Source organism: Micromonospora sp. SL4-19 (assembly GCF_047921475.1).
Taxonomy (GTDB): domain Bacteria; phylum Actinomycetota; class Actinomycetes; order Mycobacteriales; family Micromonosporaceae; genus Micromonospora.
In genome coordinates this window covers 1-113693 of sequence record NZ_JBLROB010000007.1, presented here as the reverse complement: position 1 = coordinate 113693, position 113693 = coordinate 1, and the positions used below count along the sequence as shown (strand labels likewise).

Sequence of the window (113693 nt, the reverse complement as noted above, 5' to 3'; positions counted from 1 at the left end):
GGGGTGCGGCGGCTGAATCGCCGGTGGGGCGAGGTGCGGCTGCCGAGGTTCGGCCAGGTGCGGTTCCGGTGGACCCGGCCATTGGATGGCACGATCCGCAACGCCACCGTCTCCCGCGACGGTGGGCGCTGGTACATCTCGTTCTGCGTCGAGGACGGCGTTACCGAGGCGGCGCCTAACGGCAAACCGCCGGTCGGCGTTGACAGGGGTGTGGCCGTGGCGATCGCCACCTCCGACGGCGATTTGCGCGACCGGGAGTTCGTCACGCCCGGCGAGGCTGCCAGGCTCAAGCGGTTGCAGCAACGCCTGTCCCGCTCGTTGCGGCAGACCTGTAACGCCTGCAAGCATGTCGCCCCGGAGTCCCGCAAGAGCCAAGCGGTCTTCTGGTGCGTCGCCTGCGGGCATCAGGACCACGCCGACGTGAACGCGGCCAAGAACATCCTCGCCGCCGGGCTGGCGGTAACAGGGCGTGGAGACCTCGCCGATGGGCGGTCTGCGAAGCGCCAACCACCCGGCTGATCCCAGCGTGAGCGCCGATCAGCCACGGGAATCCCCCGCCTACTGGCGTGGGGAGGAAGTCAACTGGACCTTGAGCCCCAGGTCGGTCGCGCGTCGCGCCAGGCGCCGGAACCCGTCGTGCCCGGCGGCGGTGGCCGCGTCCACGCTGAGCGAGATGGCCCGGGCGCCGGCGTCCCGGAGGCCGGCCAGGGCGGTGCGGGTGAGGGCCGGGGTACCGGAGGGCGACACGGAGACCGGCAGGCCCAGGCGGGTGCCCCGCCGCACGAGTTCCGCCAGGTCCGGTCGCTGGAACGGGTCACCACCGGTGATCACGAACAGCGGCGCCGGGCGACCGAAGGCCGCCACCTGGGCCATGAGCGCGGTGGCCTCCTCGGTGTCGAGTTCGGCGGGGTCACGCAGGGGGCGCGCCGAGGCACGGCAGTGCAGGCAGGCCAGCGGGCACGCCTGACTGGCCTCCCAGATGACCATGAAGGGCCGCTCCCCCACGTCCTGCCGGGGTAGCCGCACGGACCTGCCCGCCCGCTCCGGGCGCTCCGTTTCTCCTGCCGTGATCGCGTGTGTCACGACCGGGACGCTGCCCGGCGGGAACGCCGCGTGCCAGGGACCGGTGACCCGGGTCCCCGGGCCACCTGGCCCCCGCTAGCGAGGTCGGGGCTGCCGGGGACCGACCACGGGCACAACTGCCCCATGATCTCGGGACGTTCGGCCCGGTCCAGCGGCATAACGCGCCGGCACGCTGGCCGGTGCGTCCTCCGGTGCCGTGTCCCTGGTGCCCGGTCGGCGCGGACCTCGATTCCGTCTGTGGGAGTGCGTATTTCGGCGAGCGACGAGCCGGGTGACCCCGGCATCGTGCCGGTGGACCAGGACCGCGGCCAGCACGCGGAGGCCCGCGGGCGGCTGGACCCACAGCACGATGCGGGCCTGGTGACGATCGTCCGGGTCCGCTACTTCGGCGGCACGCGCGCCGCCGCCGGGGCGTCCGAAGAGGACCACCGGGCGAGCACCCTGGCAGAGCTGCTCGACCGGATGGGTGAGGCACACGGTTGGAGGCTGCGGGCAGCTCTGCGGGCCTGCAGTTTCCTCGTGAACGGCACCCAGTGGCGCGATCAGCACGCCGTCCTGCCGTCGTCGGCCACGGTCGACGTGCTTCCGCCGTTCGCCGGCGGCTGACCCGCAAGGAGCGACCATGACCGACCACAGGCTGGACGACTGGCTCACCACCGCCGCGGCGGCACTCGACCTGCCAGCCCCGTCGCCCGACGAGCGCCGAGCGGTCCTCAGCCTGGTCCGGGACGTGGCGCACGGCGTCTGCCGGCCGGCGGCGCCGCTGGCCGCGTACCTGATCGGAGTGGCGGTCGGGCGCGGCGCGGACCCGGACGCGGCGCGGGTCGCCGTCGCCGCGCTGGTTGCGCAGGAGGCGCGGTGACCACCGCCGCCGCGCCACGCCGCAAGGAGCACGGAGCCCGGATCACCGAGTGGGCGCAGGCGCGTCGCCTCGCCCACGACCTGCCGTCTGCCCTGCCCGCGGAGGAGGTGCCGCTCGCTTCGGCGGCCGGCCGCGCCCTGGCGGCGCCGCTTCGCGCCGGGGTGCCGTCACCCGGGTTCGACAACGCGGCCATGGATGGGTACGCCGTGCGAGGTTGCGGTCCGTGGCGGGTCGTCGACCGGGTACTCGCCGGGCACACCCACGTCTCGCCGCCGCTGGCCGAGCAGACCGCCGTCGAGATCGCCACCGGAGCTCCCGTGCCTGAGGGGACGGCGCGGGTGGTGCCCTACGAGACTGCGGAGCGCCTCGGTGACACCGTGTGGGCGTCGCCGGGCGACCGCCGGCATGTCCGGCGCCGCGGCGAGTACGCCCGTCCGGGGCAGGAGCTCCTGCCCGCGGGCACCGCCATCACCGCGCCGGCGTTGGGCCTGGCCGCCAGCGTCGGGCTGGACACGCTCACCGTGCACGCCCGCCCCAGGGTGCGGATGATTGTCAGCGGGAATGAGCTGGTAGCCGCCGGACTGCCCCGTTGGGGACAGGTGAGGGACGCGATCGGTCCGATGCTACGACCGCTGCTGCTGTCGTGGCGGGCAGAGCTGCTCGACTCCCGCATGGTCGGCGACGAGCTCGACTGGTTCGCCGCTGCGGTCGCTGGCAGTGCCGCCGACGCGGACGTGACGATCGTGTGCGGCGCGTCGTCGGTCGGGCCCGCGGACGGGCTGCACCATGCGTTGCACAGTCTTGGCGCCACGGTGCACGTCGACGGCGTCGCCTGTCGGCCGGGCCACCCGCAGGTGCTCGCCCAGGTTGGACAGAAGTGGATCGTCGGACTGCCCGGCAACCCGTACGCCGCGCTCGTGGCTGCGCTGACCCTGGTGGAACCGCTGCTGGCCGGGCTCACCGGGTTGCCGCTGACCGAACTGGAGACCGGGACGCTCGTCGGTGCACCGCCGGCCGATGAGCGGCACACCCGGATTGTGCCGGTCCGCCGGTCGGCACAGGTCCTGCATCTCGTCGAGGGCGGGCAGCCCGGCCAGCTGGGCGGCGCCGCCGGTGCGGACGCCTTCGCCGTCGTGCCGCCCGGTTGGCGGGGCGAGACTCCGGTGGAACTGCTACGCCTGGAGCGCTGACGTTCTCTCCACGTAAGCGGGTGAAATCAGATCGCCGGTGGCTGGCCACGTTATGACCGGCGTTCGGCGATCCGCCGTCGCAGCCCGCGGCGCAGTCGTGCGGACGCGCCTGGGAGTTGGGCGAGGGCCCAGACCTCCGCCCGCTCGATGTCTGCACGGTCCGCGAGTGCGAGGGCGGCCGCGTAGGGACGGCTCCCGCCAGCGGCGAGCCTGACCCGCAGTTGCCCCAGCACCTCGAGCAGGACGTTTCGGTCAGCACATGGATGTTGGGCCACGAGCAACAACAGCCGATTGTCGTTCCACGTGCTGCTTCGCCGCATGCACAACCGCGTCAATACGTCCCCAGGAGTCCCCGGGTTGGCTGCGAGGGCCTCCCAGACAAAGGAGTACGGAGAGTCGGCCAGGGCGCGGAGCACACCTACTGCGGTGTCCGGATCCATGGCCAGGTCACGATAGTCGGCCGGCGTGTGCAGCCCTCGCATCGCCGACTCAACATCCACACGCCCCATGATGCGCTCGTCATCCCTGCCGGGCGGACCCGGGGATGAACCGCCCGGGCACAGGTGGTGGCGGCGGCCGGAGGGGGGTTCCGGCCGCCGCCACTGTCGGGGTAGGTCGTTTCAGGAGGGGCGCTCCGCCCCCTTGCGGGCGTAGAAGTGCCAGGCCAGTGCCACGCAGGCGGCGAAGAAGACGGCCCAGCCGAGGTAGAAGGCGGTGGCCGGGACGCTGGCCAGCCCGATGCCGAACAGGAACGGCCCGAAGGCGGCGATGGCAGCGGTCCAGCCGATCACCCCGCCCGCCTGCCGGCGCTCGAAGATCATCGGCATCTGCTTGAAGGTCGAGGCGTTGCCGACGCCCGCGAAGAAGAAGATGCCCAGCATGCCGGCGACGAAGAACTTGAACTCGCCGAGCGAGGACGGGGTGAGCCAGAACGCGGTGAAGACGGTCGAGGCGGTCATGCCGACGCCCGACACGACGGTCCAGACGGCGCCACCGAAGCGGTCGCAGAGCGGCCCCCACGCCACCCGGGCCGCCGAGCCCACCAGCGGGCCGAGGAACGCCCACTTCAGCGGGTCCGGCGCGTCCGGGAACGTGCCGTACAGGTTCTTGATCAGCAGACCGAACTGCGCCGCGAAGCCGGAGAACGCGCCGAAGGTCATCACATAGAGCGCGGTCATGATCCAGGTGTGCTTCTCTCGGAAGATGTCCAACTGCTGACGCACATTGGCCTGCACCGGCACGCTCTTCAGGAAGAACCAGGCCAGCACGGCACCGGCGACCACCCAGGGGATGAAGACGAGGCCGGCATTGTGCAACCAGATCGACTCGCCGAGCCCCTTCGCGGGCTTGACCACCTTCTCCGGGCCGATGCTCGCCGTCCCGAGCAGGGCGAAGCCGATCACCCACGGCACCAGGAACTGCACGACGCTGACGCCGAAGTTGCCCACCCCCGCCTGAATGCCCAGCGCCACACCCTGCTTGCGCTTCGGGAAGAAGTACGAGGTGCTCGGCATGAAGCCGGAGAAGACACCGCCACCGATGCCGCAGAGAAAGGCGAGCGCGAGCAGCACGACGTAGGGAGTCGTGGCGTCCCGCACGGCCCAGCCCCACCCGACCAGCGGCACGATCAGCAGCAGCGTGGAGAGCGAGACGAGCTTGCGGGTTCCGAGCACCGGCGGGAGGAACATCCAGATCAGGCGCAGCAGCCCGCCGGCCAGGCCCGGCATCGCCGCCAGCCAGTACAGCTCGGTGGTGCTGAGTCCGAACCCGATGTTGTTCAGCCGGGGCGCGATCGCCGAGACGAGGAACCAGGTGATGAAGGCCAGGGTCAGGTTGTACGTGGTGACGCTGAGGGTCCGCCACGCCAGCCGCTGGTCCCAGGTGTCGGCCTCCGGATTCCAGTCCGCCAACCACTCCCGGCCGTTGCGGGCGGGAGGCTCCTGCGCCGGGGGGCCGCCGGTGCCGGCCTCCCGGGGTCGTAGTGCCGTGGTCATCGTCTTGCTCCTCGCTGCCGCCGAACGGTTCGGGACACTGGTCAGACTGGCCAGGGACAACTCGCTCGGACACGGTCGAGGGTCGCCCCCGGACGGGACCAAGGTCCCGCCCGTCGTCGGAAAGGTGCTCACGCGCGCTGCCCGGCCGGCACCGGCTCCACGCTCCGCGCCAGGTCGGGACTGCGGTCGTGCAACATCCGGTGCACCGTGACGTGCATCCAGAGCCCGGACGTCACGGTCAGCAGGAAGACGATCGCGAAGGTCGTCTGCGGTAGGCCGGTCCAGGCCTGCGCGTAGGCGAACAGCGGCGGCAGGACGAAGCCACCCAGCGCGCCGAGCATGCCGACCAGGCCACCCACCGCGCCGACGTCGTTCGGGAAGTACTCCGGGATGTGCTTGAACACGGCGGCCTTGCCGATGCCCATCGCGATCCCGACCACGAACACGCCGACGGTGAACGGCAGCACGCCGAGCTGGTAGGGCAGCACCTCGCGGACGCCGTCGGCCTCGTACCGCTCAGGCACGTACAGGACGATGTGACCGTAGGGCATGGCGAGGAAGAGGCTGGACACCGCCATGGTGGCGAAGGTGCCGTACATGACCCGCCGGGCGCCGTACCGGTCCGACAACCAGCCACCGACCGGCCGCAGCAGGCTGGCCGGGAAGATGAACAACGCGGTCAGCAGCGCCGCCTGGTAGAGCGGCAGCCCGAACACGTCGACGTAGTACTTCGGCAGCCAGGCGGAGAGTGCCACGTAGGCGCCGAACACCGCGACGTAGTAGAGGCTGAATCGCCACACCCGCATCTGCCGCAGCGGCCGGAACATCTCGCCGAGCGGTCGACCGCGGCCGGGTCGACGGTCCCGCCGCGGCGTGCCGAGCCACACCGCCGCGGCCATGACCACGAGCAGCACCGCGTACAGGAACGGGACGAACCGCCACCCGCCGGGGATCAGGCCGCTCGCGTACCCGGCGGCCGGCACGGCGGCGATGAGCGCGGGTCCGATGAACTTGGTCACCGAGGCACCGACGTTGCCGGCGCCGAACACGCCGAGTGCGAAGCCCTGCCGGTCCTGCGGGGTCCAGGCGGACACCCACGAGACTCCTACGCTGAAGGCGTTGCCGCCGAAGCCGGCGAGGAAGGCGTAGAGCAGCAGCGCCTCGTAGCTGCCGGCCTGCGAGACCAGGTAGGTGGGGATCGCGGTGAAGAGCAGCAGCGCGGTGAAGACCACTCGGCCGCCGAGCCGGTCGGCGAGCACCCCGCCGAACAGCCGCCACGCCGCACCGTTGAGGATCGCGACCGACGACAGCCAGGACAGTTGCACGTCGGTCAGGCCGAGTTCGGAGCGGATCGGGATACCCAGTACGCCGAACATGAGCCACACCGCGAACATCAGGGTGAAGCCGGCGCTGGACAGCACCAGAACCCGGCCGCCACCTCTGGCCCGGCCGGGCACCCCCAACCCCGTGTCCGTTGGCGCCTGGGTCGCCTGCATCTGGTCCTCCCTCGCTGGTACGGCCGCGCTGCTGCCCGGCGGCTCCACTCTCAGCCGCGCAAACCGGGCCTGATACGGGCCGGCGGTCCCCCGTCCCGGGCCCAAGGTCACGAGGCACCGGCCCGGGCGGACCGTGCGGGGAGTGGGAGACCGAAGGCCCTCGCGCTTGTCTGGTGGCGATTCCTCGGCCGTTCTGTCTGCCGGCGGGAGGGGCGGCGATGGAAGGTGCCCGATCCGGGACGTAAGGCCCTGGTGAACGGGAGAAAGGCCCCGGTTTGACGCCGGATCATGAGGTTAGCCTCGCCTCACGACGCCGGCGTACCGGCCGGCCCGACGAAAGGCACCCCATGGACGAGGTCACGACGACGGGGAGCGCCCGACCGTTGGCCCGCCGGGACCGCCCCGAGCACCCGCTGGCCGACCTGCGCCCCGGGGACCTGGCGACGGTCGTACGGGTCGTGGCCGCCGCGTCTCCCACGATCGCCCGCCGGCTGGCCGATCTCGGCTTCACCCCCGGCACGCTCGTCCGGGTCCAGCGCCGGGCGCCGCTGCGCGACCCGGTGCTGTACCGGCTGCGCGACTACGACGTGTGCCTGCGCCGAGCCGAGGCAGCGTGCGTGCGGGTCGTCGGGACACCCCGGTGACCGGCTGCCACGGGGCGGCCGAATCCCTGCTGGACGGTGCCGTCCGCGTCGCGCTGGTCGGCAGCCCGAATGCCGGCAAGACCACCCTGTTCAACTCGTTGACCGGGCTACGCGCCAAGACCGGCAACTACCCCGGGGTGACCGTTGCCCGGTACGTCGGGACCTGCGTGACCGCCACCAGCCGCTACCGAGTCGAGGACCTGCCAGGTGCGTACAGTCTGGACCCGATCAGCCCGGACGAGCAGGTCATGGTCGACGCGCTCGACGGCCGTCACGAGTCGACCCGCCCGGACGCGCTCCTGGTGGTGGTCGACGCCACCACCCTGCGCCGTTCGATGAACCTGGTCGCCCAGGTGCTCGCGCGGGGCCTGCCCGCCTGTGTGGTCCTCACCTTCACCGACGAGCTTGCCCGCCGGCACGGCCGCCTCGACGTCGATGCGTTCGCCCGGGCGCTCGGCGTGCCCGTTGTCGCGGTGCGGCGGGGGCGCGGCAGGGCCGTGCTGCAGGACCGGTTGGACGGCTGGCGCGAGTGGCCCGCGTCGCCGGTGCCCCCGCCGGTCGACCCCGTCGAGCGGGATGCCTGGGCGGAGTCGATCCTGGCCTTCGCCGGCTACGAGGCCCCACGGCGGCACCGGACCACCGACCGCGTCGACGCGGTGCTGCTGCACCCCGTCTGGGGGGTGTCGGTCTTCTTCCTGGTGATGGCGCTGTTCTTCCAGACCATCTTCACGCTGGCCGCACCGCTGCAGGACGGCGTCGCGGCGGTGTTCGCCACGCTCGGCGAGCTGGTGCACCGGCACGTCGACAACCCATGGCTGTCCGGGCTGCTCGGTGACGCGCTCATCGGCGGGGTGGGCGGGGTCCTGGTGTTCGTCCCGCAGATCGCACTGATGTTCCTGCTGCTCGCCCTGCTGGAGGGAGTCGGCTACCTTCCCCGCGCGGCGTTCCTGATGGACCGGGTGATGGCGCGGGCCGGCCTGGAGGGTCGGGCGTTCGTCGCCCTGCTGTCCGCGTTCGCCTGCGCCATCCCCGGGATCATGGCGACCCGTACGCTTCCGTCGGCGCGCGACCGGCTGGCCACCATGATGGCGGCACCGCTGATCACCTGCTCCGCCCGGCTGCCGGTCTACGTGCTGCTCGTCGGCCTGCTCGTCGATCCCGCTGCCCGGGTCGGGCCGTTCGGGGTGCAGGGCCTGGTGATGTTCGGCCTGTACCTGCTCGGCGCGGTGTCGGCGATGGTGGCCGCCTGGGCGTTCACGAAGATCGTGGACCGGCGGGCGCTGCCCGTGCCGTTCTACATGGAACTGCCCCCGTACCGGTTGCCCGCGCCGCGCGCCGTCCTGGCGGCGGTGTCGGACGCGGCGGGCTCCTTTCTCCGCAAGTGTTCGAGGATCATCCTGCTCACCAGCATCGGCCTGTGGCTGCTGCTCAACCTGCCCGTGCACGGTGAGACCCAGCTGCAGGTGGCTGGGATCGACACCGCGGACCGGGCCGCCGTCGCGGCGTACGAGGTGAACCACAGTTACGCGGCCGACCTCGGTCATCTGGTCGCGCCGGTGTTCGCGCCGCTCGGATTCGACTGGCGGATCAACGTCGGGGTGCTGTCGGCACAGTCGGCGCGGGAGAGCTTCGTGGCCACCCTCGGGCAGGTCGCCGCCGCGGAGCATCCTGAACGCCCGGAGCAGGCCCTGCGGGAGTTGACCTATGCCGACGGTCCCCGGGCAGGGCAGCCGGTGTTCACCGCACCCGTGCTGGCGGCGCTGCTCGTCTACTTCGCGTACGCGCTGCAGTGCACCGCGACGGTCGGGGTGATCCGCCGGGAGACGGGCACCTGGCGGTGGCCGTTGGTGGCTTTCACCTATCTGACCGGCCTGGCCTGGGTGATGGCGTTCCTGGCCCGGGTGGTCACCGCCCTCCTCGTCGGGTAGGTCGTCGTGGTGCCCTTCCATCCCCAGGCCGACCCGCGGCGGCCGGAGCGCATCCGCTGGATCCTGCCGGGCGGCGTCCTGCCGGTTGCCGGCGGGTCGGTCCCGGTGCCGCCGTCGCTGGCCGCGCTGCTGTCCGACGGCACCCTCACCGATGTCGCCGTGGCCGCCGACGCGGTGGTCACCGACCTCGCGCCCGGGCGCCGGTGGGCCGACGAGGGACCGCGGGTGCGTTCGGCCCTGCACGTGGCGCTCGATGATCCGGTGGGGTGGCTGGGCGAATCCGCGCCGGCCCGCTCGGACCCCGACGAGCCGGTGCGCCGCAGCGTGCGTCGCCTGCTCGACGGGTCCGTGGGCGACTTCGTCCGCTCCCACGGCGGATGCATCGAACTGGTCGATGTCCGCGACGGCGTGGTCCGCGTCCGCCTCGCGGGTGCCTGCGACGGCTGCCCCGCCGCCCGTTTCACGCTGCGCAACCGCGTCGAGGCCGAACTGCGCCGACACCATCCGCAGGTGAGCGGGGTGGTCGAGGCGGGTCGAGGGTAGCCGGAAGGCGGCCCGCGGCCCTGCCGTCGTCAGGACTCCGCGGATGCCCGCGTGACGTCCTCGATCCAGTTGAGCGCCGCGATGGCGGTCGGGAATCCACAGGTGGTGATGGCGGCGAGGGCGACGGCGCGCACGTCGTCCAGGCTGGCCCCGTGGTGCAGGGCCTTACGGACGTTGGAGCGCACCGCCCCCTCGGCCTCGGCGCCGATCGCCATCGCCAGCTTGATCAACCGGTCGGTCCGGTCGTCGAACGGGTTGTGCTCGCGGATCGTGCGCGCCAGTGCGCCCTGCGCCTCGGCGACCTCCGGGAAGCGCTCCAGGAACTGCAGGTAGATGCTGGGCAGGTAGTCGTCTTCCATATCTCCTCCACCGCTGATCAACCTTCACACGGTACGACGCCCGACCAGGTGATCAGGCCCGGCCGCTGGAGATCGGCGAGCGGACGGCGTCACGCACCGCTGCCGGGGAGGGCTGCGCCGCGGGCAGGGCGCCCCGCCGGGCGCGGTAGACCACGTACGGGCGCCACAGGTACGCCAGCGGCGCGGACCAGACGTGCACCAGCCGGGTGAAGGGCCACAGCGCCAGGAACAGGAAGCCGCCGATCGCGTGCAGCTGGTAGACCAGGGGTGCCCCGCTCATCAACGCGGGTTCGGGCTGGAACCAGAAGATCCCACGGAACCAGACGGCGATCGTCTCCCGGTAGTCGTAGCCCCCGCCGAGGAGGTTCATCCCGACCGTGGCGATCATGCCGAGCGTCACCATGGCGGCCAGCGCGGCGTAGAGGACCTTGTCCATGGTGGTGGTGACGCGGCGGACCCGGCCGTTGACGAAGCGCCGGGCGATCAGCAGGAGCAGGCCGGCCACCAGCATCACGCCGGTCACCGTGCCGCCCCACACCGCGGTGAGGTGATAGACGTGCTCGCTGATCCCGATCTTCTCGGTCAGCGACGCGGGCACGACCAGACCCATGGCGTGCCCGCCGACGACCCCGAACGCGCCCAGGTGGAACAGCGGCGAGCCGAGGCGCAGCAGGCGGCTCTCCAGGAGTTGGCTGGTGTGGGTGGTCCAGCCGAACTGGTCGTGACGCCAGCGCCACACGTGACCTGCGACGAAGACCGCGAGGCACAGGTAGGGCAGGACGATCCAGACGAGCGTGGTCATCGGGGGGCCTCCGACGGGGAGCAGGCGGGGTAGGGGGCGAGTGAGGCGCCCTGCAGGTCCGGGCCGTGCCCGAGGGACTCCAGGCCGACCGTCTCCACCGGGGGCCCGTCGACGGCGAGTGCCGTGACGGCGGCCCGGTCGGCGTCGGTGAGCTCGGGCAGGACGGCGCAGACGGCGTCCAGCAGGAGCCGGTACGGCGTGCCGGACTCGGCCAGCGCGGCGTGGAGCAGCTCGAGGCCGGTGCGGTGCTGGCGCAGCGGTGCCTCACCGTCGCCGGGGCCGGCCGCGGCGGCGAACTCGAGCACCACCGGTAGCAGGTCGGGCAGTTCCCCGTCGGCGAGCCGCAGGCCGTGTGCCCGGTACCGCTGCTTGAGCATCAGCAGCGCCATCCCCCGCTTGCGGGTGTCGCCGTGCAGGTAGTAGGTGAGGTAGAGGCCGGAGCGCCGGCGCAGGTCGAAGGTCTGCACGTAGTGCCGCTGCGCCTCGATCGGGGTGGTGTGCAGCAGCCAGTCGAGGAACTCCTCGATCTGCGCCCGGACGGTGTCGTGCGCGATCCGGTCGGCCGCCGCGCGGAGCTCGGCGGCCGCGCCCAGCAGCTCGTCATCGGGGTACGTGAGCAGCAGCGAAACGAGTTCGAAGATGCGGGCCCGGTCGGTCGGGGCGGTCATGAGTGGCCTCGCCGCGGGTTGATGGTGAGGCCGCGCCGGCCGTCGGCGCGCCGGGAGAAGACCCCGGGCCGGCCGGGGCGTACCTCGTCGCCGTCGACCAGGTGGAAGCTCTGCACGGTGGCCTCCGTGGTCATTCCCGGGCCGCCCTCGCAGTCGAGCGAGCAGTCGGGGTGGGCGGCGGCCTGGGCCTCGAGGGCGGCGGCGTCCTTGGTGTGGGCGACGGGGATGACGTAGCGCTCGTCGTACTTGGCGACGGCCAGCAGCCGGTACATGGCCTCCACCTGGTCCGCGGTCATGCCGATGCCGTCCAGCAGGTCGTTCGCGACCGTGCCGTCCAGGGTGCGGGCCCGCATGTAGGAGCGCATGGCGGCGAGCTTCATCAGGACGCCGGCGATCGCCTCGGCGTCGCCGGCGGTGAACAGCTCGGCCAGGTATTCCACCGGGATGCGCAGGTCACGGATGGTGTGGAAGACGTCGTCGGCGTCGGTGTCGTCACGGCCGGCCTCCCCCACCGCGTCCAGCACCGGCGACAGCGGTGGGACGTACCAGACCATGGGCAGCGTCCGGTACTCCGGGTGCAGCGGCAGCGCGACCTTGTACTCGCTGATCAACCGCCACACCGGGGATCGTTCGGCGGCGTCCAGCCAGTCCTGCGGCATCCCGGCCTCCCGGGCGGCCTGCTGCACGGCGGGGTCGGCCGGGTCGAGGAACACGGCGCGCTGCGCGTCGAGCAGGTCGTGCTCGTCGGCCACCGAGGCGGCGGCGAGCACGGCGTCCTCGTCGTACAGGACGATGCCCAGGTAGCGCAGCCGGCCCACGCAGGTCTCCGAGCAGATGGTCGGCTGTCCCGCCTCGATACGCGGGAAGCAGAAGGTGCACTTCTCCGCCTTGCCGGTGGCGTGGTTGACGTACACCTTCTTGTACGGGCAGGCCGACACGCACATCCGCCAGCCCCGGCAGCGGTCCTGGTCGACCAGGACGATGCCGTCCTCCTCGCGCTTGTACATCGCGCCCGAGGGGCAGGCCGACACGCACGCCGGGTTGAGGCAGTGCTCGCAGATGCGCGGCAGGTGGAACATGAAGGTCTTCTCGAACTCGAACTTGACCTTCGCGGCCGCCTCGCTCGGCATGCGGGCGATGTTCGGGTCGCCGCCGGCGTGTTCGTGCGCGCCGCCGAGGCTGTCCTCCCAGTTGGCGCCCCAGGTGAGCGCCATCGGCTCACCGGTGAGGGCGGAGTGGGGCCGCTTGACCGGGGTGTCCTTCAGGCCGGCGGGCGCGTTGACCAGGATGTCCTTGTCGAAGGTGGCCGGTTCGTAGTAGTCGTCGATGGAGGGCAGGTCCGGGTTGGCGAACAACCGGGTGAGCCGCTTGAGCCGGCCGCCGGAGCGCAGCTTCAGCCGGCCCTTGTCGTCGAGCTGCCAGCCGCCGTGCCAGCGGTCCTGGTCCTCGTAGTGCTTCGGATAGCCGATGCCCGGCTTGGTCTCGACGTTGTTGAACCAGACGTACTCGGTGCCTTCGCGGTTCGTCCAGGTCTGTTTGCAGGTGACGGAGCAGGTGTGGCACCCGATGCACTTGTCCAGGTTCATCACCATGGCGACCTGGGCACGGATCTTCATCAGTACTCCACCTCCTGCGCGCGACGGCGGATCACGGTGATCTGGTCGCGTTGGCTGCCGATCGGGCCGTAGTAGTTGAAGGCGTAGGTGAGCTGGGCATGTCCGCCCGCCAGGTGGGTGGGCTTGACCAGCAGCCGGGTCAACGAGTTGTGGTAGCCGCCCCGCCGACCGCTCTTCTCCGCCTTGGGCACGTTCACCGTGCGCTCCGGCGAGTGGTACTGGAACACCGTGCCCTCGGGCATCCGGTGGCTGACCACGGCCCGGGCCACCACGACGCCGTTGCGGTTGTGCGCCTCGATCCAGTCGTTGTCCCGTACGCCGATCTTGGCGGCGTCCGCGATACTCATCCAGATCACCGGCCCACCCCTGGACAGTGCCAGCATCAGCTCGTTGTCGTGGTACATCGAGTGGATCGACCACTTCGCGTGCGGGGTGAGGAAGCGTACGGTCACCCCACCGTCGACCAGCTCGCCCGGCTTGCCGAAGTGCCGCGCCATGTTCAACGGCGGTCGGAACGCCGGCAACTGCTCTCCCAGCTCGGCCACCCAGTCGTGTTCGACGAAGAAGTGCTGGCGGCCGGTGATCGTGTGCCAGGGCTTGAGCCGCTCGACGTTGAGGGTGAACGGTGAGTAGCGACGGCCGCCCTTCTCCGAGCCCGACCATTCGGGGCTGGTGTAGACCGGCCGCGGCGAGCGCTGCGTGTCCGGGTACGTGATCCGGTCGTTCTCGTGCCCGGCGATCAGGTCGGCGAACGGCTGGCCGGTCCGCTTCTCCAGAGCGTCGAAGCCGGCCGCCGCCACCCGACCGTTGGTGGTGCCGGAGAGCGCCAGGATCGCCTCGCACATGCGGTCGGCGGTGGCCACCGACGGCCGACCGGCGAAGGGCCCGTCGGTGACGACCCCGTTCTGGTGCCGCAGGTACTCCAGCTCCGCCGAAACGTCGACGGTGAGCGCCTTGGTGGTGGTGCCCAGCGTGTCGAGCAGCGGGCCGACGGCCCGCATCTTCGCGCCGATCTGCGTGTAGTCCCGCTCGACCTCGATGAGCTTCGGCATGGTGGAGCCGGGCACCGGCTCGCACTCGCCCGCCTTCCAGTCCCGCACCCGGCCGCTCGGCATGGCCAGCTCGTCGGGGGTGTCGTGCTGCAGCGGCGCGGCCAGCACGTCGCGGCGCACCCCCAGGTGGGTCACGGCCAGCTCGCTGACCTTGTCGGCCAGGGCGAGGAAGGTGTCGTAGTCGGTGTGCGCGTCGGCGGGCGGGTCGACTGCCGGGCTGAACGCGTGCACGAACGGGTGCATGTCCGTGCTGGAGATGTCGTGCTTCTCGTACCAGGTGGCGGCGGGCAGGACCACGTCGGCGTGCAGGCCCGTGTTGGTCATCCGGAAGTCGATCGCGGTGAGCAGATCGAGCTTGCCCGTCGGCGCCTCCTCGCGCCAGGCCACGTCACGCGGCCGATGGTCCGGGCCGCACTCGCTGGCACTGGCCGACGAGTCCACGCCGAGCAGGTGCCGCAGGAAGTACTCGTTGCCCTTGCCGGAGGAGCCGAGCAGGTTGGCCCGCCACAGGGTCAGGCAGCGCGGGAAGTTCGCCGGGTCGTCCGGGTCCTCGGCCACAGCCTGCAGCCGGCCGGCCTTCAGCTCGGCGACGATGTGCTGCTGCACCGGCACACCGGCCGCCGCCGCCTCGTCGGTCAGGTCGAGGGGGTTGCGGTTGAACGCGGGGTGGCCGGGACTCCAGCCCATCCGCTGGGCGGCAGCGACGGTGTCGGCGAAGGCCATGCCGGCGAACCGGCCGGTGCCCAGCGGTGAGGAGAGTTCGTCGGCCGGGACCCGCTCGTAGCGCCACTGGTCGGTGTGCAGGTACCAGAACGGGGTGGCGGCCTGGTGCCGCATCGGTCGCTGCCAGTCGAACGCGAACGACATGTGCTGCTGGCCGGTGATCGGCCGGGCCTTCTCCTGCCCGACGTAGTGCGCCCAGCCGCCACCGTTGACGCCCTGGCAGCCGGTCAGGGTGACCAGGGAGATGAACGCCCGGTAGGTCATGTCGGAGTGGAACCACTGGTTCGCGCCGGCGCCCAGGACGATCAGCGAGCGGCCTCGGCTGCGCTCGGCGTTGCGGGCGAAATTCCGGCCGATGCGGGCGGCCAGCGTGGCCGGGACGCCGGTGATGCGCTCCTGCCAGGCCGGTGTGTTCGGGGCGTCCGCGTCGTCGTACCCGGTGGGCCAGACGCCGGGCAGGTCACCGCGGCGCACCCCGTACTGGGCCATGAGCAGGTCGTAGACCGAGGTGACCAGGTGCTCGCCGACGTGCATGACGGGCACCCCGCGACGCATGGTGGTGCCGCCCTCGGTGTCGCCGACGTCGAAGCGGGCCAGGTCGACCTCCGCCGTTTCCTCGCTGAGGTCGAGCAGGCCCAGCGCCGGGACCACGTCGCCGAGGTCGAGGTTCCAGCGGCCCTCGCCGGCCTCGCCGTACCGGAAGCCGAGCGACCCGTTCGGGACGACCGGTTCTCCGGTGCGCTCGTCGACCAGCACGGTCTTGTGCGCGCCGTCCGCCTCACCCAGGTCGGAGGCGGTCAGGAAGCGGTCCGCGGCCCACGAGCCACTCTCGGTCTCGCGGAGGGTGACCAGGAACGGCAGGTCGGTGTACCGGCGTACGTAGTCGACGAAGTAGGGCACCGTGCGGTCCCGGAAGAACTCGGTGAGCACGACGTGGCCCATGGCCATGGCGAGAGCGCCGTCGGTGCCCGGGTGCGGTGCCAGCCAGTCGTCGGCGAACTTGACGTTGTCGGCGTAGTCCGGGCTGACCGCGACCACCTTGGTGCCCTTGTAGCGGGCCTCGGCCAGGAAGTGGGCGTCCGGGGTGCGGGTCACCGGGATGTTCGAGCCCCACATCATCAGGTACGTGGCGTTCCACCAGTCACCGGCCTCGGGCACGTCGGTCTGGTCGCCCCAGACCTGCGGCGAGGCGATCGGCAGGTCGGCGTACCAGTCGTAGAAGCTCAGCAGGGTGCCGCCGAGCAGGGCGTGGTAGCGGGTGCCGGCGGCGAAGGACGCCATCGACATCGCCGGGATCGGCGAGAAGCCCACGACCCGGTCCGGCCCGTACGTCTTCGTGGTGTGCACGTGCGCGGCGGCGACCATGGTGATCACCTCGTCCCAGGTGGCGCGGACGAAACCGCCACGCCCCCGCTGGATCTTGTAGGCGCGCGCCTTGAGCGGGTTCTCCACGATGTCGGCCCAGGCGAGCACCGGGTCACCCAGGCGGCGGAGCCCGTCGCGGAACATCTCGGCCAGCACCCCCCGCACATACGGGTGGCGCACCCGCGACGGCGAGTACTCGTACCAGGAGAAGGACGCACCGCGCGGACAGCCTCGGGGCTCGTAGTCCGGCGAGTCGGGCCCGGTGGTGGGGTAGTCGGTGGCCTGGTGCTCCCAGGTGATCAGGCCATCCTTGACGAAGACGTTCCAGGAGCAGGACCCCGTGCAGTTGACGCCGTGGGTGGAGCGCACCACGCGGTCGTAGCGCCACCGGTCACGGTAGAAGTGCTCCCAGTCGTTGCCGTCGACCTGGTGCAGCGTCCGGCCATGGTCGCCGACCGTCTCCCGGGTGAGGAACCGACGGGCGGCCAGGAGCGGTGCCGCACCGGGGACCTGGTCCGTCGCGGGAGTGCGGCCGGGGTCTGACAGGCGATGCGGTGACACGTTGGTCACTCCTTCGGTGTGGCACGAGACGACAACCCGGGAGTCGTCGACGGCACGCGGCGGCGCGCCCTGCCAACCAGCGTCTGCGATATCAATCCCGAGATCGGGAGGCTGCAGTCCCTAGCTGTCGGGACCAAAGTCCGTAATCCGGCACCTTCTCGTCTGACACCGTTGACGGCATGCGAAGGCGGGTTGCGGTTATCGGTGGGGGAATCTCCGGGCTGGCCGCCGCGGTGCGGATCCGCGACCGGGCACCACAGGACACGGAGATCGTCGTGTACGAGCAGGGTGGCGTGCTCGGCGGCAAGCTGCGCACCGGTGAGCTGGCCGGCGCCGTCGTGGAGCGCGGCGCCGAGTCGTTCCTGGTGGGCGCCCCCGACGGGACGGAGTCCGCGGCGGTACGGTTCGCCCGACGGCTGGGCCTGGGCGACGAGCTCGTGCACCCGACGGCGGGCCAGGCAGCCCTCGCCAACGGCGGACGCCTCGAACCCATCCCGGCCGGCACGCTGATGGGCATCCCACGGAAGTCCGACGGCGACGACCGCGACACCGGTGCCCCGCTGCTCGGCACGGACGAGGACGTGACGGTGGGCGCGCTGGTCCGCGCACGGTTCGGCGACGACGTCGTGGAGCGGCAGGTCGACCCGCTGTTGGGCGGCGTCTACGCCGGCCGCGCCGACCAGCTCTCGCTCGCGATGACCATGCGAGCGTTGGCCTCGGCGGCGCGCACAGAACACACCCTGGCGGGCGCCGTCCGGGCCGCCCAGTCCGCCACCGTGCGGGTGCCCGGGCGACCGGTGTTCGCCACCGTCGAGGGCGGGCTGACCCGGCTCGTCGCGGCGGCCGCGGCGGCGAGCGGTGCCCGGATCAGCCTCGGGCTGCCGGTGCGCGAACTGGCGCGTACGTCGCGTGGCTGGCGGGTCACCTTCGGCTCGGCGGCGGCCCCGCAGGTCGACGACGTGGACGCGGTGGTGCTGGCGGTGCCTGCCGAGCCCGCGTCGCGACTGCTGCACAGCGCCCGGGACGCCTCCGGAGCGACCGACGTCGGTGACCTCACGTATGCGAGCGTCGCGCTGGTCGCGATGGCGCTGCCGTACGACACCCCGCTGCCGGAACTGTCCGGTTTCCTGGTCCCGGCGGCCGAGGGCACCCTGGTCAAGGCAGCGACGTTCTTCACCCACAAATGGGCCCACCTGCGCCGTGACGGTGGGCCGACGATCATTCGGGCCTCGCTCGGCCACAGCGGCGAGGAGGAGCGGCTGCGCCGTGATGATCGTGTTCTGGCCGCCCAGGCGCACGCCGAGCTGGGCGCCCTCCTCGGGGTGAGTCTTCCGCCGCCGATCGCGTCCTGGGTGCAGCGGTGGAACGGCGCGCTCCGCAGTACGCGGTGGGGCATCTGGAACGGATCGCGTCCGCCCGGGCGGGCCTGCCACCTGGTCTCGCTCTCGCGGGTGCGGCCTACGACGGCGTCGGCATTCCGGCCTGCATCGCCAGCGGAGAGGCAGCGGCAGAGAACGTGTGCGGATACCTGGAAGTGCCAGATCGGCAGCCAGCCAGTAGGTGCGGGTGGTCAGCTTCTCGGCCCTGAGGGCCGAGCTTGCAGATCATGGCCCGATGCTGGCTGCACGGGTCACGCCGCGTTCGGCAGGCTGACAGCTGCCCAGTCCGCGACACCGCGTGCGGCGATGTTGCGGGCTGCGTTCACGTCGGCGTGCTCAGCGAAGCCGCACGACGTGCATCGGAAGGTGGACTGGTTGGGCCGGTTCTGACGCGACGCATGGCCGCAGGCGGAGCAGCCCTGCGACGTGTATGCCGGGTCGACGCGGACGAGCGCCACCCCGGCCCGCGCTGCCTTGTAGGCGATGAACTGGCCGAGCTGGTGGAACGCCCACGAGTGCAGCGTGACCCGCTGGGGCCGTCGGAGCCGTACCCGGTCGCGGATGCCCGTGAGGTTTTCCAGGGCGATGCCACGGCCGGTGCGTTTGGCCTCGGTCACGATCTGCTTGGCGATGCGATGGTTCGTGTCGGCCGTGAACCTGGCCTCCTTGCGGCGGCGGACCTTAAGCAGCCGCTTCGCGGACTTGGTGCCCTTGGCCTGGAGCTTGGTCCGCAGCCGCTGGTTACGATGCCTGACCCGGCTCAAGCCTTTGCCGCTGTGCCGGGTGCCGCTGTTGGTGGTGGCGATGTTCGCGATACCCAGGTCCACGCCGAGGAACCCGTCGGGCTCTTCCACCTCGACGTCTGGGATGACGCAGGTGGCGTGCAGGTACCACTTGCCGTCGCGGTGCACCAGGTCAGACTCGCCCTTGCGGTGGGCGACCAGAGTTGCGAACTGCTGCTCGGAGCAACCGTACCGAACTCGGTTCAACCGACCGCCGACGGCCCAGATCGACACCGTGCGGTCGGCGATCCGCCACGACAGGCACCTGTCGTCGAACGGTTGCGCCGCGTCCGCCCGGAACCTGATCGGCTTTGACTCGGCCTTGACGCGCCGTTTCGATCCGGGTTCGCCGAGGTGGCCGGCGCGGATATTGGCCTTCAGGGTGGCGTACGCGCCAGCGACCTTGCGGGCGACGTGAATCGCCGGCTGGGCTGACAGGCCCAAATCCTTCAGGTGGCCATAGGTGAGACGCTGGAGCGCCTGCTTCGCGAAGATCCGCCGCCGGAACGCCTCGGTCGAGGCGAGGTTCGCGGCCTCGTTGCACAGGTCAAGCGTCGCCCGAAGTGCCGCCTCCTGGGCGGCATCCGGGTGCAGCCGAACCTGCACAACGATCTTCATGTCCACAGTCTACGGTCTTGTCTGTGTCACCACGATGGACATCAGACCCCGATGTTCGGCGAGGTCGTAGCGTCGTCTACAAGCTGCACGTACATCTTGTCTTCATCACCAAGTACCGCCGGGACGTGCTCAACGACGCGATGCTCACCCGATGTGGGCAGATCATGGCTGACGTGTGTGCGACGCTCGGCGCCGAGCTTCGGGAGTTCAACGGCGAAGACGACCACGTCCACCTGCTCGTGCACTACCCGCCGAAACTGCCGATCTCGACTCTGGTCAACCGACTCAAGGGCGTCTCCGCGCACTACCTGCGGCAGGAATTCACTGGCCGGATCAATCGGCACATCGCGCACGGCCACCTGTGGTCACCGTCGTACTTCGCCGGGTCGTGCGGCGGAGCGCCTCTCGCCATCATCCGCGAGTACATCGAAAACCAGAAACGCCCAGGCTCGTGACGCGATCCCTCCCGGCCCTGAAGGACCGGGACTCCTCGCTAAACCTCGTTGACGAACTCGCGTAGGCCGATCGCGGCGAGTTCCTGTTCGTATCCGCTGCGTTTCGTCCCGCCGAAAGGCAGGCGCGCGTCGCAGGCGACGATTGCGTTGATGAAGGCCGCCCCCGAGGTGACCTGGCGGGCGAAGGCGGTGCCGTGTTGCGGGTCGGCGGTCCACACGCTGAGCCCGAGTCCATACTGCGAGGTGTTGGCCAGCCGGACCGCGTCGGCCTCGTCGGCGGCGATCGCGACGGCGGCGACCGGGCCGAAGGTTTCCTCGTCGAAGGCGGGGATGCCGGTGAGCACCTTGCCCATCTCGTCGGTGATCAGCCGCGCGAACTGATCCTTTCCGGTCCGCAGTGCGGTGGCGAGTTCCGACACCACGGCGCGGCGCTTGTCCAGCGGGGTCGAGCCCCATGCGGTGGTTGCGGTGTGGGCTTGGTCCAGCAGCTGCTCGACCCGGGCGTCGTCGTGGTGTCGTAGGTGGCCAGCGGCTGGCCCGTGGTCGGGTTCGTGGTGGTGATGCGCATGATCGGTTCTCTGGTCACGAGTTGCTCTGGCCGCCCTTGTCGTTCTCGGACAGGTGCTCGAAGGTTTCCCCGGTCGCGGTGATCGTGCGGGTGACGTCGCGCCCGCCGTAGACCCAGTAGATGCGCATGATCCCGTCGCCGCGGTTGAGGAACCGGTGCGGCACCCCCGCTGGCACCCACGTCGCCTCACCGGCGACAAGGTCGAAGTAGTCGTCACCGATCTGCGCGGTGGCCAGCCCTTCGAGGATCAGCACCGATTCCTCCACGTTGTGGCTGTGCAGCGGCAGTCCGGTGCCGACCTGGAACTGCGTCTGCCCGGTGGTGACCCGGTTGAGCGCACAGTTCCACTTCCCTACGTACGGGATCGTGACGACGCCGTTGCCCCGGTCGAACGGCTCGACGCTCTCCGGGTTGACGAGCAGGTTGGGCTTGGGCGGCAGGGCGGCCATGGTGGTCCTTCCGGCGGTCGTGGTTGCGGATGGCTGGGGCTGCGGATGCAGGCGAGCGCAGGGTCGTCGTCACCCGGTGGGGCGCTGGGCCTCCTGGGCTGGCGGCAGGACCACGATGCCGTCGTCGTCGCCGTAGATCTCGGCGCCCGGCCGGAAGGTGCAGTTGCCGAACGAGACGGGCACGTCCCTGTCACCGGCACCGGTCTTGGTGCTCTTGCGGGGGTTGGAGCCGATGGCCTTGATGCCGATCTGGAGTGAGGCAAGTGCGGCGACGTCGCGGACGGCGCCGTTGATGATCACTCCTGCCCAGCCGTTGTCCGCGGCCATGCCGGCGATGACATCGCCCATCAGTGCCCGGTGCAGGGACGCTCCACCGTCGACGACGAGCACTCGGCCGTCACCCGGCTCGGCGATGACTGACTTGAGCAGGGCGTTGTCCTCGAAGCACCGGACGGTGACGGCCGGGCCGTGGAAGTCGCGGATCGCACCGAACTGGCGCAACTGGGTCTCACAGGAATCGATCCCGTCACCGTGTTCGTCGACGAGGTCCGCGGTGGCGAAGTCCGCGTCGCTCGGGGCGTGCTCAAGGGTCATGGGCTGCCTCTCATGTTGGTGGTGCTGACGGCCTCGCCGTCAGGACGGTTGGCGGGCGGTGGCGACAGGTGCAGGCCACGTGCCGCCAGGGCCGCGGCCGCAAGTCCGGCGGCGGTGAAGGCCAGTACGCCGGCGGCGCCGGCCCCTGCGGCGACGACGCCGGCGGTGGTGGGGATCAGGAGTTGGCCGAGCCGGTTGCCGGTGAGCCTCAGGGACATCGCCCGGCCGCGCAGTCCCGCTGGGGCGGACTCGGCGAGGAAGGACATGGTCAGGGGTTGCCCGACGCCGAGCCCGAGCCCGGCGACGGTGATGACGAGCGCCATCAGCCACAGCGGCATGGGCAGCGGCAGAAGAGCCAGGCTGGCCGCAGCGAGCGCCACGGCCGCGATGAGGAGCCAGCGGCGACCGAGCGTGGTCGCGAGCCGGCCGAGGAAGAGTCGGGAGATCATGGACGCGGCCGCGCGAAGTGCGAGCAGGAGGCCGACAGCCCCGGAGGTGATGTTCCGGTCGGCGCCCAGAGCGGGCAGGTAGACCAGCGTGATGTCGACCGCGGCGAGGACGATGCAGCTGACGACGAGGGCCCGGGTCAGCCCCGGCTGTCGCAGCAGGTCGCGGACCCTGCCTGAGGGCTGGTCACTGGCGGTCCGGTGCCGTGCCGAGGGCCTGAGGAAGCCGGCGGCGGCCAGCAGCGGCAGGGTCAGGACGATGGCGCCCAGGAAGATCAGCTGGGTGTCCGGCAACGGATGGTCACCGCCGAAGCCGATGATCAGCCCAGGTCCGACGGCTTGCCCGAGAGACGCGGCAAAGGTGTAGTACCCGAAGGCGGAGTCGTACCGGTGGGCGGGGGTGGCGTTGGCGACCAGAGCCTGCTGCGCCACCACGGAGCACAAGTGGCCGGTGCCGAGCAGCATGGTGGCGAGCACGAGACCGAGGACCGAGCCGCCGAGCAGGGCGAAGCCCGCTGCGGCGGCGGTGAGCAGTCCGGAGCCCAGCATCATCATCCGGCGTTCGCCCCAGCGGTCGACGGTGTGACCGACGGGAACGGCCAGCACGAACGGTACGACGGCGAAGCTGGCGCCGAGGAGGCCCAGCCAGGCGGCGGGCACGTCCAGTTCCAGCGCGCGGTAGGTGGCGGCTGGCCGGAGGACGAAGGTGACGGCTTGGACCAGGATCGTGTGGGCGAGCAGAAGGCTCAGTTGGGTCCGGCGCCCGGTCGGCATTTCGCCGGTGCCCACCCTCGTCGCGACGGCGGGCCTCACACGTGCGGCTCCTGAGCCGTCGCCGCGAACTGCTGCGTGCCGAGCCGGGACGCCGCCTTCGCGCCGAGGCTCGTGCCGATGTGCCGGTGCATCACCTCGGCGGCGCCGGCGGCATCTCCCGAGATGACACACCGCAGCAGCGCCTCGTGCTCAGCCGCCTTCTCGTCCCGCTCTTCCTGGCTGCGGACGACTTCGAGGCCGAACCGGCGGTAACGGTCCGCCTTGTCCCACAGCGCATCGAGGGTGCTGATCAGGATCTCGTTGTGGGAGGCGGTGTAGATGGCGGTGTGGAAGCGGCGGTGGGCGACGAGGTCGACGAAGGCGGGGTTGCTCGGCAGGGGCTGCAGGCCCTGGATGGCTTCGCGCATCTCCCGGATGTCGGCGGTGCTGCGCCGCTCGGCGGCAAGGGCAGCGGCCAGCGGGTCGAGTGATCCGCGGATCTCCAGCAGGTCTCGCGCCTCCTCGGCGCTGAGCGGGGTGACCCGGGCGTCGCGGTGGGCGTCCAGTTCCACCAGGCCCTCGGACTTCAGGCGCCGCAGGGCCTCGCGCAGCGGGGTGGTGCTGATTCCGATCGTCCTGGCCAGCACCGCCTGGTTGAGGACCGTCCCCGGCTCGTACTCGCCGGAGAGGATCTTTTCCCGCAGCCTGCTGTAGGCGAAGTCGCTCTTCCTGGGGAAGAGCTCCGGCGACTGGCTCATCCGACCTCCCACGTTGGTCGTTATAACCTACAGCACCCCCACCTCCCCCGATCAAGTGCCACCCCTGGGCGCTCCTCGTCCAGCAGGACGCATTGCCCGGATTGCGCCGCGTCTGTCGTCGTCTGACCTCCCCCCGACGGCGGTCCTCGACAACTTTTTCGGCCCGCCCTGTTGACGGCTATAGGTTATAACCTCCATCGTGTGGTGGCTCCCACACCGACGTTTCCTTCGCATCAAGGAGCGGTAAATTGACCACCACCTCTGCAGGCCACGCCGGCCCCCCGTCCCCCATCGGGCGCCGGCGGTTCCTGGTCTCTGTCGCGGCGCTCTCCCTCGCCGTGCCGCTCGCCGCCTGCGGCGGCGGCCCCGAACCGACGGCACCGCCCAACGTGATCACCGAGGGCAAGGCCCCGGACTACTACCCCGCCGACTACAGCAAGATCATCGAGGCGTCCAAGAACGAGGGCGGCGAGCTGACGATCTACTCCAACACCGACCAGGAGAACTGGGCCCCGGTCTTCCGGGATTTCCAGAAGAAGTACCCCTGGGTGAAGAAGATCTCGGCGAACAACCTCGACAGCGACGAGGTCTTCCAGCGGGCGCTGAGCGAGCAGGCGACGGGCAAGTCCCCCGCGGACATCCTGGTGTCCAACGCCGCGCAGGCCTGGGCCGAGTACAACGTCGAGGGCAAGAACCGCCTGATGCCCTACGCCTCCCCGGAACTCGGCAAGCTCCCGCAGTCCGCGACCCTGATGCCGAACGTGTACGCGATGTCGCTGGACCCGATGACCATCGCGTACAACACCTCCCTGGTCCCCGAGGCGCCGACCGGACTGGCCAGCCTCGCGGCGATCGTGTCCAAGGACCCGAAGAAGTTCGACAACAAGATCACGACCCGGGACGTCAAGGGAGCCTTCGGCTTCACCGTCTCCCACGCCTACACGCAGGCCCGCCCGGACGGATGGGCCAGCCTGGAGAAGCTGCTTCCACTCGCGCGGCCCGAGACGTCGTCCGGGACCCAGACCGAGAAGATCCTCGCCGGCGAGTACCTGGTCGGCTTCTTCATCTCGGGTGCTCCCGCGTATCCGGTGGTCAAGAACAGCGGTGGCCTGTTCAAGGTGACCTTCCTCGATGACGGCACCGTGGTGCTGCCCCGCGGCATCGGCATCGCGCCCCAGGCCCCGCACGCCAACACCGCCAAGCTCTTCACCGACTTCGTGCTCTCCAGCGAGGGACAACGCGCGGTGGCCGAGGGCGGATTGACGTCGTACCGCGACGACGTGAAGCAGGCCGACGGGCTGCACACCTACCAGGAGATCGTCGACAAGGTCGGCGCGCAGAACGTGATCCAGGCGAAGTACGAGCTCGTGCCCGACGGCGAGATGCAGCAGTTCATCAGCCGGTGGAACGGGCTGCTGGCCCGCTGAGCGGCCGCCCCTCAAGAGCGGAGCAACAACGATGACAACCGTCACCACGCCGGCCGAGGCGTCGCGTCGGGCGGCGGGACCCGTGTTGGTCCCGCCGCGCTACCGGCGCCCGGCCGGCGTCGGCCGGGAACTGTGGGTGCAGTACGCCGTGCTGGCCCTGCTGGCGCTGCTGGTGCTGGCACCGGTCGTACCCACCCTGTACCAGTCCTTCCTGGACCGGCCGCTGTACGAGGCCGGCGGCATCCTGACCGCCGACAACTACGTCCGGTTGTTCACCGAGGCGGGCTTCGGCCGGGTGGTCGTCAACACCGCACTGTTCGCCGTGGCGACCACCGCCCTCACGCTGGTGATCGCGGTGCCCATGGCGATCATGGTGGTGCGGACGAAGCTGCCCGGCGCGCGGCTGTTCGCCGCCGCCATGCAGTGGCCGTTCTTCATCTCCTCGCTGATCCTGGGCTTCGGCTGGATCACCCTGTACGGGCCGGCCGGTTTCGTCAGCGTGCAGGTGCGCCAGTGGATCGGCACGGTGCCGTGGAACCTGTACTCGATCCCGGGCATGGCGGTCACCGAGGCCGTGGCGTTGGCGCCGATCGCGTACGTGTTCTGCGCCAACGCCCTGCGGCAGTCCGACGCGTCGCTGGAGAGCGCGGCCCAGGTCTGCGGAGCACGGCCGCTGCGGATCCTGTTCTCGGTCGTCATTCCGATGCTGCGTCCGCCGATGGTCTACAGCTCCATCCTGGTGTTCAGCATGTCGGTGGAGACGCTCAGTGTTCCCCTGCTGTACGGGCAGCCGGTCGGCATCTCGGTCTTCTCCACCTTCCTTTACAGCAACGGTCTGCAGTCGATCAACCCGGACTACGGGGTCCTCGGTGCCGCGTCCGCGCTGATCCTGCTGGTCACCGTGGCGCTGGTCGCGAGTCAGGCCAAGCTGTTGAAGAACGCCCAACGGTTCGTGTCGGTTCGCGGTAAGGCGACCCGCCCACGGCGGCTGGACCTCGGTTGGGTCCAGTGGGTCGGCATGGCCGCCATCGTGGTGTACGTCGTGTTCGGTGCTCTGCTGCCGATCGGCGGGCTGGTCTTCCGGTCGTTCACCCTGGTCTTCACCCCCCTGCAGTCGCCGTTGAAGACCCTCAGCACGGCCAACTACGAACGGATCTTCACCTTCCAGGCGTACCTCCAGTCGATCTGGAACAGCCTGATCGTCGCCGCCGTCGGCGCCGTACTGGTCAGCCTGTTGTCCCTGATGGCCGTGGTGGTGGCCCGCCGGTCGAGCTTCCGGTTCGCCCGTGCCGTGGAATACCTGGCCCTGGCGCCGCAGGCGATGCCGGGCATCATCGTGGGCGTCGGGCTGTTCTGGGCGTTCGCCTACGCGCCCTTCGGCGTCGGCGGCCTGCTCCAGGGCACCCTGTTCGCACTGATCATCGGTTTCGGGCTGCGCGCGTTGCCCAGCGGCTTCGGCTCGATCGCCCCGTCGGTGATGCAGATCGGCCAGGAACTCGACAACGCCGCCCGCGTCTCCGGCGCGGACTGGCTACGCACCTTCGCCCGGATCCTCGGCCGCCTGCTCGTGCCGGCGTTCGCCGGGGCGGTGATCCTCACCTTCGTCACCATGCTCAAGGAGTACTCACCGGCGATCTTCCTCAAGTCGGCGGACTCCAACATCCTGGGCACCACGATGCTCGAGCTCTGGGTCCAGGGCAACACCGGATCGGTGGCCGCGCTGGCCACCATTCAGATCGCCATCACCGCCGCCTTCGTCGGCCTGGCCGGGCTACTCATGAGAGGGCATCACGATGCCTGACGTCACCATCACCAAACTGTTCAAGGCCTTCGGTCCTGTGACGGTGCTGCACGAGATCGACCTGACCATCCGCGACGGTGAGTTCTTCACCCTCCTCGGTCCGAGCGGCTGCGGGAAGTCCACCACGCTCAACTGCATCGCGGGCCTGGAGCGCCCGACCGGCGGCACGATCAGCGTCGGCGGGACGACCTTCGTCGACACCGCCGCCCGCCGGTTCCTGCCGCCCGAGGAGCGCAACCTCGGCATGGTGTTCCAGTCGTATGCGCTGTGGCCGCACATGACGGTCGAGGCGAACCTCGCCATGCCGCTCAACATCCGCAAGGTGGGCCGCAAGGACCGGCAGGAGCGCGTCGTCGACGTGCTGGAGAAGGTCGGCCTCGCCCACCTCAAGGACCGCTACCCCCATCAGCTCTCCGGCGGCCAACAGCAGCGGGTCGCGCTCGCTCGCGCGCTGGTCTACTCGCCGTCCGTGCTGCTCCTGGACGAGCCGCTGTCCAACCTGGACGCCAAGCTGCGGGAACAGGCCCGGGCATGGCTCAAGCGGCTCCAGGAGGGCCTCGGCATCACCACGGTCTACGTGACCCACGACCAGGACGAGGCGCTAGCGCTCAGCGACCGGATCGCGGTGATGTCCGAGGGACGGATGCTCCAGGTAGGGACCCCCCGGGAAATCTACGAGCGCCCCACCGCACCCGAGGTTGCCGCGTTCGTCGGCCGGTGCAACTTCCTGCCCGGCCAGGTCACGGACGTCGTTGACGGGCGCAGCCGGGTCCGTCTGGACTGCAGCGGCGACGTCGTCGAGGTGCGCAGCGCCGAGGCCGTCCGGGCGGGGCAGGAGGTGACCGTCGCCGTCCGTCCCGAGCGGCTGGAGGCACTCCCCGTCGGCGCCCCCGCACCCGGCGTCAACAGCCTGACAACCGAGGTGCTGGCCAGCTCGTACGTCGGGTCCCGCTACGAGTACGACCTCAAGCTCGGCGACCAGGTCGTCCAGGTGTCGACGTCACGGCCCGGCCTCACCGGGGCGGTGTGCCTGACCTTCCCGCCGGACCAGGCGCTCCTCTATCCCAAGGCGGTCGTCCCGTCGGAGGAGGTCGCAGACCTGCTCACCATCCCGGCGTGACCCCAGACCATCGCGCCCGACATCTGCGAAAGGCATCCCCACACATGACCAGCACCACCCGCCCCGGCCGCTACACCCTCGGAGTCCTGCACGGCGACGGCATCGGACCGGAAATCGTCCCGGCGTCCGTCGCCGTCGTCGACGCCGCCTTCGACGCCGCCGGGCTCGACCCGGTCAACTGGGTCGAGCTGCCCCTGGGCGCGGCGGCCATCGCCGAACACGGAACCGCCGTCCCACAGTCGACCCTCACCGCCCTGGCCAACCTCGACGGGTGGCTGCTCGGCCCGCACGACAGCGCCGCCTACCCGGAACCGCACCGTGCGAAGCTCAACCCGAGCGGCACCATCCGCAAGCACTTCGACCTGTACGCGAACATCCGCCCCGCCAAGGCGTTCGACGGCGGCAAGGCGGTGGTGCCCGGCACGGACCTGGTGATCGTCCGCGAGAACACGCAGGGCTTCTACGCCGACCGCAGCACGTACGCCGGCACCGGCGAGTTCATGCCCTCCCCCGACGTCGCCATCGCCCTGGGCATCATCACCCGGCCGGCGGTGGAACGCATCGCCCGTTCCGCGTTCGAACTGGCCCGCCGCCGGAACAAGCGGGTCACCATCGTGCACAAGGCCAACGTGCTCAAGATGACCACCGGCCTGTTCCGCGACGTGTGCCGCGAGGTCGCCCGGAACTACCCCGACGTCAGCGTCGACGACTTCCACATCGACGCCATGACCGTGCACCTGGTCCGGCGAGCCGCCGACTTCGACGTCATCGTCACCGAGAACATGTTCGGGGACATCCTGTCGGACCTGGCCGGGGAGATCGCCGGATCGCTGGGCATCGCCCCGTCGATCAACTCGTCCGACTCCCATGCGATGGCCCAGGCGGCGCACGGCTCGGCGCCGGACATCGCCGGCCGCGACATCGCCAACCCGATCGCCATGATCCTGTCCAGCGCCATGTTGCTCGACTGGCTCGGCGCCAAGCACGCCGATGAGCGGGTCCGGGACGCCGCCGCCCGCGTGGAGCGGGCGGTCGAGGCCACCGTGCGCGCCGGCACCACCACCCGCGACCTCGGTGGACCGGCGTCGACCAGCGGCTTCGCCGCCGCCGCCGTCGCTGCGGTCCGCGCCGGCTGAGCCCTGACCGCGCGGCCGGGCGGCACCTTGCACGATGCCGTCCGGCCGCCCACCGCCGCCACATCGAGGAGCACCGTTGACCGACAGCCCACCCACCGTCGCCGTCGTCCACGCCACACCAGCGGCGATGGCCCCGGCGGCAGACGCCTTCGCCACCGCGTTCCCGCAGGCCCGAATCTGGAACCTGCTGGACGACCTGCTGCTGAAGCAGGCCGAGCAGGAATCCGGCATCACCGCGCCGTTGCGGCGGCGCATGTCCACCCTCATCGGATACGCCGTCGACGGCGGAGCTGACGCCGTCCTGCTCAGCTGCTCGCTGTACGGGCCGGTCGCCCAGGAGCTCGCACCCGCGTACCCGGTCCCCGTGCTGGCCTCCGATCAGGCCCTGTTCGAGGAGGTCGCGCGACGGCGCCCGGCCCGCGTGACCGTCCTCGGTCCGGTGCGCGGCGGGGTCGACGACACCGTCGCCCGCCTCAGGACCCACCTCGCGGCCGCCTCGGTCGGCGGCAAGGTGGCCGGGGCGGTCGTCGGGGGCGCCCGCACCGCCGGCGACGGCGCAGCCCTCGCCCAACTCGTCGGCGCGGCGGCACAACGGGTCCGGCAGCACAGCGACCTGGTCCTGCTCGGCCAGTTCTCGCTCGCGCCCGGCCTGGCGGCAGCTCGCGACTCGGCCGACGTACCCGTGCTCAGCGCGGCTCACGTCGCCGCGACCGCGTTGCGTCGCCGGCTCGGAGCGGAGGCAACGCCATGAGCGAGCGCAGCGAGCGAATCAGCCGGCTCAGTGCGATGGTGCCTCATGACGGCACGCAGCGAAGCGAAGTGCCGGCATGAGCGGCAAGCCGGCCGGGCCGGTGCTGGGCTGCATCGCCGACGACTACACCGGCGGCACCGACGTCGCCGCGGCGCTACGCCGTGCCGGGCTGCGCACCGTCCTACTGTTCGGCGCCCCGGAGGCAGGGCGGCAGCTTCCTCCCTGCGACGCGGCGGTCGTCGCCCTCAAGTCGCGGACCGTTCCGGCACGCGACGCCGTCCCGCAATCCCTGAAGGTTCAGCGCTGGCTGCGCGACCAGGGCGTCGAGCTGGTCTACTTCAAGTACTGCTCCACCTTCGACTCCACCGACGCCGGCAACATCGGTCCGGTCGCGGACGCGTTGCTGGATACGGCCGGCGCCCCGATGACGTTGATCTGCCCGGCGTCACCGGAACACGGCCGCACGGTCTACCGGGGTCACCTCTTCGTCGGTGACACACTGCTGTCCGAATCGCCGATGCGGCATCACCCGCTGACCCCGATGACCGACGCCAACCTGGTCCGGGTGATGGGTCGCCAGACCCCGCACCCGGTCGGCCTGCTGCCGCTCTCCGTGGTGCGCGCCGGCCGCGAGGCCGTCGCGGCCCGGTTGGCGCAACTGCACGCCGACGCCGTACGCCACGTCGTGGTCGACGCGACCGACGACGACGACCTCGACGTCGTCGCGGCGGCCGCCGGCTCATTCGCGGTGCTGACCGGCGGTGCCGGCCTCGCCCGGGCCGTCGGTGCCGCAACCGCCCAGGGCGCTGCCACCGTCGGAACGCCCCGGCCCGCCCCGCTTCCGGCCGGAGCTGGTCTGGTGCTGGCCGGCAGCTGCTCCGCCGCGACACTCGCGCAGGTCGACCACGCCCGCTCGGCGTTCCCGTCCCACCGCCTCGACCCGGCGGCGACGCCCGATCCCAACGAGCTGCTCGCCACGGCGGCCGCCTGGCTGCACGAGCACATCGGCGAAGCGCCACTGATGATCTACTCCTCCGCACCCGTGGAGCAACGACAGGCCGCCATCGCAGCCCTCGGACCCGGCACCGCCGAGATCCTCGAACAGACCCTCGGGGCGCTGGCGCGTACCGCCGTGGACCTCGGGGTGCGACGCCTCGTGGTGGCCGGCGGCGAGACCTCCGGCGCCGTGGTGTCCGCGCTGGGTGTCGACGCCGTGGTCGTCGACCGCGAGGAGGACCGCGGCGTGCCGTGGTGCATCACCCCGGAGCCGCCGGTACTCGGCCTGCTCCTCAAATCCGGCAACTTCGGCCGACCGGACCTGCTGGTCCGGGCCGTGAAAGGCGCGGCATGACCATCGACCCCCGACAGCAGATCGTCGCGCTCGGCGCCTCGCTGTTCGCCCGCCGGCTCACCTTCGGCCGCACCGGCAACATCAGCGTCCGCGACGACGGGCAGATCCTGCTCACCCCGACCGGGGCGAGCCTCGGCGCCCTGGACCCGCAGCACCTGTCGGTCATCGACCTGGCCGGCGAACACGTCGCCGGGCCGGCCCCGTCCAAGGAAGCCTTCCTGCACGCCGCCGTCTACCACTCCCGGCCCTCGGCCGCAGCGGTCATCCACCTGCACAGCACCTACTCCGTCGCCGTCTCCTGCCTCGCCGACCTGGACCCCAGCGATGTCCTGCCACCCCTGACCGCCTACTACGTCATGCGGGTCGGGCGGCTGCCGCTGCTGCCGTACCACGCCCCGGGCGATGTCGGGCTGCGGGCACTCGCCGAGGACGTCGCCCGTGACCACCACGCGTTCCTGCTGGCCAACCACGGCCCGGTGGTCGCCGGCGCGGACCTGGCCACGGCCGCCGACGCGGTGGAGGAACTGGAGGAGACCGCACGTCTGTTCCTGCTCCTGGCCGGTCACCGGACCCGGCCACTGACCCCGCAGCAGGTCGAGGAACTCACCACACGATCCCGCCGCCCGCTCGCCCCGTCTACGGAGGGAATGCCGCGATGACCGCCACCCGAATCCACGCCGACCGGCTGACCGCCTTCGGCACCCGGATCCTCACCTCGCTCGGCGTGCCCGAGATCGACGCCCGGCTGGTCAGCGACAGCCTCGTCACCGCGGACCTGTGGGGTCACGCTTCGCACGGCATGCTGCGCCTGCCCTGGTACGTCGCGCGACTGCGCTCCGGCGCGACGAGACCCGTCACCCGGCCGGAGACCGTGGTCGACTCCGGCGCCGTCGCCGTCATCGACGGGCACGACGGCATCGGCCAGGTCATCGCCGACCGCGCCTGCCAGGAGGCCGTGGCACGCGCCGGTCGCCACGGCGTCGCCGCCGTCGCCGTCCGCAACAGCAACCACTTCGGCACCGCCGCCTACTGGACCCGCAGGATGGCCGGCGCGGGCTGCGTCGGCATCCTCACCACCAACGGCAGTCCCGCGATGGCGCCCTGGGGCGGACGTGAGAAGACCGTCGGCGCGAACCCGTGGTCGATCGCCACCCCCGGCGGCAGCGCCGGACCATTGGTCCTCGACATCGCCAACACCGCCGTCGCCCGCGGCAAGATCTACGCCGCCCGCCAGCGTGGCGAAGCCATCCCGGCGGACTGGGCCATCGGCGCCGACGGACTGCCCGTGACCGACCCGCACGTCGCCGTCGACGGCATCCTCGCCCCCATGGCAGCTCACAAGGGCTACGCGATCTCCTTCATGATGGACATCCTGTCCGGCGTCCTCACCGGCAGCTCGTACGCGACCGATGTGACCGGCCCCTACGTGCCGGACCGGCGCAGCGGGTGCGGGCACCTCGTGCTCGCGCTGAGAGTGGACGCCATCCTCGACCCGGAGACGTTCCGGCAGCGCGTCGACGACCTCGTCACCACCACCAAGCGGGTGCCGCTCGCCGCCAACGCGACCGAGATCTACTACCCCGGCGAGATCGAGGAGCGGGCCGAGGCACGGGGCCGGTCCACCGGAGTGATGCTGCCCGAGCGGACACTTCAGGACCTCCGGGAACTCGCCGACACCTGCGACGTGCTGTTCGACATCACCGACACGATCGTGAGGCACTGATGTTCACCGTCGTGGTTCACCTCGAGGTCAGGCCCGACCGGCTGGAGGAGTTCCTGACCGGCATCGAGACCAACGCGCGGGCCTCGCTGCGGGACGAACCCGGCTGCCTGCGCTTCGACGTCCACCGGATCGCCGACGCCCCGAACCGGTTCCTGCTCTACGAGATCTACCGCAACGCAGCGGCCTTCCACCAGGAACACCGGTCGGCTCCGCATTACGCGCAGTGGCAGCAGGTGGTGGCCCGCTGCGTGCAGCCGGGCGGCCGGACGAACACGTACGCGATCCCGGTCTTCCCGGCCGACATCCCAGAGTCTCAGCAAGGATGAACATGAGCACCAACTCCTTCGCCACGGCCGGCACCCTGCACGTCGGCGACGCCCGGTACGCCGTGCACCGGCTGGCCGACCTCGCGCCGCCCGACCTGCCCTACAGCCTCCGGATCGTGCTGGAGAACCTGCTGCGGCACGAGGACGGCGACGGCGCGGCCGGGCAGATCCACGCCCTGCTGAACTGGGGAGACCACTCCGTACACGAGACCGCCATCGACCTCCACCCCGCTCGCGTGTTCCTGCACGACACCAACGGCGTACCGACCCTGGTCGACCTGGCGGCGATGCGCGACGCCATCACGCAGCTCGGCGGCGACCCCGCCCGGGTCAACCCGTCCATCCCCGCCGAACTCGTCGTGGACCACTCCGTCGTCGCCGACGTGTTCGGCCGCCCCGACGCGCGGGAGCGGAACGTGGAGATCGAGTACTCGCGCAACGCGGAGCGGTACCGCTTCCTGCGCTGGGGTCAGACGAACCTGCGAAACGTCGCGATCGTCCCGCCGGGCACCGGCATCATGCACCAGGTCAACGTGGAACACCTGGCCCGCGTCGTCATGGTCGACCAGGGGTGGGCCTACCCCGACCTGTGTCTGGGCACGGACTCGCACACCACCATGGTCAACGGGCTCGGCGTGCTCGGCTGGGGCATCGGCGGTATCGAGGCGGAGGCCGTCATGCTCGGCCAGCCGCTGTCCATCCGGCTGCCCCGCGTCGTCGGAGTACGGCTGCACGGCTCGCTGCCGGAGGGCGCCACCGCCACCGACCTCGTTCTCACGATCACCGAACTGATGCGTCGGCACGGGGTGGTGGGCAGTTTCATCGAGTTCTCCGGGGCCGGCGTCGCCGAGGTCACCCTGCCCGACCGGGCCACCATCGCGAACATGAGCCCCGAGTTCGGCTCCACCTGCGCGTACTTTCCGATCGACGAGGAGACCGTGCGGTATCTGCGCTTCACCGGCCGGCCGGCCGGGCAGGTCGCCCTCGTCGAGGCGTACGCGAAGGAGCAGGGCCTGTGGCACGACCCGGGCCGGCGCATCCGGTACTCGGAGGTCCTCGACCTCGATCTCGGGGCGGTCGTGCCGTCCCTCGCCGGGCCGCGGCGGCCGCAGGACCGGGTGGCCCTGAGCGCGGCGAAGCCGGCGTTCCGGCAGGCCCTGCGGGACCGGCACAAGGGGCTCGCATCCACCGGGGACGCCGGCCGGTCGAAGCGTGTTCCCGTGCTGCTGGACGGCGAAGCGACGGCGCTCGACGACGGCCACGTCGCCATCGCCGCGATCACCTCCTGCACCAACACGTCCAACCCGTCGGTCATGGTGGCCGCCGGGCTGCTGGCCCGCAACGCCGTACGGCGTGGACTGCGCCGCAAGCCCTGGGTCAAGACCAGCCTCTCCCCCGGCTCACGGGTGGTCACCGACTACTACGACAAGGCCGGCCTCACGCCCTACCTGGAGGATCTCGGCTTCCACCTCACCGGGTACGGCTGCATGACCTGCATCGGGGCGTCCGGCCCGCTCATCGACGAGGTCACCGCCGCCGTACGCGAACACGACCTCAGCGTGGTGTCCGTCCTCTCCGGCAACCGCAACTTCGACGGGCGGATCAACCCCGACGTCCGGATGAACTATCTGGCGTCACCGCCCCTCGTGGTGGCGTACGCGCTGGCCGGAACCATGGATGTCGACCTGACCACTGACCCCATCGGTACCGGATCGGACGGGCGACCGGTGTACCTGCGGGACATCTGGCCCACCCCGCAAGAGATCCGGTCCGTCATCGACGCCACCATCGACCCCGTCATGTTCACCACCGCCTACGCCGACGTCTTCAGCGGCGACGACCGGTGGCGCGCCCTCGACGCGCCGACCGGTCCCACCTTCAGCTGGGACGGTGACTCCACCTACCTGCGGCGGCCGCCCTACTTCGACCACATGAGGCCGGAGCCCGCGCCACAGGCCGACATCGTCGGGGCGCGGGTACTGGTAAAACTCGGCGACTCCGTCACCACCGACCACATCTCCCCCGCCGGCGCCATCCCGGCGCACACCCCGGCCGGTCGCTACCTGCGCGAGCTGGGCGTCGCCCCGTTCGCCATCAACACGTACGCGTCCCGGCGCGGCAACCACGAGGTGATGATGCGCGGCACCTTCGCCAACGTCCGGCTCCGTAACCAGCTCGTGCCCGGCGTCGAAGGCGGCTACACCTGCTTCCTCGACGGCAACGAACAGGTCACCACCGTCTACGAAGCGGCCATGGCCTACCGGGAGACGGCCACGCCGCTGCTCGTCATCGCCGGCAAGGACTACGGCAGCGGATCGTCGCGGGACTGGGCGGCGAAGGGGCCGGCCCTGCTCGGCGCTCGGGCGGTGCTGGCCGAATCCTTCGAGCGGATCCATCGGGCCAACCTCGTCGGTATGGGCATCCTGCCCCTGCAGTTCCTGCCGGGCGACAGCGCTGAATCCCTCGGCCTCACCGGATACGAGAGCTACACCGTCTCCGGACTGGCGATCACCGCCGACGGGCGGCTACCCGTCACGGTCACCGTCACTGCAGACGACAGGGTCTTTGAGGCAACCGTGCGGCTGGACACCGCGCGGGAAGTCACCTACTACCGGCACGGCGGCATCATGCCGTACGTCCTGCGCACACTCTGTCGGGAGGACTCGACCCTCAACTCATGATCAAGATGCCGGGGCCGCGTGGGCGGTGTGCGAGCCGTGGAACGGCGTGGTGACACCGTCGTAGCAGAGCCGCAGCATCATCCCCTCCTCTGCGTGAGGCAGGTTGTGGCAATGGTTCATCCAGATCCCGGGATTCGTGGCCTGGAACGCGACCTCCCACACCTCCCCCGGGCGGACGTCGAACGTGTCCAGCCACAATGGGCTCCCAGTCGACGGCGTACCGTTCCTGGTCAGGATCAGCACGGGGTGGCCGTGCAGGTGCCAGGGGTGGGTCACCAGGCTCCGGTTGACCACGGTGAACCGGACGAGATCGCCCTCGGCGACGACCTGATCCGGGATCGACGGGTGACCACGGCCGTTGACCGTCTGCGCGTACGCCGGGCGGCCGTTGACCAGGGCCGCACCACGGTCCAGAACCATGGTGAAGTGGCGGTCGGCGCGGCTTCCGGCGTCGAGCGGCACGGCGGCCGGCGTTCCGTAGCCCAGCAGGTCGAGTTCGGGCCAGCCCGAGGTGTCCTCGACGGCCGTGTTCTCGCCGGCCCGGTCGTCCGGTCGTAGCCGCAGGCCGCCGACGCGATCGTTGTCGAGGACGAGCGCCACCGCAGTGTTCGGCATGACGAAGACCAGGTCGTACCGTCCGCCCGCGGGCAGGCGGAGCCCGACGTCGCTGATCTCGCCGGGTTGGTGGAGATCCCGGCCGTCGACGGCCGCCACCCGGAACGGGGTTCCGGCGAGGGCGAATCGGTGTGGATCCGAGTCGGTGTTGATCAGCCGCAACCGCACCTTCGTACCGGCCGGAGCGATGTGGTCGGTACGCCCGTCCCGGTCGCCGATCACGACAGTGCTGTCGAAGGTGTGCACGGGCAGCGTCAGATCCAGCCGCTCTGTGGAACCAACGGCTTGATCGACCTGCTGCTCGCGCGGTGTCACGACGAGGGTCCCGTACAGCCCCCGGCGCACGCCCCGGTGCGACGCCTGGTGGGTGTGGTACCAGTAGGTACCGACCTGATCGGCGCGGAATCGATAGACGAACTCCTCGCCAGGTGCCACCACGTCCTGGGTCACGCCCGGCGCGCCGTCCTCACCGCACGGCACGTCGTAGCCGTGCCAGTGCAGGGTCACGCCGTCGCCGATGTCGGTGTTGCGTAGCGTCACCTCGATCAGATCGCCCACGGTGGCGGTGATCGGCGTACCTGGTAGCTGCCCGTTGTAGGTCCATGCGTGGATCTCGCGTCCGGACGGGAGCCGGACGGTGGCGGTCTGCGCGGTGAGCACGTGCTGCCGTCTGGTGCCGCCCGGTGCCGGTGTGTCGGCCCCTCGCAGGTCGGCCACTGACACCATCGGCCTGGAGCGGGACGAGCGTCCGGGACCCCCTCCGGTAGCGGTGGATTCGGCCGGCATGAACAGCAGGCCGACGCCGGTGGTGCCGGTGGCCACCACGACTGCTCCACCCCCCGCGAAGCTGATGAACTGGCGACGTGACAACCCGGACGTTCCGGGCGGGGCCTGGGTGGGCGCGATGTCGGCGTCGGCGGTGGTGTCGTCGGCGTCAGTGGCGCCCGCGGCGATGCCGCTGGTGGTGGTGGTGTCGGCCGGTGCCGCTACGACGCGCGAGGTCAACAGTGCGCCCGCGCAGACGACTGAGCAGGCGATCAGTGCGGTGCTCCAAGTCAGGGGGTAACCGACCAGGAAGGTCACCACGAGCCCGACAAGGGCTGCGTATCCGGCGGTGAGCAGCAGGACCACGCTGCTTGCCGGTATCCCGTCGCCCGGCGCCCGACCAGCGGGTGCACCGGCTCCCGGCGCGCGCCTCGCCGCGAGCAGCCGCGGCCCGGCGGCCAGGACGGCGGCCAACCCGACGGCTCCCAGCATCGGCAGGCCCAGCAGCACCTTCTCCTGCGCGAACCACCAGCCGCGGCCGGCCAGCGCCGCCACCGTGGCCACCCGGGCGAGAGTCACCAGCACGGCCGCCGCAAGGAGGCCGAGCGCGAGCCGGGCGCGCCGGGCGGCCGCGGTGGCGCCGGTCGTGAACCACGCGGCAACGCTCAGCAGCGCGACCACGTGGTCCACGATGATCAACTGACCGGTTGTCATGACGCCGGCTGAGCCGTTCCGGCTGCTGGCCCGGGCACCCCCGCGTCGTCGCCCGCCCCGGCCCGTCGATCGGTCACCGCCGGCCTGGACAGAGCTCGCGCCCGCCGGGCGACGTTCCCGGCCACTGCCATGATGGCCAGGCCGTTGACCGCGTGCAGGCCGAAGACGAGCTGGCCGGCCGTCGTGCTGGTGTCGCCCGTGTCGTTGAGCGCCTTGGCGAGCGCCGCGATCACCACCTGGACAACGACCAGCCCGGCGACCAGACCGGCCATCCCGACGAGCCGGCCGGGCATCCGGGCCAGCGCGGCGACGATCACCATCACGACCGGCAACAGGAAGATCACGTATCCCAACGTGCGATGCGGCCGGAAGGCCTCGTCGTTGGGCGCGGTGCTGAACGCGCCGCTCGCGGCAAGGTAGAACTGCGCCACGACGGCCAGGATGAGCAGGCCCGCAAGGCCGGCGAATACCTTTCGCAACGTAGGCTCCTTCAGGTTGGTGGGGTCTCGACGTGCGATTCGTGCGCCGCCGTCCGCTGGGCAGCCCCGAGCCTGCCCAGCGGTCCCGGCCGCAGCGCGCCAGGTGAGCGTTGGCGAATGTCGCGCGCGGACACCGCATCACTCATGGGGACTGCAATCGGTCGAGTCACGGAAGTGATCATCGCGCCGCGATCGGCGAACGTCCTCGGGCAGCAGATGGCATTCCCTACGCAGATTTGCGTAGGCGGCCCGTACCTGGTCGCGCCCGTCGTCGTAGCCGGTCGCCCGCGCGCCGCCACTATGATCGCGGCATGAAACGCCGAGCAGCACCATTCCGTCTGCCTCCCCTGGCACAGGACGTCCTGCTCGGGCTCTTCGTCGCCGTGATGCAGGTCCAGGGCACGCTCGCGAAACCCGAGGAGGTGGGATCACGCCCGCTGACCGACTTCGGGCACCTGGGATATGTCCTACTGATCGTGAGCGGCCTGGTGCTGGCCATGCGCCGCCGATGGCCGGCACCGGTGTTCATCACGACCGCTCTCGTCAGCCTGCTGTACTTCGCCATCGGTTTCTCGGACGGGCCCGGATGGATCGGGCTCTTCGTCGCCCTGTACACGCTGACCGCCTACGGCGACGGGCGCAGGTCGCTGATGATCGCCGGCGTGGGCGTCACCGTGCTGTCCACCGGCTGGCTCATCGCCGCGGCCGACATCGAGCCGAAGGCAGCCATCGGATGGGTGTTCTTCCGGATCGCGGCGTCGATCATGGCCGCTGCCCTGGGTGAGTCAGCCCGGTCTCGGCGGGTCATCGCAGCCGAAGCCCTGGAGCGTGCTCGCCAGGCCGAACGGACCCGCGAGGAGGAAGCGCGCTCACGGGTCGACGCCGAGCGGCTCCGGATCGCGCGCGAGGTCCACGACACCGTCGCGCACGCCATCGCGATCATCAACGTGCAGGCCGGCGTCACCGCGTACCTGCTCGACAAACGACCGGAACGGGCGCGCGAGGCACTGGTGATCATCGAGCAGACGAGCGCCCAGGCGCTCCACGAGATGCGGGCGATCCTCGGGGTGCTTCGCTCTCCGGACAACGGGCGAGTGCCGCACCCCGGCCTGGGCCAGATCAACGAACTCACCACGGTGGCGCGCGAGGCCGGACTCGACATCAAGCTCGAGGTGAGTTCGTCGGCGGCGCCACTGCCGAGCACGGTCGACACCACCGCCTACCGGATCCTGCAAGAGTCGATCACCAACGTGATCCGCCACGTCGGCCCGACCCGGGTGACGGTCGCGCTCGACTACGGCACCGACAGCCTCGAGGTCCGAGTGGCCAATGAGGACGGACAGAATGCCTCGGGCGACAACACCACGGACCCGGAGGCGCGGGCCGAGCACCGGGCCGCCATCGGCAGCTCGGCCGAGCCGGGCCGTGGGATCGTCGGAATGCGCGAGCGCTGTGGGCTCCTGGGCGGAGAGCTGACCGCCGGGCCGCGGCCGTCCGGCGGGTTCGAGGTCAGGGCGCGGCTGCCGCTGGTTCCGGCCGGAACGGCGCACCAATGAGCACGACGGCCACGTCGTCGTCCGGCAGTGTCCCGATCAAGGTGCTGCTCGCCGACGACCAGGTTCTGGTGCGGTCCGGGTTCAAGGGGCTGCTCGACGTCGAGGACGACATCATGGTGGTGGGCGAGGCCTCCAACGGCGCCGAGGCCGTGGAGCGGGCCCGCGCCACCCGGCCCGACGTCGTACTCATGGACATCCGCATGCCCGAGATGGACGGGATCAAGGCCACCGGCCAGATCGCCAAGACGCGCGGTCTCGAGCAGGTCCGAGTGCTGATCCTGACCACATACGACACCGACGCGTACGTCTTCGAGGCGCTGCAAGCCGGCGCGAGCGGCTTCCTGCTCAAGGACGCCGGGCCGGCCGAGTTGTTGCATGCCATCCGGGTGGTCGCCGCTGGAGAGGCGTTGCTCGCGCCGCGGATCACCCGGCGCCTCATCGCCCAGTTCACGGCGGAACGGATCGCCACCCAGGCCGGGGAAGAACGGCTGGCGGTGCTGACGCAACGCGAACGTGAGGTACTGGCCCTGGTGGGCCATGGGCTGAGCAACGACGAGATCGGCGCCAAGCTGTTCCTCAGTCCGGCTACCGCCCGTACCCATGTCAGCCACGCGATGGTGAAGCTGGGTGCGCGCGACCGTGCACAGCTGGTCGTCATCGCCTACCAGACCGGGTTGGTCAGCCCGCGGCAGTGATCATGAGCGGCATCACCGCCATTAATACAAGGCTTCTTGTACATCAGGTCTTGTCGGTCTAGTCTCGCGGCATGGCGGACGAACCCACCCTGCACCTCACCGATCCCCGCGCCATGCGGGCGCTGGCCCACCCCACCCGGCTGCGCCTGCTCGGCGAGCTGCGCGTGCGCGGCCCGCAGACCGTGGGGATGCTCACCGAGGTCACCGGCGAGGCGGTCGGCTCGGTCAGCTATCACCTGAGCAAACTGGCCGAGCACGGTTTCGTCCGGGAGGCCCCCGAACTGGCCCGCGACCGGCGCGAACGCTGGTGGCGGGCGGCACACGCCCGTACCTCCTGGGAGCTGGTCGAGGCGCTCGCCGACCCGGAACGCAAGGCCGCCTCCGACCTGCTCCGCCGCGCCATCCTCGACCGGCACGTCGACCGGCTGCGGGCCTACCTCGACGCCGAGGGCACCCTCGACCCGGCGTGGGTACGCGGCACCACCAGCAGCGACTCCACGCTGCACCTGACCAGCGACGAACTGGTGGAACTGCGGGCCGACCTGGCCGCCCTGTCCGAGCGCTGGCAGGCCCGCAGCGACGCCAACCGAGCCGAGGCCCGCAGCGTCGCGCTGATCGTCCACGCCTTCCGGGACGCGCAACGATGACGCCGGCCCCGCCGCGCCGGACCCCGCTGATCGGGCTGCTGAGCGGGCACGTGGTCTCGCTGACCGGCAACATGCTCACCCTGATCGCGCTGCCGCTCTACGTGCTGGCCGAGACGGGATCCCCGGCCGCCACCGGGCTCGCCGGCGCGTTCGCCACCGCGCCGGTGGTGCTCGGCGGCGCCTTCGGCGGGGTGCTCGTCGACCGGATCGGCTACCGCCGGGCCAGCGTCCTCGCCGACGTGGTCTCCGGCGTGACGGTCGCCGCCGTCCCCGCGTTGCACGCCACGGTCGGGCTGCCCTTCCCGGTGCTGCTCGGGCTGGTCTTCGTCAGTGGCCTGCTCGACACCCCCGGCCAGACCGCCCGTACCGCGCTGCTGCCCGAGGCGGCGACCGCCGCCGGCGTACCCATCGAGCGCGCGATCGGCTGGTTCGAGGCCGCCGAGCGCGGCGCCCGCCTGATCGGGGCGCCGGTCGCCGGCCTGCTGGTCAGCACGCTCGGCGCGCTGCCCGTGCTGGCGGTGGACGCGGCCACGTTCGCCGTCTCGGCGCTGGTGGTCGCGATGCTGGTGCCGGCGGCGATGCGGCCGTCCGGCGAGCCGGCGGCGGCCTCCGGCGGCTACTGGCGGGACTTCCTGGCCGGGCTGCGCTTCCTGGTCCGCGAACCGCTGCTGCGTGCCATGGTGCTGCTGGTGCTGGTGACCAACCTCTTCGACGCGACCAAGAGCAACGTGCTGCTGCCGGTCGTCGCCGCCCGCGACCTCGGCGGGGCCACCGCCTTCGGCCTGCTGGTCGGCGCGATGGGTGGCGGCGCGCTGGCCGGCTCACTGCTGTTCAGCGCGGTGGGACACCGGCTGCCCCGGCGGGCCACCTTCGTCACCGCCTTCGCCCTCGCCGGAGCGCCGCCGTTCTGGGCGCTGGCCGCCGCGCCACCGCTGCCGGTCGTGGCCACGGTCTTCGCGCTGGCCGGGCTCGCCGCCGGCGCGATCAACCCGCTGATGGGCGCGGTGGAGCTCGAACGGGTGCCCGCGCACATGCGGGCCCGGGTGTACGGGGTGATCGGCGCAGGCTGCTGGGCCGCCATGCCGCTCGGCGCGCTCGGCGCCGGGGTGGCCGCCGACCGGTTCGGCACCACCGCGACCCTGCTCACCGTCGGCACCTGCTACCTGCTGGTGGTCCTCACTCCGCTGCTCGGCGGACCGTGGCGGGCGATGCGCCGACCGCCGGTCCCCGAGCAGCGGCAGCCGGAGGGATCGGCGACGACCGCCGAGACCCGGTCCGGCTGACGACCCGGGGACGGGATCTCCGTCCCTGGCCTCGGCTGAGGACCGACGGATCTCGGCGACGGAAGCTCGGGCCGCTGTCCCTTGACCGCGTCACATCGGCCGGCTAGCGTGACTTTAAACCAGTCGGTTGAAAGGGGTCCGATGCCGCTCGACACCTTGTCCAAGGTCTTCGCGGCCCTCGCCGACCCGACGCGCCGCGACATCGTGGCGCGGCTCTCGGTCGCCGACGCCACGGTGAACCAGCTCGCCGAGCCGTACCAGATGAGCCTGCAGGCGGTGTACAAGCACCTGCGGGTGCTGGAGGAGGCGGGTGTGGTGAGCCGGTCGCCAGGCCCGCAGCCACGCCCAGTGCACCTGGAGATCGGAACGTTGGATCTGATGGACGAATGGATCGAGCGGTACCGCCGCCAGGCCGAGGAGCGCTACCAGCGCCTCGACCGGGTGCTGGCCGCGATGAACGAGACGGACGACGACGAGGAGCGACAGTCATGACAACGGTGGAGGCGGATCCCACGATCCCCATCATTCGCATCACACGCGACTTCCAGGCCACGCCCGAGCAACTGCTGCGGGCACACACCGACCCGGAACTCTTCGCCCAGTGGGTCGGCCCGGACACCATGCGGACGCGCATCGATCATTGGGACGCGCGTACCGGCGGCAGCTTCCGGTTCGCGTCCGTCAGGGACGGTGACGAGTTCGGCTTCCGCGGCTGCTTCCATGAGATACGGCCGGATCGCATCGTGCAGACGTTCACGTTCGAGGGCAACCCCGACGGGGTGGCCCTGGAGACGCTCTGGTTCGAGGACCTCGGCAACGGCCGGACCAGGCTCCGTACACAGTCTCTTGTGGACAGCTTCGAGAGCCGCGACGCCTGGCTGAGGAGCGGCATGGAGATCGGCGTGGAAGACGGATACGCGAAGCTCGAAAGGATGCTGGCCGGTGGCGCTGTCTGACCTCAATCCCGCAGAGCGGCACCGACACATCTCGGCCACGTTCACCGACCGCGTCCGCGCCACCAAACATTGGGATGCCCCCTCGCCGGTGGCCGACTGGACAGCCCGTGACGTGGTACGCCACCTCGTCGAATGGCTCCCGTCGTTCCTCGCCGCGGGCGCCGGCGTCGATCTGCCCGGTGGGCCGAGCGTGGACGACGACCCGGTCGCCGCCTGGCAGGCACACTGCGATGGGGTTCAGGCGCTGCTGGACGATCCGGGAACCCCGCAACGGATGCTGGTCAACCGACATGTCGGCGAGGTGCCGCTGGACCAGGCGATCGACAGGTTCTACACCACCGACGTGTTCATGCACACGTGGGACCTGGCCCGCGCCACCGGGCAGGACGATCGGCTCGACGCCGACTTCTGTGAAATGCTCCTGGCCGGGATGGAGCCACTCGACGACGTGCTCCGCTCGTCAGGACAGTACGGCCCGCGCGTACCCACCCCCGCCGATGCAGACGCCCAGACCCGGCTCGTCGGATACATCGGCCGTGACCCGTTCTGGACGCCCGCTTAGTGGTCGGCGCTCGAACTCCGTTGACGGGAATCAAAAGGTCCGTGGCGGGCATCGGGTTCAACCTGGTGCGACTCCTGCCGTCCACCTACCGGTTCCGGTGGGCGTGGATGCAGAACGGCCGTTCGTACCGTGGCTACTGCCGCTCCCACTGCTCCTTGGTGATCTCGTACCGTACGCCTCCATGCTCGGAGCCCTCGATCATCTCCATGTCGGAGGGAGTAGGGATGGTGCCTGCGAGCGTCAATGCGAGCTTCTCCATGATGTTGCGCGAACCGTGGTTCACGGACATCGTCTCAGCCCAGACCATGCGCACACCGAGCTCCGTGAACGCCTTGCCCAGCAAGGCCCGCGAGCCCTCGGTGGCATAACCGTTGCCCCAAGCCGCCTGCCGCAGACGGTAGCCGAGTTCGACCTCGTCCAGCGGTCCCTCCGGCTCGGGACGCAGGATGAACCAGCCGATGAACGCGCCGCCGTCCTTCTCGTGCGCGGCGAACAGTCCGAGGTCGCCGTCCCACTTCTCGTAGCCGGCGAGGATGTTCGGGAGGTAGCGCTCGCGGACGAGCTCCGGCGCGGTCGGATTGCCGCCGGTCAGGTAGCGCATCACCGCCGGGTCGCTGTCCAGCTCGATCAGCAGGTCCGCGTCATCGGCAGTGAAACGGCGCAGGGCCAGGCGCTCGGTCTCCAGGTAGGTGTCCACAAGTCGATCATGCCTGAAGCAAGTCGGGCAGCCCAACGGCTTTCCTCGGCAACCGGGGGCGTCGCCATGACGTCGCAGGATATAGAGACGGGTGCGGCCTGGTGCCGGCCCGTTCCCCGTTGCCCCGAAACCCGCCGGTCTCGGCGTCACCCTCGTACCAAAATGTCACGGTGCGCTCGGCCAACCCGCTCACCGCGTACCGGCCCCTCACCGACCACGCCGACATCGTCGAACTCTCCCTCGTGTCCCGAGACGGTGCCCAGGAACCGCTGGTACGGGAATTCCTCCGCATCGCGTCGGCGCAGCCGGACCGCACGCGCTGACGATCCGTGGTCCGATTAGCTCCGTATGCGAGGAAATGTGGCGTTGCCAACATGGCACAACCGGTATGGCCACCCGCAGCGATGTGCAGCAGCATGGAGGAAGGCTCTAATCGGGTGGTTCCCATGGTCAGCACCTGCAAGTCGGTTCGAAACCTCCGCCGCTTCCCCATCGCAGCCCAGCGATCAGCGGAGGCGGCAGCGGAGGAGCGAGAGCAGCATCTCCGGACGATCACCAAGAAGCGCGGCAGCAGAGCCGCGAAACTGTCGGCCGATGCGAGCCGCCGACTGCGACGCCTGCTGGGCGACGACACCTGGGCGGACCTGAGGGAACTGATGCAACGGGAGCGGATGACCGTCCGTGACCTGCTTCAGCCGCCCCAGGGGTTGACGTCGAGCTACGCCAAGCTGAACAAGGCCCGGAAACAGAAGGCCGACGCGTTCCTGCGAAGCCGAGACGTCCGGCCTGAGGCGATCATCGCGATAGCGACGGACTACCACCGGGCCATCTCCGACGTCTTCACCGCCGGCGACAACATCAGCCCCGGATTCCACCTCGCGAACAACCTCGACAAGTGGCTGCGCCTGTCCCCCTTCCACGATCGCGCCCTCCCCTGGGGGGTCTTCGAACCGGACGACCCCCAGGACCCGCACCACTGGGAGGTCTTCCGGCCGCCGTTCTTCGGATTCAACTTCGGGTTCGTCCCCGTACGCAACGACAACTTCGTCGTCGATCGCATCCACACGCTGAACCCGTCGCTCGGAGACGTGGGCATCTCCATCACCATGGACGACAGCGACGCCGGCGACTTCGACTACGCCTCCGGCGACGGCTTCAGCACGATCGCATTCGCGTACGTGCCGCCGACCACCGGCCTGATCGAGGTCCTCATCGACGCGCAATGTGTCCAGGGAACACACCGCCTGAAAACGACCGACGAATGGGGCTGGTCGAACTCCAGCACAGGCCAACGGAATTTCCTGATGCTCGACGTCCTGCACCCCAACGTGTCCGAGCCCTCGTACGCCGAGATGTCGGCCTTCGACAAGCAGACCGACGACGACGGGAACTTCCTGCAGGAGAACCTGACCCGCGGTGCGCACTACTTCGCCCAACTGTTCAGCGCAGGACCGGTGCCCGCCGGTCAATCCGTGATCGTCTGCGCCGGAACGCGCTCGTTCGACGCCAGCGGCACGAACGACGTGTCCATCCACAGCACGTCCGACTTCCGGTGGTTCATCAACTCGGTGGAGGTACGGATCTCCCCGTAGACGGCCCCTGCAGGTCGGATGAACGCCCGGCCGCGGGGAGCCATGCGGTGGCGTGGTCCGGCGGCGCGGCGTTCGAAGCCGCGCCGGAACTGGCAAGCATCGAGACCCGCGCGATGCCCTAGGTGCCGCGGGCGTAGTCGATGAGCGTCCGGCGGTAGGGTTCGGGCACCTGCGGCGCCAGTTCGGTGAACGTGTTCAGGTCGGCGACCGATCCCGTCGAGCGGGCACGGTACGCGCCGGCGGCCGCCCGCATCGTGATGTCGTCCGGTTCGAGCCCCTCGCCGCGGCTGGCCAGCGCGGCGGCCTCGGCGAAGTCGCCTTCCTCGGCGGCCAGATCGGCCAGGTCGAGGTACAGCGACCAGTTGGTCGGGTCGAGCGCCAGGGCGCGCCGGAAGGCTGCGGCCGTCTCCGCACGGTTGCCGACCTGGCGCCAGGTGCCGGCGCGGACGACCTCGGTGAACATCACGCGCCGCACGGCGTCGGCCCGATCGCACAAGGTGAACGAGGCGTCGGTGCGGCCGCACGCGGGCAGCAGGATCGCCATGCGGGCCATCGCGTCGGGGTCCGCGTCCCGGTCGCAGACCGCCTCGATCGCCCGGAACCACGGGGCCAGGCAGTCGCGGACGGCGTCGGTGTCGAGGTCGCGGTCGTAGTCACGGATGCGCATCGTGGCCTCAGCGAGGGCGGCGGGGGTCACCGCGCCGAGGAATCGCTCGTCGCCGAACCACGGCGCGGCCGCCCACGGGACGTCCGGCTGGTAGCCGGTGACCGCGCCGAGCAACATCGCGGCCTCGTCCATGTCGCCGTCGACGAAGGACAAGTAGGCACGGGTCAGCATCGGTCCGATCGTGTTCGCTGCCGCGACGACGGCCGCGATCTCGTCGGGCAGCTCGCGCCGCAGGTTCTCCAGCGCCGAGTACGGCTCCGCATCGCGCGGATCGGCGGCAATGGCCCGCGCGATGAAGCTCGTCGCCGCAACGGGCGAGCCGCCGCAGTGGGCCATCACCCGGGCGAGGGCGAACGCTCCCGTCGTCGACATGATCGACAGCCTATCGCCGTACGGCTGGCCTGCCGGTCTTCGGCCGGGGTCAGTCGAGCTGCGCGAACTGGAGGTTGGCGTTAAGGACTGCGGACCTGTTCGCGATCTCCATGCGGGTGATGTCGACTGGATTGTGTCCCCCACCCAGGTAGATGCTCGCATCTGCCGCGATATCGGTCCCGGGCTGTGCCGGGCCCGCTCTTCCAGCCGCAATCCACTCGCCGCGTCACTGTCCGTACCGGTGCGGCAGTCCGCACGGGTTGTCGTGGCACCACCCGACTCGAGCTCGTCGTTCCAGATCAGTACCGTGCCCACGTGGGTATCTATCTGGTCGACATCGGGCCCGACAGCTGGGCCCAGGACGAAGTCACGTACGGCATCCGTTCACTGCTCGACGGCGCTCTCGCCGAGCGCGGCCTCGGCCCCTATCCCGGACCGCCACGGGAGGTACCGTCCGAGGAGAGCTTCGAGGAGAAGATCTCGCCAGAGATGGACGGCTTCGCCGAGCTGTGCGCCCGACACGGCGCCGAGGAGGTGCTCGACGCCACCCTGTTCATCCCCGTGTCGTTCGACGGCCTGATCACGCTGCCGGCCGGCAACGCGTACGACGAGGAACAGACTCACGTCCTCAGCTCCCACCGGCTGCGCGACGCGGTCGCACCGATGGCCGCCGAGATCGGCCTGCCCGCCGACCTGCCGCGCGGCGGGCTCGCGCTGAGCACCAGCATCGAGGACCCGGTCACGTTCTACGTCGCGGTCTACCTGCAGGCCGCCGAGCACTCGCTGCGCCACGGCTGCCCGATCGGCTACGTCTGAGGCCGTGGCAAGCGCACCCAAGAGGACACCTCTCCCCCATCCCTACGCTCAGGAAGCCAGCTACACGAACACGCAATGCGGGCAGGGCGTTGGTGCCAACGATGATGGCGGCGTACCACGATTCTGGCGATGGGCGCTCGTGTGATCAGTCCTTGTCAAGGCACAAACAGAAGGGGTGGCCGGCTGGGTCGAGGAGCACTCGGACGTTCTCCTGCGGTTGGACCGAGGCCACCGTGGCCCCGAGGGCGACCGCCTCGGCAACCGCGGAATCGAGGTCAGCGACTTGGAAGTCGAGGTGCATCATGGGGCGCTGTTGCCCGTCGACGGGCGGCCACACGGGCGCCTTGTAGTCGGTCGCCTGCTGGAACACGACATAGGTGGGTCCCTGGGGAGCGGCGAGAATGGCCGTTCCTGGTTCCTCGTGTCCGATGGGCCAGCCGAGCAGCTCGGAGTAGAACTTCGCCAACCCACCGGGGTCCGGCGCTTCGATAGCGGTTCCCCACCACATGCCGGCCGTTCGAGATCGCATGCTCGCAGCTTGTCGGATGGCCCCGGCCATGTCTACGGACGCTCTCTCACACCCACGATGGTGGGCGTGCACCGCCTCGTCGTGGATCAATCGGACATGTTGCGGCCCTGTCCGGGCGGTGAGAGGGCCAGGTGCTCCCCGTCCGCGTCGGTGTCTGGCTTGCAGGTCAGACTTTGGGCATGGAGTTCTTCTGCTACCACCGCGACCGGGCCAACTCGATGCCGCTGCGCGCCGAACTGCGAGAAGAGCACTGGTCCTACATGGATCGCTACTCGAGCGAAATCATCGCTCGCGGTCCGACCTTTGCCAGCGGCGGCGTACCCACCGGCAGCGTGCACATCGTCGACCTGCCCGATCCTGCCGCCGCACGCACGTTCGCTTTCGACGAGCCCAACTATCAGGCCGGCGTGTACCGCGACGTATTGCTGCGCCGGTGGCGCAACGTGCTCGGCCGCACCATGTGGGACTTCCCTGGAGGCCGGAGTGGTGGCAACCGGTACCTGGTGCTCGGTCTCGGCGCGGGGCAGGGCGCCGACCTCGCGGTGCCGCCCGGCCGGGATGGGCTGATCGCGTACGGGCCGTTGCTGTCCGACGACGGCGCCACCTGGCTGGGCACGGCGGTGCTTGTCCAGGCGCCGGATCCGAACAAGGCACGCGCCGCGCTGACCTCGGACCGATACGCCGACATCGAAGTGCACAACTGGCAGTTTGGCGGGCGGCCGTCCTGACCCGAGGCCTGCTGTGAACGCGCCCAGCGTGCCCGATGGCCTGGAACGCCGGTCATCGCAACGGGCGGCGAGAGCGGAGCCTCGCCAGTGCTTGTGCTTCAGGTCACAGCACGGCACGTCACATCCAGAGCGCTAGCTCGTCCATGAAGCATGCTCGCCGCTTACCTCACGGTTACTATTCTCGCCTCCATCTTCAACGGCATCGCCGCCATCACCTACCTGATCGGCCACGACTATCCAAAGGCCCAGGCGGACATGAAGCGCGTGCCACGGTCGTGGGTACCGGTGTTGGGCATGTTGCTGGCGGCGGGCTCTTTGGGGCTGCTGGCCGGGTTCGCCGTGCCCCTGCTGGGCACACTCGCCGCCGCTGGCCTCGTGCTGTACTTCCTCGGCGCGCTCTTTGCACACCTGCGAGTGGGTTCCCGCCAACTGCTGGGATGGGCCGTGTTCTTCTCCACTGCGGTGGCCGCACTGGCCCTGAACCTGAGCTACCACCACTGATCCGTGGAGATCATCAGCGCCGAAATTCTGGGACGGCTGTCTCGACCGGCCCTGGAAGGACCGGCCCCTCGATCGAGGGCCCCGGCCACCGCCGGTGGAAGTGGGATGAGGACGACCTTGCCGTCGTTGCCGCGTACGCGCAGGGCTCGGTGGCCGCGTTCCTCTCTGAGGTCGCCGCTGTGGGCCGCAGGCCTTCGCCCCTGACCAGCGCCGCCAAGGAGCAGTACGCCACCGACCAGTCGGTCCACGATGAGGACCTGAGTCCGATCCCGCACACCACCATGCGCGATTCGGTATATCGCGGTACCGACTAGCGGAGTATTATGTGCCGCATGATAGCGGCGGAAAACCAGCCGACTGATGACAACGACCGGCAGACCCAACTCCTTCGCGGCGTGCTGGACATGTGCCTGCTGGCACTGCTGGCACGCGAACCTGCCCACGGCTACGAGCTGGCACGGCGGATGGAGGCCGCCGGCTTCGGCGCGATCAGCTACGGCACGATCTATCCACTGCTGACCCGGATGCGCCGCCTCGGCCTTGTTGCTGACGAACAGCAGGCCAGCCCGACCGGCCCGCCTCGCAAGGTCTACGCCCTGACCGGGGCCGGTCGCACCCACCTGGACGCATGGCAGACACAGTGGGCCCGCTTCGTCGACACCGTTGGCGCCATCCTCACCGTGCCCGGCCACAAACCTACGAGGAGTTGACCGTGGATACCATCGACAGCGTCCTGACCGAAGCCGACCAAGCCTGGCGCGCATACGGGGTCGGTTCGGCCGACCGCGCGGCATTCGCCGCCGATCTGCGCCTCGACCTGCAGGCTGCGGCGGCGGACGGGGTCGACCCAGTGCAGTTGCTCGGCGGTGACGTGGCCGGCTTTGCCCGACGGCTCGCCGACGAGGCCGGTGTCCGGCGAGTGCGCCGGGACTACAGCCGCCTTCTCGGCACCGCGCTGATCGGTGCGTTGATCGGTGGCGTGCTCGGCTACGGCTTACTGGTCGCGGTGTACCCGCTGTTCGTACGCATGGTGGACATCCCCCGCTCGATCGAGGTACCGATCCAGGTCGCCGTCGCCGTCTACTACGGCGTGCCGGCGGCCGTGGTGGTTGCAGGAGCAGTCATCGCGGTTCGGCTCCGGCTGCGCGACCTGCCCCAGGTCCGGAAGACAGCCCGGCTGATGAGCCTGCTGATGCCGGCGGCCGGCGTTCTCATCACGCCGATCACCATGGCATTCGCTTGGTCCACTGGCTACAGCACGGCACCGGAGGTACTGCTCGCGGAAGTCGGCATGGTCCTTGCCGCACTTGGCGGCGCGACGGTTCTGGCCCGTCACTTGTCGCTGCGCGACCATGAGAAGACCTCTGACGCACCGCCCACGGACTACCCTCCGCTACGCTCGGCACCCCGCTGAGAACCTCGGGGGGCGACGACGTGGGCATTGACTAGCCCAGCGCTCCCCTGCGGCAGCGGCCACGTCTGCGGCACGCGGCGCAGCGCTGCCGTAGTCGATTGCCTCGTCGGGGGAGGGGTCCCCGCCGGGCGCCGATCGACCACTCCCCGGCGGTCGACGGGCAACCCGGCGGTAGGGGCCTGCGGTAGCCTTCCCGGGCGGAACGGGTCATGCCGACCGATCAGACCGTCCAGATAGGAAGGCCGGGGAGGCGGTTGCCTTGCTGGATCCGAGCGGCGCCACGGAGTGGCTTCGGCACGGAAGGGCGCATCGGTCCCTTTGCGGCCGGCACCCAGGGCCATGAGTGACCGTCTGCAGGGATCGGCACGTGACCGCGGCCAATGACAACGGGTTGCTCCAGCTGACCATCGTGTCGACCAGCGTGGTCGAGTGGGCCGGCGGCATTCTGGCCTTGGTCACCACACTGATCATGAGTCGCACCGATCCAACCCGGCTGCTGACGGTTGGGGCAAGGTGATGGCCAGATCACCCGGAACAGCCCACAGCGGCGGGCACGGCGGCAGCGGAACGTCGTCCCATCCGCACTCCGAACCTGGCGATGCCGACAGCGCCGGCTCACCTCGCCGGGGCCGGTCCGGCGGCAGCGCCCAGAGCGTGTCCCACGGGCAGGAGATCAACGCGCAGGCTGCCGAGCTGGGCCGCCCACCCGCTCAACGTGCCCTGCCACCGGGCAGGACCACCCGGACGCTCAACCAGGTACGCCGCACCCGCGACAAGAAACGGCGGTGGCAGCGCGCCGAGGAATACGTCCGCGAGTTGTGGGGCGGTGCACCCGAGACGCATTATCCGGTAGCGACCAACTCCGATCCGACTTCCCGGTGACCAGGACCGGCGGCCGGAAAGTCGACGTTCCTGTAAACTCGAACGGGCAAACCGTCGCGGTCGAAGTAAAGATGTACCAGCAGTACCGCACGGTTGAGGTCGCGCCGGGGCAGAAGGTGACGCAGCGGGTCGAGGTGCCGCTCAGTTCTCATATCAGAGAGCAGATCAACAAGGATGTGGCACTCCGCAGAGCGGATCCGACCTATGATCCACGCTGGGCATTCCTCAATGCCGGGCCGTTGTCGGCTCTCTCCGAGCTTTTCAGTGACCGGCGCTCTGACCTGGGCTGTGAAATCTCTCGGTGGACCTGTTCGGCCGGGTTTGCGCCGCTCAACTTTTCAGTACGCACATCAGCCGGGCTGGTTGCTGTCCTGAGCCCGAAAGCAGCGCCGGCGGTGACAGGTTGTGCTGTCACCCCCCGCGCGGGTGTTTCCTGGGTTCGGTCAGATGGTGGTGCCCCTCTCGGGTTCGGAGCCCGCGTGTGGCTCGAGCTTGCCAGCGAGCCCTACCCAGCACGGATTACTACTTGCCATCGGCTCCGCTGGCACTCCAAACAAGGAGCGCGACGCGTTCGACGAGCTGTGGGCCTACGTGGCACCAGATGGCGATGCCCCGCCAAGGGTGAACTTCTGGCCGCCCTGCCAGAGGCGGTCGGGGTGCCCTGGGGGGCGGCCGCGGGCGCCGCTCCCAGGGCGCTGTCGCCGGACCCGGTCCTCCTGCGATCGCGGCTACCGCGGCGTTTCCGGCCCCTGCCGGCAGCAGCCGGCACCCAACCAACTGCGGGTGGGAGTCCGGCTGCGGGCGCGGTAGCACCGGGGGCGGGCGGAATAAGTCCGCAGTCACAACCACCGAGGGCCATCAACGGCAGGGATCGACGCGGATTCGGCGGTGTAGACGCGGCCCCGCATATGAAGGGCCCTCAGGAAACACAGGAGGCCCTCGATATGACCAGGCTAGTACGGCAGCCGCCAGTTGCTATCTGACCAGGGCGTAGTCGCGGTCTAGTCGTGTGCGTTGGTGGAACCAGCGGGCGCGGGCCTGGTGACGGCGTCGCCAGGTGAGCCAGTGTGTGGCGTGGTCGGCTGATGTCGCGTTCAACAGATCGCGGCGCAGGGTCTTGATGTAGTTCGCGACACGGACTGCCTTGAGGTCCGGAGCCAGACCATGGGCGAGCCATGGGTTCTGCGTCGCAACCTCACCATGCGCCACAGGTGTCAAGGGACATCGCCGGCTGTGCCGGCGGCGAACGGCAGGCCCCGCCAGCATCAGACATGCGTGCGGTCGGCGCGTTCGGGAACCGCGAACCGCTCCGGCGCCGCCTGTGCCAGGTAGCGCCAGCTCGCGAGCGCCGCGAGCAGCGAGATCGCGGCGCCGGTGCCGATGGCGACCCTGGCGCCGTAGGTCTGCGACATCCACCCGATGAGTGGCCCGCTAATGGGTGAGGTGCCGTTGATCGCCATGATCAGCAGTGAGACCACCCGGCCGCGCACCACCGCTTCAGACTCCAGCTGGACGAGCGAGGCCGCCAGCGCACGGAACGTGGTGGCGACGGCCCCGAGCACGAACATCGCCACCAGCGCCGTCCACGTCGAGGGTGCCAGCGAGACGACTCCCAGTGCCGCCGCGAACGCTGTCGCCGCACCTAGGAACGTCCGCGGCGCCGCGACCAGGATCCCGGCGAGGGACAGGCTGCCGGCGATCGCACCCGCACCCATCGCGGCGAAGAAGTAGCCGATCATCGCGGCGTCCGGGGAGAACTCCCGAGCCAGCAACGGCACCGCGGTGTTCCACTCGTAGGCGACAAGACCAGTGACAGTCATCAGCACCAGGGCCGTCGCGATCACCGGCGTACGACGGGCGTAGTCGACGCCCTCCCGCAGCGCGCCGCGTTTCTTCGGGCGGATGTCGCGCGGCCGGATCTCGTCGGGTCGGATCCGGGTGAGAGCCACGATCATGACGAGGAAGGAGAAGACGTTGAAGAGGAAGGTCACCGCAAGGCCGGCCGAGCCGATCGCCACGCCTGCCGCGGCCGGCCCGAGCACCTTGCCCGCGTTGAACATGGTCGCGTTCAGCGCGACCGCGTTGGTGACGTCCTCCGTCGGGACGATGTCGGCGGCGAAGGTGTGGCGCACCGGCTTGTCGAAGGCCTCGACGATGCCGATCAGCACAGCGAGCAGCATGATCGCGGGGACGGCGGCCCGGTCGAGCAGCACCAGGACACCCATGGCCGCCGCCGGCACCGCGGCCGCCCAATTGGTACAGAGCAGCATCAGTCGCCGATCGATCCGGTCGGCGATGATCCCGGCCCACGGCGTCAGGAAGAGGGTCGGGGCCTGCTGCAGGCCGACGGTGACCCCGAGCAGGGTGCCCGACCCGGTGAGTTCGAGGACCAGCCAGGCCTGGGCGACCTTCTGCGCCCAGGTCCCGACCGTCGAGACGATCTGACCGGTGAAGTACAGCCGGTAGGCCCGGTGCCGCATGGACCTGAACGTCGCCGACAGGTATCCGCTCACCGCGCAGCACCGAGCTTGGCCAGCGCACCGACGGCGTCGAAGAGCCGGTCGGCCTCGGCCGGGTCTAGCTCGGCCACCCGGTTGCGCAGGTAGTCGTTCGACCGCTCGGCGAGGCGGACCAGCAGACGGCGGCCGGCGTCGGTGATCGCGACGATGCTGCTGCGCGCGTCGAGGTCGTCGACGGTGCGGCTGACCAGGCCCTTGCTCTCCAGCGTCACTACCAGGCGGGTGACGGTCGACTTGCCGATCTGCTCGCGTCGGCCGAGCTCGCCGAGCCGGAAGGGCCCGTGCCGATCCAGCGCGAAGAGCGCCGAGAACTGCGACGGGGTGACCTCGCCAGTCCCGGCGCTCTTGCGCAGCTTGCGCTCGAGCCGGACGACCGCGAGACGGAGAGCGTCGACCTCCTCGGGTCCGTGCGATGCCATGGCGCGATAGTACGCACTGCGTACTATCTACGTTCATCGGTCTCATGGTTTAATGGTCTGACCATCACGAGGAGCGCACATGACGGATCCCGGAGTCCTGATCGTCGGAGCCAGCCAGGCTGGCGCCCAGCTCGCCGCGTCGCTGCGCGAGTTCGGAGCGACGTGTCCCATCACGCTGGTGGGCGCGGAGGAGCACCTCCCCTACCAGCGCCCGCCACTGTCGAAGTCCTACCTGTCGGGCAAGGCCGAGGCGGAGTCGCTCCTGCTCCGTTCGGCGGACTACTACGCCGACCACGGCATCGGCGTCGTCACAGGCGAGTGGATCGACCGCGTCGATCTCGGCGCGTCCGGGGGTCGTGCGGTCAGTGCGACGGGCCGGACCTTCGACTTCGACCAGCTCGCCCTCACGGTCGGAGGCACGCCGCGCCGGCTCGACGTTCCGGGCGCCGACCTCGGCAACGTGTTCTACCTGCGCGACCTCTCCGACGCCGCGGCGCTGCGCGCCAGCCTCGACGACGCGCGACGTGTCGTCGTCGTCGGCGGCGGCTTCGTCGGACTGGAGGTCGCGGCCGTCGCCAACAGCCTCGGCAAGGAGGTGGTCGTCGTCGAGGCCCTCGAGCGGCTGATGGCGCGCGCGGTCGCCCCGGTAGTCTCGCAGTTCTACCTCGACGCGCACGAGCAGCGCGGCGTACGGGTCCTCCTCGACACCGGCGTCGTCGGGTTCCTCGGCTCCGGCACCGTCTCCTCGGTCGAGCTCTCCGACGGGACCAGCCTCCCCGCCGACGTCGTGCTGGTCGGTATCGGCCTCGTCGCGCACACCGCGCTGGCCGAGCAGCTGGGCCTCGAGGTGTCATCGGGCGGCATCGTCATCGACGCCCATGCCCGCACGAGCCTGCCCGGGGTCGTGGCCGCCGGTGACTGCACCGCGCTGCGAGCAGAGAACGGGCTGCTGCGCATCGAGTCCGTCGCCAACGCGATCGCCCAGGGCCGTGCCGCTGCGGCGACCCTCGTCGGCGTCCATGACCCGCTGTCCGTCGTCCCGTGGTTCTGGTCGGACCAGGGCGACATCAAGCTCCAAATCGCCGGCCTGAGCTCCGGTTACGACGACGTGGTGCTGCGCGGCGAGCCGGAAAGCCAGCAGTTCTCCGCCCTGTACTACCGCGGCGACCGGCTCATCGCCATCGACTCGATAAACGCGCCCCGCGACTACATGGCCGTCCGCAAGATCCTCGAGGGCGGCGCCTCCGTGCCGCGCACGGTCGCCGCAGACCTCGACGTTCAGCTCAAGACGCTGATTCCCGCCCGGCGCTGAACCTCCTGAGACATCCACCGTGACCAGCCACTCGGGTCGACCGCTCTGATGGGAGATGAGCTGCGCGCCGCCGCTGCGACCACGAAAGAAGGAAGAGGACGAGTGTCGGAATGATCGGGCTCGGCGCCATGGGGCTGCCGATGTCGAGGAACATGGTCCTGCGCGGGCAGGACGTCGTCGGCTTCGACCTGGCGCCGGAACGAGTGCTCACCGCCGCCGAGGTCGGCGTCACGTCAGCTCGGCGCAGTCGAGCCGCTGACCCAGGCCGAGCTGGACAACTTCCTGGAGACGTTCGACCGGCCGAAGCACGTCGAGAAGCTGTGGAAGTACTACGCCCAGGTCGCTGCCGCGCGGGGCGTGATCCCCGCCGAGTGGATCTGAGCGGATCCACCGCCTTCGAAGGCGGGCGAGGAGTGGGCTCCTCGCTCAGGCGAGGCTCTCTCCTCACCCGCGTCCGGTTGGCTCGTTGCACCGCAAGCGAGTGCGACCCGCCGCCGAGCAGGAGCACGGGCGGCGGGTCGCCGTCGCGACAACGCCTGATCAGCCGATCGGGACGAGCGCGAGCTTGTCGGCGGGCAGCTTGACGAACACCTTGGTGCCGGCCTCGATGGAGAGGTTGGGCAGCGACCGCACCCGGATCTCGAGCTTGCCGACGTTGACCAGGTGGTCGACCGCGTCACCGAGGAACGCACGGGTGCCGACCGTGCCCTCGAGGACGTTCTGCAGGTCGGCCGGCCGCTGCGTGGTGAGGTCGACCGTCTCCGGACGGATGGAGACGGAGACCTCCGTGCCCGTGGGAACCTCCGCGCTGGAGGCGAGGTGGAGCTGTCCTTCGGCGGTGTCGACCACGTAGTTGTCACCGGTCCGGTTGACGACGTCACCGTGGATGAAGTTCGAGCTGCCGATGAACTCGGCCACGAACTTGCTGGTCGGGTTCTCGTAGATGTCGCGCGGCCTGCCCAGCTGCACGACCTCGCCGGCACGCATCACGGCGATGTTCGAGGAGAGCGAGAGCGCCTCGATCTGGTCGTGGGTCACGTAGATGGAGGTGATGCCGAGCTCGCGCTGGAGGCGCTTGAGCTCGTAGCGCAGCGACTCGCGCAGCTTGGCGTCGAGGTTGGACAGCGGCTCGTCGAGCAGGAGCAGCTCCGGCTCGATGACGAGGGCGCGGGCCAGCGCGAGACGCTGCTGCTGACCACCGGAGAGCTTGGTGGCCTGGCGGTCGGCGTACTGGCGCAGCTCCATGACCTCGAGCACCCGGTGGACGCGCTGCTCGATGTCGGCCTTGCCCGGACGCTCGCTCCGGGGCTTGACCTGCAGCGGGAAGGCGACGTTGTCGAAGACGCTCATGTGCGGCCAGATCGCGTAGGACTGGAACACCATCCCGAGGCCGCGGCGGTTGGCGGCGACGTTCACCGTCCTGGCGCCCTTGCCGGCCTGGAACAGGGTCCGCCCCTTGACCGAGATGTGGCCGGAGTCGGGGTGCTCCAGCCCTGCGATCGAGCGCAGTGTGGTGGTCTTGCCACAACCCGACGGGCCGAGCAGGGTGAACATCTCACCCTGCTGCACCTGCAGGTTGACGTTGTTGATGGCGAAGACCCGGGCACCCTGCGAGCCGCTCTTCTTGGCCTTCTCACCAGGGTAGGACTTGATGAGGTTGCTGATCTCCAGCATGGCGATGGTCCTTATCTCTTTCTTCGAAGTCTCGCGGGGTCAGTCCTGCTGGAGGCCGACCTTGGCCCCGAGCTTGTAGGCGATGGAGACGAGCACCATGAGCACGGCGATCATCACCACGCCGAGCGCGGCCAGGACGGTGAACTTGCCGTTCTCGAACTGCTCCCAGATCAGGATCGAGAGGACCTCGTTGCCCGAGCTGTAGAGCAGGATGGAGCTCGACAGCTCGCGGAACGACACCACGAAGATGTAGATCCAGCCGGCGAGCAGGCCCGGCATCAGCAAGGGCAGCAGCACACGACGGAAGACCTGCCACCAGGTCGCCCCGCTCACGGCGGCCGACTCCTCCAGCTCGGCGGAGATCTGCTGCATCGAGGTGACGGCATACCGCATGCCGTAGGGCAGGTAGCGGGTGCAGTAGGCGACCAGCAGGATCCAGATGGTGCCGTAGATGGCGATCGGGCTCCGCAGGTAGACGAACTGGAGGGAGAGACCGAGGACCAGGCCCGGGATGACCAGTGGCGCAAAGGAGAGCAGGTCGAGGAGCTTGCGCCCACGGATGCCGGAGCGGACCACGATCCAGGCGGCGACGGCCATGAGGATCATGACCAGGGTCGCCGCGGCGGCCCCGAGGAACAGCGAGTTCTTCAGCGCGGTCGTGGCCTTGGACATGTCCAGCAGCGCGTTGTAGTTGTCCAGGGTCATCGACTTGAACGCCTTGCCCGACGGCTTCTGGTAGTAGGGCAGCAGCGAGGTGTAGACGAGCAGCAGCAGCGGCAGGATGACCGTGAGGACGAAGTAGCCGATGATGGCGGCGCCGGCCAGGGGGCGCCACTTGCCCAGCTCGATCGGGCGCGGGCGGAAGCCCTTGCCGGTCACCGTCTGATAGGCCTTGGCGCCCTTGCTCATCAGATGCTCCACGAGCATGCCCAGCGCGGCGATCGCGAAGAGGCCCAGCGCCAACGCTCCGGCGCCGTTGAAGTCCTGCGGGTAGGTCCGCAGCATGAAGTAGATCTTGCTGGTGAAGACGTAGATGCCGTTCTGCAGGCCGAGCAGCGCCGGGACCTCGAAGCTCTCGAGGGCGCGGACCGTCATGATCAGGACGCTCGCCGCGATGGCCGGGCGCAGCAGCGGCACGGTGATGCGGCGGATCACCGTCCAGCGGGAGGCGCCCGACATCAGCGCCGACTCCTCGAGCGAGGGGTCCTGGGCGCGGAACGCGGCCACCATGAAGAGGAAGGTGATCGGCGAGAGGTGGAGACCTTCGACCCAGATCATGCCCCAGACGCTGTAGATGTTGAGGACGCCCTTGCCGAAGATCGGCTCCAGCACGTAGTTGATCAGGCCGATGTCGGGGCTGGCCAGGAAGATCCACGCGACGCTGTAGAGGATGCCGGGGATGATGAGCGGCACGATCGAGGCGGCGAAGAAGAGGCTCTTGAACGGCACGTCGGTGCGGACGTTCAGGAACGCCAACGCGGTGCCGACGACCAACGAGAGCACAGCGGACCCGACGGCGAACCAGATCGAGTTCCGCATCATCTCGATGGCCTTGTCATCGGTGTACGCCCGCGTGAAGCCGTCCAACGTGAACGCGCTCGTGTTCTGGTCGAGGAAGGTGCCCTGGATCAGGAACCACAGCGGCACGATCGCCAGGTAGGCGACCACCAGCGCGACGACACCGAGGATCAGCACCTTAGGGGTGGGGACGAGACGTCGCCAGACGGCGGGCGCCGCGTCAGTGGTGGCGCGCTGGTCCTGCTCCGGCGTGGTGGTGGCGACGCTCACATCGCCTCACACAGCAGCATGTCCCTGAGGACGAGGGCGGGTGACATTCGAAGCTCCTCCAAGCGGCGGCCCGACTCTCACTGGAATAACGGTCAGACCATTAACCACAATGTGTAGCACATCACATCAGTCGAGGGGAAGCCCGTCAAGCAGGGTTTTCTTCTCGGCCCCGCCGCACTGCGAACGGTACGACAGCCGTCCCTCCGCGATTTTGTTGGAAGGGCGTGTCACCGGGAGCACAATGGCCCTGCTGCTATAAGTTTGACCGTTAGTCCAACGGTCCCTCCTACGTCTCGAGGTCTCTTCCATGTCCGACGCCACCGACACGGGTGCCGACCTGTTCAAGCCGGTCAGCGTCGAGCGGGTCTCGCAGGTCATCGTCGACCAGATCAAACTCCTGGTCCGCGAGGGCAAGCTCTCCACCGGGGATCGCCTGCCCAGCGAGCGCGACCTCTGCCAGCGCTTCGGCGTCAGCCGGGTCACTGTGCGCGAGGCGCTGCGAGTCCTGGAGGCCAGCGGCCTCATCGAGATCCGGGTCGGCGCGCGCGGTGGCGCTTTCGTCTCCTCCCCCACCCGCGAGCGCCTCGGCGAGGGGCTGGCCGACCTGATGAGCCTGTCCTCGCTGACACCGGCGCACATCACCGAGGCTCGCACCATCATCGAGGTGGGCATCCTGCCGTTCGTCGTCGAGCGCGCCACCGAGGCAGACATCGCCAGGCTGCGTCGGATGGTCGAGGAGGGTCAGGAGGCTCTCGACCGCAACGCCTACACCATGAACCTGTCGGCGGCGTTCCACGTCGGCGTCTCCGTGTGCACCCACAACCCGGCCATCGAGGCGCTCGTGCAGAGCTTCCACGGGCCGATGCTGCTCTCGCTGCGCCAGGCGCAGCTGGTCGCGCCGGCCATGGGACGGCGCGGGACCGACGAGCACGCGGCTCTCGTCGACGCCATCGAGGCGCGCGACACCGAGGCCGCCATCAAGGTCATGACGACGCATCTGGACCGGACGGCGGGCCTGGTCCGCGACATGCCGCCTGCGGGCGCCTGACCGTCCTCGCAGCTCAGCTCGAAGCGGCGCGCGGTCGCACCCACTGCCCGATCGGCGCCGCGATCAGCGCCCCGGTGACGACCATCGCGGCGCCGATCGGCGCCACGGCGACCAGACCGGCGGTGACCAGGGGCGAGACGAAGAGCGATGCCGCCCGCCAGACGCCGGTCGCCGCGATGGCCTCGCCACGTTCCTCCGGATGCACCGAGTCGCTGGCGAGTGCCGGACCGAGCGTCTGGAGCGCTCCGGCGGCGATCCCGGAGGCCGCCAGAGCCAAGCCGGCGAGCACGCTCGACCCGGCGGCGAGACCCATCACGGCCATCGCCGCACCGGTGACCGGCGTACCCGCGCGCATGATCCGCCGGGCACGTGCATCGCCGTCGACGTGCCGCACCAGCCACGATCCGAGGATCGCGGTCGCGTTGGCGACCGCGACGAGGATGCCCACGGTCGCCGAGAGATGCCCCGCGCGGACGAGCGCGATGGGGACGTAGGAGCCCAGCAGACCGCGCCAGGCACCGGCGGTGACGCCTGCGTAGCACCCCTCCCAGACGCCGGCCCTGGCCCACAGACGTCCGGGCGGCCGGTTCTGGACCTTCCGGAACGGCGGGAGCCGGTCCAGGCGCGCGGTGGGGATGAGCGAGACGATCGCAGCCGCCGCCGCGACAAGGAGCGCCGTATGGGCGTCCTCACCGATGAGGAGACCGGCGATCACGGGACCGGCGAGAAGGCCCAGGTTGCCGATCAGGTTGACCGACGCGAGGGCCTTGACCGACGAGCCCTCGCCGCGCACCACATGGGTCTGCGAACCGGTCCAGAAGTACGCCCGAGCCACGCCCTGCAGGAGCTGGGCGATGACGAAGGGCGCCAGCGCGCTGCTGATCACCACCATCGTGCTCGAGATCGCGAGCACCACGCACGCGATCGCGATGATGACCCAGTCGGGCATCACGCGCATCAGGCGGCCCAGTGACATGCGGCCGGTCATCTGGGAGATCGCCGAGATGGCGGTGAGCACACCGACCTCGACCGGCCCGTAGCCGGCGGCGACCGCCTGCAGCGGCAACGCGACAGAGGCGGCACCGAGCGCGAACGAGAAGCCGGCGTTGGCCGCGCCGACCCATGCGCCGTCGGCCTGGAACCGGAGTCGGACCTGAGGCCGTGTCACGCGAGGGGCTCCTTCGGGCGGGCACCCGACGGGGGCGCGCATGGGTGCGCCCCGGCTCGTCGGGGACCGAGCCGGGGCGCAAGGGTCATGCTGAGCGGGTCACGCTGAGAGGCTCAGCGGGATCACTTTTTAGTGACCTTGCCGCCCTCGAGGACCTTCGCGTAGAGGTCGTCCCACTTCTTCGCGTTGTGGAGCATCTCGTCCTCGTCGACCTCGATGGTCTTCAGGCCGGCCAGCGGGTCGTCGGCAGTCGGCACGGAGCCGATGCGGTAGGCGTCGGCGATGGCCTTCTGCCCGTCGGTGAGCAGGTAGTCCATGAACAGCAGCGCGGCGGCCGGGTGCTTGGCGGTGCCGAGCAGGCCGGCACCGTTGGGGCGGAGGACGATCGGCTGTGCCGGCGGGTTGGCGGCGGTGCGCCAAGCGATCGGGCGACCCTGCTCGGTGCCCTTCTGGACGGAGTGCGTGTACATGGAGGCGCCGACCGCGAACTCACCAGCGGAGAGCAGCTCGGCCTGGACCGTGTGGCCCTTGACGATCTTCGCGTTCGAGGCGATCGCCTTGAACAGGTCGGTCACCTCCTGCTCGCTCTTGCCCTGCTGGAGGTAGTAGCCGTACATCGCCGAGAACCAGTCCATGTCGCCGACCTCCATCGAGACCTTGCCCTTCCACTTCGGGTCGGCGAGCTGGTCGAGAGACGTCGGGGCCTCCTCGCCCTTCACCATGTCGGTGTTGTAGGCGATGGTGAAGGCGTTGAAGCGGTCGGCGGTCCAGTCGTCCTTCTGGCCCTCGGGGCGGACCGCGTCGCGGAACTCGCTCTTGTAGGGGTAGAAGAGATCCTCGTCGCCGATGATGTTGAGCTCGCCGGAGTTGGTCTCGATGAGGTCCGCGCCCGCGAAGCCCGCCTTCGACTCCTGCAGGATGCGCTGGAGGACGGACTCCGAGTTGCCGCGGTAGACGTTGACGTCGATTTTGTACTTGTCGGTGAAGCCCTTGACGATGTCGTCCATGTCGGTGTTCGAGGTGTAGAGCGAGAGCGTGCCCTCGTCCTTGGCGGCCTTGACGAGCGCGTCGGTGCGCTCGGCTCCGGTCATTCCGTTGAACTTGTCGAAGACCTGCTTCGCGTGGTTGTCGACCTTCGGTTTGCTGTCGCCGGCCGAGCTCGCGGTCGGGCTGCCGCAGGCGCTGAGGACGGCCGTCAGGAGCGCGACCGGAATGATCAGGGCCCTCTTCTTCATGGTTTCTCCCATAGCTGATCCGCAAGGCCGGGACGACCTCGTAGGACTGATGGTTAGTCCAGCACGAGATGGATATCACAGATACGGTCGAATGGTTAGACCTTAGTAGTCTTATTTTCACCTTGGATCGTGCCAATCAGCGGCTGACCTGCCCAGCACCGGCTAACTCCGCCGCCAGACCGACGGCCACCGCGGTCGGAAGGGAGGGGTCCGCGAGAGCGGCGAGGGCGTGCTCGACGCGTCCCTGACCCGCCGGTGCCGACCGGAAGGCCCGCCTGGCACGCACCACGGCGGTGGCGGGGTCCACCTGCCGCAGGCCGCGCAGTTCCCGCGTCCACGTCTCGCCCCCCGTGCCGGCGGCCGCCGGCAGGCGCACCTGCACGGGCTCCCGGGGTTCGGTTCCGAGGGCGGCCCAGACCTGGGCGGCACTGGTGGCGAGTCCTGCCCTGGTCCGCACGAGCTCGTTGAGCCTGCCTCGGAAGACGTCGGCGGCCAGGCCGTGTCGCGCCGCCCGGAACAGCTCCGCGTGCTGGGTCGGGCCCGCGACCTCGGCCAGCCCGGCCGTCTCGGCCAGACCCCGCGGGTCGACCCCGGGCACTCTCGCCAGCCGCGCGGGCCGGCGCCGGTGGTCCAGGTAGGCGTCGGCGGCGCTGCCGAGAAGGTCCCGGCAGGCGAGCTGCCCGAGCAGCTCGGCGAGCCCTTCGAAGACGCCGAGGTCGGCCCAGGATGCCGGCGCGACCAGGTTGCCGAGCCATTGGTGGGCGGCCTCGTGCGCCAGGGCGGCGACCCGTCGCGCCCGGTCGGCCGTCAGCAGTCGCTCGGAGAGCAGCACACATCCCGGGTGCTCCATGGCAAGCCACGGCGCGTCCGGCACCAACACCTGGACGTACTCGCTCCCCCACGGCGCGTCACCCCCGAAGAAGTCGAGCATCCAGTCCAGCGCAGCCCGGGTCTCGGCCAGCGGCGTGCGCAACGCCGCGTCGCAGGACCGGCGGGCGTGGATGGCCACGCCGTCGGCCGCCTCGTGGCGCCACGGCCCCACGGCGAAGCCGAGGTGGTGTCCGGCCAGCACACTCCCCGCAGCAGGGACGACGCTGATCGGAGTCGGCCCCGGGACGTCGCCGGAGACCCGCACGGTCAGCGTCGTCCGGGTCAGGTCGTCGGGACGGCCCGCCTCGCCGAGAAGGTCGGCCGCCCCTCCGAGCGCACCGCTGAACAGGACGTACGCCGCGCCGTCGGAGGGGTCCACCCAGCGCGTGAGCCCCCAGGGACCGCCCGCGCGATAGTCCACACGCCGCCGACGGCGCTCAGTGCCGAGGTCGAGGTGGACGTGCGCCGACTCGGCACCCAGGTCCACGTCGATCGTGCGCACGCGTCCCATGGTCGCTGACGCTGCGGGGGCGCTAAGCCGGGGGTCGGGCCGAGCGGTCAGCCGACCTCTGCCAGCGAGCGGTCCGGGCCGGTGTAGCGGCGTACCGGATTGTCGCGGACCAGCATGGTGGTGACGTAGCTCAGCGTAATCCCGGCACCGATCGTGAGAGCGAGCGCCGGCCCGAGGGCCCCGGCGAGGGCGCCGACGAGTGCGTCGCCCATGGCCGGACCTCCGCGGGAGGACACCTGATAGATCGACGAGACCCGGCCGCGGAGCTCGTCGGGGGTCTCGATCTGCACGGCGGCATGTCGGATCGAGGTCGCCAGGGCGTCCGCGACGCCGAGGCCGAGTGCGGCGAGGATCGCCAGCGCGAACCAGTGCGAATGCGCGAGAACCAGGCCCGCGACCGCGAAGCCGCCCGTGGCGAACAGCAGGATGCGGCCGAGCGTGCGCGAGCGGCCGAGCACCCTGACGATGCTGTAGGTCGCGAGCAGGGCACCGGCCGAGGGCGCGGCCGCCAGCACGCCGTACCCCTTCGGGCCGACCTCGAGGACGTCGAGCGCGAGGGCCGGCAGCAGCACCCGGTAGGCCCCGAAGACCATCGCGGAGAGGTCGAGCGACATCAGCAGCAGGATGATCGGCCGGTGCACGACGTAGCGCGCGCCTTCGACGATCGCGCCGAAGATCGGCTTGTGCTCCGGGTCGAGATGCGCGGTCGGCGCCTTGACGAGGACGAGCAGCCCGATCATCGCGGCGTAGGTCATCGAGTCGAAGGCGTGGACGAGGCCCGGGCCGCCGAGGGCGATCATCAGGCCGGCGAGCCCCGGGCCGACCAGGACCGCGATCTCGCGACACGGGTTGACCAGCGCGAAGGCCTGCGGGAGCTGGTGCGCCGGCACCATCGACCCGATCAGCGCCGTCCGGGTCGGGTTGTCGAAGGTGGTCGCCCCCATCGACAGCAGGGAGGCCAGGACGACGTGCCACGCCTGCACGTGGTCGGTCAGGGTGAGGACCGCCAGGGCCAACGCGACCAGACCGCCGGCGCCCTGCGACAGCTGCAGCAGGCGGCGACGGTCCATCCGGTCGGCGAGCGCCCCGCCGACCGGGCTGAGCACCATCACCGCGATCCCCCCGGCGGCGCCGACGAGGCCGGTGGTCGCCAACGACCCGGTCAGGTCGTAGACCTGGTAGAGGCTCGCCGCCATCGCGCCGCGGGTCCCGATCTGGGAGAGGACTACTCCGAGGAGGTAGGTGACGAAGGAGCGGTTGCGCAGCACCTCCGCGAGGTTCATCCGGTCCTTCCGGTCACGAGAAGAGGAGCGACTTGATGACCACCGGCACGACGCCCGGCGGAGTCAACACCTCTCCGATGTCGATGAAGTCGAGGTCGTTGAGCTCGACGCCGTCCACCGAGACGACCCGGCGGTCCAGTCCCACGTCGATGCCGAGGATGCGGCCGACCAGCTGGCCGACGTCGCCGTCGATCACGAGGGTCAGGGGCTCCTCGGAGGCGCCGGCGCCGGCGGCGATCCCGACCGCCAGCTCCTCGAGTGCGGCGTACGCCGGAAGGCCGGTCCAGCCGAAGCCGAGAGCGACCGGCAGGGCCAGGTCCGCGCCGCGGATCTCGGCGCCGCGCCGGATCGCGGCTGCGACGTGCTCACGGTCGACGGTCGCTGCGTCGATGAGGCCGAGATGGACCACCGGCAGGTTGTGCACCGGCAGCACCGACTGGTCGCTGACGTGGATCGTCTTGCCGCTGACCTGCACCGTGTACTGCGACGCACCGATGACGGTGGCACGGATCCGCTGGCCGGCGTCGATCGCGGGGATGTCGGCCCGCTCGCCCAGCTGCTTGACGATCTCTCCGGCGAGGTCGCCGGCGATGTCGCCGTAGTCGCCCGCCTCGGAGCCGAAGATGTACTCGGAGACACCTCCGGAGAAGGTCAGGTAGGCCGGTGCGAGGCTGCGCTCCAGCGGACGGGTCAGCCGCAGCGCCTTGCCGAGCGCTGTCGGCTCCTCCCCGAGGATCTCGTCGACGGAGACCTCGGCGAGCCGCTCGCAGATCCGCCGGCGGACCGCCGGATCGGCCGCCGTGGCCGGGGTCAGCTCGATGCCCAGGTCCTCGGCGACCAGCAGCGCCGAGTCGTCGATCCTGGTCCAGCCTCCGTCGGCGTCCTGGGCGAGCAGGCGGCCGCCCACCGCGTACGCGGCGACGTCGAGCACCTCCCCGCCGTCGAGCAGCGCCAGCTTGGTGGTGCCGCCGCCGATGTCGACGTGGAGGCTGGCCGCGCCGCGCTGGCCCGAGAGCCGGGTGGCTCCCGAGCCGTGCGCGGCGAGCAGGCTCTCCAGCTCGTGGCCGGCACTGGCGCAGACGAACTTGCCGGACTGGCTGGCGAAGAGCTCGTCGATCGCGCGGGCGTTGGGCCGCTTGATCGCCTCACCGGTGAGGATGACCGCGCCGCTGTCGATGTCCTTCGCGGTGAACCCGGCCGCCGCGTAGGCGTCGGCGATGAAGTGGGACAGCTCGTGCGCGTCGATCATCCCGTCCGCCCGGAACGGGGTGTGGATGATCGGCGAGGTCGACACGACCTGGCGGTCGACCACCTCGAACCTGCTAGACAGGTCGGTGCTGCGCCGTCGCAGCACCACCTTCGCGAAGAGCAGGTGGGATGTCGAGGAGCCGATGTCGATGCCGACGGTCACCAGCTCGAGGGTGTCCTGCTCCTCGATGAGCTGCTTGATGGCCGCGGCCTCGTCCTCGGTGATCCCGAGGTCGTGGTAGTGGTCGAAGTCCAGGTCGTGCATCGATCAGACCGCCGGACCGTCGAACTGTGGGTTGCGGATGACGCCGGTCAGTTCCGACTCCGGGATCGCCAGGATCGCCGGCTCGTCGAAGACGTCGCCCATCTGCGAGGGCACACCGGTCTTGGCGCACTCCTCCAGGAACTTGCGGTGGATCCGGTTGTCCTGCTCTTCGTACTCGATCTGACGGCCGCCCTTGGAGACCGAGACCGCGCCCTGGCCCTCCGCGCTCTTGCGACGCAGCGAGATGAACGGGTAGCGCCGGCTGCCCAGGCTCATCGCGACGTAGCGGGCCGGCTGGTCGCCGGTGTTGAAGTGCTGGTGGAACATCCAGAACGGCGGGGTGTACATGATGCCGTGGCGCCACGGCAGCTCGACGAAATCGGAGTCGCCGTCGTACCAGAGCAGTGAGTAGCCGGAGCCGTCGACCGCGTGCACGTGGGTTCCGGCGGCGTGGCGGTGGGCCTTCTTGTAGCGACCGACCGGCATCTGCGAGACGTGGGAGTGCATGGTCCCGTCCGCGAGCACGAAGTTGACGTTCATGGAGCCCTTGCCGCGGCCCTCGAACTCGTAGAGCTTGAAGCTGGTGAGGTCGTTGACGAAGTTCGTCTCCCAGATGTTCTGGACCTTCACCGAGTCCTTGTTGAAGGTGTCGAGCTTGCCCTCGCCGTCGAAGTACTTCGGGTCACCGACGCGGCCGACGAAGTCGTGCTGGTTGTCGAACACGAAGTCGAGGTCGTGGTAGAGGTTGATCGTCAGCGGGGCGTCGTTGGTGACCGAGAGGCGCACCGGCTCCGAGCCCGAGCCGTTGAAGATCTGGTACCGGCAGTTGAGCGGGATCGCGAAGAGCGCCTTCGGGCCGAACTCGAACGTCCGCTGGGCGCCGCCGGGCAGCCGGACGACGACCGATCCGTGGCCGGCGAGAACGAAGAAGAACGCTTCGTACAGGTGGCGCACGACCTCGGTGTTCTTGCGGGGCTCGATCTCCAGGACGTAGTTGGCCATGAAGTCACCCATGCCCTTGGTGTGCGCGAAGCAGCCCTTGGCGCCGTAGCGCTCCCAGAGTCCGGTCTCCAGGGTCAGCAGGTCGTGACCGAAGTCGAGGTGGATCGGGATGCCCTCGCCCTCGGCCCAGTCCTTGTACGGGTCGACCAGGTAGCCCGGCTGGGACGGGGCCTGCTCGACCTCGTGCGGCCGGGGGGCGGATGCAGTCGTCATGTGAGCCATGACCTCCTTGGGCGGTGAAGTGGATTCGGGTGCGTACGTGACGCGGGCTGGCGTCAGTGCGTGCCTGCGAGCGACGGGCGGTCCTCGCTCGAGGCTGCGTCACGACCCAGCGCCGCGGTGGTCGGGAACACCAGCGACTTGATCACCACCGGGACGGCACCGGTGGCGGCCAGCAGCGCGCCGATGTCGACGAAGTCGAACGCCTGCAGCCTGAGCCCGTCGATGGAGACCACCGGGACGGGCAGGTCGAGCTCCTCGTCGAGGTGGATGCCGATCAGTCCGCCGACGTCGCCGTCGCCGACCAGCACCAGCGGCTGGCCGTCGGCCGTCCACTCGGCCATGCCGGCGACGACACCGCGGCAGAAGGCGTCGAGCCGCCCGAAGGTGGCCGACCCCTCCCAGCGGTAGCACAGGGCGACCGGCTGGTCCTTCGGCATCGCGTCGAAGTGCTTGAGCTCGTCGCGGACCGTCGCCGCGATGAGGTCGGCGTCCAGCTCGTCCGCGCTCAGCGGCAACTGCGGCGTGAGCACCGGGACGTTGCGCAGCGGCAGCAGCGAGGTGGGCTCCACGAAGATCGTGGTGCCGCTCACCTGCACGGTGTACTGCGAGGCGCCGACGACGGTGGCACGTATGCCCTGCTCGGCGGCCTGCAGCTCCGGGCCCCAGCCGTCCACACGCCGGCGGATCGCCTCGGCCAGTCGGGGGCCGAGGTCGCCGTGGTCGCTGGTGTCGCGCCCGTAGACGTACTCCGCGACACCGCCCGAGAACGAGATCGCGTCCGGGTCCGGACCGGCCGGAAGCGGGTCCAGGCGCAGCAGGTCGGCCGTCGCCGCGGCCGGCGTACCGCTCTGCATGGCGGCGTACAGGTGGTCGGCCATCACATCGACGAGCCGCGACAGACCGTCGCGGTCGGGGACCTCGCCGATCGCCAGGGCGAGGTCGGCCTCGGCTGCGAGACGGCGGCCCGCCTCCTCGATCCGGGTGACCCTGCCTTCCGCGTCGAACGCGACGATGCGCGCCCCGACGTCGATCGCGGTGAGTGCCTCGACCTCGCCGTCGTGGCACACGGCGATCTTCGACGTGCCACCACCGATGTCGATGTTCATCGTGCGGTTGCCGTTGCGCTCGGATCTCTTCACGGCACCGGACCCGAAGGCCGAGAGCTGCGTCTCCAGCGCGTCGCCTGCGCTCACCGAGACGAACTTGCCGGCGAGCTGCGAGAACACGTCGGCGATGACGCGCGAGTTGGTACGCCGCACCGCGACGCCGGTCATGATCAGCGCGCCGGTGTCGATCTGCTCCGGCTGCACGCCCGCCAGGGCGTACTGCTGGTCGAAGAACTCCCGGAGGGCGTCACCGTCGAGGGTGTCCCCTCCGGCGTCGCCCGTGCTGTAGGGCGTGAGCAGGACCGCCGACTCGTGGGTCACCTCGCGCGAGATGACCTGGTAGCGGTTGTCCCGTCGCTCCAGCACGATCTGCGACAGCACCATGTGCGTCGTGGACGAGCCGATGTCGACGCCGACGCTGACGAGGCGGACCTGGTCGTCCTCCAGGATCAGGCTGCGGCCGCTGCTGGTAAAGATCCGGCCGCCGGCGTGGTCGAGCGGCGTGGACTCGGCCGGGTCACTGAATCCCATCGGCCATCTGCCGCTTCTCGTAGTCCCACTCGATCCCGGCGGGCTTCTCGTACCAGGTCGGGTCCATCCGCAGCTCGACGCCGTTCTCCTTCAGGAGCGCCTCGTACTCCTCGCGGACGTGCGGGTCCTCCTGCCAGTACGCGATCGCGGTGCCGCCCTCGTGCAGCTCCCGGGCCGTGTAGTCGGTGTGCTTGCTGCCGGGCGCGCCCGGGTCACGACCCGGGTTGTGCGGACCGAACCAGGCGCTGAGGCGGAACGGCTCCTTTGAGACCGAGAAGTGCTGGTGGTACCAGCGCTGACCGCCCGGAGCGGCGGTGATGAAGCCGAACTGCTCGTAGTCCAGGCGCTGGACCTGGTCGCCGTTGCCGTCGGCCCACGGGGTTGGGCCGAGGTGCTCGGGCCAGGTGTGCGTGTAGCCCTTCCCCTTGAGGCAGATCAGGATCGCCGCGGAGGTGTGCGCGTGGGCCTTCGAGTAGCGGCCGTTCTCGTGCTGGGCGATCCAGTAGTAGAACTGGTTGTTGGTCATCATCGGCTCGACCCGGCGGTAGCCGGGCGACCGACGGTTGTCCAGGGGCAGGTCGCAGTTGACGACGTCGGGGATGAAGTTGGTACGCCGCATGGCGAGGCCGCGGACAGGGTCCGGCTCGACTTCCTCGCGGTACTTGTAGAAGTCGTCGGCACCGCTGAAGCGGTCACGGAAGATGAAGTCGTTGTTGAAGACGGCCTCGACGTTGTTGAGCTGGTTCAGCACGTTGGGGGCGGTGTTGCCGGCCATCAGCACGGCGGGCTTCGAGGTCGCGTTGACGATCCGGAACCAGGCGTTCATCGGGATCGAGAACATCGAGCCCTTCTGCCACTCGAAGACGTGCTTGTTGACGTCTCCCTCCTGCCAGACCTCGCAGGTGCCCCGCCCCTCGACGGCGAGGTAGATCTCCTCGAACATGTGCTTCTCGGGGTTGAGCGCGCCGCCGGCGGGGACCTCGACGACGAAGTGGCCCCACTTGGTCTCGGTGCCGTAGGTCTGGATGTAGCTGCCGCGGCCGCCCTTGCGCTCCCAGTCCTGCAGCGGCAGGTCGAGGACAGTGCGAACACCGAGCCCACGCCACACCGGAACGCCTTCGGACTCCATGAACGAGTCGTACGGCGTCGGCTGCTTCTTGAAGTCGCCGAACCCGGCCCGAGCGTGCCCCGTCGGCTCCCGCCAGACCTTCGCCGTCGTCTCGTCATCGGACATCAGTGAGCCTCCCGTGGGGTAGCGTGTCGCGGTATGGTCCAAAGGTTAGACCAAATGGTAGGGAGTGGCAACCGTCACCCTCAGATGACGAAGCTCTCCAGGGTCTCCGGGACGAACAGGTCCTCCGGCCGCAACGGCTTCGGCGAGAGGCCCTGGGCGTGGTGATGGCCGAGGAACGACTCGAGCACGTGCCGGTTGGGCTCCAGCCCGTAGGACCACAGGTCGTCGCCGAGCAGCGCCCGGTCGGCCTCGGCGTGCTGGATGAGCCAGGGCGACATGAAACGCAGCGCGGAGGAGTCCAGGAACGCCTCGTGGGCCAGGCCCTTGGCCCGAGTGAACGCCTGGTGGAGCGACTGGGCGATCCAGCGGTCCGCCTCGTAGACATCCCGTCGGATGGCGACCACGTGCATGATCGGGAAGATCCCGGTGCGGGCGTAGTACGCCTTCTCGGCCGCGACGGGGTCGGCGAACAGGCGACGTACCCGACCGTCGTCGGCATAGAACGAGCTCGGGATCCGCGGACCGTAGAACGCGTCGATCTCGCCGGTGTGCAGCATCTCGGCGAGCGTGCGGTCCGCCGGGATAGCACGGACGTCGAAGGGCACGTCGATGGCGCCCTTCTCGACCCGACCGGGGGTCTCCTGACCACCGGTCAGGTAGCTGACCGAGTCGACCGGCACGCCGTGCTCGTCGGCGAGGATGCCGCGGATCCAGACGTTCGCGGTCAGCTGGAACTCGGCGTTGCCGACCCGCTTGCCGCGCAGGTCGCCGGGCTGCTCGATGCCGCTGTCGGCGTTGACGAAGATCCCGCCGTGCCGGAACATCCGCGAGGTGAAGACCGGGATCGCCACGAACGGCGACGGCTCACCGGCCGCGACAGCACGGCTCAGCGCGGCCGAGTACGAGGACAGCGACATCTCGGCCACGTCGAACTCGCGGTGCCGCACCATCCGGAAGAAGGTCTCCTCCACCGGCAGCCGCAGGTAGGTGAGGTCGATGCCGTCGGGACGCACCGAGCCCTCCCACAGCGCGCGCGTGCGGTCGTAGTCGCCGCAGGCGAGCGTCACCGGATGGCGTCGCATCGGCAGCTCCTCCTCGTCGGCAGCGGTCAGCGGCCCAGCCGCGCGGCCAGACCCGGGTAGACCCGCAGCGCATTCTCACTCATGACCTTCGCGCGGTCCGCATCACTCAGCGACGCCGCCTCGAGGTAGCGCAACGTGTCGTCCCACTCGATGCCGGTCGCCGGGTCGGCGCCTCGCACCGCACCCAGCATCTCCGAGGCGAAGAGCACGTTGTCGGCCGGGACGACGTCGAGCAGGAGGTCGATGCCCGGCTGGTGGTACACGGCGGTGTCGAGGAAGACGTTGCGCCACAGGTCCGCGGGGTCCTGCCAGCCGTTGCGCATCGCCAGACCGCGGAAGCGGCCCCAGTGATAGGGCACCGCGCCCCCACCGTGCGGGATGACCAGGCGTAGCGCCGGGAACCGCTCGAAGAGGTCGGACTGGAGCAGCTGCACGAAGACACTGACGTCGGCGTTGAGGTAATGCGCACCCAGCGTGTGGAAGTTGGGGTTGCACGCCGTGGAGACGTGGACCATCGCCGGAGCGTCGAGCTCCTCGAGCACCTCGTACACAGGGAACCACGACTCATCGGTGATCGGCTTGCCGGCCCAGGTGCCCGAGGGGTCGGGGTTGAGGTTGACCCCCACGAAGCCGAGCTCGTCGACGGTGCGGCGGATCTCGGTGACGACGCCGTCGATGTTGCCCGCCGGCGTCTGCGGCAGCTGGGCCACCGGCGCGAACGTCGTCGGGTAGAGCTCGGCGATGCGGTGCACCAGGTCGTTGGACGCGCGCGCCCATGCGGTGGCGGTGTCGGCATCGGCTACGTGGTGCTCCATGCCGGACGCCTTCGGCGAGAAGATCATGACGTCGCCGCCCCGCTCTCGCAGCACCCGGAGCTGGTTGGCCTCGACGCTCTCGCGCAGCTCGTCGTCGCTGATCGGCGACATCAGCGGAGAGACGCCACCGGATGCCAGGGCTGCCAGCTGGGCGTCGCGGAACGCCTGGAGCTGGCCGGGCGCGGTCGTGTAGTGCCCGTGGATGTCGATGATCACGAGTCGGTCTCCTTGACCCAGTCGGCGTAGTCGACGTAGCGCGCACCGGCCCTCTCGAGCAGCGGGCGCATGTTGTTGACGTCGAGCGCGATCTCACCGGCCTCGTACCGTGACCGCGCGAGCGCCTCCTTCTCCTCGCGCGCGTGGGATGCGGCGAGGACCTCCGCAGCCCGGAGCCGGGCGACGACCACGACTCCGTCGTCGTCGGCGACGATCACGTCACCGGGCGAGACGATCCGTCCGGCGATGCTGATGGGGACGTTGACGTCACCGAGCGTCCCCTTGACGGTGCCCTCGGCGGAGACCGCCTTGGACCACACCGGGAAGCCCATCTTGTTGAGGTCCGCCACGTCGCGGACGCCGGCCTCGATGATCAGCCCACGTACTCCTCGCGCCTTGAGCGAGGTGGCGAGCAGGTCTCCGAAGTAGCCCATGTCGCAGGGAGCCGTCGGCGAGACGACGAGGACGTCGCCTTCGCCGCACTGCTCGACGGCGACCCCGATCATCGTGTTGTCACCAGGAGCGACCGTCGCGGTGACCGCGTTGCCGGAGATGCGGACCCCCCGCTGGACCGGATTGATGTGCGAGCCGAGCAGGCCGGAGCGACCCTGCGCCTCGTGCACCGTGGCGACGCCGAAGCCGCCCAGCGCGTCCGCCACCGCGCGGTCGGCGCGGGGCGGGTTGGTGACGATGAGGCCGCTCAACGGACGGCTCCGCCGGGCTGGCCGATCAGGGCGGGCATCATCGAGACGTGGATGGCGTCCTCGTCGGTCTCGCCGGCGAGCACCCGGATGGCGTGGTCGACCTGGTCGATGCCGTAGCGGTGCGTGGCCAGCTTCTCCAGGGGGAAGCGGTGGGAGGCCAGCTGCGCGACGGCGAGCTCGCACGCGTTGAACGAGTGGCCGCGCGCGGACTTGATCGTGATCGCCTTCTCGGTGATCTTCTTGACCGGGAAGTCGGGGAACGCCGCGAGCTCACCCTGGATGAGCAACGTGCCCCCACGTCGCTTGAGCACGTCGACGCCGAGCAGCACGGGAGCCGTGCCCGCGCGTGAAGTGCAGTCGAGCACATGGTCGAGACCGCGACCGCCGGTGAGGTCCATGACCTTCTCCCGCGGGTCCTCGGTCATCACGTCGATGACGGCGTCGGCGCCGAGCTCCATGGCCAGCTCGAAGCGAGCCTTGTCGCGCGTGGTGCCGGAGACGATGACCTGGGCGGCACCGGCCGTCTTGGCGGCGACGAGCTGGGCGAGGCCCTGCTGACCGGGGCCCTGGATCAAGACGGTGTCGTTGTAGCCGACGCCGGCGGTGAGCAGCGCCCACTCGATGCCGTTGGACAGCGGCATCACCAGGCCGGCCTCTTCGGCGGTGATGCTGTCCGGGATCTTGTGGAGGACAGCGTTCCAGGGCAGGTACATGTACTCCGAGAAGCCGCCCCACAGGGTCCCCTCGAAGCCGGTCGAGGTGTAGCCGAAGCGGCGCGCGTCCGGGTTCGTGCGCCAGTCGGTGGCCTCGCAGTGGCGGTACTCGCCGATGCGGCACCATTCGCAGTTGAAGCACGCGACGTAATGCTCGACGAAGACGCGGTCGCCCTCCTGCAGGCCGTGGCGCTCCTTGAACCTCTCGCCGGCCTCGGCGATCACGCCGACGTTCTCGTGGCCCATGATGACCTCCCCCTGAGTCGCGGGGCTGGTCGGCGGGGTGGAGTAGAGCTTGACGTCCGTGCCGCAGATGCCGGCGACCTCCACCTCGAGCAGAGCAGACTCGGCGTCGATCCGCGGCCTGTCGAACTCGCGCATCTCGGTCGTGCCGGGTGCGGTCCGGACCGCCGCGAGCACCTTGTCGGTCATCGATTCTCCCTCGCCGCAAACCATCATTGGCAGAATGGTCTGACCAGCATATCATCGGGCCATGAGGCGGGTCACTGACTCACCTCCAACGGCCCATCTGCCCGAGATCCGCTGCGCCGCCCGCGAGGAGCCCCATGCCCGAGCTGCTGACCCTGACCCGCCCGCAGGGCGCCAACCGAGCCCTTGTCGATGGTGAGATCGACCTTCCGGGCTACTCGTTGGCGTTCGCCGACGAGCCGGTGCTGGTCAAGGGCTTCCGCAAGATGGTCCGCGGTCTCGAGTACGACATCGCCGAGATGGCGCTCACGACGTACCTGACCGCCAAGGAGCACGGCGCCGCCTTCACCGCCCTCCCGGTCTTCCTCGTCCGCGGCTTCCACCACGGCAAGATCCAGGTGCTGCGCGACGGCTCGATCAGCACGCCGAAGGATCTGGCCGGGGCCCGGGTCGGCGTCAACCGGGGCTACACCGTGACCGCAGGCGTCTGGGCGCGTGCGGCGCTCGCCGAGCACGGGCTCGACCTCGACTCGGTCACCTGGATGCTCTCGGGCGACGAGCACGTGGCGACGTACGTCCCTCCGACGAACGTCGTTCCCGCGCCCAAGGGCCGCTCGCTCGAGGAGATGCTGCTCGCCGGTGAGCTGGACGCGGTCGTCAACGCCGGGATCGAGCACCCCGACGTCGTGCCGCTCATCCCGAAGCCGACCGAGGCGGGGATGAGGATGCTTCTCGAGCGCGGGATCTTCCCGATCAACCACCTCGTGGTCGTGAAGGACTCGCTGCTCGCGGAGGACCCCGACCTCTCGGTCGCGCTCTTCGAGGCGTTCGCGGAGGCGAAGCGTCGCTACGTGCAGAAGCTGGGTCGCGGCCTCGTGGAGAGCAAGGACGACCGGCTGCTCGGCCGGATCCTGGCCGAGACGGGGGCGGACCCGCTCCCCTACGGGCTCGAGGCGAACCGAAAGGTGCTCACCGAGCTGCTCAAGCATGCCCGCGCCCAGCACATCCTGACCGGCTCCCTCGCACTGGAGGACGTCTTCGTCGCCAACACGCTGCGCCTGCACGACTGACAGTCGTCAACCCGTCCGGGACAGGTCAGCAGACCCGGCGCAGGCCGCTGCCGGCCTCGTAGACGCGCGCGCTCCCGGTCGGCACCACGAGCGCCGAGGCGTCGTCGTCGCTGAGGCCTTCGAGCAGCTGGGCGAGCATGCGGAGCGTGTTGCCGTGCGAGACGACCAGGACGGTGTGGCCCGCGTCGAGGGCGGGGAACAGCTCGTCGTCGACGTACGGTCGCAACCGCTCGCGTACGTCGGACAGGCTCTCGGCCCTGCCGTCGGCGTCGACGGGCGGCCGGGCGTCGATGCCACGCCGCCAGCGGGCGACGCGAGCGGCGCCGTAGCGCTCGGCGGCCTCGGCGCGCGGCATCCCCTGCAGGGCGCCGTAGTGGCGTTCGTTGAGCCGCGCGGTGCGCAGGACCGGAGCGTCGGGAACCCCGCACGCGTCCAGGATGAGGTCCGCGGAGTCGCGCGCGCGAGCGAGCAACGACGTGTGCGTGACGTTCGGCGAGATCCCGTTCGCGCGCAGCCGGACGCCGGTCGAGCGGGCCTCTTCTCGGCCGGCCTCGGTGAGCGCGACGTCGGCCCAGCCCGCGAACCGGTCGGCCGCGTTCCACGCGCTCTCACCGTGGCGGGCCAGGACGAGCATCAGTGCCGCCCGAGGAAGTCCAGCACCCGCCGCTGGGACGACTCCGGGGTCTGCTCGGCGACCGGCACGTCCCAGTACTCGTTGTCGGGCAGGCACTCCTGCAGATAGCGCGCAGCGGAGCGGGTGTGGGAGAGATCCTCACCCGGGACGATGAGCGCCGGGACGTCGAGGACCTGCAGGTCCTCGGGCTCGGGGCCGGGCACGGTGTCGCGGTCGAAGAGGAGCCGAGCCGTTCCGCTGACGATGGTGGCGTAGCGGCCGGCATCGCGCCCGGCATAGCTCGCCGCGAAGGCGTCATCGGTGCGCAGCGCCGCCGCCCACGGGCCGACCCGTGGATCCTTGCTGAAGCCGGCGTCCGTCGAGCGGGCCAGCTCGACGACGGCCTGCAACCCGTGTTCCGCGACGAAGCCGAGGTGCTGGGTGAAGCGGCGCTGTTGAGCGGCGCGGTAGGTCACCCCACCGGCCGGGGAGAACAGGACCATCGAGCGCACGCGCTGCGGGTGGGCGACCGCGAGCAGGGCGGCGGTCGAGCAGCCGACACAGCCGCCCATCGCGTGGGCGTCCTCGATGCCGAGGTGGTCGAGCAGGGCGACGGCCTGGGCGACGTACTTGTCCCAGGACAGCCGTTCGAGCCGGCCACCCGACCGCCCGGACTCGCGCCGGTCGAAGACGATGCAGGTGTAGCTCTGCGAGAGGGCGGGGATGAAGCCGAGATCCTTGTACCGGCCGAACGTCGTCCAGTTCTCGAGGCTCGAGTCGAACCCGCCGGGGCTGAACATGAGAACAGCCGGCCCGCTGCCGATGCTCTCGTAACGGGTGGGGATGCCGTCGAGGTCGACGATGGGCACGGCTGCTCCTCTGTGTCTGGTGCTCTACTTCTGTCCGCGGAGCTTCCGGGCGCCGCGGATGTCGGAGGCGCACTCGACGAGCGCGTCGTAGGCCACCTTCGCGACGTTGGCGTAGGTGTCGGGCTCCTTGTCGACGTTGCCCGCGTCGTAGCCGATCGCGGCCGTGACCATGCGGATCCGGCCGTCCAGCCAGGGGCCGCCGCCGAAGCCGCCGAGCACCGGGATGTCCACGGCATCGACCACCACCGGGCCGACGACCGGACCGGAGTTGGTGAAGTTGAGCGCAACGGCGCCGGCCGCCTCGAGCCGTTTGGCCTCGGTGACGAGCTGCTCCAGCATCTCGTCCGGGACCTGGGCGCTGCTGGCGGCGGAGTACTCGATGCCGTACTTCAGCGACGTCTGGGGCGTGATGCCGAACTGCGGGAAGACCGGGATGCCCGCACGCGTGATCGCCTCGACTGCCTCGGGGTGCTGCGAAGCGCCGTCGAGCTTCACCAGGTCGACACCGGCCTCCTTCACCAGTCGGACGGCGGCCCTGACTGCGGTCGCAGTGCCCTCCTGGAGCGGCCCGAACGGGAAGTCGGCACTGAGCAGGGCTCTCTGCACCCCGCGGCGCACCGCCTTGGCGACGACCAGCAGCTCGTCCAGCGTGATCTCGAGCGGGTGGGCCTGGCCCCACAGGTTCACCCCGACCGTGTCGCCGACCGAGACGATGTCAGCGCCGGCGCGGTCGGCCAGCTGCGCCATCTGGTAGTCCCAGGCGACGAAGCAGACACTCTTCTCACCCGCGGCCTTCATCGCTCGGAGCGACGGAACGGTGACCTTCGGCGTCGTCCCCATGCTCATGCCCGGGTCGCTCGGAGCAGCTCGACGAGGTCGTCCTCCTCGGCCGGGACCAGCAGGATCCGGGCGTGGGGACGGAGGTGGAAGAGCGCCTCGCTGGTGAGGGCACCGGGTGTGACGACCAGGCCGGCCGTCATGATGCCGCGGACCTTGCAGGCGGCACCGATCGTGCCGACGGCCTCAGCGTTGGAGCCGTCCACCGACACCAGGACGACGGTGTTGCTGTCGTCGAGCGCATCGGCCAGCTCGACCGACTCTCCGGCTGTGGTGACGAGAGTCAGCCCCGGGTCGGTGACGCTGTAGAACCGGGCCTGGCCCCACTCCATCGAGGCCGTGCGACGCACGATCTCCTCGGCTGCGGGGTCGAGCGCGATGACCCTCGTGTTGCGTGTCGCCGCGAGCGGGTAGTCGATGCGGAACGCCGCCTCCTTGGCGGTGGTGGCCTCGGCGCAGGCGCTGACGCCGGCCGGGATCGAGAGCTGTTTGGCCACGGTGACTCAGACCGTGGTCTGGGGGACGCCCGGCTTGGCGATCATGGCCTCGCCGATCCCCTCGACGAAGGACTGGTCGGCGGGCAGCACGATGGCGACCGAGCGCACCTTCTGGTCCTGGGGCCGGTTCCCGACCGGCTCGGTGCCTTCCTGCAGCGCCAGCGCGGCCTTACGGAGCTTCTGACGGGCCTTGATGATGCCGGCGTCGGTGGCGACGAGGCGCTCCTTGGTCCGGTCGACGATCGGACCCATGGACTCCTGGAGCGAGGAGTCCTGCAGCGCGATGCCCTCGATGCCCGAGTACGTCTCCCCGCGGCGCTGGGCCTCCCGGTCCATCAGGTAGTCGTTGTCCTTGTTGGCGAGCGGGCGGTAGGCCGCGTCGTTGGCGCTGTGGACACCCTTGCCGGCCCGCATGGCGGCAACCTCGGTCTCGGTGAGCTCGCGGGTCGGGTGGTAGTCGAAGCTGTAGGCCCAGCAGTTCTCGTCGTCGATCGGCACCCAGAAGTGGCCGTGAACCGGGTGGTCGCCGCGCGGAGGCACCATGGTGAAGTTCGGAAGCACCCACGGCGTCACGCGCCAGTAGTAGTGCCCTTCCTCGGCGTTGCGGCGGGCGCCGATGAGCAGGCCGCCCTCGGAGTCGACGACCTCGAAGAACGGCTTGAGATCACCCTTGTTGTACTCGTTGCCCTTCGACCCCTGGAAGAGCGGGTCGCTCTCCAGGTTTCCGCCGTGCAGGAACGTGACGTGGCTGGAGTCGATGCCGCCCTCTAGCGCCTGGAGCCAGTTGCACTCCTGGAGACGCTTGGACGTGAACGCCTGTCCGTCCGGGACCGTGTAGGCCTCCCACTCCGGCAGCGGGGGCTGCTTCGCGGGGTCCCCGAGGTAGGCCCAGAGCACGTCACCGCGCTTCACCATCGGGTACGACTTCAGCTTCACGTTGGCGCAGAAGTTGCTGGTCTCCGGCTCGCTGGGGACCTCGATCGCCTGACCGGTGTAGTCGTACTTCCAGCCGTGGTAGGGGCAACGCAGCCCGCCCTGCTCGTTGCGTCCGAACCACAGGGAGACACCGCGGTGTGCGCAGAACTCGTCCATCAGCCCGTAGTTGCCGTCGGAGTCGCGGATGGCGATGAGCCGCTCCGAGAGGATCTTCACCCGGACCGGCGGGCAGTCGTTGTCCGGCAGCTCCTCGGCCAGGAGCACGGGCTGCCAGTAGCGACGGAAGAGCTCACCCATCGGCGTACCGGGGCCCGTCTGGGTGAGGAGTTCGTTGATCTCGGTGCGAAGCATCGTGGGTTCCTTCCGGTCTGACGTATAACTATCAGACCATTAGACAGAAGGCAATGGGCGCGAGCCCGCCGAACAAGGGGCGCTATAAGACGGCGGGAGTCAGGGCTGCGTGGGCGGAACGTCGACCGTCAGGCCGTCCAGGTCCTCGGTGAGCTCGATCTGACAGCCGAGCCGACTGCAGTCGCGTCGGTCCTCGACGCCCAGGTCGAGCAGGTCGTCCTCGAGGTCACCGGGCCCGCCGACGGTGGCCGTGAACTCGTCGCGGACCCAGACATGACACGTGGCGCAGGAGTTGTTGCCTCCGCACTCGCCGATGATGCCGGGCACTCCGTTGCGGAGGGCCGCGCTCATGACGTTCTCACCGACCGCCGCATCGACGATCCGCGTGTCGCCGTCACTGCCCACGTACACGACCTTCGGCACCCGAAAGCTCCTTCTCAACAGCCAATGGCCTAACCATTCTACCGAAGATGCGACCTGCGTCAACCGCCACGTGCTCATCGAGCCGAAGCGGCCTGGCCAGCGCGCGCGGGTGGTTCGGTGTCGGTCTGTCGGGTCATCGCCGGGGGCGCCACGACGCCGTCATGCAGCGGCCTCGGCTCGGATCTACCGACGTCGGCACGTCGCGCGGGACAGACCTCGGCAATTCAGGTCCGGTGGTGGATGGCGACCGCAGCTCACATCAGGCAAATCCTGCAACCGGATCCCGACGAATCAGTCCGTGGACAGGCGCACGTACATGCCTCGCATCCGCCTTTCCCGCCATGAGATATCGCTATCCAGGCGGCGTGCGGCTGAGGAGTCTGGCCCGCCGGGCCGCGACATGCCGACTCTGTGTCGGGACGGATCTATGGCTGGCCGATAAGTTTGGGCTGCTGCGCGGGTCTACCTACCGACATCACCTGACTCGAAGGGATCACCCCGATGGCAAAGGTCATCTCCACGCTGTTCATCTCGGCCGACGGTGTGGCCGAGATCGACCCCGATTGGCACTTCCCGTACTTCGACGAGAACATGGGCCGCGCCGTAGGCGAGGACTATGACACCGCTGACGTGCTGCTCATCGGCCGTGAGACCTACGACAGCTTCGCCGGAGCCTGGCCCGACCGCGAGGCCGCGGGTGGGGACGACGCACCGTTCGCCAAGCAACTCGGGGACGTGCGCAAGGTGGTCGTCTCGCGCCAGCCGCTGGAGTTCTCGTGGCGCAACTCAGAGCTGATCCAGGGCGATCTCCTCGGTGCCGTCACCTCACTCAAGGCCGATGCCGGCGTCAAAGGCATCCTCATCCCCGGGTCGATCTCCGTGGTGCAGCAACTGCTCGCCGCGGGGCTGGTCGATGAGCTGCGCCTGCTGGTGCATCCGGTGGCGGCGCGTAAGGGCCGCAAGCTGTTCGACGACGGCGACCTGCCATACCACTTCAGCTTGTCGGCGACGGAGGTGTTTCCGACGGGCGTTATCCGCGTGATCTACTCGCCGGTCGCGGCACCCGCCAAGGTCGGCTACGACGAGGTCAAGGACCAGGTACCCGCAGGAGAATAGCCGCCTTCGCGGGGAGGGTGGCCGGCATCCCGTCGGCGCGTAGCACCCGGGTGGTTCCGACAGGGAATATCGGTCGCCCCAACGAAGGTTCAAGGCTAACGTGATCGCCATGTTCGGCACCGTCGGCTCTGTGCTGCCCGCAGGTTTCCACCTGCCGGGCGCCGCTGGCGTGTGCGCGTGGCTGGCTGATACCCGAGGCTGACCCTCCTCCCGCTCCGGCAGAACCACGGAGGAGGGTGGCCCGGTGCTCCGGCGCTGCCCCCCACAGGCGCGCCGCGACATGCGGTTCTGGCGCGGTTTCCGCGGAGTGGCACCCGCCCGCGTTCGTCATCAGCCAACTCGTTCCCAGCGTGGAGTTCCATCATGGCCAAGAGCCAGTTCGTGCGCGCGAAGCCGCACCTCAACATCGGCACGATGGGTCACGTCGACCACGGCAAGACGACCCTGACGGCCGCCATCACCAAGGTTCTCGCCGACCGCGACCCCGCCGTCAACCGGTTCGTGTCCTTCGACGGCATCGACCGGGCGCCGGAGGAGGTAGCGCGCGGCATCACCATCAACATCGCCCACGTCGAGTACGAGACCGCGACCCGGCACTACGCCCACGTGGACATGCCCGGCCACGCCGACTTCGTGAAGAACATGATCACGGGGGCGGCGCAGGTCGACGGGGCAATCCTGGTCGTCTCCGCGCTTGACGGGGCAATGCCGCAGACCCGCGAGCACGTGCTGCTCGCTCGGCGGGTCGGCGTGCCCTACCTGGTGGTGGCGATGAACAAGGCCGACGCGGTCGAGGACCCGGAACTGCTCGACCTGGTCGAGCTCGAGGTCCGGGAGCTTGTGTCCGAGTACGGGTTCCCCGGCGACGAGGTGCCCGTCGTACGGGTGTCGGCGCTGCGGGCTCTCGAGGGCGACCCGCGCTGGGTGTCGTCCATCGTGGAGCTGCTCGACGCTGTCGACCGATACGTTCCGGTGCCACCCCGCGAGCTCGGCGAGCCGTTCCTGATGCCGATCGAGAACGTGCTGACGATCTCCGGGCGGGGAACCGTGGTGACCGGCGCGATCGAGCGGGGCGTCCTGCGCGTCGGCGAACCGGTGGAGGTCGTCGGCCTCGGCCCGACGCTGTCGACCGTGGCGACGGGGCTGGAAACCTTCGGCAAGTCGCTGGCGACCGCCGAGGCCGGGGACAACGCCGCCGTACTGCTGCGTGGGATCAAGCGCGACCAGGTGCAGCGGGGTCAGGTGGTGGCGCTGCCGGGCAGCGTCACGCCGCACCAGCGGTTCCGGGCCAGGCTCTACGCGCTGACCCCGGCGGAAGGTGGGCGCCACACACCGTTCTTCGCCAACTACCGGCCGCAGTTCTACTTCCGTACGACGGACGTGGTCGGGTCGGTGGACCTCGGTGACGTGACGATGGTCGTGCCGGGTGACACCGTTGACCTGTCGGTGGAGCTGGGCAAGCCGATCGCGATGGATGTCGGGCTCGGATTCGCGGTTCGGGAGGGTGGCCGCACGGTGGCCGCCGGCACGGTGACCGAACTGCTCGACTGAGGTGCGTGGAGGGGCCCCTTGCCCCACAAGGGGCCCCTCCCGTGCGGGCTGCCCGGCGAGCAGCAGGCGATGCTCGTGGAAGCAGACAAGGAACCCGGCCTGCCACGGGTCATTGGTTGTCACCTCCGTGCCAGGAGCGCCAGAGGGCGGCGTAGGCGCCACCGGCGCGGACGAGGTCGTCGTGGCTGCCGAGTTCGGTGATCCGGCCGTCCTCGATCACTGCCACCCGGTCGGCGTCGTGCGCGGTGTTGAGACGGTGCGCGATGGCGATCACGGTACGACCGGTGACTACGGCGGCGAGCGCCCGTTCGGTGCGCCGAGCGGTTGTCGGATCGAGCGCGGCGGTCGCCTCATCGAGGATCAGCGTGTGCGGGTCGGCGAGCACGAGCCTCGCCAGCGCGAGCTGTTGGGCGTCGGCGGCAGCGAGTGCGCGGGCGCCGTCGCCGACTTGCGTGTCGAGGCCCTCGGGCAGGTCGGCATGCCAGTCGGCGCCCACGGCGGCCAGTGCGGAGCGCATCTGCTCGTCGGTCGCGTCGGGGGCGGCGAAGGCGAGGTTGTCGCGTAGCGAGCCGATGAAGACGTGGTGCTCCTGGGTGACGAGGGCGATCCGGCGGCGCCGCTCGGCCGGGTCGAGGTCGGTGATCGGGTGGCCATCGAGGCTCACCACACCCTCGCGCGGCGCGTCGATTCCGGCGAGCAACCGCGCGAGGGTGGACTTCCCGGCACCCGACGGGCCGACGATGGCGAGGCGTTCGCCAGGGCGCATCTCGAGGTCGATCCCGTGCAGCACATCGCGGCCGTCGGCATACGAGAATCTCGCGCCGCGCACCACGAGCCGCCCGGACGGCGGGCCCGCCGTGCCGCGCGGTTCCGGTATCCCGATTGTGGCCGGGGCGGCCGTGACGGAGCCGGATCGGTTCTCCGGTTCGGTCTTCTGGCCGACACCGAGCACGCGGGCGAACGAGGCGAGGCCTCGTTGCGCCTGCTCCACCCACTGCAGCAGCCGGTCCAGGGGATCGATCGCCTGCTGGAGATAGAGCGCGGCAGCGACCACCTCGCCGAGCGTCACCATTTCTCGGGTCAGGAAGAACCCGCCGATGAGCAGCACCGCGGCGATCGGAAGCGCGTAGCTCGCCTCCACCACCGGGAAGAAGACGGACCGGAGGGCCAGGGTCGCCCGGCGGGTGGCCCACACCTGGCCGATGCGCTGCGTGCCGTACGCGGTGCGGTCGGCGCCAAGACGGAGCGCCTCGACGGTGCGGGCGCCCTCCGCGGTCGTGGTGAGCGCCTCGGTCAGGTCGGCGGTCGCCGCCCCCTCGGCGAGGTACGCCGGCCGGGCGCGACGCAGGTACCAGCGGCTGACCGCGAAGATCGACGGTAGCCCGATCAGGGCGACCAGGCCGAGCAGCGGGTGCAGCAGGAAAATCGCGCCGAACAGGAGCGCCAGTTGTGTCGAGGCGATGACGATGACGGGCACCACGTCTCGGACGGTGGTCCCGACGGTCGTCACATCAACCGAGCTGCGGGTGGCAAGCTCGCCGGTGCCGGCGCGTTCGACGACGGAGACGGGCAGGTCGAGCGCCCGCGAGACGAACTCCTCGCGCAGCCGGGCGACGGCACGCTCGCCGAATCGGTGGCCTGCGTACTGGGCGTACCTGGCGAGCAGCCCTTGGGCCAGCACGCATCCGCCGATCGCGAGCGCCAGGCGGTCCACGGCGCCGGCACCGGCGCCGGCGCCGACCTCGTCCACGATCCTGCCCAGCAGCCGTGGTGCGGCGAGGCCGGCGACAGCGGCGGCGCCGTGCAGGAGCAGGACGATGGCGACCGCGCGGCGGTCCACGGCGATGAGGTTCAGCGCGGCCCGGCGGACGGTGGCCCGGTCCGCGACGGGGAGCCCGGTCACCGTACCGCTCCGTCGATGTCGGCGGACTCGCTGTCCCGGGACACCAGCGCCCGGTAGCTCGGGTCCTGTTCGAGCAGCTCGAGGTGGGTGCCGGCGGCCACGATCCGGCCTTCGCGCAGGTGCGCGACCGTGTCGGCGCACCCGAGCAGCAGCGGCGACGTAGCCAGCACGATCGTGGTTCGTCCGGCCCGCGCCGCCCGGAGTCGCTGCCCGATGCGCGCCTCGGTGTGCGCGTCCACGGCTGACGTCGGGTCGATGAGGATCAGTACGTCCGGTTCGGCGAGCAGTGCCCGGGCGAGGCGTATGCGTTGTCGCTGGCCGCCGGAAAGGGTTCGGGCCCGTGTGCCGATCGGCGCGGCGAGCCCGTCGGGCAGGGCATCGACGACGTCCTCAGCGGACGCGGCATGCAGGGCCGCTCTGATGTCGGCGTCGCCGGTGCCCGCCCGGGTACGCAGAATCTCCCGCAGCGTCCCGGCGAAGAAGTAGGAGTCGTGGTCGGCGACGAGGATCCGAGCCCGTACCTCGTCGAGCGCGATCCCGTCCAGCGGTACGCCGCCCCAGGTCACGTCGCTGGCGACGAACCGCCCGAGGCGGTCGGCCAGCGCGATGACCTCGGCCGGATCGTCGGCGGCGACGGCGAACAGCCGCCCGGCGGGTACCGTCAGCCCGGTGGCGGGATCGTGCAGTTCGGCGGGGCGGTCCGGCGCGGGCAGGACTTCCCTCCCACCGGCCCGCGCAGGCGGCGCGGCGTCGTCCGGGGTCAGGTTGAGCAGGGTGATGATCCGGCGGGCGGCGACCCGGCCCCTGATCACCTGGTAGCCGCCCTCCAGGAGGAACCAGACCGGCACGACGAGGATCGCCACGTACCCGTAGACGGCGACCATCTGCCCGATCGTGATGTCGCCGGCCGCGGCCATCCGCGCCGCCAACCACACCACGGCGGCCAGGAAGAGGCCCGGGATGACGATCGTCAGTGCCTCGATCCAGCTGTTCACGGCGCCGACCCGGTATCCCTCGGCCAGCAGGTTCTGGGAGCGCGCCGCGTACCTGCGGGCGAACAGCCCACGCCCGCCGACCCCGGCGAGTACGCGCAGCCCGGCCACGACATCCCCGGCGCGGGTGGTGAGGATGCCCTGCTGGTGCCGGTAGACCGACTCGACCCGTTCGAGGCGGCGCAGCAGCGGACCGACGACCATCACCATCGCGGGCACGCCGAGCAGCACGAAGAGCGCAAGGAACGGGGAAACCGACCACAGGACGACGGCGACGAACGCGTACGCGAGGACCGCTCCGACGCCCGGCCCGGTGATCGTCAGCACCGCCGACGTGTGCGTGATATCGGTGCCGCCGACGGTGGCGACCTCCCCGGCGGCGAGCTTGCGCGGCAGCACGGCGCCGATCCTGGACAGTTGACGCAGCAGGACGGCCGCGGAGCGGGCCGTGGCATCCTCCCGGACGAACGTCATCGTGCGGTGCCGCATGATGCCGAGGTACGCCAGGCCCACCCCCGCGACGACGATCGCGGCCACCCACCACAGCAGCGCCCGGTGATCGGATGCGCGCAGGCCATCGTCGATGGCGCGGGCGACGAGGTACGGCCGCACCGACAACCCGAGCATCCAGGCCGTGCCGATCAGGCTGCCGCGCAGCACCCGCCACGGCTGACAGCGGACCAGCCACCACATGTACCACATCGGCCCCCTCGTATCCGGCACGCCAGGCTCGGGATGAGGGAGCTGCGGGGGCACTGGTCCAGGTTACCGATCAAGCTCGCGCCGCGAGCGCCCCTGCACCTCATCGCAGCATGGCGTCCGGTGTTGGCGTCCATCTCAACATGTGGAGGAGGGACACACCGCGTCAAGTTTCTTTCCTACGCTTCCCGCCATGCTCACTAATCGATAGATGGGAGTATGTATGGGTCTCCATGCAAGGTTGCGACGAAGGAGCCTCGCTGCGGCGGTGGCGACTGCGGTCGTCGCGCAGCTGGCGATCTTCGCCGGCGAAGCATCGGCAGGTGGGCGTCTCTGGGAGGCGGAGGTCGCAAAGATTCCCGCCGCCGAATACACGCGGGATGCCAAGGTCTCCGTCACCGAGTCCACCGAGGCGGTGCGCCCGTACGTGGGCAGCGGGCTGGGTGACAGCCGAATCGACCCGGTGCTGGCGGACGTCCGCAGCCGGTACTTCGACGGCGCCCGGCTCAAGAGCGCCAGCGAGGGCGAGGTCGCGTTCGACAACCTCAAGCAGCTGGAGTCGTTCCTCAAGAGCCGGCTCACCGGCGCCAGCCCGCCCAACGGGGAGGCCGAGCAGGCCCACGTGGTCGCGCTGGTGGGCACCCTCACCGGGGTGCGCCTGCTGGCGGACGCGGCGATCCAGGATGCCGAGGCGACGATCGGCCCGTTCCGGGCCAGCCCGCCGCCGGCGCCCGCCCCGGCCGGCCTGGCGGAGGCGTTTGCGGACCTCGCCGCGGCCAAGGTCAACCTGGCCAAGGCCGATGACATGCTCCGCAAGGCTAATCCGGAGCCGGCGACGATCCAGTCCGCCAATGCCTGGCGCAACGGCTTCAACGTGCTGACCCGGCTCGGCATCACCTACGACGGCGACCACGACGGCGACGGCGTGACCGACGTGGTGGAACTGCGCTTCGGAGCGAGCCCGCTGCTGGCCGACTCCGACGGCGACGGCCTCACCGACAAGTTCGAGATCTACCAGCTGACCGGCTGGACGAAAGCCAACAGCGCCGACAGCGACGGGGACGGGACCCCGGACGGGCAGGAGGACCTCGACAACGACGGCCTGACCAACCTGCGTGAGCAGGAGCTCGGCACCTCGCCGACGGAGCCGGACACCGACGGCGACGGCGTCACCGACGGCGACGAGGTCGCTCGTGGCACGAACCCCCTGGTGGCGGACCCGCGACCCGGCCCCCCGCTGGGCGGCGGCGCGCCACCGATCGTCCCCGCGCCGGATCTCACCGACACCGACGGTGATGGGCTGTCGGACGTCGAGGAGGAGGAGATCCTCACCGACGTCAACAACGTGGACAGCGATGGCGACGGCCTGTCCGACGGTGCGGAGGTCAACGACTGGGGGATCAACCCGCTCAACCCCGACTCCGACGGCGACGGGCTGCGGGATGACTACGAGTCGGTCCACGTCGACGACCAGGGCCTCGATCCTGGCCGACCGGACCAGCAGATCAGCAAGTGGACCTACGTCACCGACTTCCTGCTCGGGATGTTCGCCGGGGACTTCTCGCCGCGCGACTCGATGGCCTGGCTCGCGGGAAGCCTGTGCTCCGGCGGCCTCAGCGCGATCCCGGTGGTCGGCTGGATCCTCGGCGGCCTGGCCGACCTGCGCGACACCATCGCCGGGCTCATCCACGGTGACTGGGTCAGTGCGGGCCTGAGCATTCTCGGGGTCGTGCCCTACGTGGGTGACGCGATCGCGATTCCGGGCAAGGCGGCCCGCTTCGTCGTGCGCTACATCCACCGCCTGGACGAGACACTGCGGTTCGTCACGCGCTACGACAAGGTTCCGGACCTCGTCAAGGACGCGGCCCTCGAGCTGATCCTCGGCGAGACCTACGCCTATCTGCAGGGCGGAGACCAGACGTTCAACTTCGCCACGACGTCTGCCAGGTCACGCTTCAGCGATGCCGACATCCGCAAGCTGTCCAAGGGTGACCGCACCAAGTGGAAGTCGATCGAGGACGCGATGAAGCTGCCCAACCACACGTCGGGCGACCCGGTCAGGCCTCAGCGCAACGCCAAGGCCGGCGAGGCTGCCCTGGCCGGTCTCCTGCAGAACTGCGCCCCTCAGCATCTTGTGCCCACGCCGGGCTACCCGCGTGCCCGGTCGAAGCACCGCAAGGCCGACTGCGCCGAGACGGATGACGACGGCAACGTGACCCTGCACGAGGTCAAGACCGGCGTGCCCATGTGGATCGAGAGCTTGATCGACGAGTGCCTGAAGGACGCCTGGATCGTCACTCCCGAAGGCAAGGCCGTTCACAAGCAACAGAACATCAAGAAAGTACACTGGCACTTCCTCGCGCACGAGGGCTTCAACAGCATCGGCATCGCCCCTCCGCTGTTGGAGTGCCTGAAGAACAACAACATCGAATTCACGATTCACGCACCAAGCGGAGTCTGATGCAGTGAGCCTGGAAATGGGTGTCGTCCCGTCCGGGGCCGAGCTGAGCAGGGCGACCACCGTCGCCCTGCTCAGCAGGGTGCTCGGCAACGATCCGGATCTCCACGAGGGCGTTGCCGCCGGGGAGTACGCCGAGCTGATCTGGGACGGCGAGCGGATCAGCACTCAGTGGTTCGTCCATCCCGGCAGGACGGGGGTCAGCGAGCTGGTGGTGTCGATCGGGGACGCCTTCCCCCTACGGCCCGCCGCGGGATACCGGGCCGAGGTGACCCCGATCGTCGAGGTGTTGCAGGAACTGGCGCAGGTGACCGGCGCCCGGTTCATCGTCGAGGAGGGCGACGTCACGGGTGCGCCGCTCCGCCAGGTGCTCGACATGATCTCCCCGGGCGGGGACGCCACCACGCCCACCGGGATGGTCCTCAGCACCAGCACCGAGCCCCCCGAGGACTACCTGCGGCGCTACCTGGCCGCCGGGGACGAACGGCTCGCCTGGCTGCGTGACCAGGCCGCCCGGACCGGCGGACCGCAACGGCTCGACCATTCCCGCGACAGCCTGGCCCCGCTGTGGAGCTGGGCCATCGGCCACCTCCAGCTGCGCCCCACCGACGCTCCCCGGGAAAAGGTGATACTCGAGACCGGGGGCGTCTTCCAGCGCCCGAAGGACGCCGTCCTGCCGATGTGGTACGGACGCAGTCCGCTCATCGCTCCGGTCGCCTGGTCGGACGAGTCCCTCGCGCTGATCGACGCGGTCGCGTTCTACACGTTGGAGTGCGTACGCCGCACCCTGCCGGAGCTGACCTGGCAGGTGGGCCACCAAGAGCAGCGGGGATACCACCTTGAGGGCCTGCCGGTGCTGGCCGGGCGCGGCTTCGACCTGGAGCCGATCACCTCGCTACTCCCGATCGCCGGGAAGGTGCTCCGCCACCTGCGTAACCCCGAACCCGACGCCGCAGACCCGCGCACCCCGCCCGCCGGCGAGGACCTGCGGGACTGGTTCGACGCCGCCGTGGCGGAGCGCCGTTCAGAGCGTGTTTGAGATGGGGCCGATCAGGTCCAGGTGAGGCCGGAACGGCCGGCCAGGTGGTGGCCGGGTGCTAACGGCTGGGAGCTTCTGGTAGTCCTTTGCCCCCGTACCGGGCGCTGGCGTGGGGTGCCCGCCGGGCGAGGAAGTAGACCGCGCTGGCCACCACCCCCAGGGCGAGTACCTCGCCCAGGAACGCCCAGAGGCCACTTGCGATCCGCTCGTTCAACCAGAGCAGCCCGACCGCGATGGCCACCAACGGGTCAGTGACGGTGATGGTGGCCAGGGCCGGTGCCCCTACCGGTCCGGCCTGGTAAGCGTTTTGGCTCAACAGCACACCCACCGGACCGAGCACGATGACGGCGTAGATCTGCCATTGTCCGAACACGGCCAGTGGGGCCAGATGGAGGTGGGTCAGGCTGCTGATCAGTCCGGCGGTCACGCCGTAACAGATGCCGGCCGCAAGGGCCAACGGCAGCGGGCGCCACCGGCGATCCAGTCGCAACGCCGTCAGCAGGCAGAGCCCGACCGATACCGCCAGGACGAAGAGAAGCAGCACCGCGGGCCAGAACGAGTTGAGTCCCCGCCCGTAACCGGGGGTCGGCCGGGCGATCAGCAGGAAGGCGCTGAGCCCGAACAGACACAACGCCGACTCCACCAGCAACCCACGGTCGGGCCGGACGTGCCTGCTCGCGGCGAACAGCAGGACGTACCAGATCAGCCCGCTCACCAGCAGCGGTTGCACCAGGATCAGTGGCATCCGACTCAACGCGCCGACCTGGCAGGCGAACGCCATTGCCGCGAGCACCGCCGACCAGCGCCAGCCGGGCACGCCGAGCAGGTGTACCAGCAGCTGTGGCCGGCCGGCCCGCTCCTGCGGTACCTGCTGGGAGGCGCGGAACTGCAGCACTGACGACGCCCCGAACGCCGCGGCGGCGACGAGAGCCAGTGGCACCCCGACCGCCACCTGCCCCGCGCTACTCACCATGGGCCAACCGGCCAGACCACCTTGCCTCCTCTGGTGTCGCCACGCCAACGAACGACCCGGCACCGTGAGGGCGGTCAACGGGCCGGGCCAACGACGACAGCATCGCTCCTCCCCCACCCCCACCCGACAAGCCCGGATCCAGTGAGCCCCAAATTACCCGAGATGGGAGGAAACAACCGATAGTATGCCGCCTACCCCTACCTGAGCTGGACGCTTCTGGGTGGCGGTGGGGCTGGCTCCACAGGCGAGCGCACCAGCACCGTTCGCGGCCTTTCACGACCTGTTACCTGGCAGCCAGGGCGGATATCACGGATCGGTACGACATCCGTCGTCCCCGAACGCGACGTCGGGTTGCTTTTCCTCGGACCACGCCGGGTTGATCGACAACGCCAGTGCGGGCACCTGCCAGGCCATGGCGGCTCGTTCAAGCACCGGGAAATAGGGGCCCGGACGGCGGCCGGTGGGATGGCCCCGCAGGAAGTCGATGATTTCCTGCTGCACATCCCGCCGGTCGATCAGGGAGGCGTGCACGCCGACCAGCTCGACCAGCGGCACGGCCGACTCCGGCGGCAGCAAGGAGCGCGGGTCGCTGCGGGTTCACCTTTAGCCTGATAGCTCCCGGTTTCCTGATTCTCCCTGAATCCGCCGGGGCCGGGCGTGATCGGTGCGGCCCGGTTGGCGACCCGGAATCGCCGAACCCCTACTTCGACGCGCACCGGCCCAACTCGACCCGGGCCCGTTCGCCGACTCGGCTATCGGTGAACTACTGCGCCGTCCCGCCATGGCAGATCGGCCAGATAGCCCCACACCCCCGGATCCAGCCCCGGTGATGGCTTCAACGAGTCGTCATCTGCACTCGCGGATACCGGCCCGACATCTCCTGCAGGAAGGCCACGAGCGATGCCAGGGACAGCGGCTCCGGCATGCGATGGCGCTCCGGAATGGCACGCAGTGCCTGCTGGTAGCCGAAGAAGGTGTACGGGTCGTTGGGATAACGGCTCGGCGAGACCCCGGCGAAGATTCCTTCGATCCGGGCCCGCCGCAGAAGGTGGCGCCACTGCCCGGCGGTCGCCGTTCCGACGGAGTTGACGCCGTGGCAGAACAGGGCCAGGTGCAGGTAGTCGTAGCCGTCGCGTCCATCGAGGTAGCGGTGCAGGCGAGCGAGTGACGGCTGGACCGGGAAGGTGGTCCAGTACGGCACGCTGCCGGTGAGCAGCGCCCGCCAGGGGTCGAGCAGTATGAATGAGTCGATCAGCAGTCGGTTGGCTGGCAGGTCCCGTTGCCGGTGCCACCAGCGGTAGAGGTCTGCGACCAGCGGGCTGAGATCCTCGGGCTGGTCGAACATCAGCCGGGCCGTGTGGAAGCCGTGGCGGTCGGCGAAGACCGTGATGTCGTCGCGGAGTGCCGGATCGAAGCCCCATTCCGCTTCCGGGCTTTCGGCATCGGCGGGCGGTGCCTGCCATTCGGACACCCCAGCACGATGTCGGCGCAGATAGTCCGCTATCTGCGGGCTGCCGTAGCGGTACTCCTCGGGAGGAATGCCGCCGACCGCACCGAGCTGAAACAGATGGCGCTGGCCGATTCGTGTGGTGGGCCATTGTTGGCCGCATTCGGCGATCAGAATGGTGCCGCCCGGTTCCAGGACGTCGGTGATGAACTCCTCGTATGCCGGCCCCAGCCGGGTGCGTTTGACCCGGAAGTACGCCATGCGGCGCAGGGTGAGGCGGTCCTGGTTCGGGTCGTGCATATGGTGCAGCACGAGACCGGGATTGCGAGCGAGCAGGGCGCGGGCGGTGCGGTCGAACGCGTGCGCTGCGCGGATCGGGTCATCCGGTGGGACCTGGTGCTGGCGCACGGGCAGCAGCAGCGTCTGTGGCAGCCAGGGCACCCCCAGCGCGGCGCAGAGGTGCGTCAGCGCGCCGTTGGAGGATCCCACCACCACCGCTGGGTAGCGGCGGCGCGGATAGAGATCAGCTACTGAGGCGGCGACGGCATCGGCGTCGATCCGGGCGATGTCCGCCTCGCGGCGTCCCTCGGCGCCGCTGAACACGCTGTAGATCCACTGACGGGTGGTCATCGGCAGCCGGGCTGCCACCGCAGCTGCGGGTCGCAACGCCCGGAAGGCGGGCTTGCCCAGCGGTGGCGTGTCCCGGCCCTGCAGGAACCGGGCCAACGCCACCACCATCGCGGACGCGGAGTCGAAGCCGGCGACCTCCCGCGGCAGCCTCATCGCCACCTCCGGTCGAATCATGCCTACAAGCGTGGGTACGACAGGGCCATGCCCGAGTTTCCGCGCGATGTCACCACGTCATACCACGAAGGGGTGCTGGGCCGGATGCGAAGCCGGGCAGTTGGCACGCCGCGACCCGGCGTGCCGCAGGTCGTCCTCGTGCAAGGCATGGCCGTGGCGGACTACCTGTTGCCGGCCCTGTCGGCGCTCGGCGAGTGGACTCGCGCCCACCTCGTGGAGCTGCCCGGTTTCGGCGGCAGCGGCGAGCCACCACACGAACTGTCGGTGCCGGAGTTCGGATACGCCGTCGCAGATTGGCTGACCACCCGACAACACGACCGCGTGATCCTGGCGGGGCACTCCAGCGGCACCCAGGTCGCCGCCGAAGCCGCCGTGGGCCACCCCCGGGTGGCTGGACTGGTACTGGCCAGCCCCACGGTCGACCCGGTTGCCCGCGGCCCCGTGCGCCTGCTCGTTCGGTGGCAGCTCGACGGCCGGCACGAGCCTCCCGGCCTCAGCAAGTCCCATTGGCCGGAATGGAAGCGGGCCGGCCTTCACCGGCTCGTGCATCTCGTACGGGCTCATCTTCGTCACGCCATGGAGGAGCCACTGGCGCGGCTGATGGTGCCGCTGCTGGTTCTGCGAGGCGAACAGGACCGGCTCAGCACCCGCCAATGGGCACGGCACCTGATTGGCATGGTGCCCGAGGGCCAGTACGCAGAACTACCTGGCGCTCACACGTTCCCCTGGCTTGACCCGCGGGCCTGGTCGGCACCAATACGCAGGTTCGCCGAGGCAGTGCAACGCTGAGAACACGATGAGCGGGCCGTCGTTTTTTAATTGATTTCGAGTAGTTTGCCGGTGTGGCGTTGGATGTGGCTTCACAGCAGCTGGACCGCCCGCCCGACCCGCTCCACGGCGGCCAGCACCGCGGGCACAGCCAGTTCGGCCAGGGCCGGGTGGACGGCGCTGCTGTCGCCGGGCGGACGCGGCCCCACCCAGAGCGCCTGGTGTCCCGGCCGGTCCGGCGGCGGTCCCCACAGCGCGGGCGACACCGGGCCGAAGAGCAGCACTGACGGGGTGCCGTAGGCGGTGGCCAGGTGACCGATGCCGGTGTCGCCGGCGACGACCAGCCGGGCGTGGGCGACCAGGGCAGCCAGCTCGCCGAGGCCGGTCCGCCCGGCGAGGACCGCCTCCGGCGGCAGCCCGGCCGCGTGGGCCACCTCCTCGGCGATGCCCCGCTCAGCCGCGCTGCCGCTGACCACCATTCGGTGGCCGCGTGCGGTCAGCTCCCGGGCGACCGCCGCGAAGCGAGCCGGTGGCCAGCGCCGCTCGGCGCCCTTCGCCCCGGGATGGATGATGCTCACCCCGGTGGGCAGCGCGCCGGGGCCGGGGCGGCGCAGCGCCAGGTCCGTCCGGTCGGCGGGGATGCCGTACCAGGCCAGCAGCCGGCACCACCGGTCCACCTCGTGCTCGTCGTCACGCCACAGTGGGCCGTGATGGTGCCCGGCCTCGACGTTGGTGAAGGCGAGCATCCGCTGGGGCTGTGTCTCGGCCAGCATCCGGTGCGACTGAGGGCCCCGGCCGTGCAGGTCGACCGCCAGCGCGGGCTTCGGGCCGGACCACGGGAGGTGGCCCAGCCCGTCCGCCTCGACCAGGCGGTCCACCCCGCCGACCAGCTCGACCAGCGGGGTCAGCCAGCGCGGTGCGACCAGCGCCAGCTCCTCGTTGGGGTACGCGGCGCGCAGCGCGCGCAGCGCCGGGACCCCGGTGGCGAGGTCGCCGACACCGAGCGCCCGGAGCGCGAGGATCACGGGTACGAGGTCTCGAGCTCGGCGCAGACGACCAGCTCCCGTACGGCGCAGCCGGGCGGCTGGGCGAGGGCGAACAGGACCGCCTCCGCGGTGTCGGCCGGGTCGTTGAGGATCGCGTCCGGGCCGGGCCGGTACCGCTCGTCCCGCTCGTCGAAGAACGCCGTCCGCATGCCACCTGGGATCAGCAGTGTCACGCCGACCGTTCCGGCCAGCTCGGCGGCGAGCGCCCGGGTGAAGCCGACCACCCCGAACTTCGCGGCGCAGTACGCGGTGGCGTCGCTGACCGCTTTGACGCCCAGCGTGGACGCGACGGTGACCACCGTGCCGTGCGTGCGTTCCAGGTGGGGCACCGCCGTCCGGATCACCGCGGCGGTGCCGAGCAGGTTGATCGTCACGATCCGGTCCCAGATGTCGCCCGGCACGTCTGCCAGGCGTCCTGGCGCGTCCGTGCCGGCCGCGGTCACCACGCCGTTCAGGCCGCCGGCCCGCTCGGCGAGTTGGCGGGTGGCCGCCTCCGCGGCCCGGGTGTCGGCGAGGTCGCACTCGATCCAGGGCACCCCTTCGGCGGGTGCCTGCCGGTCCAGCACGTACGGTCGCCCGCCGGCCTTGCCGACCGCGTTCACCACCGCCGCGCCGAGGCCGCTCGACCCGCCGGTGACGAGGATGGCGTGTCCGTTCATGTCCCTGCTCATACGGCTCCCTTGACGAGGTGGAGGCCGCGCTGACGCGCGGCGGAGATGGTGCCGGTGGTGGACCGGCCGGTCAGGTAGGGGACGGTGACGACCTGGCCGCCCCAGCGGTGCACCAGGTCCGCTTCGGGCAGGTCCGGCCCGCCGTCGCCGGCGTAGTCGCCGCCCTTGACCCAGACGTCGGGCCGCAGCCGGGCCAGCACCCGGTGCGGGGTGGGTTCGTCGAAGACCACCACCGCGTCGACGCAGTCGAGCGCGGCCAGCAGCCGGGCCCGGTCGGTCTCCGGGTTGACCGGGCGCTCGGGTCCCTTGACGCCACGTACGCTGCCGTCCGAGTTGAGGCAGACCACCAGGCAGTCGCCGAGGCGGCGGGCCGCTTGAAGGGTGGCGACGTGCCCGGCGTGCAGGATGTCGAAGCAGCCGCCGGTGGCGACCACCGTGCCGCCGTCGGCGTGTACCGCGGCCACCAGCGCCTCAGCGGTGCGTGCGGCGTCCGGTGTCGGGCGGCGCGCCGGCTCGCGGTCCAGACCGGTTGCCCCGCCCGCCGCCACGTACGCCGACGCGGCGGCGACGGCCGCGCCGACCGCCTCGGTGACCAGCGCGCCGTCGCCGAGCGCCAGGGCGGCGGTGGCGGCGAACCGGTCGCCGGCGCCGCAGGTGTCCTCGACGCGGTCCGGGGTGGACGGCGGCGGGACGACCAGCGGGGTGCTGCCGGCGTGGCAGAGCACCGCGCCGTCCGGGCCCATGGTCACCGCGACCGCGCCGACCCGCCAGCACCGCCGCAGTTCGTGCCCGGCCCGGGTCGCCGTGGACAGCGCCGAGCCGGCCCCCGCGTCGCCGGTGAGCTGTCGCAGCTCGGCGAGGTTCGGGGTGGTCAGCCGAGCCCCGGCCACGGCGGCCGGGCCGCGCGGGTGCGGGTCCCACACCACCGGGGCGGACGCCTCGGCGAGCGCCACGCGCAGCATCGGCTGCCGGACCAGGCCGCGACCGTAGTCGCTGACCAGGATGGCCCGGGCCTGGGCGAGCACCTCCCGCACCGCCTCCGGTGGCTCGCCGGGTGGCTGGGGGTCGCCGCCCCGGTCCAGCCGGAGCAATGTCTGTCCACCCGCCCGCAACCGGATCTTTTCGGCGGTCGAGCCGGGCAGGTGCAGGGGGTAGACCACCACCCCGGCCTGAGCCAGCAACTCGGCCAGGTGGGTCCCGCCGGCGTCGTCGGCCAGCGCGGTGACCAGCGCTACCTCGGTGTCCTGGGCGGCGGCGAGCAGCGCGGCCAGGCCGGCGCCGCCGGGCCGGTCGACGGTGGTGTGTTCGTCCAGCACCGGTACGGGAGCGTCCGGGCAGACCCGGCTCACCGTGCCCGTCACGTCCCGGTCGAGCAGGGCGTCGCCGACCACGACGAGCGGGCCGCTCACGGCTGCACCCAGCCGGTGCCCGTGGACCCGTTGCGGTGGTGCCCGTGTCCGTTCGCGCTGTGCCCGTTGGCGCCGTGCCCGTTGCCGCCGTGCCCGTTGCCGCCGTGCCCGTTGGCGCTGTGCCGGTCCGGCGGGACCGGGACGAGCGGCGGCTTCCACGGGGCGAAGGTGCTCCCCCGGGACGCGGGCACGGCCGTCGTGGGCAGCTGCCGGACCAGAGGCAGGGCCTGGTCGACGTACTCGCAGAGCAGGTGGGTGGCGACCAGGTGCAGCTCCTGCACGACCTGGCTGTCCGGCGACGGGACGGCAAGCATGTCGTGGCTCAGGGCGGCGAGCGGGTTGGGGGTGGGACCGGTGAAGGCCCAGCAGCGTAGTCCGGTTTCGCGTCCGGCGTGGGCGGCGGTGAGCAGGTTGGGGCTGGTGCCGCTGGTGGACATCAGCAGCAGGATGTCGTCGCGGCGACCGTGGGCACGGACCTGGCGGGCGAAGACCTCCGGGTAGCCGTAGTCGTTGCCGATGGCGGTCAGCGCGGAGGTCTCGGCGTGCAGGGCGATCGCGGAGAGGGGTTCGCGGTCCTCGCGGAGCTTGCCGACGAGTTCGGCGGTGAGGTGCTGGGCCTCGGCGGCGCTGCCGCCGTTGCCGGCCACGAGGATCCGCCCGCCCCGTGCGAGCGTCCAGGCCAGTTCCGTGCCCCAGTCGGCGAGCCGCTCGGCCTCCCGCCGAAACGGCAGCAGCGCCGCCGCCAGCCCGGACAGGTGCGCCTCGATCGGGTCGGGCCGGGTCATCAGGCCACCGCCGGGGTGGGACGAGCGACCGTGGTGACCACGGCGTAGACGGCGCTGAGCTGTTCGGCGCAGCGCTTCCAGGAGTACCGGCTGCGGATCCGGTCCAGGGCCGCAGTGGCGTACGCGAAGCGGCGGACCTTGTCGGCGAGGAGCCGGCGGATCGCGGTGGCCAGCGCGCGGGAATCGCGCGGCGGCACCAGGTCGCCGGTGACCCCGTCGACGAGCGTGTCGGCGATGCCGCCGACGTTGCTGCCGATCACCGGTACACCGCAGGCCATCGCCTCCAGCGGGGTGAGCCCGAACGGCTCGTACCAGGGGGTGGCGACCAGTACGTCGGCCGAGCGGTACCACCGGGCCATCTCCTCCCGGGGCACGCCGCCGACCAGCTTGACGCGGTCGGTGACGCCGCAGGAGTCGGCGAGCGCCCGCAGCCGCCGGGCGAAGGCGTCGGCGGGGAGCAGTTCGGCGGGTGGGCCACCGACCACGACGCACTCGGCGTCCGGCACCGCGGGCAGCGCCCGGACCACGTCCAGGAAGCCCTTGCGTGCCACCATCCGGCCGACGGTGAGGATGCGCGGCCGCTTCGGGTCGCGTGGCGCGGCCGGGCCGTCGGGGTGGAACACGCGTTGGTTGACGCCGGATGGGACCAGCGCCATCCGGGAGCGGGGTACGCCCATCCGGACCAGCTCGGCCACCTCGTCGGTGCACTGCACGACGACCCGGTCGACGGCCCGCCCGAGCGCCCGCTCGTAGCCGATCCGTCGAGGTGGGCTGGTGTCGCGGGCGCCCTGATGGCGGCGCTTCACCGTGCCGAGCGCGTGGTACGTGAGCACGGTCGGCACGCCGGTCCGGCGGGCCGCGTGCACCGTGGCCAGCCCGCTCATCCAGAAGTGTGCGTGCGCCACGTCCGGGGTCCAGCCGTCGCGCCGCCAGGTGTCGGCCAGCCAGCTGCCGAACTCGCCCATGTACGGCAGCAGTTCGTCCTTCGGCACCCGCCGCGGCGGGCCGGCCGGCACGTGGCAGACGTGGTAGCCGTCCGGGGTGGACACCGCGTCGGGCAGGGTGGGGCAGTCGCGGCGGGTGTAGACGCGGACGTCGTGTCCCTCGCCGACCAGCGCAGCCGCGAGCTCCGCCACGTGGGTGTTCTGGCCGCCGGCGTCCTCCTCGCCGAGGGTGGCGAGCGGGCTGGCGTGCTCCGAGATCATCGCGATGCGCATGCTTCCTCCTCCATCAGCCGGTCCCAGTCGGCGAGGAACCGGTCGAGCCCGAAGCGTTCCTTCGTCACCTCGCGTGCCCGCGCCCCCAGCCGGTACGCCGCGTCACGGTCCTCGGCGAGCCAGCGGGCCGCCTCGACCAGCGTGTCCACCCGGGTGGAGAGCACCCCCGCGTCGGGCGGCACGACGTCCACGACCTCGGTGGTGGCCAGCGCGATCACCGGCATGCCGATGGTCATCGCTTCGATCAGGCTCAGCCCGAGGGACGTCCACCGGCACAGGTGCAGGTACGCCCGCCGCCGGGCCAGCACCGTGTGCATCTGGTCCTGCGGCAGGTCGTCGTGGCTGGCCAGCCGGTCGGGAGGCAGCCCGAGCCGGTCGGCCAGCCCGGTCACGCCCATGCCGTAGACGTCCAGCGGGGCGACCGCGGCGAAGCGCGGCATCAGGTCGGTGCCGGTGACCCGCCAGCGGCGTACCGGCTCGTTGGTGACCACGGCGAGGCGGTCGACATCGCCGGTCCACTCCGCGGCCGGCGGCACGATGCCGTGGTCGATGACGGCTGTCCGGGTGCCACCGTTGTCCCAGAACAGCTCGTTGAATCCGGTGACGTGGGTGAGCAGGAGGTCGTCCCGGTCGGCCATCGGGTGGCGGGTGTTCGGCACGTCGCCCTTGGGGGTGTTGTGCTCGACGTAGACCGCCGGCAGGTCCCGGCCGGGGCGGCGACCCAGCCACCGCTCGGCCAGCTCCAGTTCCTCCGGGCGTTGCAGGACGACCAGGTCGACGTCGTTCCGCCGCAGCTCCTGCGGGGTCACCTCGACGGCGTTCGCCGGCCAGGCGTATGTCCGCGCCCGGCCCAGCCCGTACGGGCCGCGGTCGGGCGTGACCGGCACCAGGTAGCGGTGTCGTCCGTGCACGAACGACGTCGTCCAGGAGCCGTGCACGTGCCACAGCAGAACGTTCATGCCTCTCCTCAGGTCGGTCGGGGCGCGGCGGGTTGCGGTCAGTCGTGCGGGGCGAGGGCTCGTACGGCGGCGACCACCTCGGCCGGATCGACGCCGCCCAGGCAGGGGTGGCCGGAGACCGGGCAGACGGCCGCGCGGGTGTCCCGGCAGGCCGCCCCGGCGTCGCCGAGCCGGACGGTGGGCACCCGGTACGGTCCCCACTGTCCGAACGGGACGGTGGGGGCGAACAGGCTGACCACCGGTGTGCCGACGGCGGCGGCGAGGTGGGCCGGCCCGGTGTTGCCGACCACCAGGCAGCGGGCGCCGGCGATGATCCGGGCGAGTCCGGCCAGGTCGCTCGCCCCGCCCAGGTCGGTGCCGCTGGCGGTGGCGACCCGCGCGGTCAGGTCCCGCTCGGCGGGAGCGCCGGTGACGACGACCCGACGCCCGTCGGCGACGAGGGCGGCCACGATCTCGGCGCAACGGTCCGCCGGGCAGGCCCGCGCTGGCACCGACGAGCCGGGGTGCACCACGACGTAGTCGCCGGTCAGCCCGGCGACCGGGTCGTCCAGCGTGTCGGTGCCAGCGGGGATCGGTACGGCCGGGTCGTCTCGTAGCCGCAGCACCGGCTCGTCGCGGGCGGGCAGGGCGAACCCCGCCGCCGCGGCAAGGGAGAGCGCCCGCTCCGGCTCGGGCACGCCCACCGGCACCCGGTGCCGGACGTCGAGCAGGGAGCCGGGGTGGTCGTCGCTGATCGCGCTGATCCGGGGCACCCCGGCCATTCGCAGCAGCAGGGCGAGGGGCAGCGGGGACTGGTGGAACGAGGTGAAGATGACCGCTTCGTCGGCGCCGACGGTGGCGAGGCGGGCGGTCAGCCGGCGGATGTCCTCGGGGTCGACCGGCTCGGGAGAGGCGTCGATCCACGGCAACCGCCACTCGATCAGCTCGTCGATGCCGGGCAGCAGCTCGGCGGCGGCGCGGCCGCGCGGGCCGCAGAGCAGCACGACCCGGTCAGCGCCGGCCGCGACCGCCCGGATGCCCGGCCCGGTGACCAGCACGTCGCCCACCGAATCACTGCGGGCCACAAGGACCGTGCCGGCTCGCGCGGCGCGGGGCACGACCGGCCGGACCGCCCGCATCCGGCCCAGGATCTCGTCCACCGCGGCGGGCAGGTTCCGAGCGGCGGTCGGCGCCGCTGCGATCTCCTCCGGACGGGTGGCCGGGGTGGGAACCAGGACGCCGGCGGCACCCGCGGCCGCGGCCGCGATCATGTCGGCGCCGATGTCGCCGACCAGCACACACCGGGTCGGCATGGTGCCCAGCGCCCGGGCAGCGGCGTGCACCAGCCCCGGAGCCGGCTTACGGCAGACACACCCGTCGGGTTCACCGTGCGGACAGATCTGCCAGCTGTCGAACGGCCCGAGCAGCTCCTCCACCCGAGCGTTGACCCGGCGCAGGTCCTCGACGGTGAAAAACCCCCGGGCCAGGCCGGACTGGTTACTCACCACGGCGAGCCGCAGACCGGCCGCACGCAGCCGATCCAGGGCCTCCCGCGCGCCGGGCACCGGCCGGACCTTCTCCGGATCGCCGTTGTACGGCACGTCCTCGATCAGCGTGCCGTCACGGTCCAACAGCACCGCGTCGAACAGGGCGGGACCGGGCGACATCATGTCCGCCCAGCTGTCCCGGGCAGGCGAGGTAGACATCATCGTCCCGCCCCGGGGCCGTCCACCGCGACGACCTTCCGAGCGGGCACCGAGCGGGCGCGCCACCAGCCGCGTATCCAGTGGACGACCGCGAGCGGCGGGATGAGCACGCTGGTCACCAGCATGGTGACGACCTCATCGGGGGTGCGCGGGCCGGGCGCGATGCGGACCCGGGCGAACTCGGCGGTTCCGGCCGCCCAACCCAGCCCGGCAACGGCGGCGACGACCCCGAGGCCCCGCCGAAGGGCGCCGGGACCATCCACCGCGCGCAGTCCGGTGGCGGCCAGCGCGACCGCCCCGGCGGCGGCGACCGCGACGTGCCCGGGTCGCCGCCCGGGGGGCAGTTCGAGCGCGGTCCGCCAGCTCGGGCCGTACAACCGGCGCAGCAGCGCGTCGTCGGCGTTGCCGCGCTGGATGCGCAGGCTCACCCAGCGGCTCTCGGGGCGTACCGGATGGGTGACCCGGCGCTGGCCACGGACCAGGTCCCAGCCGGCGAGCTGGATCCGGTGCGCCAGCTCGGCGTCCTCCCGGTAGGCCCGGGGGAAGCGCTCGTCGAACCCGCCGACATCGACCAACGCCGCCCGGCGGTAGGCCATGTCAGCGGTGATCCACCGCCCTTCGGCCAAGCCGGCGGTGCCGCGTTCCCAGTCGGTGGGGCGGCGGCCGGCCGGCAGCGGCACCCTCAGCACGCCCTGCACACCGCCGACCCGGTCGGGCACGGCGAGGTCGGCACGCAGCAGCCTGGCCCAGTCCGGCGCCGGCACCACGTCGTCGTCCAGGAAGACCACCCACTCGCCGCAGGCCGCCCGCCACCCGAGGTTGCGGGCGGCTGCCGGGCCCGCACCGCGACCGGTCAGCACCTTCGTGTACGCCGCGAAGGCCCCCGGCACCGCCAGCTCCCCGGTCTCGTCGCGCCGGTCGTCGACCAGCAGCAGTTCGGCCTCGGGCAGGTCGCCGAGCTGGCCGGCGAGGGTGTCCAGCAGCACGGCCAGGCTCGGCCGGCCGAGCGTGGGCACCACCACGCTGATCATCGGCCGTCGCCCGGCGTCCGACGGCGCACCGCGAAGGGGCCGAGCGCGAGCAGGTCCACCGGCGCGGACCCGAACAGCTCCATCGCCTCCCGCGGGGTGTCCACCATCGGCCGGCCGGCGGTGTTCAGCGACGTGTTCACCACGACCGGCAGCCCGGTGAGCCGCTCGAACTCGGCCAGCATCTCGGCCACCAGCGGCTCGGTGTCGGCGTGCACGGTCTGCACCCGGGCGGTGCCGTCGACGTGGGTGACCGCCGGGATGCGCTCGCGCCACTGCCGCCTCACTCGGTGCACGAAGAGCATGTACGGGCTCGGGTGGACGCCCTCGAAGATCTCCACGAAGCGTTCCGCGCGGACCATCGGGGCGACCGGACGGAACTGCTCCCGGCCCTTGACGTCGTTCATCCGGCGGGTGGTGTCCGGGTCGCCGGGGTGGGCGAGCAGCGACCGGTGGCCCAGCGCCCGCGGGCCGTACTCGCTGCGCCCCTGGTACCAGGCGACGATGCCGTTGCCGGCGAGCGTCCGGGCCGCCTCCGCGGCGATCGACGCCGGCCGGGTGTACGGCAGCTGCGCCCGGCGCAGCTCCGCCTCCAGCTCCTCGTCCGACCAGCCGCGGCCCAGGTCCGCCCCGGTCATCGGGGTGGACCGGTCGCCCAGCTCGCCGGCGACGTGCAGGGCCGCGCCCAGCGCTGTGCCCGCGTCCCCGGCCGCCGGCTGCACCCAGACGTCGCGGTACGGCCCTTCGGCAGCGACCCGGGCGTTGGCGACGCAGTTCAGCGCAACGCCGCCGGCCATGGCCAGGGTGGCGGCGCCGCCGGAGGCGTCGTACAGCCAGCGGGACAGGTCGAGGATGACCTCCTCCAGCCGGACCTGCACGCTGGACGCCAGGTCGGCGTGGTCGTCGGTCATCTCCCCGTCGGCGGTCCGCGCCTTGGCCATGCTGGCCCAGTCGATCCGGTCGACCCGGAAGCCGCCGTCGTCGGTCACCCGGACCAGCTCACGGAGCAGGCCCAGGTGCCTGGGCCGGCCGTACGAGGCGAGCGCCATCACCTTGTACTCGTCGCTGGAGTGCAGGAATCCGAGGTGTCGGGTCAGCTCCTCGTACAGCAGGCCGAGCGAGTGCGGCAGTTGCTGCGCGTGCAGGTATGACAACCGTCCGTCACGGTAGACGCCGGCGAGATGACTGGAGTCCTCACCGCGCCCGTCGAGGACCAGCACCGCGGTGTCGTCGCCGGCCGGCGGGGCGGCCAGCCCGGCGGAGGCGGCGTGCGCCACGTGGTGCGGCACGAACCGCACCTTCTCCGGGTCGAGCCCGGGCAGGGCGGCGGCGAGGAACTGCGGTGCCCGCTTGGCGTAGTCGATCCGCAGCCAGTCCCACGGGTCGTCGAGACCCAGCTCGACCGCGTCACGGCAGAGGCCGGGGTCGAAGGAGTACGCGACCGCGTCGAGGCTGTCGACGCCGATCCCAGCACTGGCCAGACACCAGGCGGCGGACAGCTCGGGCAGCTCCCAGGCGGCGAACGGCACCGGGCGCTTGCCGTGCTTGCGGCGGCTGAACCGCTCCTCTTCAGCGGCGGCCACCACCCGGCCGTCGACCACGAGAGCAGCCGCGGGGTCATGAAAGACCGCGTTGATTCCGAGGACGCGCATGAGCAGTCCCTACCCCTGCGAGCACGGCCTAACCACAAGGTCATCGACTTCTCCCGCGAGTCCGATGTCGCCTGTGAGACTCGGGTCAGCACCGAAAGGGCAGCTGACAGTGCCCGCGCCTTCACTGTCCGCGCTGGCCGTGGAGTCGTCGTCCGCCCATCTCTGATGCTCACGCCGACTGCTGTTGGGGCGGGTTTTGCCTTGATGGGCCCAGGGAACCTTCCGCAGGTAAGCAGGCTGGAGGCAGGGAGGCCTACATGCGCCGTTGGCTGCGGGGACATGCGCTGTCGATCGCCACGCTTGGCGCGTTCGTGATCTTCTGGATCCTGCAGACCGTGTTCGGTTGGCAGGTGCACAACGAGGAGCTGACCCAGCATGGCCGACACGCGCTGTCGTACCTCGCGTACCTACATACCGGCCACCTCGCGGAGGCGACGTTCGAGAACTGGGAGTCGGAGTTTCTCCAGATGGGCGGGTACGTTCTGCTCACCGCGTACTTGGTGCAGAGGGGATCCTCGGAGTCCAAGCCGGAGCAGCAGGGTGATCGGCCTGACGACCGGGCCGAGAACGCCACCTCCGCGTCACCCTGGCCCGTGCACGTCGGCGGTTTGGTGCTGGCGGTCTACCGCAACAGCCTCTCTATCGCCCTCCTGATGATCTTCGCCGGGTCGTTCCTCGGGCACCTGTTGGGTGGCGTGGCGAACTACAACGAGGAGCAGATGCTCCAGAGCGGCGCCGAGCCGATCAGTGCCTGGCAGTTCCTGGGCACCAGCGACTTCTGGTTCCAGTCCATGCAGAACTGGCAGAGTGAGTTTCTGGCCGTGGCCGCGCTGATCCTGCTCAGCACCGTCCTGCGTCAGCACGGCTCGCCCGAGTCGAAGCCCGTGACCGCCTCGCACGCCACCACCGGCGCCTGACCGAGGTACCCACAGCCTTTCGCACGCCCCCATCCGCGCTGGCCGCCGGCTGCAGGTGGCGGCGACCGGCTCCAGTCAGCCGCGCAAGCAGCTACGACGATGAGCGTGATCGCACACGTGTCGCCTACGCAGATCCGCGTACGGAGAGCCATCCGCTGTCGGAGGACACGTCCTCCTCTTCGGCACGAACATCAACCTCGTGAACACACCACCGAGCCGTCTGATCCACCGTGCCCTGCTCGGCACGACGCCCGGTGCGAGGGACTCGAGGAGAAGATGATGACAACCGAGACTCCCCGTAGCGAGGGAGCTCTGGCGGGGTTGGCCCGGTTCTGTTACCGGCGCCGCCGCCTGATCCTTCTGACCTGGATCGTCGGCGTGATCGCCGTGGCGGTCGTCGGCTTCCGCTACGGCGCCGCCTCCGACAACGACTACTCGGGCGGAGACTCCGGGTCCGCCAAGGCACAGGCTCTGATCGAGAAGCATTTCCCCGAGCAGCAGGGGGACACGCTGACTCTCGCGATCAAGGCGGAGAAGGGGATCGACGACCCCGCCGCCCGGCAGAAGATCGAAAAAGTCATTGCCGATCTCGACGCCTCACCCGTTACCGGCCCGGTGACCTCGCCTTATCAGGACGAGAATCTGGTGACGAAGGATCGCCGTATCGCCCGTACGACCATCCCGCTGACCGACAAGGATGCGAAGAAGACCGACGTCAAGCCCCTGGTGGACACGGTCAAGAACGCCTCCGGTGACGGCGTGACCCTGGGGCTGGGCGGGGACAAGGCGGAGAAGGCAGAGACACCCCCGCAGGGTCCGGCCGAGGGGGTGGGCCTCCTGACGGCAGCGGTGATCTTGTTCATCGCCTTCGGGTCGCTGGTGGCGATGGGCCTGCCGATCGTGACCGGACTGATGGCGGTCCTCGGCGGCATCGCCCTGATGAAGCTCGTGGGGCACGTGGTCCCCTCGCCGGATTTCACCGTGCTCGTCTGTTCGTTGATCGGGCTCGGTGTCGGCATCGACTACGCACTGTTCATCCTGACCCGCTACAAGGACGGCCTGCAGGACGGCGACGAGCCTGAGACCGCCACCGTCAAGGCCATCACCACCGCAGGGCACGCGGTCCTGTTCGCCGGCACGACCGTCATGATCGCGCTGCTGGGCCTGATCGCCATGGGACAGAAGATGATGACCGGCGTGGCCATCGGCGCCTCGGTGACGGTGCTGGTGACGATGATCGCCGCGGTGACCCTGCTGCCGGCGTTCCTGGGCTTCATCGGCCACAAGATCAACTCCCTGCGCCTGCCCCGTCGCACGTCCCGCCGGCACCGGGGTGACGGTGTCCCGTCCCGGGAGCGCCGCACCCCCGCCGAGCGCTGGGCGGGCGTGGTGCAGCGCAAGCCGCTGGTCGCCGCGCTTCTTGCCGGCGCGAGCCTGCTGGTGCTGGCCTCCCCCGCACTGTCGATGCGGCTGAGCCTGCCCGACGCGAGTGTCCAGCCCCGCGACCGGAGCAGCTACACCTCGTACGAGATCGTCTCCGAGGGCTTCGGTCCCGGCTACGGCGCTCCCCTGATCTTCGCCACCGCGGTCGACTCCACGGACGCCGACCTGCGTCGCGTCGTCGACGCGGTCAGGAACACCGAGGGCATCGCCCACGCCACGCAGCCTCGAATCAGCAAGGACGGGCAGGCCGCCATCTTCATGGCCTTCCCCAGGACCGGGTTACAGGACGAGGCAACCGCGAACCTGGTGCACGAGCTCCGCGACGACGTGCTGCCCAAGGAACCCGGCGGCAGAAAGGTCTACGTCGGCGGCCCGAACGCCGGGGCGATCGACTTCGCCGAGGACACCAGCTCGCGCCTACCCTTGATGATCACGGTCGTCATCGTGGTGTCCCTGCTGCTGCTGATCGCGCTGGTCCGGTCGGTCACGATCGCGCTGCAGGCCGCCGTGATGAACCTGCTGTCGATCGGCGCCGCCTACGGCGTGCTGGTCGCGATCGTGCAGTGGGGATGGTTCGGCTCGGCCCTCGGTTTCCCCACCGAGATGCCGATCACGACCTGGGTGCCGATGATGATGTTCCCACTCCTGTTCGGCCTGTCCATGGACTACGAGGTCTTCCTGATCTCGCGGATCCGCGAGGAGTACGAGCGCAGCGGCGACACCCGGATGGCCGTCACTCGCGGGCTGGCACGGACCGCCAAGGTCATCACGGCCGCGGCCGCCATCATGATCGCCATCTTCACGACCGCCCTGCTCGGCCCCGACGTCTCGGTCAAGCAGATCGGTCTGGGCATGGCCGTCGCCGTGCTCGTCGACGCCACCATCATCCGCATGGTCCTCGTCCCCGCGGTGATGGAACTGTGTGGCAAGGCCAACTGGTGGATGCCCGGACGCCGGGCGCCGAAGGCGACCTCGACACCCCCGGACGAGGTTGAGGAAGAGGCCAGAGTCTGACTTTTCTCGAGTCGGAGTGCGGGGAGCTCTCGGGCGGGCGGTTCCCCGCACTCCTTCACGGTTCTACGAGCGAGTCGCGGCGTAGTCGGGGACTGCGCCGGGCGTGGTCCGGGTCTGCCGGGCGCAGGGCCAGGATCAGTACGGTCAGCCCGGCGAAGATGACCGTGGCGACGACGCCGGTGACGTGCAGACTGGTGGTGAACGCCTCCCGCGCGGTGTGCAGCAGTTCCGCGCCCTGGCCGGCGGAAAGGTGCTGGCTGGCCGCGACCGCGTCGGCCAGCGAGTCGGACGTGCCGTCCATCCGGCTGCCGTAGACCACCGCGGCCACCACGCCGATCAGCGCAAAGCCGAGCGAACCGCCGAGGTAGTTGCCGGTCTCCGACATCGACGCCGCCGAGCCGGCGCGCTCGGGAGGCACGGACCCGACGACCAACCCGGTGCCCAGCGCGAACAGCGGGCCTGTGCCCAGCGCCAGTACGGCGATGCCGAGCATCACCATCGGCAGGGCGTTCGCACCGTGGACTCCGACCAGCAGCAGGCTGCCCAGTGACGACCCCGCCAGCCCACCGGCGATCGCGGTCGTCTGCTTCATCCCCCGGGTCAGCACCGGCGCGGCCATGGTGCCGACTGCTGAGGCCAGGCCCATCGGTGCGAACAGCACCGCCGATGCGACCGGCGAGAAACCCAGCACGCCCTGCAGGTACTGGGTCACCATCAGGCCCGTACCCGCCATGACGATCCCGGCGAAGACGAGCGCGACGAGTACGGCCGTGAACGGGCGGTTGCGCAACAGCCGCAGGTCCAGCAGCGGCGTCTCCAGCCGCAGCTGCCGGCGTACGAACAGCAGTCCGATGACTGCGCCGACGACGAGAGCCACGGCCGGCACGACCGGCACACCCCCGACGGTCAGCTGCTTGATGCCGTAGACCATCAGAAGCACCGCCACGAGGGACAGCCCGACGCTGCCCAGGTCCAGCCGGCCGGACTGGTCGCTGCGGAACTCCGGCAGCAGGACCGGCCCGACGAGCAGCAGCAACACCATCGCCGGCACGGCCACCAGGAACACCGATCCCCACCAGAAGTGCTGGAGCAGGAGTCCGGCGAACACGGGTCCGAGCGCGCCGCCGGCGAACTGGCAGGTCGCCCAGATCGAGATGGCCTGCCCGCACTGCCGTTGGTCCCGGAACATGTTGGTGATCAAGGCGAGTGTGGACGGCGCCAGGGTCGCGCCGGCGACGCCCAGCAGCGCACGCACGACGATCAGTATCAGCGGGCTGACCGCGAAGGCGGCCACGACCGACAGCACGGCGAAGGCCGCTCCGCCGATCATCAGCAGCCGCCGGCGGCCGATCCGATCGCCGAGCGTGCCCATGGTGATGACCAGGCCGGCCACCATGAATCCGTAGCTGTCGCTGATCCACAGCTGCTGGACGTTGGTGGCACCCAGGTCGGCGCTCAGCCGTGGGAGCGCGAGGAGCAACGCTGTCATGTCCATCGCGACGAGCAATGTCGGCATCATGAGGATGACCAGTCCCAGCCATGCCCGGTTGACTCGCATATCCGAAACTTCCTGTTCTCTCGATGTTCCGCCGGTTGGTCGGAACGATCGAGAGCTTCTTGACATCGGTACGGACGGAAAGCCCGCGTGTCTGCCACGACGGGCACCGAACATGACGACGTTGCGGTCCGGCCGATGCGGCGGCAAAGAACTCCCGCGTAAGTTCGGACGGGATGTCAAGACTGCAGCGGCGGCTCCGACAAAGGGCTGAAGGGCCCAGCTGGGGCTCGCGAACGACGAGGAGTGCGGGATGCAGTTCCTGATCAGCATGTACATCAACCCGGCCGTGTTGGACGCGCTGACCGACGAGGAGATGGCGGCGATCGGCGACGGCCACGGCAAGTTCCTCGAGGCACTGAAGGCGTCCGGCGAGTTGATCACCACGCAGGCGCTGATCGACCCGTCACAGGCCGCTGTGGTGTCCGTACGCAACGGCCAGCCGGTGGTGACCGACGGACCTTTCCTGGAGGCCAAGGAACATCTGGGCGGTTTCTACCTGATCGACTGCCAGAACAAGGCGCGGGCGATCGAACTGGCATCGCAGATTCCGGACACCGCAATCGAGGGTCTGGGGGTCGAGGTGCGGCAGGTGATGTTCGCTGACGGACAATTGGAGGCGTGACGGCACCAGCCATCGAGGACCTGCTGCGTGAGCTCACGCCGCAGGTTCTCGGCACGCTGGTACGTCGGCACGGCCAGTTCGAAGGATGTGAGGACGCCGTCCAGGAGGCCGTCCTCGCCGCCACCGTGCAGTGGCCGGCCGAGGGAGTGCCAAACAACCCACGCGGCTGGCTGGTGACCGTCGCCTCCCGGCGGCTCATCGACGAGATGCGCAGTGACCACGCGCGCCGCGAGCGGGAGGCGGCGACGGCCATCGAGGTGGTGCCCGAGGACGTACCGGACACCGACGACTCGCTCGTCCTGCTGTTCCTGTGCTGCCATCCGGCGCTGACCGCCGCCTCCCAGACCGCCCTGACGCTGCGGGCGGTCGGCGGCCTGACGACTGCCGAGATCGCCCGCGCATTCCTGGTGCCGGAGGCCACGATGGCGTCCAGGATCAGCCGGGCCAAGCAGCGCATCAAGGCCGCCGGCAGCTCGTTCAGCCTGCCGGACAGCGCGGAACGCGAGGAGCGCCTACGGGTCGTCCTGCACGTGCTCTACCTGATCTTCAACGAGGGCTACACCGCCTCCTCAGGCAGCCAGTTGCACCGTGCCGACCTCGCGCGCGAAGCGATCCGGCTGGCCAGGATGGTGCACGCACAGCTGCCCGAGGATGGCGAGGTGACCGGACTGCTCGCGCTGATGCTGTTGACCCACGCTCGCCGGGACGCACGTACGACGGCGGCAGGTGACCTGGTGCCGCTGGACGAGCAGGACCGCACGAAGTGGGACCGCGGGCTGATCGACGAAGGCATCGAGCTGGTCAAGGCGTCGCTAGCCGGCCGGACGCTGGGGCCTTATCAGCTGCAGGCAGCGATCGCCGCCACCCACGCCGACGCGGCCACGGCCGAGGAGACCAACTGGCCGCAGGTGCACGCCCTCTACCTGATCCTGGAACGGATCGCGCCCAACCCGATGGTCACCCTCAACCGGGCGATCGCGCTCGCCGAGACCGAGGGCCCGTCGGCCGGGCTGGCCTTGCTGTCCACGTTGGATACAGACGTGCGGATGGCCGAGCATCACCGGCTGGTGTCCGTCCGGGCACATCTGCTGGAGAAGACCGGCGACACGGCCAGGGCGTACGAGGACTACCGGCGCGCCGCGAAGTCCACCGCCAGCATCGCCGAGCAACGCTACCTGGAGTCCCGGGCCAGCCGGTTGAGAAGATAGGCGCTCGTGTGCGCCCCGGTTCCCGGCAATCCAGCACCATCCGCATCTTTGGCTGCTTCACGTGCCCAGAGCTGGCGGCGTCTACGAACCATGAGCGGAACGGTAGCGCCGCCGATCCCCACAGCCACGAGCGTCAAGACCCATATCGGGGCTTGGGGCAGCATGAACAACATGGCAAAGAACAAGAGCGGTATGAAAAGCGCGGCATCCCGGTATACATGGTTCTTCGACCACTGCTGGATGTGTCGCGGGGAAATCGCGTAGCCAACGAACATCACGCCGTAAAACAGCCCGGCCGCCATTCCGATGACCCACCCACGGCGGCTACCCAAGCTGAAAGCCATCAAGGCAACCAGCGGCGTGTACATCGCCAGACGCAACCACCGTGGCACTCGCTCGAACCATCGGGACCAGGCGAGAACGAACGAGGTGACAGGACCGTGGGCTCGGGCATCGCTAGACACCGCGGCATTGTGCAGCACCGCGCGCGGCGCAGCAACCCGGTGTCGCTGCGTCAGGAATGACTGCTGGCCAGCAGTCGAGCATCTCTCATTGCCGATGACGGCATCGATGCCCGTCCGGCTGCCTTCGGAATCCTCCTCGGGGCCACCTGCGAGACCGACAAGTAATCGGCCGACCGCTTGTGCCGATGTCAGTTGCTCCTGGGCGAGGTTCTGGAATGCTTCGCCCATGCCTTCCTACCCGCCTACCTTCGCCGACCAGGTCGTCGCACAGCCAGCCCGTGCCCAGTTCGAGGCGTTCATCGACGAGCACCGCGGCGCGCTCAATGGCTGCTTGGACGGGCTGACCGAGGAACAGGCGCGCCGATCGTTGGTGGCCTCCCGGACCACGCTGCTGGGTCTTGTGAAGCACGCGACTTTCGTCGAGAAGGTCTGGTTTGACGAAGCCGTCACGTGCCGGTCGCGCGCTGAGATCGGCATCCCTGCGACGTCAGAGGAGTCGTTCATCCTCGATGACGACGACACGATCGCCACCGTCCAGCACGCACACCGCGAGGCCTGCGAAGCATCACGCCGTGCGACGTCATCCCTGGGTCTGGACGACATCCTTCACGGGCACCGGCGAGGCCCACTTCCGCTGCGGTGGGTGTATCTCCACGTGCTGCGCGAGCTCGCCCAGCACTGTGGGCACGCAGACATTCTTCGAGAGCAGCTCATCGACGAGTAGTGCGCGGAGGTCCGCTCATGCCGCCGACCGAGCGCCAGTGCTCGAGCACGAGCTCAAGCAGACGGCGTGACCGGGGG

General features: G+C 70.3%; 103 protein-coding genes and 3 pseudogenes (1 of these 106 running past the window's edge). 49 read left to right on the top strand and 57 right to left on the bottom strand.

The genetic code is table 11. The features are described 5' to 3' along the window. On the top strand, positions 1 to 519 hold the 3' portion of the coding sequence (locus ACNAVT_RS12665; protein ID WP_416295824.1) for an RNA-guided endonuclease InsQ/TnpB family protein. 345 nt of this gene lie to the left of the window's left edge; 519 of the gene's 864 nt are visible here — the last part of the coding sequence; its start codon lies beyond the left edge, outside the window; its stop codon occupies positions 517 to 519. Between the two features lie 51 nt (positions 520 to 570). Here the strand turns inward: ACNAVT_RS12665 and ACNAVT_RS12660 are convergent. Further along, positions 571 to 987: pseudogene (locus ACNAVT_RS12660) on the bottom strand (radical SAM protein); the annotation flags it as partial. A gap of 429 nt (positions 988 to 1416) precedes the next feature. Between ACNAVT_RS12660 and ACNAVT_RS12655 the strand changes: the two are divergent. The 3 genes from ACNAVT_RS12655 to ACNAVT_RS12645 are packed head-to-tail and all read left to right on the top strand — an operon-like array spanning position 1417 to position 3135. Then, a complete protein-coding gene (locus ACNAVT_RS12655; protein ID WP_416296032.1) occupies positions 1417 to 1689 on the top strand; it encodes a MoaD/ThiS family protein in 273 nt (90 codons plus the stop codon). Positions 1690 to 1705: 16 nt separating this feature from the next. After that, positions 1706 to 1945 carry a DUF6457 domain-containing protein gene (locus ACNAVT_RS12650; RefSeq protein WP_416295822.1) on the top strand — a complete coding sequence of 80 codons (240 nt, stop codon included), beginning with the start codon at positions 1706 to 1708 and terminating at the stop codon, positions 1943 to 1945. Further along, positions 1942 to 3135, top strand: a complete 1194-nt coding sequence (locus ACNAVT_RS12645; protein ID WP_416295820.1) for a molybdopterin molybdotransferase MoeA — start codon at positions 1942 to 1944, stop codon at positions 3133 to 3135. Before ACNAVT_RS12650 ends, ACNAVT_RS12645 begins: the two co-directional genes overlap by 4 nt. A 620-nt stretch (positions 3136 to 3755) precedes the next feature. Here ACNAVT_RS12645 and ACNAVT_RS12640 read toward each other — a convergent pair. Further along, a complete protein-coding gene (locus ACNAVT_RS12640) occupies positions 3756 to 5129 on the bottom strand; it encodes an MFS transporter (protein ID WP_416295819.1) in 1374 nt (457 codons plus the stop codon). Positions 5130 to 5257: 128 nt separating this feature from the next. After that, positions 5258 to 6625, bottom strand: coding sequence for an MFS transporter (locus ACNAVT_RS12635; RefSeq protein ID WP_416295817.1), 1368 nt, complete (start codon positions 6623 to 6625; stop codon positions 5258 to 5260). Between the two features lie 347 nt (positions 6626 to 6972). Between ACNAVT_RS12635 and ACNAVT_RS12630 the strand changes: the two genes are divergently transcribed. The 3 genes from ACNAVT_RS12630 to ACNAVT_RS12620 are packed head-to-tail and all read left to right on the top strand — an operon-like array spanning position 6973 to position 9740. Beyond that, entirely contained in the window at positions 6973 to 7269 is a 297-nt protein-coding gene (locus tag ACNAVT_RS12630) for a FeoA family protein (protein WP_416295815.1), read from the top strand. Further along, entirely contained in the window at positions 7266 to 9197 is a 1932-nt protein-coding gene (gene feoB, locus ACNAVT_RS12625) for a ferrous iron transporter B (RefSeq protein ID WP_416296030.1), read from the top strand. Before ACNAVT_RS12630 ends, feoB begins: the two co-directional genes overlap by 4 nt. A 9-nt stretch (positions 9198 to 9206) precedes the next feature. Next, entirely contained in the window at positions 9207 to 9740 is a 534-nt protein-coding gene (locus tag ACNAVT_RS12620) for a NifU family protein (RefSeq protein WP_416295814.1), read from the top strand. A gap of 29 nt (positions 9741 to 9769) precedes the next feature. Here ACNAVT_RS12620 and ACNAVT_RS12615 read toward each other — a convergent pair whose 3' ends face one another. From ACNAVT_RS12615 to ACNAVT_RS12595, 5 genes are read right to left on the bottom strand one after another with little or no spacing between them, the layout of a single operon-like run. Further along, entirely contained in the window at positions 9770 to 10099 is a 330-nt protein-coding gene (locus ACNAVT_RS12615; RefSeq protein ID WP_416295812.1) for a carboxymuconolactone decarboxylase family protein, read from the bottom strand. Between the two features lie 52 nt (positions 10100 to 10151). Continuing rightward, positions 10152 to 10901, bottom strand: a complete 750-nt coding sequence (narI, locus tag ACNAVT_RS12610; RefSeq protein WP_416295810.1) for a respiratory nitrate reductase subunit gamma — start codon at positions 10899 to 10901, stop codon at positions 10152 to 10154. Continuing rightward, the gene (narJ, locus tag ACNAVT_RS12605) at positions 10898 to 11569 is read right to left on the bottom strand and encodes a nitrate reductase molybdenum cofactor assembly chaperone (RefSeq protein ID WP_416295808.1); all 672 of its coding nucleotides are present in this window, start codon (positions 11567 to 11569) and stop codon (positions 10898 to 10900) included. Before narJ ends, narI begins: the two co-directional genes overlap by 4 nt. Further along, complete coding sequence (gene narH, locus ACNAVT_RS12600; protein WP_416295806.1) at positions 11566 to 13185, bottom strand: nitrate reductase subunit beta; 1620 nt, start codon at positions 13183 to 13185, stop codon at positions 11566 to 11568. Before narH ends, narJ begins: the two co-directional genes overlap by 4 nt. Further along, entirely contained in the window at positions 13185 to 16871 is a 3687-nt protein-coding gene (locus ACNAVT_RS12595) for a nitrate reductase subunit alpha (RefSeq protein WP_416296028.1), read from the bottom strand. Before ACNAVT_RS12595 ends, narH begins: the two co-directional genes overlap by 1 nt. A 194-nt stretch (positions 16872 to 17065) precedes the next feature. On the opposite strand from ACNAVT_RS12595, the pseudogene hemG reads away from it, so the two are divergent. Beyond that, a pseudogene (gene hemG / locus ACNAVT_RS12590) lies at positions 17066 to 18474 on the top strand (protoporphyrinogen oxidase). Positions 18475 to 18516: 42 nt separating this feature from the next. Here hemG and ACNAVT_RS12585 read toward each other — a convergent pair. Beyond that, positions 18517 to 19665 (bottom strand): RNA-guided endonuclease InsQ/TnpB family protein, encoded by a 1149-nt coding sequence (locus ACNAVT_RS12585; RefSeq protein ID WP_416295804.1) that lies wholly within the window; start codon positions 19663 to 19665, stop codon positions 18517 to 18519. Between the two features lie 23 nt (positions 19666 to 19688). Between ACNAVT_RS12585 and tnpA the strand changes: the two genes are divergently transcribed. Then, positions 19689 to 20120, top strand: coding sequence for an IS200/IS605 family transposase (gene tnpA / locus ACNAVT_RS12580; RefSeq protein WP_416295802.1), 432 nt, complete (start codon positions 19689 to 19691; stop codon positions 20118 to 20120). Positions 20121 to 20158: 38 nt separating this feature from the next. Here tnpA and ACNAVT_RS12575 read toward each other — a convergent pair. From ACNAVT_RS12575 to ACNAVT_RS12555, 5 genes and pseudogenes are all read right to left on the bottom strand, one after another. Beyond that, positions 20159 to 20671: pseudogene (locus ACNAVT_RS12575) on the bottom strand (aldehyde dehydrogenase family protein); the annotation flags it as partial. 31 nt (positions 20672 to 20702) lie between these two features. Next, positions 20703 to 21137, bottom strand: coding sequence for a cupin domain-containing protein (locus ACNAVT_RS12570; protein ID WP_416295800.1), 435 nt, complete (start codon positions 21135 to 21137; stop codon positions 20703 to 20705). A gap of 69 nt (positions 21138 to 21206) precedes the next feature. Next, positions 21207 to 21731: a ribonuclease E activity regulator RraA gene (gene rraA / locus ACNAVT_RS12565; RefSeq protein WP_416295798.1), complete on the bottom strand. Its 525-nt coding sequence runs from the start codon at positions 21729 to 21731 to the stop codon at positions 21207 to 21209. Then, positions 21728 to 22990 carry an MFS transporter gene (locus ACNAVT_RS12560; protein WP_416295797.1) on the bottom strand — a complete coding sequence of 421 codons (1263 nt, stop codon included), beginning with the start codon at positions 22988 to 22990 and terminating at the stop codon, positions 21728 to 21730. The genes rraA and ACNAVT_RS12560 overlap by 4 nt, the downstream gene beginning before the upstream one ends. Beyond that, the gene (locus ACNAVT_RS12555) at positions 22987 to 23688 is read right to left on the bottom strand and encodes a GntR family transcriptional regulator (RefSeq protein WP_416295795.1); all 702 of its coding nucleotides are present in this window, start codon (positions 23686 to 23688) and stop codon (positions 22987 to 22989) included. Before ACNAVT_RS12555 ends, ACNAVT_RS12560 begins: the two co-directional genes overlap by 4 nt. Positions 23689 to 23936: 248 nt before the next feature. On the opposite strand from ACNAVT_RS12555, the gene ACNAVT_RS12550 reads away from it, so the two are divergent. The 10 genes from ACNAVT_RS12550 (at position 23937) to acnA (ending at position 36004) form a co-directional block, all read left to right on the top strand. Then, complete coding sequence (locus ACNAVT_RS12550) at positions 23937 to 25115, top strand: ABC transporter substrate-binding protein (RefSeq protein WP_416295793.1); 1179 nt, start codon at positions 23937 to 23939, stop codon at positions 25113 to 25115. Positions 25116 to 25146: 31 nt separating this feature from the next. After that, the gene (locus ACNAVT_RS12545) at positions 25147 to 26916 is read left to right on the top strand and encodes an ABC transporter permease (RefSeq protein ID WP_416295791.1); all 1770 of its coding nucleotides are present in this window, start codon (positions 25147 to 25149) and stop codon (positions 26914 to 26916) included. Next, positions 26909 to 28036, top strand: a complete 1128-nt coding sequence (locus ACNAVT_RS12540) for an ABC transporter ATP-binding protein (protein ID WP_416295789.1) — start codon at positions 26909 to 26911, stop codon at positions 28034 to 28036. Before ACNAVT_RS12545 ends, ACNAVT_RS12540 begins: the two co-directional genes overlap by 8 nt. Before the next feature lie 44 nt (positions 28037 to 28080). Continuing rightward, positions 28081 to 29172, top strand: a complete 1092-nt coding sequence (locus ACNAVT_RS12535) for an isocitrate/isopropylmalate dehydrogenase family protein (RefSeq protein WP_416295787.1) — start codon at positions 28081 to 28083, stop codon at positions 29170 to 29172. A gap of 76 nt (positions 29173 to 29248) precedes the next feature. After that, positions 29249 to 29923, top strand: a complete 675-nt coding sequence (locus ACNAVT_RS12530; protein ID WP_416295785.1) for a hypothetical protein — start codon at positions 29249 to 29251, stop codon at positions 29921 to 29923. A gap of 76 nt (positions 29924 to 29999) precedes the next feature. Then, positions 30000 to 31274, top strand: coding sequence for a 3-oxo-tetronate kinase (gene otnK / locus ACNAVT_RS12525; RefSeq protein WP_416295783.1), 1275 nt, complete (start codon positions 30000 to 30002; stop codon positions 31272 to 31274). Next, positions 31271 to 31933, top strand: coding sequence for a 3-oxo-tetronate 4-phosphate decarboxylase (gene otnC, locus ACNAVT_RS12520; protein ID WP_416295781.1), 663 nt, complete (start codon positions 31271 to 31273; stop codon positions 31931 to 31933). Before otnK ends, otnC begins: the two co-directional genes overlap by 4 nt. Beyond that, complete coding sequence (locus ACNAVT_RS12515) at positions 31930 to 32997, top strand: Ldh family oxidoreductase (RefSeq protein WP_416295779.1); 1068 nt, start codon at positions 31930 to 31932, stop codon at positions 32995 to 32997. Before otnC ends, ACNAVT_RS12515 begins: the two co-directional genes overlap by 4 nt. Next, complete coding sequence (locus ACNAVT_RS12510) at positions 32997 to 33323, top strand: putative quinol monooxygenase (protein WP_416295777.1); 327 nt, start codon at positions 32997 to 32999, stop codon at positions 33321 to 33323. Before ACNAVT_RS12515 ends, ACNAVT_RS12510 begins: the two co-directional genes overlap by 1 nt. A gap of 2 nt (positions 33324 to 33325) precedes the next feature. Beyond that, positions 33326 to 36004: an aconitate hydratase AcnA gene (gene acnA, locus ACNAVT_RS12505; protein WP_416295775.1), complete on the top strand. Its 2679-nt coding sequence runs from the start codon at positions 33326 to 33328 to the stop codon at positions 36002 to 36004. On the opposite strand, the gene ACNAVT_RS12500 is transcribed toward acnA, so the two are convergent. After that, a complete protein-coding gene (locus ACNAVT_RS12500) occupies positions 36005 to 38098 on the bottom strand; it encodes a multicopper oxidase family protein (protein ID WP_416295773.1) in 2094 nt (697 codons plus the stop codon). Continuing rightward, positions 38095 to 38577 carry a DUF6220 domain-containing protein gene (locus tag ACNAVT_RS12495; protein ID WP_416295772.1) on the bottom strand — a complete coding sequence of 161 codons (483 nt, stop codon included), beginning with the start codon at positions 38575 to 38577 and terminating at the stop codon, positions 38095 to 38097. The genes ACNAVT_RS12500 and ACNAVT_RS12495 overlap by 4 nt, the downstream gene beginning before the upstream one ends. Positions 38578 to 38687: 110 nt before the next feature. Here ACNAVT_RS12495 and ACNAVT_RS12490 point away from each other — a divergent pair, with 110 nt between their 5' ends. From ACNAVT_RS12490 to ACNAVT_RS12460, 7 genes are all read left to right on the top strand, one after another. Continuing rightward, positions 38688 to 40133, top strand: coding sequence for a sensor histidine kinase (locus tag ACNAVT_RS12490; protein WP_416295770.1), 1446 nt, complete (start codon positions 38688 to 38690; stop codon positions 40131 to 40133). Then, positions 40130 to 40828 carry a response regulator transcription factor gene (locus ACNAVT_RS12485; protein ID WP_416295768.1) on the top strand — a complete coding sequence of 233 codons (699 nt, stop codon included), beginning with the start codon at positions 40130 to 40132 and terminating at the stop codon, positions 40826 to 40828. Before ACNAVT_RS12490 ends, ACNAVT_RS12485 begins: the two co-directional genes overlap by 4 nt. A 71-nt stretch (positions 40829 to 40899) precedes the next feature. Beyond that, on the top strand, positions 40900 to 41475 hold the full coding sequence (locus ACNAVT_RS12480; protein ID WP_416295766.1) for a helix-turn-helix domain-containing protein: 576 nt from the start codon (positions 40900 to 40902) through the stop codon (positions 41473 to 41475). Next, positions 41472 to 42758 carry an MFS transporter gene (locus ACNAVT_RS12475; RefSeq protein ID WP_416295764.1) on the top strand — a complete coding sequence of 429 codons (1287 nt, stop codon included), beginning with the start codon at positions 41472 to 41474 and terminating at the stop codon, positions 42756 to 42758. Before ACNAVT_RS12480 ends, ACNAVT_RS12475 begins: the two co-directional genes overlap by 4 nt. A 141-nt stretch (positions 42759 to 42899) precedes the next feature. Then, complete coding sequence (locus ACNAVT_RS12470; protein WP_416295762.1) at positions 42900 to 43250, top strand: ArsR/SmtB family transcription factor; 351 nt, start codon at positions 42900 to 42902, stop codon at positions 43248 to 43250. Beyond that, positions 43247 to 43714, top strand: coding sequence for an SRPBCC family protein (locus ACNAVT_RS12465; RefSeq protein ID WP_416295760.1), 468 nt, complete (start codon positions 43247 to 43249; stop codon positions 43712 to 43714). Before ACNAVT_RS12470 ends, ACNAVT_RS12465 begins: the two co-directional genes overlap by 4 nt. After that, positions 43701 to 44276 carry a TIGR03086 family metal-binding protein gene (locus tag ACNAVT_RS12460; protein ID WP_416295758.1) on the top strand — a complete coding sequence of 192 codons (576 nt, stop codon included), beginning with the start codon at positions 43701 to 43703 and terminating at the stop codon, positions 44274 to 44276. Before ACNAVT_RS12465 ends, ACNAVT_RS12460 begins: the two co-directional genes overlap by 14 nt. 133 nt (positions 44277 to 44409) lie before the next feature. On the opposite strand, the gene ACNAVT_RS12455 is transcribed toward ACNAVT_RS12460, so the two are convergent. After that, positions 44410 to 44973: a GNAT family N-acetyltransferase gene (locus ACNAVT_RS12455; protein WP_416295756.1), complete on the bottom strand. Its 564-nt coding sequence runs from the start codon at positions 44971 to 44973 to the stop codon at positions 44410 to 44412. Between the two features lie 170 nt (positions 44974 to 45143). On the opposite strand from ACNAVT_RS12455, the gene ACNAVT_RS12450 reads away from it, so the two are divergent. Together ACNAVT_RS12450 and ACNAVT_RS12445 are read left to right on the top strand one after the other, a co-directional pair. Beyond that, the gene (locus ACNAVT_RS12450; RefSeq protein ID WP_416295754.1) at positions 45144 to 45296 is read left to right on the top strand and encodes a hypothetical protein; all 153 of its coding nucleotides are present in this window, start codon (positions 45144 to 45146) and stop codon (positions 45294 to 45296) included. A gap of 123 nt (positions 45297 to 45419) precedes the next feature. Then, positions 45420 to 46565 (top strand): hypothetical protein, encoded by a 1146-nt coding sequence (locus ACNAVT_RS12445; protein WP_416295752.1) that lies wholly within the window; start codon positions 45420 to 45422, stop codon positions 46563 to 46565. Positions 46566 to 46683: 118 nt separating this feature from the next. Here ACNAVT_RS12445 and ACNAVT_RS12440 read toward each other — a convergent pair whose 3' ends face one another. Further along, the gene (locus ACNAVT_RS12440) at positions 46684 to 47604 is read right to left on the bottom strand and encodes a tetratricopeptide repeat protein (protein ID WP_416295750.1); all 921 of its coding nucleotides are present in this window, start codon (positions 47602 to 47604) and stop codon (positions 46684 to 46686) included. A 315-nt stretch (positions 47605 to 47919) separates the two neighbouring features. Here ACNAVT_RS12440 and ACNAVT_RS12435 point away from each other — a divergent pair, with 315 nt between their 5' ends. Further along, the gene (locus ACNAVT_RS12435; protein WP_416295748.1) at positions 47920 to 48420 is read left to right on the top strand and encodes a hypothetical protein; all 501 of its coding nucleotides are present in this window, start codon (positions 47920 to 47922) and stop codon (positions 48418 to 48420) included. A gap of 145 nt (positions 48421 to 48565) precedes the next feature. On the opposite strand, the gene ACNAVT_RS12430 is transcribed toward ACNAVT_RS12435, so the two are convergent. Beyond that, the gene (locus ACNAVT_RS12430) at positions 48566 to 48949 is read right to left on the bottom strand and encodes a VOC family protein (protein WP_416295746.1); all 384 of its coding nucleotides are present in this window, start codon (positions 48947 to 48949) and stop codon (positions 48566 to 48568) included. A gap of 179 nt (positions 48950 to 49128) precedes the next feature. Between ACNAVT_RS12430 and ACNAVT_RS12425 the strand changes: the two genes are divergently transcribed. The 6 genes from ACNAVT_RS12425 (at position 49129) to ACNAVT_RS12400 (ending at position 52474) form a co-directional block, all read left to right on the top strand. After that, positions 49129 to 49677, top strand: a complete 549-nt coding sequence (locus ACNAVT_RS12425; protein ID WP_416295745.1) for a YciI family protein — start codon at positions 49129 to 49131, stop codon at positions 49675 to 49677. Between the two features lie 150 nt (positions 49678 to 49827). Further along, positions 49828 to 50178: a DoxX family protein gene (locus ACNAVT_RS12420; RefSeq protein ID WP_416295743.1), complete on the top strand. Its 351-nt coding sequence runs from the start codon at positions 49828 to 49830 to the stop codon at positions 50176 to 50178. Between the two features lie 332 nt (positions 50179 to 50510). Then, positions 50511 to 50888: a PadR family transcriptional regulator gene (locus ACNAVT_RS12415; RefSeq protein WP_416295741.1), complete on the top strand. Its 378-nt coding sequence runs from the start codon at positions 50511 to 50513 to the stop codon at positions 50886 to 50888. Between the two features lie 2 nt (positions 50889 to 50890). Continuing rightward, complete coding sequence (locus ACNAVT_RS12410) at positions 50891 to 51592, top strand: hypothetical protein (RefSeq protein ID WP_416295739.1); 702 nt, start codon at positions 50891 to 50893, stop codon at positions 51590 to 51592. A gap of 367 nt (positions 51593 to 51959) precedes the next feature. Further along, positions 51960 to 52109 (top strand): hypothetical protein, encoded by a 150-nt coding sequence (locus tag ACNAVT_RS12405; protein WP_416295737.1) that lies wholly within the window; start codon positions 51960 to 51962, stop codon positions 52107 to 52109. A gap of 137 nt (positions 52110 to 52246) precedes the next feature. Next, complete coding sequence (locus tag ACNAVT_RS12400) at positions 52247 to 52474, top strand: hypothetical protein (RefSeq protein ID WP_416295735.1); 228 nt, start codon at positions 52247 to 52249, stop codon at positions 52472 to 52474. Between the two features lie 1265 nt (positions 52475 to 53739). Here ACNAVT_RS12400 and ACNAVT_RS12395 read toward each other — a convergent pair. Together ACNAVT_RS12395 and ACNAVT_RS12390 are read right to left on the bottom strand one after the other, a co-directional pair. Next, a complete protein-coding gene (locus tag ACNAVT_RS12395; RefSeq protein WP_416295733.1) occupies positions 53740 to 54987 on the bottom strand; it encodes an MFS transporter in 1248 nt (415 codons plus the stop codon). After that, entirely contained in the window at positions 54984 to 55412 is a 429-nt protein-coding gene (locus ACNAVT_RS12390) for a MarR family winged helix-turn-helix transcriptional regulator (protein ID WP_357112327.1), read from the bottom strand. The genes ACNAVT_RS12395 and ACNAVT_RS12390 overlap by 4 nt, the downstream gene beginning before the upstream one ends. 79 nt (positions 55413 to 55491) lie before the next feature. Here ACNAVT_RS12390 and ACNAVT_RS12385 point away from each other — a divergent pair, with 79 nt between their 5' ends. Both ACNAVT_RS12385 and ACNAVT_RS12380 read left to right on the top strand, forming a co-directional pair. Further along, on the top strand, positions 55492 to 56724 hold the full coding sequence (locus ACNAVT_RS12385; RefSeq protein ID WP_416295731.1) for an NAD(P)/FAD-dependent oxidoreductase: 1233 nt from the start codon (positions 55492 to 55494) through the stop codon (positions 56722 to 56724). 110 nt (positions 56725 to 56834) lie between these two features. Further along, positions 56835 to 57308, top strand: coding sequence for an NAD(P)-binding domain-containing protein (locus ACNAVT_RS12380; RefSeq protein WP_416295729.1), 474 nt, complete (start codon positions 56835 to 56837; stop codon positions 57306 to 57308). Here the strand turns inward: ACNAVT_RS12380 and ACNAVT_RS12375 are convergent. Together ACNAVT_RS12375 and ACNAVT_RS12370 are read right to left on the bottom strand one after the other, a co-directional pair. Next, positions 57265 to 58398, bottom strand: coding sequence for an ABC transporter ATP-binding protein (locus ACNAVT_RS12375; RefSeq protein ID WP_416295727.1), 1134 nt, complete (start codon positions 58396 to 58398; stop codon positions 57265 to 57267). The genes ACNAVT_RS12380 and ACNAVT_RS12375 overlap by 44 nt on opposite strands. A gap of 39 nt (positions 58399 to 58437) precedes the next feature. Beyond that, positions 58438 to 60186 carry an ABC transporter permease gene (locus tag ACNAVT_RS12370; RefSeq protein WP_416295725.1) on the bottom strand — a complete coding sequence of 583 codons (1749 nt, stop codon included), beginning with the start codon at positions 60184 to 60186 and terminating at the stop codon, positions 58438 to 58440. 307 nt (positions 60187 to 60493) lie between these two features. Between ACNAVT_RS12370 and ACNAVT_RS12365 the strand changes: the two genes are divergently transcribed. Next, positions 60494 to 61234: a FadR/GntR family transcriptional regulator gene (locus ACNAVT_RS12365; RefSeq protein ID WP_416295723.1), complete on the top strand. Its 741-nt coding sequence runs from the start codon at positions 60494 to 60496 to the stop codon at positions 61232 to 61234. 13 nt (positions 61235 to 61247) lie between these two features. On the opposite strand, the gene ACNAVT_RS12360 is transcribed toward ACNAVT_RS12365, so the two are convergent. The 12 genes from ACNAVT_RS12360 to ACNAVT_RS12305 all read right to left on the bottom strand — a co-directional run bounded on the left by ACNAVT_RS12360 (position 61248) and on the right by ACNAVT_RS12305 (position 75871). Then, entirely contained in the window at positions 61248 to 62402 is a 1155-nt protein-coding gene (locus tag ACNAVT_RS12360) for an MFS transporter (RefSeq protein ID WP_416295721.1), read from the bottom strand. 122 nt (positions 62403 to 62524) lie between these two features. Continuing rightward, the gene (locus ACNAVT_RS12355) at positions 62525 to 63637 is read right to left on the bottom strand and encodes an ABC transporter substrate-binding protein (RefSeq protein ID WP_416295719.1); all 1113 of its coding nucleotides are present in this window, start codon (positions 63635 to 63637) and stop codon (positions 62525 to 62527) included. A 136-nt stretch (positions 63638 to 63773) separates the two neighbouring features. Beyond that, positions 63774 to 65009, bottom strand: coding sequence for a M1 family aminopeptidase (locus ACNAVT_RS12350; protein ID WP_416295717.1), 1236 nt, complete (start codon positions 65007 to 65009; stop codon positions 63774 to 63776). A gap of 56 nt (positions 65010 to 65065) precedes the next feature. Next, positions 65066 to 66301: an MFS transporter gene (locus tag ACNAVT_RS12345; RefSeq protein ID WP_416295715.1), complete on the bottom strand. Its 1236-nt coding sequence runs from the start codon at positions 66299 to 66301 to the stop codon at positions 65066 to 65068. A gap of 13 nt (positions 66302 to 66314) precedes the next feature. After that, complete coding sequence (locus tag ACNAVT_RS12340) at positions 66315 to 67814, bottom strand: ethanolamine ammonia-lyase reactivating factor EutA (RefSeq protein WP_416295713.1); 1500 nt, start codon at positions 67812 to 67814, stop codon at positions 66315 to 66317. Positions 67815 to 67817: 3 nt separating this feature from the next. Continuing rightward, a complete protein-coding gene (locus tag ACNAVT_RS12335; protein WP_357444213.1) occupies positions 67818 to 69029 on the bottom strand; it encodes a hypothetical protein in 1212 nt (403 codons plus the stop codon). 62 nt (positions 69030 to 69091) lie between these two features. Further along, a complete protein-coding gene (locus ACNAVT_RS12330; protein WP_416295710.1) occupies positions 69092 to 70675 on the bottom strand; it encodes an ethanolamine ammonia-lyase reactivating factor EutA in 1584 nt (527 codons plus the stop codon). Next, the gene (locus tag ACNAVT_RS12325; RefSeq protein ID WP_357444209.1) at positions 70662 to 71909 is read right to left on the bottom strand and encodes a hypothetical protein; all 1248 of its coding nucleotides are present in this window, start codon (positions 71907 to 71909) and stop codon (positions 70662 to 70664) included. Before ACNAVT_RS12325 ends, ACNAVT_RS12330 begins: the two co-directional genes overlap by 14 nt. A gap of 80 nt (positions 71910 to 71989) precedes the next feature. Beyond that, positions 71990 to 72991, bottom strand: coding sequence for an ABC transporter substrate-binding protein (locus ACNAVT_RS12320; protein WP_416295708.1), 1002 nt, complete (start codon positions 72989 to 72991; stop codon positions 71990 to 71992). 26 nt (positions 72992 to 73017) lie between these two features. Next, positions 73018 to 74022 (bottom strand): amidohydrolase family protein, encoded by a 1005-nt coding sequence (locus ACNAVT_RS12315; RefSeq protein ID WP_357444206.1) that lies wholly within the window; start codon positions 74020 to 74022, stop codon positions 73018 to 73020. Then, positions 74019 to 74726, bottom strand: coding sequence for a 4-carboxy-4-hydroxy-2-oxoadipate aldolase/oxaloacetate decarboxylase (locus tag ACNAVT_RS12310; protein ID WP_416295706.1), 708 nt, complete (start codon positions 74724 to 74726; stop codon positions 74019 to 74021). Before ACNAVT_RS12310 ends, ACNAVT_RS12315 begins: the two co-directional genes overlap by 4 nt. Next, the gene (locus ACNAVT_RS12305; RefSeq protein WP_357112278.1) at positions 74723 to 75871 is read right to left on the bottom strand and encodes a zinc-dependent alcohol dehydrogenase; all 1149 of its coding nucleotides are present in this window, start codon (positions 75869 to 75871) and stop codon (positions 74723 to 74725) included. The genes ACNAVT_RS12310 and ACNAVT_RS12305 overlap by 4 nt, the downstream gene beginning before the upstream one ends. 134 nt (positions 75872 to 76005) lie before the next feature. Here ACNAVT_RS12305 and ACNAVT_RS12300 point away from each other — a divergent pair, with 134 nt between their 5' ends. Beyond that, on the top strand, positions 76006 to 76938 hold the full coding sequence (locus ACNAVT_RS12300) for an ABC transporter substrate-binding protein (RefSeq protein WP_416295704.1): 933 nt from the start codon (positions 76006 to 76008) through the stop codon (positions 76936 to 76938). 25 nt (positions 76939 to 76963) lie between these two features. Here ACNAVT_RS12300 and ACNAVT_RS12295 read toward each other — a convergent pair whose 3' ends face one another. From ACNAVT_RS12295 to ACNAVT_RS12270, 6 genes are all read right to left on the bottom strand, one after another. Then, positions 76964 to 77572 (bottom strand): 2,3-bisphosphoglycerate-dependent phosphoglycerate mutase, encoded by a 609-nt coding sequence (locus tag ACNAVT_RS12295; RefSeq protein WP_416295702.1) that lies wholly within the window; start codon positions 77570 to 77572, stop codon positions 76964 to 76966. After that, on the bottom strand, positions 77572 to 78420 hold the full coding sequence (locus ACNAVT_RS12290) for an alpha/beta fold hydrolase (RefSeq protein ID WP_357444198.1): 849 nt from the start codon (positions 78418 to 78420) through the stop codon (positions 77572 to 77574). The genes ACNAVT_RS12295 and ACNAVT_RS12290 overlap by 1 nt, the downstream gene beginning before the upstream one ends. Positions 78421 to 78444: 24 nt before the next feature. Further along, positions 78445 to 79266, bottom strand: a complete 822-nt coding sequence (locus tag ACNAVT_RS12285; protein ID WP_416295700.1) for a 3-methyl-2-oxobutanoate hydroxymethyltransferase — start codon at positions 79264 to 79266, stop codon at positions 78445 to 78447. Next, positions 79263 to 79754, bottom strand: coding sequence for a hypothetical protein (locus tag ACNAVT_RS12280; protein ID WP_357444194.1), 492 nt, complete (start codon positions 79752 to 79754; stop codon positions 79263 to 79265). The genes ACNAVT_RS12285 and ACNAVT_RS12280 overlap by 4 nt, the downstream gene beginning before the upstream one ends. Before the next feature lie 6 nt (positions 79755 to 79760). Beyond that, entirely contained in the window at positions 79761 to 81041 is a 1281-nt protein-coding gene (locus ACNAVT_RS12275; RefSeq protein ID WP_357444192.1) for a Rieske 2Fe-2S domain-containing protein, read from the bottom strand. Positions 81042 to 81140: 99 nt separating this feature from the next. After that, a complete protein-coding gene (locus ACNAVT_RS12270) occupies positions 81141 to 81464 on the bottom strand; it encodes a 2Fe-2S iron-sulfur cluster-binding protein (RefSeq protein ID WP_416295697.1) in 324 nt (107 codons plus the stop codon). 501 nt (positions 81465 to 81965) lie between these two features. Between ACNAVT_RS12270 and ACNAVT_RS12265 the strand changes: the two genes are divergently transcribed. Together ACNAVT_RS12265 and tuf are read left to right on the top strand one after the other, a co-directional pair. Continuing rightward, positions 81966 to 82580, top strand: coding sequence for a dihydrofolate reductase family protein (locus ACNAVT_RS12265; protein ID WP_416295696.1), 615 nt, complete (start codon positions 81966 to 81968; stop codon positions 82578 to 82580). A 363-nt stretch (positions 82581 to 82943) separates the two neighbouring features. After that, positions 82944 to 84131, top strand: coding sequence for an elongation factor Tu (tuf, locus tag ACNAVT_RS12260; protein WP_416295694.1), 1188 nt, complete (start codon positions 82944 to 82946; stop codon positions 84129 to 84131). Between the two features lie 109 nt (positions 84132 to 84240). Here the strand turns inward: tuf and ACNAVT_RS12255 are convergent, their stop codons facing one another. Together ACNAVT_RS12255 and ACNAVT_RS12250 are read right to left on the bottom strand one after the other, a co-directional pair. After that, on the bottom strand, positions 84241 to 86034 hold the full coding sequence (locus ACNAVT_RS12255) for an ABC transporter ATP-binding protein (protein WP_416295691.1): 1794 nt from the start codon (positions 86032 to 86034) through the stop codon (positions 84241 to 84243). Then, entirely contained in the window at positions 86031 to 87728 is a 1698-nt protein-coding gene (locus tag ACNAVT_RS12250) for an ABC transporter ATP-binding protein (RefSeq protein WP_416295689.1), read from the bottom strand. The genes ACNAVT_RS12255 and ACNAVT_RS12250 overlap by 4 nt, the downstream gene beginning before the upstream one ends. Before the next feature lie 265 nt (positions 87729 to 87993). On the opposite strand from ACNAVT_RS12250, the gene ACNAVT_RS12245 reads away from it, so the two are divergent. Next, complete coding sequence (locus tag ACNAVT_RS12245; RefSeq protein ID WP_416295687.1) at positions 87994 to 90186, top strand: hypothetical protein; 2193 nt, start codon at positions 87994 to 87996, stop codon at positions 90184 to 90186. 4 nt (positions 90187 to 90190) lie between these two features. Continuing rightward, positions 90191 to 91222, top strand: coding sequence for a hypothetical protein (locus tag ACNAVT_RS12240; protein ID WP_416295686.1), 1032 nt, complete (start codon positions 90191 to 90193; stop codon positions 91220 to 91222). 58 nt (positions 91223 to 91280) lie between these two features. Here ACNAVT_RS12240 and ACNAVT_RS12235 read toward each other — a convergent pair whose 3' ends face one another. The 3 genes from ACNAVT_RS12235 to ACNAVT_RS12225 all read right to left on the bottom strand — a co-directional run bounded on the left by ACNAVT_RS12235 (position 91281) and on the right by ACNAVT_RS12225 (position 94368). After that, positions 91281 to 92195 carry a DMT family transporter gene (locus ACNAVT_RS12235; protein WP_416295684.1) on the bottom strand — a complete coding sequence of 305 codons (915 nt, stop codon included), beginning with the start codon at positions 92193 to 92195 and terminating at the stop codon, positions 91281 to 91283. A 306-nt stretch (positions 92196 to 92501) separates the two neighbouring features. Next, entirely contained in the window at positions 92502 to 92750 is a 249-nt protein-coding gene (locus ACNAVT_RS12230; RefSeq protein ID WP_416295682.1) for a hypothetical protein, read from the bottom strand. Between the two features lie 280 nt (positions 92751 to 93030). Continuing rightward, positions 93031 to 94368 (bottom strand): hypothetical protein, encoded by a 1338-nt coding sequence (locus ACNAVT_RS12225; protein ID WP_416295680.1) that lies wholly within the window; start codon positions 94366 to 94368, stop codon positions 93031 to 93033. 105 nt (positions 94369 to 94473) lie between these two features. Here ACNAVT_RS12225 and ACNAVT_RS12220 point away from each other — a divergent pair, with 105 nt between their 5' ends. Next, on the top strand, positions 94474 to 95235 hold the full coding sequence (locus ACNAVT_RS12220) for an alpha/beta fold hydrolase (RefSeq protein ID WP_416295678.1): 762 nt from the start codon (positions 94474 to 94476) through the stop codon (positions 95233 to 95235). Between the two features lie 71 nt (positions 95236 to 95306). Here ACNAVT_RS12220 and ACNAVT_RS12215 read toward each other — a convergent pair whose 3' ends face one another. The 9 genes from ACNAVT_RS12215 to ACNAVT_RS12175 are packed head-to-tail and all read right to left on the bottom strand — an operon-like array spanning position 95307 to position 105666. Continuing rightward, entirely contained in the window at positions 95307 to 96239 is a 933-nt protein-coding gene (locus ACNAVT_RS12215) for a glycosyltransferase family 9 protein (RefSeq protein ID WP_416295677.1), read from the bottom strand. Beyond that, positions 96236 to 96931 carry an SDR family oxidoreductase gene (locus ACNAVT_RS12210; RefSeq protein WP_416295675.1) on the bottom strand — a complete coding sequence of 232 codons (696 nt, stop codon included), beginning with the start codon at positions 96929 to 96931 and terminating at the stop codon, positions 96236 to 96238. Before ACNAVT_RS12210 ends, ACNAVT_RS12215 begins: the two co-directional genes overlap by 4 nt. Then, positions 96928 to 98340, bottom strand: a complete 1413-nt coding sequence (locus ACNAVT_RS12205; RefSeq protein WP_416295673.1) for a PfkB family carbohydrate kinase — start codon at positions 98338 to 98340, stop codon at positions 96928 to 96930. The genes ACNAVT_RS12210 and ACNAVT_RS12205 overlap by 4 nt, the downstream gene beginning before the upstream one ends. Continuing rightward, positions 98337 to 99125 carry a D-sedoheptulose-7-phosphate isomerase gene (locus tag ACNAVT_RS12200; RefSeq protein ID WP_416295671.1) on the bottom strand — a complete coding sequence of 263 codons (789 nt, stop codon included), beginning with the start codon at positions 99123 to 99125 and terminating at the stop codon, positions 98337 to 98339. Before ACNAVT_RS12200 ends, ACNAVT_RS12205 begins: the two co-directional genes overlap by 4 nt. After that, positions 99125 to 100342 carry a glycosyltransferase gene (locus ACNAVT_RS12195; protein WP_416295669.1) on the bottom strand — a complete coding sequence of 406 codons (1218 nt, stop codon included), beginning with the start codon at positions 100340 to 100342 and terminating at the stop codon, positions 99125 to 99127. The genes ACNAVT_RS12200 and ACNAVT_RS12195 overlap by 1 nt, the downstream gene beginning before the upstream one ends. Beyond that, a complete protein-coding gene (locus ACNAVT_RS12190; protein ID WP_416295667.1) occupies positions 100327 to 101301 on the bottom strand; it encodes a glycosyltransferase in 975 nt (324 codons plus the stop codon). Before ACNAVT_RS12190 ends, ACNAVT_RS12195 begins: the two co-directional genes overlap by 16 nt. A gap of 38 nt (positions 101302 to 101339) precedes the next feature. Continuing rightward, on the bottom strand, positions 101340 to 102989 hold the full coding sequence (locus ACNAVT_RS12185) for an HAD-IIIA family hydrolase (protein ID WP_416295666.1): 1650 nt from the start codon (positions 102987 to 102989) through the stop codon (positions 101340 to 101342). Next, positions 102986 to 104017: a glycosyltransferase family 2 protein gene (locus ACNAVT_RS12180; protein ID WP_416295664.1), complete on the bottom strand. Its 1032-nt coding sequence runs from the start codon at positions 104015 to 104017 to the stop codon at positions 102986 to 102988. Before ACNAVT_RS12180 ends, ACNAVT_RS12185 begins: the two co-directional genes overlap by 4 nt. Beyond that, positions 104014 to 105666, bottom strand: a complete 1653-nt coding sequence (locus tag ACNAVT_RS12175) for a carbamoyltransferase (protein ID WP_416295662.1) — start codon at positions 105664 to 105666, stop codon at positions 104014 to 104016. The genes ACNAVT_RS12180 and ACNAVT_RS12175 overlap by 4 nt, the downstream gene beginning before the upstream one ends. A gap of 257 nt (positions 105667 to 105923) precedes the next feature. Between ACNAVT_RS12175 and ACNAVT_RS12170 the strand changes: the two genes are divergently transcribed. Both ACNAVT_RS12170 and ACNAVT_RS12165 read left to right on the top strand, forming a co-directional pair. Further along, complete coding sequence (locus ACNAVT_RS12170; RefSeq protein ID WP_416295661.1) at positions 105924 to 106583, top strand: DUF6766 family protein; 660 nt, start codon at positions 105924 to 105926, stop codon at positions 106581 to 106583. A 279-nt stretch (positions 106584 to 106862) separates the two neighbouring features. Then, positions 106863 to 109040 (top strand): MMPL family transporter, encoded by a 2178-nt coding sequence (locus ACNAVT_RS12165; protein WP_416295659.1) that lies wholly within the window; start codon positions 106863 to 106865, stop codon positions 109038 to 109040. A 55-nt stretch (positions 109041 to 109095) separates the two neighbouring features. Here ACNAVT_RS12165 and ACNAVT_RS12160 read toward each other — a convergent pair whose 3' ends face one another. After that, positions 109096 to 110598, bottom strand: coding sequence for an MFS transporter (locus tag ACNAVT_RS12160; RefSeq protein WP_416295657.1), 1503 nt, complete (start codon positions 110596 to 110598; stop codon positions 109096 to 109098). Between the two features lie 250 nt (positions 110599 to 110848). Here ACNAVT_RS12160 and ACNAVT_RS12155 point away from each other — a divergent pair, with 250 nt between their 5' ends. After that, positions 110849 to 111220: a YciI family protein gene (locus tag ACNAVT_RS12155; RefSeq protein WP_416295655.1), complete on the top strand. Its 372-nt coding sequence runs from the start codon at positions 110849 to 110851 to the stop codon at positions 111218 to 111220. Beyond that, positions 111217 to 112428 carry an RNA polymerase sigma factor gene (locus ACNAVT_RS12150; protein WP_416295653.1) on the top strand — a complete coding sequence of 404 codons (1212 nt, stop codon included), beginning with the start codon at positions 111217 to 111219 and terminating at the stop codon, positions 112426 to 112428. Before ACNAVT_RS12155 ends, ACNAVT_RS12150 begins: the two co-directional genes overlap by 4 nt. On the opposite strand, the gene ACNAVT_RS12145 is transcribed toward ACNAVT_RS12150, so the two are convergent. Continuing rightward, a complete protein-coding gene (locus tag ACNAVT_RS12145) occupies positions 112392 to 113120 on the bottom strand; it encodes a hypothetical protein (protein WP_416295652.1) in 729 nt (242 codons plus the stop codon). The two genes, ACNAVT_RS12150 and ACNAVT_RS12145, sit on opposite strands and share 37 nt — an antisense overlap. On the opposite strand from ACNAVT_RS12145, the gene ACNAVT_RS12140 reads away from it, so the two are divergent. Then, positions 113119 to 113616: a DinB family protein gene (locus tag ACNAVT_RS12140; RefSeq protein ID WP_416295650.1), complete on the top strand. Its 498-nt coding sequence runs from the start codon at positions 113119 to 113121 to the stop codon at positions 113614 to 113616. The genes ACNAVT_RS12145 and ACNAVT_RS12140 overlap by 2 nt on opposite strands. Positions 113617 to 113693: the final 77 nt, after the last annotated feature.

What these genes read in the sequence shown, in the direction of transcription:
- ACNAVT_RS12650 (WP_416295822.1), top strand. Translation starts at nt 1,706, where the DNA reads ATGACCGACCACAGGCTGGACGACTGGCTCACCACCGCCGCGGCGGCA.
- ACNAVT_RS12640 (WP_416295819.1), bottom strand. Translation starts at nt 5,129, where the DNA reads ATGACCACGGCACTACGACCCCGGGAGGCCGGCACCGGCGGCCCCCCG.
- ACNAVT_RS12635 (WP_416295817.1), bottom strand. Translation starts at nt 6,625, where the DNA reads ATGCAGGCGACCCAGGCGCCAACGGACACGGGGTTGGGGGTGCCCGGC.
- ACNAVT_RS12630 (WP_416295815.1), top strand. Translation starts at nt 6,973, where the DNA reads ATGGACGAGGTCACGACGACGGGGAGCGCCCGACCGTTGGCCCGCCGG.
- ACNAVT_RS12615 (WP_416295812.1), bottom strand. Translation starts at nt 10,099, where the DNA reads ATGGAAGACGACTACCTGCCCAGCATCTACCTGCAGTTCCTGGAGCGC.
- narI (WP_416295810.1), bottom strand. Translation starts at nt 10,901, where the DNA reads ATGACCACGCTCGTCTGGATCGTCCTGCCCTACCTGTGCCTCGCGGTC.
- narJ (WP_416295808.1), bottom strand. Translation starts at nt 11,569, where the DNA reads ATGACCGCCCCGACCGACCGGGCCCGCATCTTCGAACTCGTTTCGCTG.
- narH (WP_416295806.1), bottom strand. Translation starts at nt 13,185, where the DNA reads ATGAAGATCCGTGCCCAGGTCGCCATGGTGATGAACCTGGACAAGTGC.
- ACNAVT_RS12585 (WP_416295804.1), bottom strand. Translation starts at nt 19,665, where the DNA reads ATGAAGATCGTTGTGCAGGTTCGGCTGCACCCGGATGCCGCCCAGGAG.
- ACNAVT_RS12570 (WP_416295800.1), bottom strand. Translation starts at nt 21,137, where the DNA reads ATGGCCGCCCTGCCGCCCAAGCCCAACCTGCTCGTCAACCCGGAGAGC.
- rraA (WP_416295798.1), bottom strand. Translation starts at nt 21,731, where the DNA reads ATGACCCTTGAGCACGCCCCGAGCGACGCGGACTTCGCCACCGCGGAC.
- ACNAVT_RS12555 (WP_416295795.1), bottom strand. Translation starts at nt 23,688, where the DNA reads ATGAGCCAGTCGCCGGAGCTCTTCCCCAGGAAGAGCGACTTCGCCTAC.
- ACNAVT_RS12545 (WP_416295791.1), top strand. Translation starts at nt 25,147, where the DNA reads ATGACAACCGTCACCACGCCGGCCGAGGCGTCGCGTCGGGCGGCGGGA.
- ACNAVT_RS12540 (WP_416295789.1), top strand. Translation starts at nt 26,909, where the DNA reads ATGCCTGACGTCACCATCACCAAACTGTTCAAGGCCTTCGGTCCTGTG.
- ACNAVT_RS12535 (WP_416295787.1), top strand. Translation starts at nt 28,081, where the DNA reads ATGACCAGCACCACCCGCCCCGGCCGCTACACCCTCGGAGTCCTGCAC.
- otnK (WP_416295783.1), top strand. Translation starts at nt 30,000, where the DNA reads ATGAGCGGCAAGCCGGCCGGGCCGGTGCTGGGCTGCATCGCCGACGAC.
- otnC (WP_416295781.1), top strand. Translation starts at nt 31,271, where the DNA reads ATGACCATCGACCCCCGACAGCAGATCGTCGCGCTCGGCGCCTCGCTG.
- ACNAVT_RS12515 (WP_416295779.1), top strand. Translation starts at nt 31,930, where the DNA reads ATGACCGCCACCCGAATCCACGCCGACCGGCTGACCGCCTTCGGCACC.
- ACNAVT_RS12510 (WP_416295777.1), top strand. Translation starts at nt 32,997, where the DNA reads ATGTTCACCGTCGTGGTTCACCTCGAGGTCAGGCCCGACCGGCTGGAG.
- acnA (WP_416295775.1), top strand. Translation starts at nt 33,326, where the DNA reads ATGAGCACCAACTCCTTCGCCACGGCCGGCACCCTGCACGTCGGCGAC.
- ACNAVT_RS12500 (WP_416295773.1), bottom strand. Translation starts at nt 38,098, where the DNA reads ATGACAACCGGTCAGTTGATCATCGTGGACCACGTGGTCGCGCTGCTG.
- ACNAVT_RS12485 (WP_416295768.1), top strand. Translation starts at nt 40,130, where the DNA reads ATGAGCACGACGGCCACGTCGTCGTCCGGCAGTGTCCCGATCAAGGTG.
- ACNAVT_RS12480 (WP_416295766.1), top strand. Translation starts at nt 40,900, where the DNA reads ATGGCGGACGAACCCACCCTGCACCTCACCGATCCCCGCGCCATGCGG.
- ACNAVT_RS12475 (WP_416295764.1), top strand. Translation starts at nt 41,472, where the DNA reads ATGACGCCGGCCCCGCCGCGCCGGACCCCGCTGATCGGGCTGCTGAGC.
- ACNAVT_RS12470 (WP_416295762.1), top strand. Translation starts at nt 42,900, where the DNA reads ATGCCGCTCGACACCTTGTCCAAGGTCTTCGCGGCCCTCGCCGACCCG.
- ACNAVT_RS12465 (WP_416295760.1), top strand. Translation starts at nt 43,247, where the DNA reads ATGACAACGGTGGAGGCGGATCCCACGATCCCCATCATTCGCATCACA.
- ACNAVT_RS12445 (WP_416295752.1), top strand. Translation starts at nt 45,420, where the DNA reads ATGGTCAGCACCTGCAAGTCGGTTCGAAACCTCCGCCGCTTCCCCATC.
- ACNAVT_RS12440 (WP_416295750.1), bottom strand. Translation starts at nt 47,604, where the DNA reads ATGTCGACGACGGGAGCGTTCGCCCTCGCCCGGGTGATGGCCCACTGC.
- ACNAVT_RS12430 (WP_416295746.1), bottom strand. Translation starts at nt 48,949, where the DNA reads ATGCGATCTCGAACGGCCGGCATGTGGTGGGGAACCGCTATCGAAGCG.
- ACNAVT_RS12425 (WP_416295745.1), top strand. Translation starts at nt 49,129, where the DNA reads ATGGAGTTCTTCTGCTACCACCGCGACCGGGCCAACTCGATGCCGCTG.
- ACNAVT_RS12420 (WP_416295743.1), top strand. Translation starts at nt 49,828, where the DNA reads ATGCTCGCCGCTTACCTCACGGTTACTATTCTCGCCTCCATCTTCAAC.
- ACNAVT_RS12415 (WP_416295741.1), top strand. Translation starts at nt 50,511, where the DNA reads ATGATAGCGGCGGAAAACCAGCCGACTGATGACAACGACCGGCAGACC.
- ACNAVT_RS12390 (WP_357112327.1), bottom strand. Translation starts at nt 55,412, where the DNA reads ATGGCATCGCACGGACCCGAGGAGGTCGACGCTCTCCGTCTCGCGGTC.
- ACNAVT_RS12385 (WP_416295731.1), top strand. Translation starts at nt 55,492, where the DNA reads ATGACGGATCCCGGAGTCCTGATCGTCGGAGCCAGCCAGGCTGGCGCC.
- ACNAVT_RS12380 (WP_416295729.1), top strand. Translation starts at nt 56,835, where the DNA reads ATGATCGGGCTCGGCGCCATGGGGCTGCCGATGTCGAGGAACATGGTC.
- ACNAVT_RS12375 (WP_416295727.1), bottom strand. Translation starts at nt 58,398, where the DNA reads ATGCTGGAGATCAGCAACCTCATCAAGTCCTACCCTGGTGAGAAGGCC.
- ACNAVT_RS12365 (WP_416295723.1), top strand. Translation starts at nt 60,494, where the DNA reads ATGTCCGACGCCACCGACACGGGTGCCGACCTGTTCAAGCCGGTCAGC.
- ACNAVT_RS12355 (WP_416295719.1), bottom strand. Translation starts at nt 63,637, where the DNA reads ATGAAGAAGAGGGCCCTGATCATTCCGGTCGCGCTCCTGACGGCCGTC.
- ACNAVT_RS12345 (WP_416295715.1), bottom strand. Translation starts at nt 66,301, where the DNA reads ATGAACCTCGCGGAGGTGCTGCGCAACCGCTCCTTCGTCACCTACCTC.
- ACNAVT_RS12340 (WP_416295713.1), bottom strand. Translation starts at nt 67,814, where the DNA reads ATGCACGACCTGGACTTCGACCACTACCACGACCTCGGGATCACCGAG.
- ACNAVT_RS12335 (WP_357444213.1), bottom strand. Translation starts at nt 69,029, where the DNA reads ATGACGACTGCATCCGCCCCCCGGCCGCACGAGGTCGAGCAGGCCCCG.
- ACNAVT_RS12330 (WP_416295710.1), bottom strand. Translation starts at nt 70,675, where the DNA reads ATGGGATTCAGTGACCCGGCCGAGTCCACGCCGCTCGACCACGCCGGC.
- ACNAVT_RS12325 (WP_357444209.1), bottom strand. Translation starts at nt 71,909, where the DNA reads ATGTCCGATGACGAGACGACGGCGAAGGTCTGGCGGGAGCCGACGGGG.
- ACNAVT_RS12320 (WP_416295708.1), bottom strand. Translation starts at nt 72,991, where the DNA reads ATGCGACGCCATCCGGTGACGCTCGCCTGCGGCGACTACGACCGCACG.
- ACNAVT_RS12305 (WP_357112278.1), bottom strand. Translation starts at nt 75,871, where the DNA reads ATGACCGACAAGGTGCTCGCGGCGGTCCGGACCGCACCCGGCACGACC.
- ACNAVT_RS12300 (WP_416295704.1), top strand. Translation starts at nt 76,006, where the DNA reads ATGCCCGAGCTGCTGACCCTGACCCGCCCGCAGGGCGCCAACCGAGCC.
- ACNAVT_RS12295 (WP_416295702.1), bottom strand. Translation starts at nt 77,572, where the DNA reads ATGCTCGTCCTGGCCCGCCACGGTGAGAGCGCGTGGAACGCGGCCGAC.
- ACNAVT_RS12285 (WP_416295700.1), bottom strand. Translation starts at nt 79,266, where the DNA reads ATGAGCATGGGGACGACGCCGAAGGTCACCGTTCCGTCGCTCCGAGCG.
- ACNAVT_RS12275 (WP_357444192.1), bottom strand. Translation starts at nt 81,041, where the DNA reads ATGCTTCGCACCGAGATCAACGAACTCCTCACCCAGACGGGCCCCGGT.
- ACNAVT_RS12265 (WP_416295696.1), top strand. Translation starts at nt 81,966, where the DNA reads ATGGCAAAGGTCATCTCCACGCTGTTCATCTCGGCCGACGGTGTGGCC.
- tuf (WP_416295694.1), top strand. Translation starts at nt 82,944, where the DNA reads ATGGCCAAGAGCCAGTTCGTGCGCGCGAAGCCGCACCTCAACATCGGC.
- ACNAVT_RS12250 (WP_416295689.1), bottom strand. Translation starts at nt 87,728, where the DNA reads ATGTGGTACATGTGGTGGCTGGTCCGCTGTCAGCCGTGGCGGGTGCTG.
- ACNAVT_RS12235 (WP_416295684.1), bottom strand. Translation starts at nt 92,195, where the DNA reads ATGGTGAGTAGCGCGGGGCAGGTGGCGGTCGGGGTGCCACTGGCTCTC.
- ACNAVT_RS12220 (WP_416295678.1), top strand. Translation starts at nt 94,474, where the DNA reads ATGCCCGAGTTTCCGCGCGATGTCACCACGTCATACCACGAAGGGGTG.
- ACNAVT_RS12210 (WP_416295675.1), bottom strand. Translation starts at nt 96,931, where the DNA reads ATGAGCAGGGACATGAACGGACACGCCATCCTCGTCACCGGCGGGTCG.
- ACNAVT_RS12200 (WP_416295671.1), bottom strand. Translation starts at nt 99,125, where the DNA reads ATGACCCGGCCCGACCCGATCGAGGCGCACCTGTCCGGGCTGGCGGCG.
- ACNAVT_RS12195 (WP_416295669.1), bottom strand. Translation starts at nt 100,342, where the DNA reads ATGCGCATCGCGATGATCTCGGAGCACGCCAGCCCGCTCGCCACCCTC.
- ACNAVT_RS12190 (WP_416295667.1), bottom strand. Translation starts at nt 101,301, where the DNA reads ATGAACGTTCTGCTGTGGCACGTGCACGGCTCCTGGACGACGTCGTTC.
- ACNAVT_RS12185 (WP_416295666.1), bottom strand. Translation starts at nt 102,989, where the DNA reads ATGATGTCTACCTCGCCTGCCCGGGACAGCTGGGCGGACATGATGTCG.
- ACNAVT_RS12180 (WP_416295664.1), bottom strand. Translation starts at nt 104,017, where the DNA reads ATGATCAGCGTGGTGGTGCCCACGCTCGGCCGGCCGAGCCTGGCCGTG.
- ACNAVT_RS12175 (WP_416295662.1), bottom strand. Translation starts at nt 105,666, where the DNA reads ATGCGCGTCCTCGGAATCAACGCGGTCTTTCATGACCCCGCGGCTGCT.
- ACNAVT_RS12170 (WP_416295661.1), top strand. Translation starts at nt 105,924, where the DNA reads ATGCGCCGTTGGCTGCGGGGACATGCGCTGTCGATCGCCACGCTTGGC.
- ACNAVT_RS12165 (WP_416295659.1), top strand. Translation starts at nt 106,863, where the DNA reads ATGACAACCGAGACTCCCCGTAGCGAGGGAGCTCTGGCGGGGTTGGCC.
- ACNAVT_RS12160 (WP_416295657.1), bottom strand. Translation starts at nt 110,598, where the DNA reads ATGCGAGTCAACCGGGCATGGCTGGGACTGGTCATCCTCATGATGCCG.
- ACNAVT_RS12155 (WP_416295655.1), top strand. Translation starts at nt 110,849, where the DNA reads ATGCAGTTCCTGATCAGCATGTACATCAACCCGGCCGTGTTGGACGCG.
- ACNAVT_RS12140 (WP_416295650.1), top strand. Translation starts at nt 113,119, where the DNA reads ATGCCTTCCTACCCGCCTACCTTCGCCGACCAGGTCGTCGCACAGCCA.
- ACNAVT_RS12145 (WP_416295652.1), bottom strand. Translation starts at nt 113,120, where the DNA reads ATGGGCGAAGCATTCCAGAACCTCGCCCAGGAGCAACTGACATCGGCA.